Origin of the sequence: Paenibacillus sp. JNUCC32, assembly GCF_014863545.1 — a bacterium.
GTDB classification, from domain to species: domain Bacteria; phylum Bacillota; class Bacilli; order Paenibacillales; family Paenibacillaceae; genus Paenibacillus_AQ; species Paenibacillus_AQ lautus_A.
This window is the reverse complement of the sequence record NZ_CP062260.1, coordinates 3,803,397-3,910,000: the sequence shown is the minus strand read 5'-3', so window position 1 is coordinate 3,910,000 and position 106,604 is coordinate 3,803,397. Positions and strand designations below refer to the sequence as shown.

The window sequence follows — 106,604 nt, the reverse complement described above, 5'->3', positions numbered from 1 at the left end:
TGCGAGACCTACAAGTCGAGCAGGGACGAAAGTCGGGCTTAGTGATCCGGTGGTACCGCATGGAAGGGCCATCGCTCAACGGATAAAAGCTACCCTGGGGATAACAGGCTTATCTCCCCCAAGAGTCCACATCGACGGGGAGGTTTGGCACCTCGATGTCGGCTCATCGCATCCTGGGGCTGAAGTAGGTCCCAAGGGTTGGGCTGTTCGCCCATTAAAGCGGTACGCGAGCTGGGTTCAGAACGTCGTGAGACAGTTCGGTCCCTATCTGTCGTGGGCGTAGGAAATTTGAGAGGAGCTGTCCTTAGTACGAGAGGACCGGGATGGACGTACCGCTGGTGCACCAGTTGTTCCGCCAGGAGCATGGCTGGGTAGCTACGTACGGACGGGATAAGCGCTGAAAGCATCTAAGCGTGAAGCCCCCCTCAAGATGAGATTTCCCAATTCGTAAGACCCCTTGAAGACGACGAGGTAGATAGGTTGGAGGTGGAAGTGCAGCAATGCATGGAGCTGACCAATACTAATCGGTCGAGGGCTTATCCAAAATCACCCCAAAAAGTGAAGCGAAGCTTTGAAGCGGATGCCGAATACTTTTCGGGGACCCCGATACCACATCGGGTGAATGCTACGGATTCTAATGTGCTGCAAATATCGTTTCGTATCTAGTTTTCAGGTGATCAAAACTGAATTGTAAGTGTACAAGCTATGCTTGCAAGGAGGATGGTCACGGCATTTGGCGATGCCGTATCCTGAATATACGTTTGGTGGCGATGGCGGAAGGGTTCCACGCGTTCCCATACCGAACACGACCGTTAAGCCTTCCAGCGCCGATGGTACTTGGACCGAAGGGTCCCGGGAGAGTAGGACGTCGCCAAGCGGTACATATTCCCTGATAGCTCAGTTGGTAGAGCACTCGACTGTTAATCGAGTTGTCACAGGTTCGAGTCCTGTTCGGGGAGCCATACGGAGAGGTGTCCGAGTTGGCCGAAGGAGCACGATTGGAAATCGTGTAGGCGCCAAAAGCGTCTCGAGGGTTCGAATCCCTCTCTCTCCGCCAGCAAGGACTTTATATACGGCCCGTTGGTCAAGGGGTTAAGACACCTCCCTTTCACGGAGGTAACAGGGGTTCGAATCCCCTACGGGTCACCACTTTCTTTAATGCATCAGGGAATGAGAATCCTGTCGGTTCGTCGAAGGATAACTTCGTAAGCATAGACTTCGCAGTCTCGAACGAAGTGAGAGTATCCCCTACGGGTCACCACTTTCTTTAATGAATGTAACAATCCAGATGGAGGCTTAGCTCAGCTGGGAGAGCATCTGCCTTACAAGCAGAGGGTCGGGGGTTCGATCCCCTCAGCCTCCACCATAATTCATCCCCATAAAGTGAAGCTCACGCTTCGCAGGTAATTCCGATTACTTTTAGGGGACCCCATACAAGCAACCCTTTTAATGACGCGGGGTGGAGCAGTTCGGTAGCTCGTCGGGCTCATAACCCGAAGGTCGTAGGTTCAAATCCTGCCCCCGCAACCAATTTATATCGCAATGGCGATAATGCCTCTTGGAACTGTGGTGTAGAGGCCTAACATGCCTGCCTGTCACGCAGGAGATCGCGGGTTCGAATCCCGTCAGTTCCGCCATTCTTATTAGCTTCAGGGATGAGAATCCATATTGGGTTCGTCGGAGCTTAGCTTCGTTAGCATAGACTTCGCAGTCTCGAACGAAGAGAGAGTATCCCGTCAGTTCCGCCATTCTTTAACTCTTAGTAATAAGAGCCATTAGCTCAGTTGGTAGAGCACCTGACTTTTAATCAGGGTGTCGAAGGTTCGAGTCCTTCATGGCTCACCATCTTTACCAAGAGAGCTGGAATCGGAATACATATCATATTTGCGGACGTGGCTCAGCGGTAGAGCATCGCCTTGCCAAGGCGAGGGTCGCGGGTTCGATTCCCGTCGTCCGCTCCATTTTGCGCCCTTAGCTCAGCTGGATAGAGCGTTTGACTACGAATCAAAAGGTCGGGAGTTCGAATCTCTCAGGGCGTGCCATTTTTACAATCAGATGCTTAACTTATGAAATTTCTTTGTGCCGGTGTGGCGGAATTGGCAGACGCGCGCGACTCAAAATCGTGAGGGAAACCGTGGGGGTTCGAGTCCCTTCACCGGCATTAATTAACGGGATGTAGCTCAGCTTGGTAGAGCACCTGGTTTGGGACCAGGGGGTCGCATGTTCAAATCGTGTCATCCCGATTCAAACCGAAAGATCGCTTTCAGTATATCTGAAGGCGATCTTTCTTTGTTATGGATAGAAAATGATGCCAACGGCAAGAGCGGAACTGAATATTTTGACAGCATCCCGGTCACAATATGAAAAACATTGAATAGAAGGGGATAACCTTGAGTGTTTTTCATTTCTTCAAGAAACTGTTCAGAAAACGGTGGAGACGTTGGAGACGCGCGATCTGGTCTTGTTCGATCGTAGTGCTCGTAGGTGTCATGGTATGGTCCGGCCAGAATATAACCGATCAGATGAAGAGGCTGCTCACCGCTACTTTCGATGAAACGCCGCTGGCTGTGGAAACGATGCAATACCTGCAAATCGAGGATGATAAGCAGGAGGAACGCAGGCAGGATCAGAGGGAATTCATGCAGAAGCTGAATACCTCGAAGGGAAAGAAGCATGTTCATGTCCGCATCACGTATGTCTGCGGCATTGAAGAGCAGGATATGGGAAAGCTTACGGCGGACGGCATTTATGAACTGATGAATAAAAATCCTTTATGGCAGGGACGGTTGGATAATAAAGGAAATGTCTGGCTCGAACAAACCGTATCCGACCTCTCACCCGCCTGCAAGCGGCAAGCCTATATGAGCATCGATGCCAACGGGAACTTAACGTTGTTTGACGGCCCGCCGGAAGAAGAGAAGGTCATGCGCACCTTCTTCCAACTGGATGTCGGCTCGATGGAATCCTCTTTGCCTAAAGACGTGATTCAGCAGCTTGAAGAAGGTATTCGAATTCAAGATATGGAAGAGTACAACAGTGTACTGTCAACCTTTAGCGACTATGCACGGGATATGGCCGAAAATGTCATGAGTCCTAGCCCTTGAAACGTCTATGCTTGTCGCTTCATCACCAAAGCCGCAGCTGCCCGGAATTTTTCCGGGCGGTTTTTTGGTGTTTAGCCGTTCCATCGGCGGTGCCGTCAGGGAAGATATAGAACTCTGGCTTACGGGATCAAAGTTTTTCCTCAATTGAGGCCGAACTTTTGTTATAATGGGAGAACGATACATATGTTCGCTTCATCAGAGGAGAGATTGGTTTGCGCATTTTAGGAATCGACCCGGGGATTGCGATTGTGGGCTTCGGGTTTGTCGATAAGGTTGGAAGCAAAGTCACGCCGGTCCAGTATGGCTGCATCCAGACGGAAGCCCATACACCGGATGAAGAGAGGCTGCATCACGTGTATGAAGGCATGCTGCAGCTTATCGATAAATATGAGCCGGAGGCCGTTGCGTTCGAGAAATTGTTTTTTAACCGCAACGTCACCACCGCGATGTCCGTATCCCAGGCGAGAGGAGTTCTCATACTGGCGGCGGTCCAGCGCGGACTCCCGATTGCAGAATATACGCCTATGCAGGTTAAGCAGGCCATCGTCGGCTATGGCAAGGCCGAGAAGAAGCAGGTACAGGAAATGGTCAGGATGTTCCTGAAGCTTCAGAGCATCCCAAAGCCCGACGATGTGGCGGATGCTCTGGCCGTGGCAATCTGCCACGCCCATTCTTACACACTTAATTCCAAATTAAATGAGGTATTGCGAAAATGATCGATTTTTTACGGGGACAGGTTGTCCACTTAGAGAGTGAATATATTGTGCTGGATGTTCAAGGCGTAGGATACCGGGTGTTTTGTCCGAATCCGTATGCTTTTGCCAAAACGGAAGGAACCGTGACGGTCTTCACCCATCATCACGTTCGTGAGGATGCCATTCTGCTGTTTGGGTTTCCGACGCGGGAGGAGCAGAAGCTGTTCCGTAAGCTGATCGAGGTCTCGGGAATCGGCCCGCGCGTGGCGCTCGGCATACTCGGCGGAGGATCTCCGGATCATGTGGTTTCCGCGATCTATCAAGAGAATATATCCTTCTTGATCAAACTTCCGGGAATCGGCAAGAAAACAGCGCAGCGCATGATTTTGGATCTAAAGGATAAGCTTGAGGGCTTCGGGAATGCGAGCATGATGACCGGTCTTTTTGCCATCCAGGAGCCGGAATCGGATGATGGCGGCTCGGCATGGTCCGAGGCTCGCGAGGGCCTGAAGGCGCTTGGTTATACGGATAGCGAGCTGGATAAAGTCTGGCTGAAGATCAAGGATTCCGGCACAAGCGGCGAATCCGTCGATGTGCTCATGAAACGGGCACTGCAGCAGCTATTCGCTGGATAGATAGAGAATCGCTGCAAGAGAGGAGTTATATAGATGGATGATCGAATTATTTCCGCCAATCTGATGATGGACGAACAGGCTGTCGAACTTAGTCTGCGTCCGCGTTATTTGGCTGAATATATAGGACAGAATCAAGTAAAGGAAAATTTGAAGGTATATATCGAGGCTGCAAAAATGCGCAACGAGGCGCTTGACCACGTGCTGCTGTACGGTCCTCCGGGACTTGGCAAAACGACGCTGGCCAATATTATCGCCAATGAGCTTGGCGTTAATCTGCGGACGACGTCCGGCCCGGCCATCGAACGGCCTGGCGATCTGGCGGCACTTTTGACCAATCTGCAGGAAGGAGACGTCCTGTTTATTGACGAGATCCACCGGCTGCACCGGACGGTGGAGGAAGTGATGTATCCGGCCATGGAGGATTTTGCGCTGGATATTATGATCGGGAAAGGGCCAAGCGCACGCTCCGTTCGCCTGGATCTTCCGCCGTTCACCCTAATTGGCGCCACTACCCGGGCTGGCCTGCTCTCAGCGCCGCTGAGGGACCGTTTTGGTGTAGTAAGCCGTCTGGAATTCTATACGGTAGATGAGCTGAGCTACATTGTGTCCCGCAATGCTGATCTTTTGGGGATCGAGATATTGGGAGAGGCTGCAGAAGAGATTGCCCTAAGATCTCGGGGGACACCGCGCATTGCGAACCGCCTCTTGAAGCGGGTACGCGATTATGCGCAAGTTCGGGGCGACGGCATGATCACGCCAAGCATCGCGCAGGAAGCTCTGAAGATGCTCCAAATCGATCCGATGGGCCTGGATTTTATCGATCACAAAATGCTGAACGCCATGATCAAGAGCTTCCGCGGGGGACCTGTGGGACTGGATACCATTGCCGCAACCATCGGGGAAGAAAGCCAAACCATAGAGGATGTTTATGAACCGTATCTTCTACAGATCGGTTATTTGCAGCGTACGCCTCGGGGACGCGTCGTAACGCCTACAGCTTATCAGTATTTAGGCATTCCCTTTCCGGAGGATCGCCGCTAACTGAAGGAATCATGACATTTATGCATATACCATATCCAATTAGTTACAGGAGGAAAGACATACATGGATAGGAACTGGACGAAATCATTATTCGGTTGGACCACCAAAGGACTCTTGTCGCTGGCTGTTGCCGGAAGCTTATGGAGCGCGCCCGCCGTGCAAGCAGCCGCCCCTTCGTTAGATACGATTCGGGTTGCGATGTTCCTGGATCTGGGAAGCCAGTATAAATCGACAACCAATGCCGTGACGCTGAAATCCGCCGAGGCTCTAACCGCATCGCTGCTTGCCTCCGGTATTCATCAGACCCTGATGAGCATCCCTGCGAACCAGCAGGTCCGGATGAGCGTGGATACATACCGCGTTAAGGTGCTTGAGACAACGGATTGGAAAGCCGCTTCGGAAGCAGCGAAAAAGCTGCAGGCGACAAGTGACAAACCGATGCTGTTTGCGGATGGCAAGGTGTACAAGCTGTACGCCGGCATGTACGGTACAGAAAAAGCGGCCGCGGATGCGGCTGCTCGGACAGCGAAGACAGCGGCTGCATATCTGAATGGGCAAACGCCAGCCGTTAAAGGCGCGCTGCATCTGTCTGCCGGATCGTACGGATCGGAGACTGAGGCGGAGACCGTGCGCAAAGCGTATGCCGATGCCGGTCTGGATGCATTCAATGTCATGGTGCCGTCCGGGGAAACTTCGGCTTATGAGGTGTGGGTAGGCGAAGCGGCAAACACGGCCGATCTCGCTGCCGTCAAGAAAGAAGCTGCAAAGGTATCCGGCAGCCTGGTTGAACAGAACGCCAATACGCCGGGTCTTATCATAAGAAGTGACGTAAGCCTGAATCTGGCGGCTCCCCAAGAGGTGACACAATACATGCTGTCAGGTAATCAATCCGTTCTGCGGGTTGATGGGAAGTCAGGAGCGGGAACGAATGTGAAGGAGCGATCCGATCGCTCATATCGGGGCGCTTTGGAGATCGGGCAAAAGAACGGTCAATTATACCTCGTCAACGAATTGCCGTTCCAGCAGTACCTATATTCCGTCGTGGGGGCGGAGGTGCCTTCTTCTTGGGGAACCGAGGCTCTGAAGGCACAGGCCGTGGCAGCGCGCAGCTATGCACTCTTCCAAGGTAATAAATTCGAAGTAGCGCATGTCGTGGACACCACGCTGAGCCAGGCCTATTATGGGACGGCTTATGAGTATCCAAGCATTATTCAGGCAGTGGATGCAACCGATGGCGAAGTCGTCATGAAAGACGGCAAATTCGTGGAAACCGTGTTTTCTTCCAACAGCGGCGGGATGACGGCGGACTCCACCGAGGTCTGGGGCAATCGTAACGATCTGTTTGCCGCGGTGGAAAGCCCTGGCGACTCCTCATCCCAGGCCGCGCTTAAAGCTTGGTATCATGTGCTTCTTCCGAGTGGCGTTACGGGTTACGTGCGTGAGGACAATGTAAAGGAAACCGGCAATGCAACATCGGCAGGTCTTCCTTATATGACTGTTACCGCGAAGGATACCAACGTGCGCCCGCTGCCGCTGATCCAATCGAACGTTGAGCCCGTAAGCAAGATGAATCCGGGAGAAACGGCCGTCGTCCTGGACAAAGTCGCGGAATCCAACAGCTTCGAATGGGTTCGAGGCCCTTATACTTCGGATCAATTGCTGGCCACTTTAAAAGGAAAAACCGCCAATAGCCTGCCGGCCTCCATTACTACGCTGGATGTAACGGAGCGAGGCCCGTCCGGACGGGCCCTCACGGTGAAAGCCAACGGTCAAGTGCTGGACGTAAAATATCCGGATATGTTCCGCTCGGCTTTTAACGGTCTGCCAAGCACATTGTTTGATATTGAATCGACCGGAAGTTATACTGTATTGAGCGCGAATGGTGCGGTATCAACGGTTTCGAGCGGTCAAACGGTATCCGTCATTTCCGGAAGCGGAAACGGAAACGTCAAAGGCTCCGGCACCGTCGTGATGAATGGAACGGGGACAGCACGCGTAATCGAAAGCTCTCCGGGCTTTAAATTTACCGGTAAAGGCTTCGGCCACGGACTGGGCATGTCGCAATGGGGTGCCAAAGGAATGGCCGACGAAGGGTATGATTATAAGCAGATACTCCAACACTATTACCGCAACACGACTATAACGAAGGACTGACCGACATGAATGTGGATTTGTATGATTTTGAATTACCCGAACACTTAATTGCGCAGACGCCGCTGCTGGATCGAAGTTCTTCCAGGCTTCTCACGCTGAACAAAGAGAGCGGACAGATAAGCCACCAGACGTTTGCGGATATCATAGACAGCCTGAATCCGGGCGATACGCTCGTATTAAACGATACGAAGGTAATCCCGGCCCGATTGTTCGGCGAAAAGGAGGATACCGGAGCGAAAGCCGAGGTCCTTCTGCTGAAGAATATGGGAGAAGACCGTTGGGAAGCACTCGTAAAACCCGGCAAGAAGCTGAAAAAGGGAAACGTGATTTCCTTTGGCGAGGGGAAACTAAAGGCGGTCATCGAGGAGGAAGGAGAAATGGGTGCTCGCACCTTGTCCTTCTCGTATAAGGGGATTTTCCAAGAAATCCTGGATGAACTGGGCCAAATGCCGCTCCCGCCTTATATTAAGGAAAAGCTGGATGATCGCGATCGCTATCAGACCGTATACGCGAAGCATGAAGGATCCGCAGCCGCGCCGACGGCAGGCCTTCATTTCACGGAGGCTCTCCTGGAACAAATCCGGGCCAAGGGAGTGGACATCGCCTTCATCACTTTACATGTGGGACTGGGAACATTCCGCCCGATGTCCGTGGATCAGGTCGAGGACCATGTCATGCATGAAGAGTACTATTCCCTATCCCAGGAAACGGCAGACCTGCTGAATGAAACGAAACGGCGCGGCGGCCGGGTTATCGCCGTAGGAACGACCTCCTGCAGAACGCTGGAAACGGTAGGCTCACAGTTAAAGGGCGAGCCTCTGCGCGAGAGCAGCGGCTGGACAAGCATTTTTATTTATCCGGGATACTCTTTTACCGTGGTGGATGCGCTGATTACGAATTTTCATCTGCCGAAATCCACGCTGGTCATGCTGGTCAGCGCGCTGGCCGGACGCGAACACATCATGCATGCGTACAAGGAAGCCGTTGACAAAGAATACCGTTTCTTCAGCTTTGGCGACGCGATGTTTATCTATTAATTTCGGAGGTTGGTTATTACAATGGCAGCAGCTGTTACTTATGAACATATTAAAACGTGCAAACAATCGGGCGCCAGGCTCGGCAGAGTGCACACCCCCCACGGCGTAATCGATACGCCGACATTCATGCCTGTCGGAACGTTGGCAACCGTAAAAACGATGAGCCCGGAAGAGCTTAAAGCGATGGATGCCCACATTATTTTGAGCAACACCTATCACCTCTTCCTGCGACCGGGACATGATATTGTGAAGGAAGCAGGCGGGCTGCACAAATTCATGAACTGGGACCGGCCGATATTGACCGATAGCGGCGGTTTCCAGGTATTCAGCCTGGCGGAAATGAGAAAAATATCGGAAGAGGGCGTACATTTCCGTTCGCATTTGAACGGAGATAAACTGTTCATCTCTCCAGAGGTCGCAATGGAGATCCAAAACGCGCTGGGATCTGATATTATGATGGCCTTTGATGAATGCCCGCCTTTTCCTGCGGAGTATGAGTACGTCAAACAATCCACCGAGCGGACTTCCCGCTGGGCTGAACGCTGCCTGAAGAGTCATGCCAGACCGGAGGACCAAGCCCTGTTCGGCATCGTGCAGGGAGGCATGCATGAGGATCTTCGCCGTCAGAGCGCCCGTGATTTGACTTCCATGGATTTCCCGGGTTATGCTATTGGTGGACTTAGTGTGGGAGAATCGAAGCAGCTTATGTATGAAGTGCTGGATTACACGGTGCCCCTGCTGCCGAACAATAAGCCTCGCTATTTGATGGGAGTCGGATCACCGGATGCGTTGATTGAGGGCTCGATTCGTGGTGTGGATATGTTCGATTGCGTGCTTCCGACGCGGATCGCCCGCAACGGGACAACGATGACAAGTCAAGGCCGTCTTGTCGTTCGAAATGCTCAATATGCCAGGGATTACGGACCGCTGGATCCGGAATGCGACTGCTATACCTGCCGTAACTACTCGCGTGCTTATCTGCGCCATCTGATCAAGAGCGACGAAACGTTCGGACTGCGATTGACGACGTATCATAATCTGCATTTCCTGATCAATTTGATGCGGAGCGTGCGTCAGAGTATTATGGAAGACCGTCTGCTTGATTTCCGCGATGAGTTTTTTGATAAGTACGGCCTACACGATAATGAAAAAGGGTTCTAAAGCAAGATCATGGCCATCATGATAAGTTTGTGAAAGGGGGGAAAGAAATGTTTGGTTCATTTGAACTCGCAGCAGCGCAAGGTCAGGGCGGAGGCATTTTGGGGTTGATTTTGCCTTTCGTTCTGATGTTCGTCATCTTTTATTTTCTGCTTATCCGTCCACAGCAGAAGAAACAGAAAACAAGAAACGCAATGCTTAGCGCCTTGTCCAAAGGCGATAAAGTGGTAACGATCGGAGGCCTTCACGGGACGATCGTGGAGATTACCGACGACATCGTGGTTTTGAAAGTGAACGACGTAACGAAGTTGACGTTCGACCGCAACTCGGTAAGCCATAGCGTGAATACGGATGCATAATCTCGTTTCACCTACATATGGAAAGTCATCGCTATAAACAAAGGCCGACTCCTTTTAGGAATCGGCCTTTGTTTTTTTATCACTGGGCGTGAAGTGCACTAAAGTCGTTGCAAGGTTTTATTTTTTTAAGTTAACCCCGAACATTCCCCCGATGGCCCCGGCAGCAAAAACCGTGGCAATCAGCGTCAAATCTCCGAGTGACAAGGAACTATCCAAGGCTAGAAAGCCGATGACGAGCAGCGTAATCCCATATACCAGCCCGGTCAGGCAGCCATAATACCAGCCTTTGTTACCTGCGCGTTTGCCGCTCACACAGCCCCCAATAAAGGCCGCGACGGCATGTACCAGAAACGTGTAGAACGATAAATCATCCTCGGCCAGTCCGCTGCCCCACAGCAGCAGGGATAGCGCCAATGCGCCAAGAAACATCCAGAAATAAGAATACAAGAGTCCTGAAAGAATCGGATTGGTGATCCTGAAAGTGAATACTCGCCGGATCGGTTCCATGAATCATCCCCCTTAACAAATCTTGATAATTCCATTGTATGGCCAAGCCTGTACATATAGTACAAACTGAACATTTTGCATCGGGTTTTGCAGGATTACCATTAATTAATCAATTGTAATCGAATGGGAAGAGCTGCGGCAGGCCAGAATAGCTGTACATGAGAATGTTCGACAAGCTAGGGAGGGATTGTTTATGTCTCATATGACTATTCTGATTCTGCGGACCGTTCTGATGTATGTGGTTATCTTTGTTACCATGAGAATCATGGGCAAACGGGAAATCGGAAAGCTGTCTATCTTCGATTTGGTCATATCCGTCATGATCGCAGAGATCGCCGTTTTTGTCCTCGAAGATGTCCATAAACCGATTTGGGACGGACTAGCTCCTATCGCCGTGTTGGTTGCCATTCAGGTAGGACTTGCCTACATCGGCCTGAAAAATCGAAGCATACGGCTGTTTGCGGACGGAAAACCCAGCATACTGGTATCCCGAGGCAAGCTTCACCGCAAAGAGATGTCAAAGCTTCGCTACAATCTGGATGATCTGATGCAGCAATTAAGGGGAAAGGACATCGACAGTTTGGCAGACGTGGAATTTGCGATTCTCGAAACTTCCGGCCAGCTCACCGTTATTCCAAAAGATGCGGATAACGGTTCGAACCGCTCGAATAGTTCATCAAGTTCTTCCAACGCCTCAAGCTCCACTCATTCTTCAGGTGCTTTATCCAAGGCCAAATCCGAAACAGGAAACCCTACCGTTGTTGATATTCCATACGATAAAATTACGTACGAAGGACTGCCCATTCCGCTTATATTGGATGGAAAGGTGCAGGACGAAAACCTTGAACTGATTGAAAAAACAAGGTTCTGGCTGAAAAACGAGATTCAAAACCACGGAGCCAAGGATTTTAAGGATATCTTCCTATGCTCCATCGACCATAAAGGACGTATTTACATCGACCGCAAAGACAGGGACTAGCGGCGGCTAAACTTGTTGAACCAGGTACCGACGACAGGGACGCGTTCCAGATCCCGGGGCGTTACCAGCTTGGTCATGAAAATCATGATGAAATAGACCAGGATGCCAACCACGATCGAGGTCCAAAACTGCAGCCAGGGGGTCGTCGAGAACGGAAGATGTCTATACCCGTAAAGAACGCAGGCACCCATAATGATCATGACGGCAGCGATTTTGACATAGTCGAGCAGGCGGAAGCGAAAGCCGATCAGCCTGGAGAGACTAAAACCGTGAAGCAATGTAACCGCGATGCTGTTAACGATGATGGCAATGACGGCCCCTATGATGCCGAAGGCGGGGTTGGATGCCAAATATACGATAAGGCTCATCTTGATGATCGCACCGAATAAGGTATTCAACAATGCCCGTCCCGGGCGGTCCAATGCTTGCAAGGCAGCTTGAAGCGGGGACTGCACATACAGAAACAAGGCAAAGGGCGCCATGATTTTGAGCATATCGCTAATCTCGGCGTTGTCGTAGAGCAGCAGGCACAGCGGCTCAGCCAGGACAAACATAATGATGGCAAACGGAGCTCCCGAGACAAGAGCCAGCCGAAGGGATTGATTCATTCGCTTATGGATGGTAGGCCGGTCGTTGCGGGCCGCTGCCTCCGATAGGGAAGGCACCAGGGAGATGGCCAGTGAAACGGTCAACGCACCGGGCAATAGCAGGAGCGGGATGATCATGCCTTGCAGAGCGCCGTATTGGGCGGTGGCCACGGATGTCGCGATACCTGCCATGGCGAGGCTGCGATTGGTCAGTATCGTTTCCAGCAGGTAGGAGAAGGACCCTACCATCTTTCCGCCCGTTACAGGCAATGCAATGCCGAATAACCGCTTCAGGATGCCTTTATTCGAAGAAGAGTCTTCCGGCGCTTTTTTTTCAGATACGGCTTCTTGTGGCTTAGGTAAAAGTTTGTTCGTTCTTCGGCCCTCGCCGGAATATTGCAGCAGCAGCGCAATCATGCCAATCAGCTCGCCCACGGCTGTTCCAAGCATGGCCCCGGCTGCCCCGTAAGCGATGCCTTTGGGCATCAGGAGATGCGCAAACCACAACATGCAAATAATTCGGACTATCGTCTCGATAACGGAGGAACTTGCAGAGGGGATCATATTTTGTTTGCCCTGGAAATATCCCCGGTAGACCGACGAAACGGCAATGATGATCATCATGGGCGTCATGCTGATGAAGGTTTGATATACACGCTCGTCCGGCAAAAGCACGCCGGTTACCCAAGGAGCAAGCAGCAGGCTGAGTCCCGTGAAGAGAGCTCCTGCCGTAATCGTCAGCATCAGGCTGACATGCAGAATTTGCTTGGAAGCATCAGGCTTCCCGGCACCTTCCGCTTCGGCGACCATTTTGGCAATAGCTAGCGGAATACCGCCCGTGATGATGGTCACGAGCACGATAAAGAAGGGGTACCCCAATTGGTAAATTCCGACACCCTCAGGTCCGATGATCCGGGGAAGGGCGATCCGGGGGATAAAACCGAGTAGGCGGTTTAATATGCCGGCTGCAAGTAAAATCAGCGTTCCTTTAATAAACGATTGCTTGTTCACTGTCCATCCCACTCCCTGGTTAAGGCTGAATACGTTGACACGACATGGCTATTCTTATGGATATGCCCTACCTGTCCCATCTGATGACTTTACTTTTTTTTCTGGACATGGTAGGAATAGAAGGAAAGCCATATGTCATGTCGAATGTAACTTAGGGACAACAGGGAGTCAGTGAGGAGGCCATATGCATGGAACTCGAGCAAATGAGCGAGGAAGAATTGATGAGCACCATTGAGATGGTATGCTTGAGCAAGGTTGAGGAAATGCATTTGATTGGGTACGAGTATGTGACGAGCGACGATATTTGGAACTGTGTCAGCAGCAAGTACGAAAAGGAAGGCGTTCCGTCCCTCCACCAATTGGTCAACGACATTCTGTCCTTGAAAGCAACAGCCTTGATGAACTATATGACAATATCAGCATATAAGGGATCTTCTTTCGATTAATCGAAGAGGTCCCTTTTGCCTTGCGGATATAAGGGTTCATCCATAAGCCCGACAAATTTTGATAAATTGACTGGGTTTTATGACATCGCTATAATAGGAATATTGAGTAAAAAGGGGGAACAAGGGACGGCATGAAGAGAATTATCAGTTTCGTCGGAACCGTGCTCGTGATCACTATTTTAATGGCCGTTACAACTCCAGGCTTGCTGAAAGACGTCCGTCTAGGTTTGGATCTGAAGGGTGGATTCGAAATCCTTTATGAAGCAGAACCGTTGATGGAAGGGCAGCAGGTTACCAAAGAAGCGCTGCAGGAAACCGCAAAGAGCTTGCAAAAGCGTGCGGATGCGATGGGAACATCGGAGCCTGAGGTTACGCCGGAAGGGGCGAACCGGATTCGCTTGAAGGTGGCGGGCGTAACGGATGAGGCCGAAGTTCGAAAAACAATGAAAGAACCTGCGAACCTCACATTCCGAAGCAATGACGGCTGTAAAGAAGGCGAGGAGTTCTGTAAAATAGAGCTCCGCGGCGACGATTTCGTCGAGAACGGCGCATCGGTAGCCTATGACCAGCTTAATCAGCCTATGATAGATATTAAAGTGAAGGACAAAGGGAAGTTTGCTGAAATTACAGAACGTCTTCTCGGTCAAGAGCTGGCTATCTTCATGGACGACCAATTGCTGTCAGCTCCAACGGTACGAGCCGTATTAACGGACGGTACCGCGCAAATTACAGGGAACTACTCGCTTGATGAAGCGAAGCAGATCCGGGATACGATCAATCTCGGCGCCCTGCCGCTGAAGCTGGTCGAGAAATATTCGCAGAGCGTAGGGGCTACGCTTGGCATGCAATCTCTTACAAAAACTTTAGAAGCCGGTCTGATCGCTTCCGTCGCGATTTTGCTGTTCATGATTATCCGATATCGCGTACCGGGCTTGCTGGCAAGTTTCGCACTTATTTTGCACACATGGCTGCTGATCCTTATTTTCGTATGGGCTGACTTTACGTTGACGCTTCCAGGCATTGCGGCATTTATATTAGGTATTGGTATGGCGGTGGATGCCAACATTATCACCTATGAACGCATTCGGGAAGAGATCAAGACAGGCAAAAGCGTGCCATCTGCAGTGAAATCAGGCGGTAAATCCTCCCTGCGCGCCATTATGGACTCCAACTTGACGACGATTCTCGTTGCCGCTGTCATGTTCGGATTCGGTACCGGTGCGGTAAAAGGTTTTGCCCTTGTATTGATTTTGGAGATCATCGTTAGTATTGCCACGAACGTTTATTTCTCCCGTTTCCTGCTCAATCTGCTTGTGAATATCGGTTGGGCCCGCAAACCGAGCCATTATGGCGTAAAGGAGCGTGACATTCGTGAGCTTTAAGAACTTCGATTTCGTAGGCAAAAGCAGAATTTTCTACGTACTATCCATTGTAATTACGATTTTGGGCTTAGTTTTTCTCCTGACTCGCGGTCTTAACTACGGAGTTGATTTTCAATCCGGCTCGAACGTGGACATTTCACTCTCCAAACCGTTGACTACGGAGCAAATCAATACCGTATTAGAGGATGCCGGAATCGGGGAGGATGCGAGCGTTACTCCGGGTAATGACCGCGTCAACATCCGATTCAGCGAGGTGCTGACCGAGGATCAGGATCAGAAGCTTCGTTCCGGCATCGAGAAGCTGGACGAGAAGGCAACCTTCGAAATTAATACGGTTGATCCCGAGATGGCCAAAGAGCTGGGACGAAACGCAATTTATGCCGTATTGATTTCCTGTATCGGGATTATCATTTATGTCAGCATCCGCTTTGAATGGCGATTTGCGATTGCAGCGATCGTAGCGCTCCTGCATGATGCCTTCGTTGTCATCAGTATCTTCTCCATCCTTGGATTAGAGGTGGACTTGACATTCATCATCGCCGTCCTGACCATCATTGGTTATTCGATCAACGATACCATCGTTATCTTTGACCGGATACGGGAAAACCTGCGGTTTGCGAAGATTAAGAGGGTCTCGGATCTCAAGGATCTGGTTAACAAAAGTTTGTCGCAGACGATCGGGCGCTCGATCTATACGGCCTTGTCCGTATTCATCGCTGCATTCTTCATGCTCCTCTTGGGCGGCGAGTCGATCCAGATGTTCTCGCTGGCCATTTGTATCGGTTTGGCATTCGGCGCGTACTCTTCGATCTTTATCGCAAGTCCGTTGTGGCTCCTTCTTAAAGGCCGCAACGTGAGCAATAAGCCGAATTCGCCGAAGCCAAGCAAAGATAAAATCGAAATTTAATTAAACCGCTGAAGGGCGTTTGCAGTCCAGATATCAGAAGATCCTATACAAGTGAAAGCCGCGTCGCAGGCGACGCGGCTTTCTAAAGTTAGCAGCAGGCAGCATGACGAGTACAGGATCGACAGTGACATTGAGGGGGGCCTCAAGTGAGCAATGAACGCTTGAATCATACGGAGACTGTCCTATGGACAGGCATTGTAACGGATTTGGCATTAGCCTTGTGCAAAGGGATAGCCGGTTACTTATCCGGCAGCAAGGCTCTCATCGGAGATGCCCTGCATTCTGCGGCGAATGCCGTAACTTTATTGGTGGACCGGTTGCCAAGCCTTGGCATATTCGGTACGAAAAGTCCGATGCGGGACAAACGGAACGTTTCGAGTACGACGGAGCCCGTCATATCGATCTTATTTGCCGTGTTATTGATCATGGGCGGCATTCAAATTGCGGTATCCGCGATCCAGACCATGGCATCGGATAACCTCGAGCCGCCGGCCACATCGGCGCTCCTTGCAATTTTCATATCGATGGCGGTGAACGAAGCGGTATTCCAATATCAAAGCTGGCAGATGAAAAGACTGCATGATCCCCGGTACGAAATGCTGTCGGCTGATCATCGGTTTGCCTTATATTCATCGCTAACGGTATTGATCGGCGTGTCGCTATCCATGGCAGGCTCCTATTTTGAATGGTCGCCTCTATTCTACATGGATTCCATAGCGGCTCTTATCGTGGCTTGTCTCGTGGTCCGGAAAGGATATATACTCATCGTTCATTCCGTTTACGGCACGCTTGCGGAGGAGAAACGCCATGAACACGAAGCCGAGTTCATGGATACGATTCAGCGGGTTCACGGCGTGATCACGATCGAGGAGCTGAAGGTTCAAGAATACGGACAGATTCGCCACGTGAACATCGAAGTGAAAATCACCGTGAATCCGAGAACGTCCGTATTGGAAGCTCAGGAAATTGCCGAGCGAATCCGGAAGCTGTTGACCCATCGATTTATTCAGGTTACGGATGCCAAGGTTCACGTTGTGCCTTATGAACCCGGGTACCCGTATAAATCGAACTATGACTTGATGGACAACGATATGCCGACACTGCCGCAATAAGGGCGGAGCTTTTAAGACAGCAGGAAATAGGCAGGAAAAGGAAGGTGAATCCCTGTGCTGTATTCCAAATATGAATGGAGAATACGAGAGGCAGCGTCAACGATCACAGAACGGCTGGCCCATGATTTGTCGCTGCCACCCATCGTGGCTTCACTCATGGCTTCCCGGGGGATACAATCAGCCGAGGCTGGCCGGGAATTTTTATATGGAACGTTTGAGCTGACGCACGACCCTTATCTCATGCAGGGAATGCGGGAGGCCGTGCCGCGCATCCGCAAAGCGCTGGAGGATCGGGAGCATATTCTGATCTACGGCGATTATGACGCGGACGGGGTTTCCAGCACATCATTGATGATTCATCTGATGCGTTATTTGGGAGCATCTTATGATATTTATATCCCTCACCGATCCAATGAAGGTTATGGCTTACATAATCATGCGCTGGATTGGGCCCATCAGCAAGGGGTCAGTCTGGTGATTACCGTAGATACCGGGATTAGTGCGGTCGAGCAAATCGCGTATGCCAACAGCCTTGGCATCGACGTCATCGTCACCGACCATCATGAACCGCCTGAGGTGCTGCCTGAGGCATATGCATTGATCAATCCGAAGATCCCGACATGCCCGTATCCCTTCAAGGGGCTGGCCGGCGTAGGCGTGGCTTACAAATTGGCACAGGCTCTCGTGGGTGACCCGCCGGAGGAATGGCTCCAGATCGTTTCGATCGGAACGATCGCTGACTTGATGCCGCTCACGGGGGAGAATCGGGTGCTTGTGAAGCACGGTATCGAATCGATGCGAAAAACGCGGTATGAAGGCATCCGCAGCTTGCTTGAGGTATCGGGAATTCATGTAGAGCAGGTGACGGCCGTTAACGTGGCCTTCTCCATGGCACCACGGATTAACGCCAGCGGCCGCTTGGACCATGCAGGCCGTGCCGTTACGCTGCTTACAACGGAGCACAGGGAAGAGGCAGAGCGCCTTGCTTGGGAGCTGGACGGACTGAACAAGGATCGGCAGCAAGTGGTCGAAAACATCGTCCAGGAAGCGCTGGGGATGGTTCAAGACCGCTGGAGAGGGCAGGAGATCCCGCCTGTTATCGTACTGGCGGGCGAGGGCTGGAATGTCGGCGTGGTCGGCATCGTGGCTTCCAAAATCCTGGAGCGCTTTTACCGCCCCGTTGTAATTCTCGGGATTGATCCCGAAACGGGAAACTGTAAAGGCTCTGCCCGTTCGATTCCGGGATTCGATATCTATGCGGCTTTGCTTTCTTGCAAAGACGTCATGGACCACTTTGGCGGCCATCCTTCCGCAGCCGGCATGAGCCTCCATCGAGACCGCTTGGCGGCATTCGAACAGGGACTTCATCGATATGCGGAGGATGCGCTCGATGCAGAGCATCTGATTGCCGTTTGCGAAGCGGACCTGGAAGCCAGTTTGTCGGAGGTATCCGTACCCATTCTGGAACAGATGGAACAGTTAGGCCCGTTCGGCATGGCGAATGCCGTACCGAAGATCGTTTTTCGGGACGTTGTCATCAAGGACGTCCGCAAGATCGGCAAAGAAGGGAAACATCTGAAGCTTCGTTTGCAGCAAAAGCGGGAGGTTATCGATGCGATCTCATTCGGCTGGGGCCATCTTGCCGATATTCTGCCGGTGGGTTCGGTTGTGGATGTGCTTGGCGAGCTTTCCGTCAATGAATGGAACGGGAGCCGTAAAGTGCAGCTCATGATTCAGGATATCTGCGCCCCTTATCAGCAGGTGTTTGATTACCGCGGGATCAAAGAACCGATCCGGGAGATCCAGAGGTGGAGAGCTGAACTGGAGCCGCATCTGCGGTGCCCGGCTGTCCGTTCCGCGGTGGTGTACGCAAAAGATTCACATCCGGAAATAAAAAGTCAATTGTATGATATGTGCCTTTGGGTATATGATAGGAATGCTGGCATCGTGCCGGATAATGAAATCGCCGCGAGCGGCAGTCAAGAAGACATTTCCGTTTTGTTCGTACTGGATGTACCGGAGACGGCTGAGCAGCTCGCTGCATTCATGTCAGCCTTCCATTCCGTTCCCAATATATTTATGTTACATCCGACCCGGAACCTGCGCGAACGGCTGCAAATTCCGGACCGGGAACAGTTTAAGAAGCTGTACGTATCACTTGCTGGACTGACGTCCGCTCCCATGCCGGAAAAAGAGGTCGTAGCACGTCTACAGAAGCAGACTTCGTTGTCATCGCGCATGCTGGTCAAAGTACTGGATGTCTTTGAAGAATTGGCATTCATTCAGCGTGACCAGGGACAAATTACCTTTGTACCGAAGCCGGAGAAAAAACCGCTCGACGCATCCCGTCACTTCCGGGAATTAAGCGACTTGGCGGATATGGAGCAGCATCTGCTGCATGCCGGCACCGAACAGTTAACCCAGTGGATGACGTCCCGTACAAAAGGCGTATCTTAACCGCAACTATACAGGAGGAGATTATTTTGGATTTTAAAGATTATATTCGTGTCATTCCCGATTTTCCGCAAGCGGGGATCAGCTTCAAGGATATTACCACACTGCTGAAGAATGGTGAGGTATATCGCAAAGCCATCGAGGAACTGAAGGTCTTGGTTTCCGATCTCAAAATTGATGTGATAGCTGGTCCCGAAGCCCGTGGATTTGTCGTGGGTGCTCCGCTGGCTTACGCGCTTGGCGTGGGATTCGCGCCCATTCGCAAAAGCGGCAAGCTGCCTTACGAAACGATTGAAGTGGGATATGACCTCGAATACGGTAAAGATCGCTTGGCGATGCATACCGATGCAATCGAGAAAGGGCAAAATGTATTGATTGCGGATGATCTTCTTGCAACAGGCGGTACGATTGCGACTTCGGTTAACCTCATCCGTCAATTGGGCGGGAACGTTGTTGGCGCTGCTTTCATGATCGAGCTGACGGATTTGAACGGCCGTTCGAAGCTGGATGACATCGATGTATTTACGTTGATGCAGTACGAGTAAACGACACTATTCTTCCTGATTTTCCCGGGAAATAATAAAATGCCCTGAGCAATCAGCTCAGGGCATTTTTCTGTTTGCAATAAAGTTGTCGGTTCAATCCGGCGTTTTTTCCACGAGCGGCTCATCATTCTTTTCATTGGAGAGCCCGGTAATTTCGAAGAGTTTGAAGAGGACAGCCATTATGACACCTACGATGGTCGCCAATGCCATACCCTTCAGCTCGACCGTGTTAATCTTCAAGGTTACGCCGCTGATTCCTGTTACCAGTACGATTGTAGCCAAGATCATGTTGCTTGCTTTGGAGAAATCCACCTTCTGCTCCACGAAGATCCGTAGGCCGGAAGCTGCGATTACCCCGAACAGCAAGAGAGACACGCCGCCCATAACCGGTGTTGGAATGTTCGCTACCACGGCGGAAAATGTTCCTGAGAAGGAAAGAATAATGGCAATAATGGCGGCGCCTCCGATGACAAACACGGAGTACACCTTCGTCAAAGCCATGACCCCGATATTTTCACCGTACGTTGTATTCGGCGTGGAACCAACGAATCCGGACAAGATGGTGGAAATACCGTTGCCGAGCAGGGAGCGGTGAAGGCCAGGATCCTTGGAAAGGTCTTTGCCCACGATATTGCTGGTGACCAGCAGGTGGCCGATGTGCTCCACGATAACTACGAGCGAAACCAGAATGATGGTCCAGATCGCCCCGCTATCAAAAACCGGGGTTGTCAGCTCCGGAGCCGACAGGAACTTCGCGTTTGCGATTTTTTCCGTGTCCACGACCCCAAGCGCGAAGGAAAGCGCATATCCGACCACGATCCCGATCAGGATGTGAATGATTTTGGCGAAGCCGCGGAACAAGATGGAACCCAACACCGTAACTCCGAGGGTAACGAGCGAGATGGTAATGATTTTAGGATCGATGGATTGCCCTTCTTCCGGCAAAAAACCAGCCATGCCTGCTGCAACCGGAACAAGCTCAAGCCCGATCATCGCAATGATGGCACCCATAACCGCAGGCGGGAAGACGAAGTCGATCCATTTGGTTCCCGCATATTTGACAATGAACGCCACAATACAGAAGATAATACCCGTCACGATAAAGGCGCCCAAGGCTTTGCCGTAATTGGCTTCCGGATCGCCTGCCAGTACGATCAGCACCGGTGAGATAAAGGCGAAGCTGGAGCCGAGGTAGGCCGGAATCTTTCCTTTACATAAAAAAATGTAGAGCAGCGTGCCGATACCGTTCATCAGCAGGATCATGCCGGGATCCACGCCGAACATGTTCGGTACAAGCACCGTGCTTCCGAACATGGCGAACAAATGCTGCAGGCTCAGAAGGAACCCGGGACCAAACGGAAGCTTCTCATCTACTTGAATTTCACGTTGCAAACCATTTCACTCCTCTATAGGACTTTAAATATAGGACCGTTCGCGTACGATCTTTAATAGATTAAATACAATCGTTCGTTTTTTCAACAATAATTTTTACAGTTCGTCAAAATATTCAATTCATGTCATGTTTTGATGTCCCCGTGCAGGAAAAGGGCATACTATAAGTGACCGAGCGCTCCACATGTTGACGTATAACGCCGCAAGCGTCATAATGATAGGAAAACAATCACGAGGGAACCTGCACGTTTTGACAAGGGCGGGTTCCATTTTATATAGAAAGGGAAGAGAAGGACTCCAAAATGGGCATAGAGCGATTACTCGAAAAGGCCAGCGCCTATATAAAAGAACCCGATCTTCTCCGCATCCAGGAAGCTTATGAATTTGCGGAGCAAGCCCACCACGGACAAGTGCGGAAATCGGGAGAACCTTATATTCTTCATCCGCTTGCGGTTGCAGACATCGTGGTGAACATGCAGATGGACACATTGTCCATTATTGCTGCATTGCTTCACGATGTCGTTGAGGATACAACCGTATCGCTCGAGCAGATCCGCGAGCGTTTCGGGGATACCTGCGCAATGCTGGTGGATGGTTTAACGAAGTTGGAACGCATCCAATTCCGATCCAAAGAAGAGCAGCAAAACGAAAATTATCGCAAGATGTTTATCGCCATGGCACGGGATATCCGCGTAATCGTCATCAAGCTGGCGGACCGGCTTCATAATATGCGTACTCTTAAGTACCAATCCGAGGAGAGCCAGCGCCGCATTTCCTATGAAACCTTGGAAATCTTTTGTCCGATAGCCCATCGTCTCGGTATTTCCGCGATCAAGTGGGAGATGGAGGACATTGCGCTTCGTTACTTGAATCCGCAGCAGTATTACCGCATTGCGAATTTGATGCACAAGAAGCGTGCGGAGCGGGAGCAGTACATCGACAACGTCATCGTCTGCATCCGCGAGAAGCTTGACGAGATGGGCATTCAAGCCGATTTGTCGGGCAGACCCAAGCATATCTACAGCGTGTTCAAGAAAATGACGGTGAAGAACAAGCAGTTCAACGAAATTTACGATCTCCTTGCAATCCGCATTATTGTGGACAATATCAAGGATTGTTATGCCACGCTCGGCATCATCCACACCCTGTGGAAGCCGATGCCTGGCCGCTTCAAAGATTATATCGCCATGCCAAAAACGAATATGTACCAGTCCCTCCACACGACGGTGGTAGGGCCTAACGGGGAGCCGACGGAGGTTCAGATCCGCACCTGGGAGATGCATCGAACGGCGGAGTTCGGTATCGCGGCACACTGGGCGTATAAAGAAGGCTCAGCAGGCAACGGGGGCAGCTTCGACAACAAGATGACGTTTTTCCGCGAGATATTGGAGCTGCAGCATGAAACGAAGGATGCGTCGGAATTTGTAGAATCTTTGAAAATGGACTTTTTCTCGGATTTGGTATTTGTGTTTACGCCAAAAGGCGAGGTGATCGAGCTGCCTTCCGGCTCCGTTCCCCTCGATTTTGCCTACAGAATTCATACCGAAGTAGGAAACCGCACCATTGGTGCCAAGGTCAACGGAAGAATCGTTCCGCTGGATCATCAGCTCAAAACCGGCGATATCGTGGAAATTTTGACGTCGAAGCATTCCTACGGTCCAAGCCAGGACTGGCTGAAGATTGCCCAATCCTCGCATGCCCGAAGTAAAATCAAGCAGTGGTTCAAGAAAGAGAAGCGCGAAGAGAACGTCGAGAAGGGCCGCGAGATGCTGGAGCGCGAAATCAAGCGCCTCGGTCTTGACGTGTCCGAGTGGACGACGGACGATAAATTAATGGAAGCGGCCAAGAAATTCGCTTTTAATGATATCGAGGATATGCTATCGGCGGTCGGCTTCGGCGGTATCACTGCCGCGCAGATCTGTACGAAGGTGACCGAGAAGCTGCGCAAGGAGCAGGAGGAAGCCAACCAGCTTGAATTAACCTCCGAGATGAAGGAAATCAAGCCGGCCGAGAAGCGCAGCCGCCCGACCAACGGCGTCCGCGTCAAAGGGATTGATAACCTGCTCGTGCGTTTCGCAAGATGCTGCAATCCCGTACCCGGCGACGATATTGTAGGCTATGTAACCCGCGGCCGCGGCGTATCGGTCCATCGTTCGGATTGCGCGAATCTGCCGACAACGGATGAGGGCGAGGATGCGGCACGCGTGATTGAGGTGGAATGGGAAACTGCCGTCGAAGCGAATTACAGCGTCGATATTGAAGTGACGGGACACGATCGCAACGGATTGCTGAACGAAGTCCTTCAGGCCGTCTCCGAGAGCAAGACGAACATTTCCGCCGTCACGGGTCGATCCGACAAGAACAAAATGGCCATGATCCACATGACCATCCTGATTCGCAATACGGATCATCTCCAATCCGTAGTGGAACGAATCAAGCGGGTGAAGGATGTGTATACCGTTCATCGGATCATGCAGTGACGGCACGATGCGCTAAGGGAATGGTCCCGGGGTTCATGACGATCCCGGAGGATAATACGAATGCGGTCTGTTATCCTGAGGGAGACAGGCCGTTTTATTTTTTGAAGATGAAGGAGCTAAACCGATGAGAGTGGTCATTCAACGATGCAAGAATGCGCAAGTCACAGTGGATAATGAAATCGTCGGCAAGATTGAAGCGGGATTGATGGTGCTGGTCGGCGTGACGCATGAGGATGAAGAGAAGGATGCCAAATACCTTGCGGAAAAGGTAGCGGGGCTGCGGATTTTTGAGGATGAGGACGGAAAAATGAATTTCAGCGTCCAGGACGTGGGCGGAGCGATTCTGTCGGTGTCCCAATTTACCCTCTATGGAGACACCCGCAAAGGAAAGCGGCCGAACTTTATGGCTGCCGCAAAACCGGATGAAGCGAATGCATTGTACGAGTCGTTTAACCGCGAGCTTTCGGCGAAGGGATTGCAGGTGGAGACCGGGGTGTTCGGAGCGATGATGGACGTGTCGTTGACCAACTGGGGACCGGTGACGCTAATTATCGACAGCCGATCCTAACCTGCGTGGAAAGGATAGCAGCATGCATCATATCGGAGAGATGGGGCATCCTGAGTGAATAATCGAAGGTTGTTATTCGCAAATAAAGGAGCCGTACGAAATGCGTCAATCCCCCAAATTTTCGATATGGAGCAGTTTGCCTGCGACGGTCGGGACCGGAGGCGTCAGGGAAGCAGCCAGCACGGAACGGATGGTTTCGGCGCCGGAAGAATCTGCACAGCTCATCAGCATCAAGGGAAATATGCGGAAGCAGCTGCCCCGATCGTAGATTCAGCACAGCGTCGCGTGTCATAAATGCGGATTTTTATAAGCGGAGCCTGAGATGATCTCAGGCTCTTTTTGACGTTCGCCGATCATCGCCATACTCAAAGCTTCCTTCAGACAATGCCTGTTGCAGCCAAGCTCCGTTCATGGGCCTTTTTCGTGAATTCCGCTGTTATAAAAAAGAGATTCCAGGGTAATAACAAATCGAGGACATTTCAGGAAGGAGACATGCCAGATGAGTAAAGTAGCATTTCTACTAGCCGACCAATTCGAAGATTCCGAGATGAAAACTCCTTACGATGCCGTGAAGGAAGCGGGGCATCAGGCTGATATCATTGGATTGAAACAAGGACAAGAGGTAAAGGGCAAACAGGGCAAGGCTTCCTACACAACCGATAAAGCCATTGCGGACGTCAACATAAACGATTATGATGCGGTGGTTATTCCAGGCGGTTCTTCTCCGGAAAACTTGCGTCTGGATTCCCATATATTGCAGTTTGTTGCAGCGGCGGACAAGGCAGGCAAACCGATTGCCTCGATATGCCACGGGCCGCAAATTTTGGCAAGCGCCGACCTGCTGAAGGGACGCACGATCACTTCCTATCCTCCGCTTCAGGATGATATGGTAAACGCCGGCGCCAACTTTAAGGATGAGGAAGTCGTCGTGGATCGGAATTTCATTACGTCCCGGACTCCGAAAGACGAGCCGGCCTTCGTGCGCGAGCTGTTAAAAGCGCTGTAGGCGCTAAATTAGCTGTATGGTTGTCCATGTAATACCGATCTTTCAAACACGCGGGTTGAAAAAAAGGAGGAATGGACATGTCTAGACAAATTCAAGCTTATTTCAGGACGGAAGACGACGCTGAAGGCGCAAGGACGAGGCTGCTGACGTACAACACGGAACAGCTGGAAGTAGGACAGCTTCAGGATTCGGTCCGAAGCGGAGGGAATATCCTCGTGCCGCTGGTGCCATGGGGCAATGCCGGCACGGGTGGTGCTACGGCAGGGGCTACAACGATGGGGGCTCCCGGCGGCGTAGTCGGGGCTCCTGGGGTGATTGTGGGCGCAAGGGATACCAGCCGCGACATCGCCCAGGATCGGCCGGACAGGGATGATCTGCCCGGCGACGGATGGCGCGAAGCGGACGTGACCGACGGGGATTATGACGATCTCAGATATACCCTGTCCGTTAAGGTAAGGGACGAGGACTATGATCAGATCGTGCATGATTTGCGGGCGAATAACGCTTATGTGGAGCGATTTGATTAATGTCTGATTAGCAAATAGACGCGGCAGGCGATGAGTTACTAAGAGGGGGCTTATCCGCCCGAAACGCAAAAAAGGGCCGTTCCTTTGGTGGAGCGGTCCTTTTCAACTCTATGAGATAAAAGCGCTTTCTTGCTTGTAATATAACTGTAATGTTTGTTCAATCTTTCTTTAATATTCCCTGTTTATAATAACAGCATGACCCCCTTTTTTATATAATATATGTTTTGGACCTACAACAGTGGTTTGTAGGTCTTTTTCTTTTTTCGGGAAATTTCTGCAAAGTTTCTTGACTTTAGTGCGGCGGTTCATTAGAATCTAAAAATATAATGTTTTGGGTATACTATATTTATGAATAACGGATTTCATGACGGGAACAAGTACTCCATCCCCACAAGACCAGAGAAGAATCCCTTGGCTGTAAGGATTCGCTTGATGAGTGGACGAATGACCTCCCCGAGAACAGACGGCGAAGCAAGCACCGGTTAACCGGTGGGATAGACAGTAGCCGAACTGCGCGGCCGGGCGTTATACGGATGAAGCGGATGGTTGAACACATGTTAGGATGTGTCGCCGCCGGAATGTGGGTGGTACCACGGGTGATAAATTAAACATCTCTCGTCCCTGTTGTCTTAGGACAGCGGGACGGGAGATTTTTTGGTTTCACGGCTTGTTGAGAAATGACTCCCTAGGAGTTTTTCCATAGTTAAACAGATCTAGCAAGGGACATGTTCAAAATGTGAGTATGTCATAGGACGCGGAGGGATGAAGATGGCAAACGAGAAATTCGAGAAGCCGACAGGCACGCAGGACATCCTGCCAGGAGCCGTCGAGAAATGGCAGTTTATCGAGGAAAAGGCACGTGATCTATGCCGGAGGTACAACTACCGCGAAATTCGCACACCGATCTTCGAACAGACCGAATTGTTCGAACGCGGGGTCGGCGAAACGACGGATATCGTAGAGAAGGAAATGTACACGTTCAAGGACAAAGGGGATCGCAGCATGACTCTTCGTCCGGAAGGGACGGCAGGCGTCGTTCGGGCTTACGTGCAAAACAAGCTGTATGGAGAGCCCGATGTCACGAAGCTGTACTATATGGGGCCCATGTTCCGCTATGAGCGGCCGCAGGCGGGCCGATACCGCCAGTTCCACCAGTTCGGCGTTGAGGTGTTCGGCACCGCGGATCCGGCTATCGATGCCGAGGTCATTGCGCTGGGGTACAGCTTCTACAAGGAACTTGGACTGAACGGGGTAAAAGCAGAGATTAACTCCGTGGGAACGCCCGAGGTAAGGGCAGCTTACCGCAGTGCGCTGCTTGCTTTCCTGGAACCGATGAAAGACAGCCTTTGCTCGGACTGCCAGTCGCGCATGGAACGCAACCCGCTTCGCGTGCTGGATTGCAAGAAGGACCAAGGGAAGTTCGGTGATGCGCCTTCGATCCTGGACAGCCTGGACGAGGAGTGCAGCACGCATTTCGAGAAAGTCAAAGGGTACCTGGACGCCATGGGCATCGAGTATGAGATCAATCCAAGACTGGTTCGGGGATTGGACTATTACACGCATACCGCCTTCGAATTCAAGGCCCAGGGCATCGGCGCGATTGATACGGTAGGCGGGGGCGGACGCTTCAACGGTCTCGTCGGCCAGATCGGCGGACCGGATCAGCCGGGCATCGGGTTCGGCATCGGCCTTGAGCGTATCCAATTGATTCTGGAGCATCAAGGCGTCAATCTGTCGGCCTCGAAGCCTTTGGATGTCTATCTGGTGGCGCTGGGTGAAGCCGCCGAGCGGGAATTGGCGAAATTGATCTACGAACTCCGCAGCAATGGCGTGTCCGCGGAACGCGATTATCTCGGCCGGAAAATGAAAGCCCAGATGAAATCGGCCGATCGTCTGCAAGCCCGTTATACCGCCATTCTGGGCGACGACGAGCTGGTGCGGGGCGAAATCGCATTGAAGTCGATGGAGACCGGCGAGCAGCGAACCGTGAGGCTGGATAGCCTGGTACAGGAATTTGTTTAATCGCCGTAAAGCGGCTTAATTATACTAAAGGGGAATGATAACCGATGAAAAGGACGCATCATTGCGGTCACCTGACAACCGCAAACATTGGAGAAGCTGTAACACTGAACGGATGGGTACAAACCCGCCGCGACTTGGGCGGCGTGCTGTTCATCGATCTGCGCGATCGCAGCGGCATCATGCAAATCGTATTTAACCCGGATTTCTCCGGCGAGGCTTTGGCCGTTGCCGATAAAGTCCGCAGCGAATTCGTGGTGGCCGTATCCGGGAAAGTCGTAAAGCGCGATCCGGAAACGTTCAACCCGAACCTGCCGACAGGCGAAATCGAAGTACAAGTAACCAGCATCGAAGTGCTGAACGCAGCCAAAACGCCTCCGTTCTTTATCGAAGACGGCGTGGAAGTGGATGAGCAGCTCCGCCTGAAGTATCGTTATCTGGACCTTCGCCGTCCGGAGATGCAAAAAACGCTGATGCTGCGCTCCAAAGCATCGAAAGTATTCCGCGACTTCCTCGATGATGAGGGCTTCGTGGATGTGGAGACGCCAATTCTGACCAAGAGCTCGCCGGAAGGCGCGCGCGACTATCTCGTGCCGAGCCGCGTACACGCTGGCGAATTCTTTGCGCTTCCGCAATCCCCGCAAATCTACAAGCAGCTCCTTATGGTGAGCGGGCTTGAGCGTTACTACCAAATTGCGCGCTGCTTCCGTGACGAAGACTTGCGGGCCGACCGTCAGCCGGAGTTTACCCAGGTCGACATCGAGACATCCTTCATGGATCGGGAAGACCTGCTGAACATGATGGAGCAGCTGATGGTGAAGCTGTTCAAGGAAACCATCGGCGTTGAGCTGGCGACGCCGTTCCAGCGTATCAGTTATGCCGACGCCATGGGCAAATATGGCTCCGATAAGCCGGATCTCCGCTTCGGCATGGAACTGATCGAAATGAACGATATCGTTGCAAGCAGCGGCGTCAAAGTATTCTCTTCCGTCATTGAAAAAGGCGGCGAAGTGAAGTGTTTGAACGCTAAAGGCTGCGGCACCTGGACCCGTAAGGAAATTGACGATCTGGGACCGTATGCAGCCCGTTACGGAGCGAAAGGGCTTGCCTGGATTCAAGTGAAAGAGGGCGAATTCAAAGGGCCAATCGTGAAATTCTTCAGCGAGCAGGAGATTGAAGCGGTAAGAGAACGCACGGGAGCCGAAGACGGAGACCTGCTGCTGTTCTCTGCAGACAACAAAAAAGTGGTTGCCGACGTGCTTGGCGCGCTCCGTTTGAAAATCGGACGCCAGCTTGGCCTGATCAACGACAACGAATACAAGTTTGCTTGGGTGCTGGACTTCCCGCTGTTCAGCTATGACGAAGAGGCGAAGCGCTATGTGGCCGAGCATCATCCGTTCACCCGTCCAAAAGACGAGGATCTGGAATTGATGGATACGGATCCGCTTGCCGTACGCGCCGAGGCTTACGACATCGTTCTGAACGGATACGAAGTAGGCGGCGGTTCCATGCGGATTTACAAACGCGAGATCCAAGAGAAAATGTTTGCGGCTCTTGGCATGTCGCCGGAAGTGGCGCACGACAAATTCGGCTATCTTATGGACGCCTTTGAGTACGGCACGCCTCCGCACGGCGGAATCGCCTTCGGGTTGGACCGTTTGGTCATGCTGCTTGCCGGACGCACCAATCTGCGTGAAACGATTGCGTTCCCGAAAACGGCAAGCGCAACGGATCTGTTGATGGACGCTCCTTCCCAGGTGGACGGAGGACAGCTGGAGCAGCTGCATATCAAACTCGCCAAGAAGCCGGGCGACGAGAAAAAATAAGCCTGTTGTTCTTGATAAAGGAGGTTGCTTGAATTATGCTGCACCAATTTTCCCGAACGGAATTAGCCATCGGTCCCGAAGGCCTTGAAGTGATGAAGAACAGCACCGTGGCGGTGCTCGGTATCGGCGGCGTGGGTTCCATTGCGGTGGAGGCCCTCGCCCGAACCGGAGTCGGCCGCATCATTCTGATCGACAAAGACGTGGTGGACATCACGAACATCAATCGGCAGATCCACGCGTTAACGACGACGGTGGGTCAGAAGAAAGCCGATTTGATGGTCGATCGGGTCAAACTGATCAATCCGGAATGTGAAGCGATCGCCCTGAACATGTTCTACACCGAAGAAACGTATGAAGAGCTGTTTAAGTACGAGCTGGATTATGTGATCGATGCCTCGGATACGATTATTTATAAAGTGCATTTAATCAAGGAGTGCCTGCGTCGCGGCATTCCGATCATCTCCAGCATGGGCGCGGCCAACAAAATGGACCCGACGAAGTTCCAGGTGGCCGACATCTCCAAAACCTCCATGGACCCGATTGCCCGGATCGTGCGCACCAAGCTGCGCAAGGACGGCATTAAGAAAGGGGTCAAGGTCGTGTTCTCTCTGGAAGAGCCGATGAAACCCCGCCAGGACGTGACGGAGAAAATCGTGCCCGAGAATGCTCCGGAAATCCGGAAGGCGAAGCAGCCGCCGGCAAGCAATGCATTCGTGCCGCCTGTGGCGGGACTGATCATGGTCAGCGTGACGGTGAAAGAGCTGCTCGAAAAAGGCGGCGTCTCGTTGTAACGGGGTGTCCGGACACATTTAAACTCGGATCGAGAAAACGATAGACAAAAGGAAGGCAGAAAGGAAGAACAGCCTTTCGGCAAAATTGAGCGTGGTTAACCAAACGCAGTGTCCAGCAATGGACGCTGCGTTTTTTGCTGCCGTGGACAAGCGAATAGGACAGCAAACCCAAACAATACAATTCCTGTGACAGCGCTTTGCTAGTATATCCCGGCGAGTTGTGCTACAATGGAACTCCTTTTTGTGTCACGGCCCTAAAGCCAGACTTCGATACGAAAAAATATGTTCTTAGGAGGTAACTGAAAGTGTCAGAATCTTTTCAAAGTGCCTATCAAGAAGAAGAGTCAAGGCTAAACGAGGTTATCGTTGAAATTGACCGTCAGCTTGAACGGCTGCGCGGTATTCCGGTATACACGGGCCATGATTTTACGGAGCAGGTGCTCGAGGCAGGCCGGGAAGAGAAACGGCAGGCCCTCGCCAAAAGCTTGCCGGAGCCTTATTTCGGAAGGCTGGATTTTCAAGAGAACGGAACGGGGGCGAAGAAACCGCTCTACATCGGGAAGATAGGCTTCGACAAGGCGGACGCTGGTGATCACCCGATGGTGATTGATTGGCGGGCTCCGGTCGCGAGTCTATTCTACTCCTTTACGGGCGGTACCGATCCGGCTTCATTCGAAGCGCCCGAAGGAATCATCGAGGGGCTTGTGTATTTAAAACGAAACGTCGTGATCCGCAAGCAAATTTTGGAGCGGGTATCGGACACGTACAATCGGGAAAGCGGCGGACCTGCCGTATCCGATGAGTTTTTGGTCTACCGTCTCGGTGAGAACAAGGATAACCGGCTGCGGGATATCGTGTCCACGATCCAAGCGGAGCAGGATAAAATCATCCGGGCGGCCAAGAACACCGCCCTCATCATCCAAGGGGTGGCGGGAAGCGGAAAAACGACGGTGGCGCTGCATCGGCTGGCTTATTTGCTCTACCAGTACAAGGAGCAGGTAACGGCCGAGAAAATGATCATATTCGCGCCAAACCTCATGTTCCTGGATTACATATCCGATGTGCTGCCCGAGCTCGGAGTTGGCGATATTCAGCAGCGGACCTTTGGCGATTGGGCGGCGAAGCTGCTTGATATTCAGCTGTCCTCGGAGGATCATGCGCAGACGCTTCATCAGTGGTTCGAGACGGAACCGGGCCAAGGGACGCCGGATATCGACGATAATGTGAGCGGGCGCTATAAAGGCTCCTTAAGGCTGATGGATATCGTGCGGCGGTGCGTGGAGTACATCGAAGCAGAGGCCCTTCCGGACGGGGATTTCTCTCCATGGGATGGAGCCATCCTGAAGCAGGAGACGATTGCGGAATGGTTCTACCAGGAATATAAGCCCTATCCGCTGGCGAAACGAAAGGAACGGCTGCTCGCCAGATTGCATCGCTGGGTCGAGATGGAGCTGAAGAAATCGCCATCGGCGGCCGTGATGAAAGAACGGAAGAAAAAAGCGGCACAACGCGAAAAAGCTTATGCCAATCGCTGGCCGAAATTTGAGCCGATTTCCCTATATAAGCAATTGTTTGAAGCTGTCAAGGCGGCCGGCTCCTGGGTCGAAGAGCTCTCCGCTCTTATTCCGCCGGAGGTACTGGCCGCAACGCGCAAAGATCTGAAGAAGAATGTGGTCCGGGAAGAGGATTTGCCTGCCCTGCTGTATTTCCACTGCTTGCTGAACGATATTTCCTCAGAGCAGCGGTTTGACCACATCGTCATCGATGAAGCCCAGGATTTCTCTCCGTTTCAGGTGGCTGTGCTGGATCTGTTCGTAAGAGGACATTCCTTCACCATACTAGGCGATCTGTCGCAGGGCATTCATGCGTATCGCGGCGTGCATGCATGGGAAGAAATGAGCTCCCTGTTCAAGGAAGAGGAAACGGCTTATTTTGCGCTGACGCGCAGTTACCGTTCCACGATGGAGATCATTGAATTTGCCAATGGGATACTGGAGAAGGGGGTCGCAAGCGACCTGCTCGCCGTGCCCGTATTCCGTAGCGGCGATGCCGTCCGCCTCATTCCTTATGATGCCGCGAACGCCAGAAGGAAGGATTTGGAGCGGGCCATGGGGGCGCTCATTGCCAAGGAATACCGGACGGTAGCCATTCTCACCCGCACCTTGCGGGAAGCGAAAGAGCTGCATGAGGAGTTAAGCCCGTCCTGGCCGATGTTGAATCTGATCGATGGCAGCAAAGGAACGTATCAGGGCGGATATTCCGTGCTCCCCGTGTACTTGTCCAAAGGGCTTGAGTTCGATGCCGTTGTGGTGGCGGATGCGGATCGGGCGCATTACGCGGAGAAAGCTTGGGATGCCAAGCTAATGTATGTAGGCTGTACGCGTGCACTGCATGAGCTGTGGCTGCTGCACGGGGAGCCGCTGCCTTCGTATATCATGGCAGAGAATTCAGAGATCATGGCGAACGGTTGGCCGGCGGACTAATCGTGCGATTGCGCAGCGGCTGTCGGCTCCCGGAATGTCAATAGAGAGAGTCGGAAGTCCCGCAGGGATTCACATGGCAGCATGTGTTAGCCTCTGCGGGACTTTTTTTGTTGTGCAGGGGCTTGCTAGGGGGTTAACCAAGCATTTGGTAGGAGGAGCCCAGATTTTCGATAAACCGGATCAAAGTCCAGACAGCAAGGATGGAACAGGCAGCGGCCAGAAGGATGAAGAGGGTCATTTTTCGCATAGGCTTTCGTTTCAATTCCATAGTCTCCCTTCGTGGATAGTGGTTAAGCGACACGCTTCATAACAAGACCTCGTCGTCATCCTCACCCCGGATTCCCTGCCTGTACTCGTAAAGCATGATGGCTGAACGTATGAAGACGTACAAGCCGAGCAGGAACTGCAGGATAAGAACGGCATACAGCAGGTTCATCGCCAGTCTCTCATCGTCGAGGTAACCGGGGCCGAATGTTTCTTGTAAAAGATGATAGGTGCTGGCATGAAGGTAGAGCCCCAGTATACTGAACGTCATATGGATCACCGCGTTATACAATTTGCGTACGGATTTTTTGCGAGTCGTCATCACATTCTCCCCAGATCAGGCTTTTCAAACGCTTCCCTATTATATGAAACGCTTCCGGTTCGATAAAAGTTGGATATGATCAAAATAAAATGCAATATCCGAGCCATGGGACGAATGAAGCGTAGGACAGGAAGTTGCCGCAGCGCAGGCACGGCGAATTCGAATATGATATGATAGAGCGTGATGGATTGAATGGAAACGACTTATTTTTGCATCGATATCAGACAAGGAAGTGTAGCCATGGATTTATTCAGTATCGGGCGTGAAGGGGACCGGGACTCCCGGCTGCTGGCCGATCGGATGCGCCCTTCGTCGCTGGATGAATATATAGGACAAGAGCATATTATCGGACCGGGCAAACTGCTCCGGCGGGCCATAGAGGCAGACCAGGTCTCGTCGATTTTATTGTACGGCCCGCCGGGATGCGGCAAAACAACGCTTGCGCATATCATATCCCAGCAAACGAAGGGGCATTTCGTTCGGCTGAACGCGGTGGAAGCCACGGTCAAGGACGTTAGGGAAGTCATTGAACAAGCCCAGAGCAACCGCAGCCTGTACGGCACCAAAACGATCCTGTTTTTGGATGAGGTGCACCGCTTCAACAGCTCCAGACAGGATGCCCTGCTGCCTGCCGTGGAGAACGGCACCATCATATTTATCGGCGCGACGACCGAGAACCCCTTTCATTATGTCAACGGGGCTCTAATGAGCCGGTCCACTTTGTTTCAGCTTCAGCCGCTGACCAAGGACCATTCCATGATCGCGATGCGGCGCGCGCTGATCGATCAGGAAAAGGGTCTTGGGTTCATGGATCTCAAGGCCGATGAGGAAGCGCTGGAGCACATTGCAGCCATGGCGAACGGGGATATCCGGCGTGCACTCAATGCGCTGGAGCTGGCCGCGATGACGACGCCGCCGGACGCAAGCGGTACGGTCCATATCACGCTGGAGGTGGCGGAGGAATCGATTCGCCGGCCTACCGTGCGTGCGGACGAGTCCACGCAGTATGATGTGCTGTCCGCCTTTCACAAGAGCATTCGGGGCTCCAGCGATGCGGCGCTGTTCTGGTTTTTGTATGCAGTCGAAAAGCTCGGCATGGACCCGATGGTGTTCATCCGCCGCCTGATTGCTGCCAGCAGCGAGGATATCGGGCTGGCCAATCCCCAAGCCATGGTGCAGGCGGTAAGCGCATTGGATGCCTACCGGAACAACGGCTGGCCGGAAGCCAAGCTGAATATCGCCCAGGCGATCCTGTTCGCCGTGGAGAGCCCGAAATCCGATGGCGTTGTATCCGCCATATCCCGCGCGATGTCCGCCATGAATGAAGTGAAATCGGCGGAGGTTCCGCTGCATCTGCGCGATGCGCATTACTCGGGGGCGGTTAAGCTGGGACATGTGGGCTACAAGTACCCGCACGATTATCCGGGCCATTACGTGAAGCAGGAGTATTTGCCGAAGGAGCTCTCCCGCCGGGTGTTCTATCAGGCCACGGAGCAGGGGAACGAAGCCAAGATCGCCCACAACCAGCGATTACGACGCGAAGAATAGGGTCGTAAGGCGATAACGGGATTTACGGCCGCTAGCTTAATTAAATGGAGGAAATGAATGATGAAAACAGGGAAACAACGGTTTGTCATCCTGCTGCTGTCCGCCGGCCTTATGCTGAGCGGCTGTTCGGGAAAAAGCGCCCAGGAGCAGGTCGTTGGTGGACAGGCAGCCGAGGCGGCGCATGAGCACGGACATCAGACGCAGCTGTCCAACGGGGATATCCAGGAGGCGACGTCTTCGATCGATGAGCTGCCGACCTTTTTGAAGAGCCAGACCAGCGAGCTCCAAACGATTTATGCTTTGTCCGCGCAGGTGAGTGATGTCCTGAAATACATTCCTTGTTACTGCGGCTGCGGGGAAAGTGCCGGTCATGAGAGCAACCTGAACTGTTTTATCGATGAGATTCAGGAGGACGGCACGGTGGTGTGGGACGATCACGGCACCCGCTGCGGGGTGTGTTTGGACATTGCCGTGGAATCTGCCAAAATGAGCAGTGAGGGTATGAGCCTAACGGATATCCGGACCGCGATCGACGAGAAATACAGCACCGGCTATGCCAAGCCGACGCCAACCCCGATGCCTCCTGTGGAAAGTTAAATTGTTATTGGTCAAACAAGAAGGTACCCGATGTTGATCCCAGGATCGCCCGAGGTGCCTTTTTTTTGTAGGGCAGTATCCCCTTCAGGGTTACGCGTAAGTGCAGCCCTATTCGATTTTAAAGACCGACCATCGTGACCTATATCACAGCACTAAACTATATATGGATGTAATTTGATAAAATAAAACTATATATAGTGTGTTAACGATATGAAGAAGAGGAGTTGTTCCTATTCATGAAGGTCATGAAGAGAGACGGATGCCTGGTAAAATTTGAGACGATCCGAATCGTGGAGGCGGTGGATAAAGCTTTTATGGCGGTAGAGGGTGTTTCCCGCAAGGATGCTTCCTTGCGGATTGGAGATGAGGTTGCCCATGCCACTGCGGGGATGGACCAGGTTAGCGTGGAGGAGATTCAAGATTTCGTTGTGGAGCATTTGCAAAGCACGGGTTATCCCGAAGTAGCAGCTGCCTATCAACATTACAGGGAGGCCCGCGATCTGGAGCGGATGCGGCGGGGAGAGCTTTATAAGATCAGCAGGGATGTGATCGGGGTAACCGATTTGGACCTGCTGCGGGAGAACGCGAATCTGAACGGGGAATCCTTCAGCGGAAAAATGAGCCGGATCGGCTCCGAATACGCCAAATGGATGGCAAGCAAATTCATCCTGCCGACAGAGCTCACGAGAGCGGTGAGGGATGGGTATGTATACGTTCATGACCTGGACCAGTATGCGCTGGGAACGACGAACTGCATCTTCATCCCGTTCGGCCGGTTGCTGGCCAAGGGCTTCAATACCGGTAACGGATCGGTCAGGCCGCCGCAGAGCATCATGACCGCCATGGCGCTGGTAGCCATCATCTTTCAATCCCAGCAGAACAGCCAATTCGGCGGCGTGTCCGGCAGCAAAATCGATTGGGATCTCGCGCCGTATGTCGGCAAATCGTTTCGTCGGCATTTTCGCAAAGGGCTGGCCTACTTCGGAGAAGCGGGGCTGGGAGAGGATCGGCCGTATAAAATAGCTCTTGAGGATCACGAAATATACATAGACAATGAGCTGCTGAAGGACACATATCCGCGAATATACCATTATGCCTATCATGAAACGGTGAATGAAACCAAGCAGGCCGCGGAATCCTTGATCCATAATTTGAATACGATGAGCAGCCGGGCCGGCGGACAAATTCCTTTCACTTCGTTGAATTACGGCATGTGCACGTCAACCGAAGGAAGGCTGGTGTCCCACGCCCTGCTGGATGCCACGATGAAGGGGCTCGGCGGGGGAGAGACGCCGATATTTCCGCAGCATATTTTCCAGTGCAAGCAGGGGGTCAACCAGGCGGAAGGCGAGCCGAATTACGACCTGTTCCTGAAAGCCGTCGAGTGCTCCAGCCGCAGGCTCTATCCGAATTTCGTCAACGTGGACGCGTCGTTTAATCTCGTCTATTATAACCCGGGCGACCCGGACACGATTATTGCCACCATGGGCTGCAGGACCCGCACGATTTCGGATCGCTTTGGGCGAAACCGCCTAAGCGGCAAGGGCAACCTGTCCTTTAATACGATCAATTTGGTCCGGCTCGGGATTGAACATGGCATCGTTCAAGGAAAGCGGGAAGTGCCGGACCTGAACCGTTTCTATCAACAGCTGGATCATTATATGAGAATTGCGGTGGAGGGCTTGATTCACCGTTACGAGCTGCAGGCCGACCAACCGGCCAAAGCGTCCGATTTCATGATGCGGGAGGGCGTGTGGGAAGGCGGCGAGGCGCTGGCGCCGGAGGATAAGGTGCGCGAGCTGATCAAGCACGGCACCCTGGCGCTTGGATTTATCGGGCTGGCCGAATGCCTGAAGGCGTTGACCGGACGGCATCACGGCGAGGATGAGGACAGTCGAGGGCTGGGGATCGAGATCATCCGGCATATGCGCCGGTTTTGCGATGCAGCCGGTGAAAGGTATAACCTGAACATCACGCTGTTTGCCACGCCGGCAGAAGGGTTATCCGGGAAATTTACGAAGCTCGACCGGCAGACCTTCGGGGTGATCGAGGGTGTGACTGACCGCGAATATTACACGAATTCTTTTCATATACCCGTGTACTATCCGATGGCCGCCTACCGCAAAATCCGTTCCGAAGCTCCTTTCCATGAGCTGTGCAACGCCGGAGCGATTTCGTATGTGGAGCTGGACGGCAACGCAAGGCAGAATACGGCTGCTTTCCGGGACATCGTGCAGTTTGCCCTGCAGCAGAACATCGGATATTTCTCCGTTAACCATCCCGTCGACCGGTGCCCGGCATGCAACTACGAAGGCATTATCGGAAGTGCGTGCCCTGGATGCGGCGCTTTGGAGACGGATGGAAACTTCCAGCGGCTGCGGAGGGTAACGGGATATTTAACGGGCAATTATACGGAGCGCTTCAATTCGGCCAAGCAGGCCGAGGTTCGGGATCGGGTGAAGCATTTGTGAATGTGTGCGGATACATCCCCGAGAGCATCAATGAAGGCCCCGGACTTCGTGCGGTTCTATTCGTGAGCGGCTGCCGCCATGCCTGCGCCGGATGTTTTAATACGGATTCCTGGAACTTTGAAGCGGGGGAGCCCTTTACCGAAGAAATGTCAGCGGCGATACTGCAGGATATCCTGGACAATCCTTTGCTGGATGGCGTGACCTTATGCGGTGGAGACCCCTTCTTCTCCCCGGAAGAATGTGCGGCATTCGTACGCAGGCTCAGGTCCCTCTGTCCCGCAAAAAACGTATGGGCCTACACGGGGTTCACCTTCGAAGCGCTGCTGAGGCAGCCGAAGCTGCGCGAATTGGCCCTGCTGTGCGACGTCATCGTTGACGGCAAATTCGAGTTGGAGCGCAGGGATGTCTCGCTTCCTTTCAGGGGCAGCTCGAATCAGCGTTTCATCGATGTAGCCGCCAGCATGGAGCAGGGAATTGCCGTGGAGTATATTCTTCGCTAGCACGCAAAAAAAGAGCACACGCTTTACGGAATATTCCGTATCAAGCGTGTGCTCTTCGCGTATCATTCAGCGGATTAATAAGGAACTTTATCCGCCGTTTCGATCGTTCCCCCGCCAAGGCATTCGTCCCCTTGATAGAAGACGACGGCTTGTCCCGGCGTGATCGCTTTTTGCGGCTTCGCAAACGCGACATGAACGGTTCCGTCTTCGCGCGGGGTTATGGTTACTTCCTGGTCCGGCTGACGGTAGCGGAATTTGGCGGTGCAGGTGTAGGCGTCTTTGGGCATAGCGTCTTGTCCTGCAATCCAATTGATTCCGGAGGCAACGAGTCCGGTCGAATACAAGCTCGGATGATCGCCTTGAACTACGTACAAAATATTGTTGGTCAAATCTTTGTCGGCTACGAACCAAGGCTCCCCGGAGCCGGATCCGCCGATCCCGAGGCCTTGGCGTTGCCCCAGCGTGTAGTACATCAAGCCGTCATGGCGGCCCTTTACTTCACCGGTGACAATGTCCACCATATCGCCGGATTGGGCGGGAAGGTATTGTCCAAGGAACTCCTTGAAATTCCGCTCGCCGATGAAGCAAACGCCGGTGCTGTCTTTTTTCTTGGCAGTATACAGCCCGGCCTCCTCAGCAAGTCGGCGGACTTCCGGTTTCGGCAGATGCCCGATCGGGAACATCGCCTTGGCAAGCTGCTCTTGGCTCAGCGCATTGAGGAAGTAGGTTTGGTCTTTGTTGCTGTCCACACCCCGCAGCAGCCGGTACTGTCCGTCCTCCTCGATGACGCGGGCGTAATGGCCGGTAGCGACGTAGTCGGCTCCCAGGTCCATGGCCTTGTTCAGAAATTCGCCGAATTTGATCTCGCGGTTGCACATGACATCGGGGTTCGGCGTTCTCCCGGCTTTATATTCATCGAGGAAATAGGAAAATACTTTATCGAAGTATTCCTTCTCGAAATTGACGGTATAGTAGGGAATGTCGAGCTGCTCGCACACGCGGCGCACGTCTTCAGCGTCCGCTTCGGCTGTGCAGTAGCCAAGCTCATCGGTATCATCCCAGTTTTTCATAAAGATGCCGATCACTTCATAGCCCTGCTGTTTGAGCAGGAGCGCTGTTACGGAGGAGTCGACTCCTCCCGACATGCCGACAACGATACGAGTGTTATGTTTTTCTTTTGACATCGTTATCACCATTTTCATATTGAATTGTGCCCATGGAGGTATTTTAACATATTGGAACAAGGTTCACACGCTTCATTTTGTCCACTCAGGGTGAACATTTTTCGAGTTTCCAGCTGGAATATTACCCATTGGGGTCCAGGATATGTTACGATAAGCTGAGGGTAATGATCGGAATACGGAGAAAAATACAGGATAAGCTGCTTTACTCATGGATTACGACGTATTTATCGCTCGCCCGCCACCTACAACTCATGTACAGGATGGACATAATATACAAATTACCGAAAGAGGTGTCACCTTTGAAGATATCAACAAAAGGAAGATACGGATTAACGATTATGATGGAGCTGGCCGCCAAGTTCGGCGAAGGGCCGACTTCGCTGAAGAGCATAGCCGAGAAGAACCAGCTGTCGGAACATTATCTTGAGCAGCTGATCGCGCCGCTGCGGAATGCGGGCTTGGTTAAGAGCATCCGCGGTGCATACGGCGGATATATCCTTTCCCGGGACCCGGCATCCATCACGGCAGGGGACGTCATCCGCGTTCTGGAAGGGCCGATATCCCCCGTCGATTTTACGGAAGAGGACGATCCGGCGAAGCGTGACCTCTGGCTCCGGATCCGCGACAGCATCGCTGAAGTGCTGGATTCCACGACGCTGGACTATCTGATCAATTACCATGAACAGTCTGCTGCAGACAACTATATGTTTTACATTTAAGGGTGACGACGGAGATGAAATCAGTATACTTGGATCATGCCGCATCAACCCCGGTTCATCCGGAGGTTGCGGAGCGGATGATGAATGTCATGACGAGCCAATACGGCAATGCTTCGAGCGTCCATGCTTTTGGACGGGAAGCGAAGAAGATCGTGAACGGGGCGCGTGATCGAATAGCGTCTTTGTTGGGATGCCATTCGGACGAGCTGGTGTTTACCGCAGGCGGGACCGAGAGCGATAACCTGGCTGTTCTGGGACTGCTGGAGTCCTTGGGCGTGGAAGGCAGACATGTGATTACGTCAGCGGTGGAGCACCATGCGGTGCTCCACACTTGCCATGAGCTGGAACGGCGGGGCTGCCAGGTTACCTATGTCCCGGTGGACCCTACAGGGCGTGTTTCTGTAGAGGACATTGCGGGCGCGATTCAGGACAACACGGCGCTGGTGACCATCATGTACGGCAACAATGAAGTAGGCACCGTTCAGCCGATCGCCGAAATCGGCGAGTTATGCCGGAGCCGCGGAATCGTATTCCATACCGATGCCGTTCAGGCATTGGGCTCGGAGGCGATCAACTGCCGCGAGCTGCCGGTGGATATGTGGAGCTTCTCCGCCCACAAAATCAACGGGCCGCAGGGCGTAGGCGCTTTGGTCGTCCGCAGGGGACTCAGCGTATCTCCCCGTCTGTTCGGAGGGCTGCAGGAGAAGAAGCGCCGGGCCGGAACAGAGAATATGGCCGGAATCGCCGGTTTTGCGGCGGCAGTGGAATGGACCGTGCAGAATATGGAGACGCGAATCCAGCATTATCGCGAACTGAGATCGACCCTCCTTGACGGGCTTCGTCAGGAGATTGGCGAGAATTCTTTTGTGATCAATGGAAACCCGGAACATCACCTACCTCACATCCTGAATATCAGCTTTCCCGGTGCCAATACGGAGACGATGCTGATGAACCTCGATATGGAAGGAATTGCGGCGGCAAGCGGCTCGGCTTGTACGTCGGGATCCCTGGAAATATCCCATGTACTCCGAGCAATGAAACTTTCTGACCCTGTTTTGCGCTCCGCGATTCGTTTTAGTTTCGGTTTGGGTAATACTACTCAAGAAATGGAGTACACTGCCCAAAAAATTGGAACCATCCTTAATCGGTTACGTAAATAGATGTTAAGGGATTTCTCCTTCTACGGAATAGGGGGTATGCGTTCGTCCATTTCATCCTTGGAAATTGCCCGTCGGTCAGCGTTTTTTGGGAACCGCGGTTGATTTCAAACCATGAAGGATGAGGAGGTGTCCACGGTTATGAAACTTCAAGAAATGATCGGACTGGCTGTATTCGACGTGGAGAACGGTAAGGAAATCGGCAAAATCCACGATTTTATACTAGATGAGAACTGGTTGATTACCGGATTGGAGCTTGAAGGCAAGGCTTTGTTTTCCTCTCATGTGAAAAGCGTCTCATGGGAAGATATCGTAGCCTACGGGGAAGATGCCGTCATGATCCGGAGCCAAGAGGCTGTCCGCAAATTGGGCGCCAACGATATACCGCTTACGTACCTTTTGGGCAAGCGCAAATTGAAAGAGATGCAGGTCCTGACAGAGGATGGTGTCCTGCTCGGTCGTATATCGGATGTTTATTTTGAGCAGGAACAGGGCAATACAATACTAGGGTTGGAAATATCCGATGGATTTGTCTCGGATTTGATCGAAGGTCGCAAATGGCTGCCTTGCACAGCGGAAATGGCTATCGGCGAGAGTGCCGTCATGGTACCCCCGATGAGCGAACAGCGTCTGGAAAAAGCCATTAATTCTGTGAACGGATAGGGTGAGGTAGGATGAAATGTCCAAACTGTAGTTCCAAAGATATCGGAAAAATCGGCTCCCACCAGTTTTATTGCTGGGGTTGCTTTATCGAATTGACGGTTAACGGAGAGAAAATGTCCGTATACCAGGTAGAAGAGGACGGCACGCTCAGCTCGCTGGATGATTTGTTCTTCGGCGATGACATGCAGCCGGATTTTCCTCAGATGCACGCGTCTTCCTGAAGAACGCGTACATAGCGTAAGATCAACGACTCCTTGCTTAAGGCCCGTGCGGCTGAGTAGCAGGAGTCTTTTTCATTTTGGCCGGCGGAAATGTTAGTTTATTTCTGGAAGCTTGTACATATACTACAGGGTAGCTTTCGAAAAAAGGAGGGTGCCTGTGTGGAACAGCTGACCGAGAACAAATGGTTTCGGTTGTTGGTTTGGTTGATGCTTGGACTCATCTCCCTTTATTTTGTCTGGCTGCTGCGCCCGCTGTTTCTGGATGTCTATCGCTTTCTTAAGGCCGTCCTGGCGCCATTTTTGGTTGCCATGATCATATCGTATGTGTTGAATCCGATTGTATGCACGCTCTCTGACCGCAAAGTTCCGCGGAGCATTGCGGTGCTGCTCATTTATGCCGTCTTCCTGACTTCGCTGGCCGTCATTCTGATCAATATGATTCCGATGCTGATCCGGCAGCTGGAGGAGCTCAACGAGCACTTGCCTGAATTATCGATGAACGCCCAAAGCCTGATGACCAATCTGGACAGCAGGCTGCTGCCCCCGGGAGTAAGGACAGGCGTCAACAGCTGGTTCCTGCAGATGGAGTCGAGGCTGGCCGGTGGAATTTCGGATTTCATGGACAATATCGGCAACACCATCAACATCCTGTTTAATGTGTTAATTGTTCCGTTCCTGATCTTCTACATATTAAAAGATTTTGAGGTGTTCCAGCGAACCGCCGTATCCTATCTGCCGCGGAGCCGCCGGAAGTCGATCGTCACGCTGCTGAAAGAGATCGACACGGCCCTCGGGAATTATGTCCGCGGACAATTTCTGGTATGCTTGATCATCGGCGTTCTCGCTTACGTGGGGTACATGATCGTGGGCATGCCGTACGCGCTGCTGCTGGCCAGCATCGTGGCGGTGTTTAACATCATCCCGTATCTAGGCCCCTTTCTCGGGGCAGCTCCTGCGCTTGTGATGGCATCCACGATTTCCTGGAGGATGGTGCTGCTGGTGGCGGTGGTCAATATGGTCTGCCAGACGCTGGAGAGCAATGTCATCTCGCCGCAAGTGGTCGGCAAGAAGCTGCATATGCATCCGCTTCTGATCATATTTGCGCTCCTTGTCGGCGGACAGGTGGCAGGAACCGTGGGTCTGATTCTGGCCGTACCGGTCTTTGCCGTCATCAAAGTGCTGCTGCAGCATGTTTTCGCTTATTATGTCAGGAAGAAATCCGGTTGACCCCTTCGGCCGATAACCAGGCATGTTCATGCATTGACAGATGGATTCCCCCTATATATACTTGAAATGATAAACCTATAACCGTTAAAATCGATGACAAAATCGAGTAGGCTTTGTGCACCTTGCCCAGAGAACAGGTTCCTGCCCGGAGAATTTCCGGCTGGCTGCGAGAACCTGGAAGCGTCCCTAGCCGAATGCTAATTTTCGAGTGTGATTCAAAATTCACCGGGCGGCTCCCGTTATCAAGCTGTTACGAGGCGATCGTCGTATTCGTTATCCAAGGAAGACATGCTGGAGGATGAATGGACGATAACCAGGGTGGTACCGCGAGAACATTCGTCCCTGAATTATATTCAGGGGCGTTTTTTGTGTTCGGATACAAATGATTGTATCCCTATATTATGACTGAAGGAAGTGTAGAGATGAAAGCTAGTGAGATCCGTTCCAAATGGCTAGAGTTTTTTGCAGAGAAAGGCCACAATATTGAACCGAGTGCATCGCTTGTACCGCATAATGACCCGTCCCTGCTCTGGATTAATGCAGGCATGGCTCCGCTCAAGCCTTACTTCGACGGGCGCGTGAAGCCGGAAAATCCGAGAATTGCCAACTCGCAGAAATGCATTCGTACCAACGATATCGAGAATGTCGGCAAGACCCGCCGGCACCATACATTCTTCGAAATGCTGGGCAACTTCTCCATCGGCGACTATTTTAAAGAAGAAGTGATCACCTGGGCCTGGGAATTCCTGACGGACAAAAAGTGGATCGGCTTCGATCCGGAGAAGCTGTCCGTAACCGTGTATCCGGAGGACGAGGAGGCCTATAAACTGTGGAACGAGAAAATCGGTCTCCCGAAGGAGCGCATCATCAAGCTGCAGGATAACTTCTGGGATATCGGCGAAGGACCATGCGGACCTTGCACCGAGATTTTCTATGACCGCGGCGAAGGATACGACACGGAGGCACCCGAATCCGAAATGTTCCCCGGCGGCGAGAACGAACGCTGGCTTGAAGTATGGAACCTCGTGTTCTCCCAGTTCAACCACAACAAGGACGGCAGCTATACACCGCTTCCGAACAAGAACATCGATACGGGCGCAGGTCTGGAGCGCTTTGCTTCCATTCTGCAAAACGTGGCTTCCAATTTCGATACCGACCTGTTCCAGCCGATCATTCAGAAGACGGCAGAACTTGCCGGCGTAAAATACAACGAGAAGACGGAATACGATATCGCTTTGAAAGTCATTGCAGACCACATCCGTACGGTTGCATTCGCGGTAGGCGATGGCGTGCTGCCTTCCAACGAAGGCCGCGGCTATGTCATCCGTCGTTTGCTCCGCCGCGCGGTTCGTTACGGAAAGGTGCTCGGACTGGACAAACCGTTCATGTATACTTTGACCGGAACCGTAGGCGATATTATGGGAGTATACTACCCAGAGGTCGTTGAGAAGCGCGCCTTTATCGAGAAGGTCATTGCGACGGAAGAAGAACAGTTCCATAAAACGCTCTCGGACGGCTTGAACATCCTGGCTGACGTCAGCGCCGAAGCGAAGAAGCAGGGCAAATCCGTCATCAGCGGCAGCGACGCGTTCAAATTGTACGATACGTACGGCTTCCCGTTTGATTTAACGGAGGATTATGCGTCCGAACACGGATTGACCGTGGACCGCGAGGGCTTTGATGCCGCGATGAAGGAACAGCGTGACCGTGCGCGCGCAGCCCGTCATGAAACGGAAAGCATGAAGGTCCAAGGCGGCGTTCTTTCCGATTATACGGTTAAAAGTGAATTTGTTGGATATAATGACACCGTCAGCGAGGCGAAAGTGCTCGCCATTGTGTCCGGTGACAGCTTTGCGGACAGCGTCAGTGAAGGCGAGACCTGTCAGGTCATTCTGGACGTTACCCCGTTCTATGCGGAAAGCGGCGGCCAGGTCAGCGATCAGGGGATGTTGGAAGGCGGATCCGTGCGTGCCCGAGTGGAAGGCCTCTTCAAGGCTCCGCATGGACAGCATGTGCATTTCGTAACCGTCGAGCTCGGCGAGCTCAAAGTGGGCGATACGGTCAAGGCGCAGGTCGACTCGGCTATGCGCAATGACATCGTCAAGAACCATACAGCGACTCACCTTTTGCATAAAGCGTTGAAGGAAGTGCTTGGCGATCATGTCAATCAGGCAGGTTCCCTTGTCGAACCGCAGCGTCTGCGCTTCGACTTCTCCCACTTCGGCAGCATTACGCAGGAGGAACTGGCCGATATTGAGAGCCGCGTGAATGAACAGGTATGGAAGAGCGTTCCGGTCGTTATCGAGCGCAAGGCCATTGATGAAGCGAAGGCGATGGGCGCCATGGCCTTGTTCGGCGAGAAATACGGCGATATCGTCCGTGTCGTTCAGGTCGGGGATTACAGCATCGAGCTGTGCGGCGGATGCCATGTGGACAACACGTCCCAGATCGGAATCTTCAAGCTGCTTGGCGAGAGCGGCATCGGCTCCGGCGTTCGCCGCATTGAAGCCGTAACGGGACGTTACGCTTATGAGCACCTGGAGGGCCAAATGGACCTGCTCAAGCAGGCTGCCGGCTTGCTGAAGAGCAATCTTGCGGACGTGCCGAAGCGGATCGAAGGCCTGAACCAACAGGTGAAGGATCTTGCCCGGGAGAACGAGTCCCTGCAAGGGAAGCTGGGAGCCATTGAAGCCAGCCAGCTGACCGACAAAGTGAAGCAGGTCGGCAACACGTCGCTGCTGGCAGCCGAAGTACAGGCCGGCAGCATGGACGGACTCCGCGGCATCGCTGACGAATTGAAGGGCAAGCTGCCCGAGACCATTCTTGTGCTCGGCTCCAAAGCAGGCGACAAGGTGAATTTCGTCGTAGCGGTTCCGCAGGAGCTGGTGAAGCAGGGCTATCATGCCGGCAAGCTGGTTAAGGAAGTCGCATCGGTATGCGGCGGGGGCGGCGGAGGCCGTCCGGATATGGCCCAAGCCGGGGGCAAGGATGCTTCCAAGCTTGCCCAGGCGCTGCAGCATGCGGAGGACCTCGTAGCCCGGGGCGTGTAAACATGATTTGTCCAGATTGTGTACGGCAGGCGACCGTAAGCGGGAAGCGGCATTTGCTGTACACAATCCCGAATTTTTTGGAACACTCTCTAAATATTTCGCTTTGGATTTCCGTAGAGACTTAGGATTATGTTATGATATAACTAGATCAAGCTGGTAAATATTTATTCGACGAAGCATGGTAAACATGTTCTTTGAAGAAGCGAGGTGTGTCACACATGGACTCCATGGATAAGACAGTCAAGTTCAATGTAAAAGGTGATGAAAAGGAGGCTTCCGCCCAGGACATTCTACTTTCGGTATACGATTCGCTGGTAGAGAAGGAGTACAATCCGATTAACCAAATCGTAGGGTATCTTTTGTCCGGGGATCCCGCTTATATACCTCGGCACAATAATGCCAGAAGTTTGATCCGGAAAAAAGAGCGAGATGAATTGATTGAAGAACTGGTCCGGTTCTACTTAGCCAGTCACCGTTAGGAGCACACAGGGATGAAGAAGATCATGGGATTAGATTACGGGGACCGCAGAATCGGTGTTGCCATCAGCGACGCGTTCGGATGGACGGCCCAAGGGGTTGAAGTTATCGAACGCCGCCGCGACGAAGGCGAGCTGGACAGAATTGCCGCACTCGTCAAAGACAACGAGGTCGGCGAGATTGTGGTCGGCCTGCCTAAGAATATGAACGGCACGATTGGTCCGCGGGGCGAAATCTGCATGGAATTCGCAAACACGTTGCGAGAGTCCCTATCCTTACCCGTTCACCTTTGGGATGAACGGCTATCAACAGTATCCGCTGAAAGGACATTGCTTGAAGCCGATGTCAGCCGAAAGAAGCGAAAACAGGTTGTAGATAAAATGGCGGCAAGCTTGATTTTGCAAAACTACTTGGATTCTAAAAGGTAAAGGTGAGGGTGATTACAATGGCTAATGAGCATATTGGTATGGAAGAAGAACCGGAAATTATTTATATTCCCGACGATGAAGGCAACGAGGAAGAGTTCGAAGTCATCATGAAATTCGAAGTGGATGGCTCGGATGCCAAATATATGATGGTCGTACCAAGGGAGTCTGCAGAAGAAGAGACCGACGAGGTTTACGCCTTCCGTTATGAGGAAGACGGAGAAGACCTGAAATTGTTTATGATCGAAGACGATGAAGAATGGGCCATTGTTGAAGAAACCTTCAATACGCTCGTGGAAGAGCTGGACGGGAGAGACGAATGATGTCTGATTTTTCGGTTGAGAATATCGTATGGACCCAAGCCCTTAAGGAAGCATTCGGGGAGAGTGTTGAGCTTGAGGACGATAAAGGCCATCTCGAGGTTTATGATATTGCCGCCGAATTTGAAGTGGATGGTCAAGGATATGCCATTCTGGTTCAGCCGGACCGCACCGATGAGGAGTACGAGGTTCTCCGGATCGTGAAGAATGCGGATGGCGGATTGGAGCTGGCCACCATTGATGACGACGAGGAATGGGAGAATGTGTCCGAGCTCTACGATGAGCTGACGTTTCCCGAGGGAGACGAGGACTAAGTTCCCTCCTGCAGGGCACATGCTTAATTTTCAAATGAAAGTTCAGGAAGGGGCGGAGCTGTCCGCCCCTTTTGGTGTGAAGGGATGAGTAGATTGAAGAAACTGGCAATAGCAGCATTGGTTCTGATCCTCATTGCAGGCGGGGCCGTATTCTACGTATGGAATGGTTTGCAACCCGTTCAGAGCTCGGAAACTCCCGTCGAATTCACCGTGGAGTCCGGCATGAGCACATCCTCTATCGCCGATCTGCTTGAGGAAAAGGGACTGATCAAAAATGCTCTCATACTTAAAGGTTATCTGAAGCTTAGCGGCGAAGGCAGCCGTCTCATGGCGGGCACCTATGAAGCAACGCCGGGCACTCCCTTCCAGGAGCTGTTATCCAAGATGAACAACGGCGAAGTGAAGCCTGAGGAAATGGTCCGTTTCACGATCCCCGAAGGATATACGATCCTTCAGATGGCGGAAACCATCGCTCGCGAGAGCGGCATCGACGAGAAGGAGTTCCTGGAGGTTGTGGATCAGCCATCCGGCTGGAATGTGCCTATAGCGGAAGAGATTCCCGCAGAAGCAAATCTGAGGCATCATCTGGAGGGCTACTTATTCCCGGCGACCTATGAACTGCCGAAGAAGGATCTAACGGCAAAAGGGATCGCAGAGACCATGCTGAAGGAAACCGAGAAGCGTTTGGCTGAAATTCCGGATTGGGAGAGCCAACTGGAGGCGCGAGGCGTGACGTTCCATGAGCTCATGACCATCGCTTCGCTGGTGGAGCGGGAAGTGGTTGCGGACCAGGAGCGCGCCCTGGTAGCCGGCGTGATTTATAACCGGCTGGAAGAGGATATGAGGCTTGAAATCGATGCGACCGTTCAATATCTGTTAGATAAGCCGAAGGAGCGGCTGCTTTACGCCGACCTGGAGGTCGAGAGCCCGTACAACACTTATCGTCAAAAGGGACTTCCGCCGGGGCCTATCTCGAGCCCGAGCCTGGAATCCATTCAGGCAGCCCTGAACCCGGAGAAATCCGATTATTTGTTCTATGTGACGAAGAAGGACGGTACGCAAGAGCATCTCTTTGCCAAAACGTACAAAGAGCATTTAAAAAACATCGAGGCCAGCAAAAAGATGGCACAACAATAATATGACGTGTTCAGCAAGTCCGATTGCGGCAGGCAGGCGACGCCTCAACCCTACGGCATGAAAGAGGCTTGTTGAACAACCTCTAATAGGGAGGAAATCATCATGAGTATCAAACCTGAATTATTGGCGGCAGCCGGCTCCGTGGCCGATGCTGCTGCTTACTTGGAAGCCGGAGCCGATGCGCTGCTTGTCGGCGAAGACCGCTTCGGCATGAGATTGCCCGGCAGTTTGACCCTGGACGAAATTGCGCAAGTCGTGCAGCTTGCTCACGGGCATGGAAGCAAAGTGTACGTAAGCTTGAACAACTTAATGACCAATGATTTGCTGCCGGAGCTTCCCGCTTATGTTAAAGCGATCGGAGACATCGGAGTGGATGCGGTGGAATTCAACGATCCCTCGGTGCTAACCACCGTAAAAGACTTGGCTCCGCAGGTAAAGCTCCACTGGAATGCGGAAATGACCGCCACCAACTATTCAACGGCCAATTACTGGGGAAGCAAAGGCGCCTCCCGGGTTATTCTGGCGCGTGAATTGAATATGGACGAAGTCACGGACATGAAGCCGCAGCTTCAGCTGGAAGCGCAGGTCCAGGTCCACGGCATGACCAACATCTATCACTCCAAGCGGCGCCTGGTGAACAGTTACATGCAGCAGCAGGGCAGACCGGTCAATGACGGCAGCCTGGGCAAAGAGCGAGGCCTGTTTCTCATCGAGGCCGAACGCCAGGACGAGAAATATCCGATCTATGAGGATATCAATGGCACCCATATCATGAGTTCGGAGGATATCTGCATTCTGGAGGATCTGCATCTGCTGATGGCAGCAGGCGTGGACAGCTTTAAGGTGGAGACCCTGCTGAAGCCGCGCCATTACAATGAGGTTGTAATTCGAACGTATCGTAACGCGGTCGATCTCTATGCTGCAGACGCTTCAGCTTATGCATTTCAGGAAGAGTGGATGGACGGAATCCGCGCGATTCAGGATCCGGAACGCGAATTGTCGTTTGGATTTTTCTACAAGGAACAAGTTTATTAAGGAGTGGACAGCATGGAAGCAATGGCACAGCCAAAATACAAAGGCAAACGCTATCGCCTGGACAAGCCGGAATTGCTCGCCCCGGCCGGTAATTTGGAAAAACTGAAATTTGCGGTGCATTATGGCGCCGATGCGGTATATATCGGAGGACAGAAATACGGCCTTCGTTCGAATGCGGACAACTTCAGCTTCGAAGAAATGAAAGAAGGCGTGGAATTCGCGAAGAAATACGGCGCGAAGGTGTTTGTGGCCACCAACATTTATGCGCATAACGAGGACATCGAAGGCATCGAATCCTACCTGCGAAGCCTGGAAGAAGCAGGCATTGCAGCGATCATCGCTGCCGATCCGGCGATTATCGAGGTTGCCAAGCGCGCTGCGCCTAAACTTGAAGTGCATCTGAGCACGCAGCAGTCCACGCTCAATTGGCAGGCCGTGAAATTCTGGAAGGACGAAGGATTGCCGCGGGTCGTACTGGGACGGGAGGCAAGCCTGGAGGAAATCGCATCGATTAAAGAGCATGTTGACATTGAGATCGAAGCCTTTATCCATGGAGCAATGTGCTCCTCGTTCTCCGGTCGCTGCGTATTGTCCAACCATTTTACGGACCGTGATTCCAACCGGGGGGGATGCTGCCAATCCTGCCGTTGGAAATATGATTTGTTCGAGGATGGACGAGAAGAGCAGGGACATTGGGTGTCGGAAGAGCAGCAGCTGATGGAACAGCCTGCCCCTGCTCCATCCCCGTTCAAACCGGGCGTTACCCAGATCCCGCTGTTCCAGCCGGAAGATAATCAGTTTACGATGGGGTCGAAGGATCTCTGCATGTTGGAGCATATTCCGGATCTGATCGAGGTCGGAATCGACAGCTTCAAGATTGAGGGACGGATGAAATCGATCCATTACGTTGCGACCGTGGTCAATGTGTATAGACAGGCGATTGATTCTTACATGGCCGACCCTGACCATTATGTATTGAAGCCGGAATGGATCGAGGAGATTAATAAAGCGGCCAACCGACCGCTGAATACTGGATTTTTCTATGATACGCCGGACCATGAGGATCATATTTATGAACCGGAAGAGAAGGCGGTGCCTTATGATTTCGCCGGATTGGTGATGGAATATGACGAACACTCGGGAACGGCCGTCATCCAGCAGCGGAACCACTTTAAGCCGGGGGATCAAATCGAATTTTTCGGGCCGGAAGGGACCTTCTTTAAGCAGACGGTTGGGCCTATCCAGGATGAGGATGGAAGCGAACTGGATGCAGCTCGCCATCCCCTTCAGCTCATTCGCATGAAGGTGGATCAGCCGGTGCGTCATTTTGATATGATGCGAAAACGCAAAGGATAATAAAACATAGTTCTTAAGAACTACACAATTGAGAATCCGGGTCTGTGGATGGACCTTGGATTCTTTTTGTTTACAAAAAAATTAGGATTTAAGAATTATTTTTTTGCGAAAACCCAAAGGAAAACACCCCCAATTGTCGAAATAAAGAGTAACGAATACGTTTCAGGGGATTGGACCGACGTATTAATAATATGATTGTGGTAGGTGAACAGCTAATGTCAGAAGTTGAGCAGCATGATAAGAAACCGAAAAAGGACAAGAAGCCCGGGGGAAACAAAGAGAAAAAGAAAACGCCTTCGGCATCATCAGGGATACATACTGCCAAGTCGTTCGTTTCCAACATGGGAACGGCCATAAGCCGGATGCCGATGAACCCGGCAAAATCCGTCGGAATCCGGTTGTTCCTGATCTTTTTGTCAGCCATTGTATTTTTTGTGATCGTCCTGGGGTATCTGTCTTACAACAAGGCAAAGGACACGATTGAGAAGAATGCTGCAAACGGCAATCAGCAGACGATTATCCAAACCTCCGAGAAAATCGACATCATTCTGGATAAGTACGAGAATGCCGGCAGACAAATCTTCTATGACATTGAATTGCAGAAATTGTTGTCCGAGTACACGGATAAGAAGTTAAGCGAGTACGATGCGTTTACGGTAGAGCGGACCATCCGCGATAAACTATCCAATCAGATTACGTCGGACTCGGCCATCAGAGCCATTTATTTGATCCCTTCCAAGGGAGAGAAGATCATATCCGCAGGACAATCCTCGGAATCCTCCAAAACCGTCCTTGAGCAAAGCTGGTATGCCGAACTGAAGGAAGGCGACAAGAAGATTATGTGGCTGCCAACGATGCAGAACAGCGGTGCTCCGTATTTCACGATTGCCCGCTCCTTGGGTTCCATGAACGACCTGACGTCTACGTATGTCGTCATGTTTGAACTGAACGCCTCGGTGCTGGATGCCCAGCTGAAGGGAATTAACCTTGGCGAGAACGGTCAACTGCAATTGATCAGTCCGGAAGGCATCGTTGTTTCCTCCAGCGATTCCTCCATCGTGGGTTCGGAAACCGCTTGGACGTTTGCGAAAGAGTTTCCGGCCGACACCAAAACGGATGACGTAAGAACGAAGGATGAGGAAGGAAGAAATGTACTGGCGGTTTACAATACGCTGAGCACGAACGATTGGAAGCTCGTAGGCTCTGTCCAAACCAGCGAGCTCACGAAGGATGCCTCCAGCATACTGGTCATCACGCTGATCGTGGCTGCGATCGACGTTATTTTTGCCATTCTGATCGGTATTTGGATGGTAAGAATGATTGCCCGTCCGATAGGCAAGCTGAACCTGCTGATGAAGGAAGGCGCTAAAGGGAATTTGAATGTTCGTACAGACCATAAGAGCCAGGACGAAATCGGTCAGCTCTCGGCCAGCTTCAACGATATGATGGAGCAGATTACCGGACTCGTGCAGCAAACGAGCAATACCGCCCAGGAAGTGCTTCGAACGGCTGCAGAATTAAGCGATGCCTCGAAGAAGACTGCGATTTCGGCCAAAGAAATTGCCGTGGCTACCGAGGAAATTGCGAACGGAGCCAGCAGTCTGGCAGTTGAAGCAGAGCGTGGCAGCGATCTGACCAACAACATCTCGAAGCAGATGCAAATCGTTGTTACGGCTAACGAAGAGATGGGCAAATCGGCCCGTCACGTAGAAAGCTCCAGTGAGCTGGGAACGAAGCATTTGAGCGACTTGCTGGATAAGACCCATCAGACCGAGGATATGACCCGCTCGATGATGCATAAGGTTGATGGCTTGAAGGAAACGACATCTTCGGTTGCCAAAGTGCTTGATGTGCTTCAGAACATCACTAAGCAAACGAACATCCTCTCCTTGAATGCAACGATCGAAGCGGCCCGTGCCGGAGCAGCCGGTAAAGGCTTCATGGTCGTGGCCGATGAAATCCGCCAGTTGGCAGACCAATCCAGGCAATCCATCGATATGGTCAGCCAAATTACGGACCGCATCATGGCCGAGATGAACGAAACCGTGCAGGTACTGCTCGATGCGAACCCGCTCTTCAAAGGTCAGATGGATGCCGTTAAGGAAACGAACGATATCTTCGTATCCGTTCAACAGCAGATGGTAGAATTTATCGATCGCTTGGATTCCGTCACGCATTCGATTGATGAGTTGAATGAATCTCAAAATGTGCTTTCGGAAGCGATGAGCAATGTGAGCGCGGTAGCCGAAGAATCCTCCGCAACTTCGGAAGAGGTGGCTTCTCTCTCCACAGAGCAGCAAAGCGTCAGCAGTCAGCTGGTCAATCTGTCAACACAGCTTGAGAATGTATCGAATGAGCTGAAAGAGACCTTGTCTCGTTTTAGATTATAGAAAGTTGTTTCATAGGCTGTTCCATCCGTTAAGCGGTAGGAGCAGCCTTTTTTCTGTTACGGATAAAAATGGATTTCAGAGGGTATCATAACGGAGAATATGGTTGAAGGAGTCGAGGTCACATGAAGACGAAGCAGCCTGGCCAAACGCCTGAATTCCTGTCAACGCACCTAAAGGAAAACCTGGAAACATTAAGTCTGTTGCTCAATGACCCCAGCGACCTCACCACCAAAGTGCTTCAGGTTGGGGGTGTTTCATATACCTCGGCCATTGTCAGCTTGGAAGGATTATCCGATCAGTTGTTGATTAAGGAGCAGATTATCCAGCCGATTCAGCATAACCCGGAGCAATACGCGTCATCCATGAAGGATGTGCGGCATGTTCTCCATGAAATCGAGAATCGGATGATATCCCTGCAGATCACCAACCGAACGAGACGCTGGGATGAAGTCATTCCGGTCATTCTTTCGGGCGATACGATTCTTATGCTGGAGGGTACGGATGAGGTCCTGCTGATCAAAACCCGCAAATGGCCGGGACGGAGCATTGAGGAACCTCAAACCGAAGCGCTGGTGCGCGGCCCGAGAGTAGGATTTACGGAAAGCATCTACACTAACATCTCCCTGCTGCGAAGACATATTCGCGAGCCCAATCTGACGATCGACCCCCATATCATCGGCAGGCGATCGAACCAGTCGCTTGCGGTCGTCTATATTAAAGGATTGACGAATCCGGAGCTGATCGAAGAAGTCAACCGCCGGCTGAAGTCGCTGGATCTCGACTATGCCCCTGAATCCGGGACGGTGGAGCAATGGATCGAGGACAGCTTTTTATCGCCGTTTCCCCAGATCCTCAATACCGAGCGACCGGATAAAGTCACTTCCGCCCTGCTGCAGGGAAAAGTAGCGATTTTGCTGGACGGTACCCCTTTTGTGCTTCTGCTTCCGTTTACTTTCATTTCCCTGTTACATTCCCCGGAGGATTATTACGAACGATGGAGCATTGGTTCGCTGATACGTTTGCTGCGTCTTGTGGCCATCGGAATTACCTTGTTTCTTCCCGCGCTGTATATTGCCATCCTGTCTTTCCATCCCGGCATGATCCCGTTTAAGCTCGTATTCTCGATTGCTGCTTCACGGGAAGGGGTGCCCTTTCCTGCAGTGATCGAAGCCTTACTGATGGAAGTTACACTGGAATTGCTGCGCGAAGCGGGAATTCGCCTGCCGAAACCGATAGGTCAAACGATCGGTATTGTCGGAGGACTTGTGATCGGGGAGGCTGCGGTTCAGGCGGGGATCGTGAGCCCGATTATGGTCATCATCGTGGCACTGACAGCAATATCCTCCTTTGCCATTCCGTCTTACAGCGCAGGCATTTCTTTTCGAATGCTGCGCTTTGCGATCATGATTGCTGCAAGCTTTTTGGGACTGTATGGGATCGTGCTGACCTTTATCATGATCTGTATCCACTTGATGAGGCTGCATAGTTTCGGAATCCCGTATCTGAGTCCCATTGCCCCCTCTGTTCAGCACGATTGGAAGGATATGTTTATCCGCGTGCCGGTGACTTGGCTTACGCTCAGACCTTTATTTATGAAGCCCCAGGATATCCATCGGGCAAAAAAGCGGTGATTCGTATTGAACCTTAACCAACGAAGCAGTCAAACAATCGGCAGAAAAGAGATTGTCTACTCTGTCAGCAATATGATGATTGGACTCGGAATCCTCACGCTCCCTCATACGATTGCGAAGAAGACCCAGTTCTCGGATGGCTGGATGCCGATCATTCTGGGCGGCATGATCGCATTTGTATTTGCTTGGGCCATCGGCGTATTGGCTTCGAGGTTTCCCGGTAAAAACTATCATGCAATGGCCTCGATGATTTTGAGCCGAAAAGCAGCCCATGTGTTGACGCTGTTAATGAGTCTCTACTTTTTGTTATTTGTCAGTTATCAAGTGCGCGGCGTTTCTACGATAACGAGGCTGTATTTATTCGATAACACGCCGGAGGAAATCATCGGGCTGGTTTACTTGCTGGTATTAATCTATGCCGTTGCCGGTCCAAGCATCGCTTTGGTGCGCTTGAACCTGATTTTCTTTCCCATCGTTGTCACGATTTTGCTGCTGATCGTCCTCTTGAATCTTGGAAGCTTAAACATGCACTTTCTGCTGCCTGTGTTTAAAACCGATTGGAGAAGAATCGTTGCCTCTTCGAAGGATACGGTATTCTCCTACCTCGGACTGGAGATCATGCTGTTCTACAACATCTATGTCGCTAGGAAAAGCAAGCTTCCAGGCTCTCTCTTACGCGGGCTGCTGATACCGATCTGCATATACTTTGTTGTTTTTGTGTTTGTCATTGGCGTTTTTGGACCGATGGTGGTTTCCAATACGCTGTATCCGTTAGCCGAATTGGCCAAAGAGGTTGAAGTTCCGGGAGGAATATTCGAACGGTTTGAATTTTTCTTTTTTGTCATCTGGTTGATGACGTTGTTCAGCACGAATGCGATGGCGTTTGACGTGGCTTTATTGGCGCTGGAATCCGTATTCCCTAAACATCGAAGATTTATGATGATCCTTGTTCTTGGACCGGTACTGTTCATTCTCGGTTTATTGCCGAGCTCGCTCCGAGAACTCAACGTATTTGCCGAATGGATCAGTTATATGGGGGTCGGATTCGCATGGGTGCTTCCGGCACTGCTGCTCTTGATCGCTAAAGTTCGGGGGGTGAAGGGGGATGGCTAGAAAACTCCGGATGTTCCTGGCGCTTATGCTTTTATGGCCGACAGCCGGCTGCTGGGACCGCATCGAAATCGAGGAGCGCGGATTTGTAGTCGGCACGGCTCTTGACGCGGCAGAGGAAGGAGAAATTAAGCTTACGTTTCAAATTGTCGTGCCTACGCAGATGAAAGGCTCCAGCGGCCAAAAGAGTGAGGGGGGGAGCCCTTTTATCAATCTGTCCTCGACCGCGAGCAGTGTATTCAAAGCCGCACGGAAGATGTCGAATGAGATCAGCCGCTCTCCTTACCTGGCCCATAATCAAGTGATCATTATCTCCGAAGCGCTGGCCGGAACGGAGCACATAGGCGATGTACTGGATTTGTTTGTCCGGGATCCGGAGAACCGGCGAGCTTCCAATATTATGGTCGCTGAGGGAGAGGCAAGCAAGATCCTGGAGATCCATTCAAAGATCGAAACCTTGCCCGTGCAGTACATTCGTTCGACGCAAGAAAATAAGGACAAAAGCGAATCCATCACGCCTCCAACGAATATGGGGGAACTGCATCATTTCCTGTTGTCCAAGTCGAGTTATGCGCTGCCCCGGGTATCGATCACGCAAGACGACAGAGTATCCACCAGCGGCGCGGCTGTGTTTAACGGCGAGAACTACAGGTTCATGGGATTCCTGGACAACGATGAAACCACGGGCCGGAACATGATGCAGGGAACGGTAAAAACCGCATCCCTGGAACTGGTCGTTCACGGCAAACAGCTCGTTTATGAAGTCAGGGAATTCAACCGGATCATTCGAGTCCATCTGGACGATCGCGGACTTCCCGAGTTTGACGTTGAAATTTCGGTTAGAGGCAATATTGGGGAAGCTGAGCTGGAAGAGAGCGAAATCGTTCGCGAACTAAACGGGGAGATCAAACGCAAGGCGGAGGAACGGATCAAGGAAATCGCAATGGATGTCATTCAAAAGGCCCAGAACGATTATAAATCGGACTTTTTGGGCTTCTGGAAGAAATGCCAAGAGCAGGAGTACGAAACTTGGAACCGTTACAAGGACGACTGGGACCGAGGTCAAAACATTTTTTCGCAATGCAAGATCCATGTGCACGCAGACGCAAGAGTCCGAACCATTGGAACCATTACCGGGACGGAATAAGGAAGGAAGGCAGGTTGATGGAATTCATGGATCTTCGCTACGATATTTTGTTAAATCCGCTTGTCGTGATTGGTATACTGCTGCTCATCATCGTACCGTTGACCTTATTCCAAACGAACCGGTATCTGCACAAATACGGGGATCCGCCCTGGAAGCAGCGGGAGAAACCGGATGATGGTGCAGAGAGAAGCGAACATGATTGAGTCAGGTTCCATATGGAAATAATGAGGAAACAAAGACTCAATTGGAGGACGGAACCATGAGGCTAATCCGCAATAAACGAATTACATACGGATGGCTGATTTTGACGGTACTGATTGCTATTTTGACGATGCGCCTTGCCTGGGTGCAGCTCGTGATGAAGCATCAACGGGTCCCCGGAAGCCGGCATACAATGGTGGAGGCATCGCTTATCCAGCGGGAACGGGGCATTGTGCTGGATTCGGGCCGCGGACATTTTACGGATCGCAACGGAAAACCGCTCACAGGCAATTTGATCTGGACAGCCGTATTGTTTCCGGCCGGCGAGAAGGAACTGAGGAACGCCCATCATCAGGTTGCCAAGCTGGCCCGCATCCTGGGAACGGACACGAATCAGTTGCTGCAAATCTGGGGCAAGCTAAAGGAGCCGCAGCTGTGGCATGGAGCGGATTCCCGCATTCCGCGTTCCTTGTCCAAGGAGCAGATCGAGCAGATTCGCGAGCTTGAGCTCCCCAAACTCAAGGTTCTTCCTTATGAGCAGCGGTACGGTAATCGACAATCGGGCATGCAGTGGCTTGGTTTTGTATCCGGCCAGCGTAAGGAAAGCCTGTTCTTTCAGGATTATCCGGAGATTTCGGGAACCAGCGGCCTGGAGAAGACGATGGATTCGCTGATCCGGGGTGAAGGACCTACGGTCGTCTATTTTCCGGTAAACAGCACGAATGAAGTGATTCAGGATATGAAGCCGATGGTGAAGGCGCCGGACAATCGGTACTATCCGTTACGGGTATCCACAACGATCGATATCGACATTCAGCGGGGGATCGAGGCCATCACGGAAAAAGCGGGCATGAAAGAAGGGGCGGTTGTCGTGCTGGATGCACGCAATGCCGATATCGTGGCGATGGTATCCAGACCGTTTTACAATCCGGAGCAGATACATCCGAAAGACGGTCAGTGGGAGAATCGCGGATTGAAAGCGGCCACGCCAGGCTCCGTGTTCAAGCTTGTCACGGCAGCGGCCATTTTGGAGAATGGTCTCAGCTCGCCAAACGAACATTTTCATTGCGATGGGGAATACGGCAAGTTCGGATTGTCCTGCTGGAAAAAGGGCGGGCATGGAACGATTGATCTGCGCGAGGGCTTTGCGGAATCCTGCAACGTCGTATTTGCCACGCTTGCGGAAAGATTAACCCCACAGCAAATAATCTCAGCGGCATCCGCGCTGGGCTTTGGTCAAAGCGTAGGCTGGCAATCACAGCAGTTTTTAGGGCTTCGCTCATTTGCACCGTTGGATCATGAAGAGAAGGGGACGGTCTTTTCCGGCTCCGCGGATGCCTCCGATGCAGGCGTAAGAGTGCAGACAGGCATAGGCCAAAGAGACGCTGCCGTATCTCCGCTCCAAGCCGCTAATGCGATGGTGACGCTGCTTCATGGCGGGGTGAAGACCAAGCCGCGTATTGTGAAGCAGATTCGGTACGCGAACGGCCAGTTGCTTCAGGATACGAATCCGCTGTACGAACGCCCAGCAGGAAACGGTATTTCCCGGGAAACCTCTTCGATCCTGCTCGAATGGATGGAGGATGTCGTTCAAGAGGGAACAGGAAGCGCTTTGAATCATCGCAAATGGACCCTTGCAGGCAAATCGGGAACCGCTCAGGTCAAAGTAAAGGGCCGCGCCCGAAACAACCAGTGGTTTGTCGGGTACGGCCCGGTGGAGAAGCCACGTTATGCGGTGGCAGTATTGGTGGAGAATCGGAGCACGAACAGCAGCAATCAGGCAACCGAAATATTCGGTCAGGTCTCCGATTTCTTGGCCTCGGTCGAAGCGGGCTCCGGCTCCGCGTAAGAGCGGGACATATCCCAAGGGGACACATCGAATTCTTCGCTCGGCAGATGGATCCACTGCTTCAGATATCCCTGCGCAAGCAATTCCTTGATGAGAATCAGCAGGATGGGAGCCAGAATCAAACCGGCAACCCCAAATATCGACAGGGAGATCATCATAAAGGACAGCATCAGAAAGGCGGAGGATACGCCGATCGAGTTTCCCGTAATTTTAGGCTCAAGCAGCTGTCTGGAAATGACCACAACGGCAAGCAGAACGATCAAGCCGATTGCAAGCCCGGTGTTGCCTACAATGAACAAATAGGTGATCCACGGAATAAGAATAACGGGAACCCCAAGCAGCGGCAATACATCGAATACGGCGCAGATAAGCGCGACGGACAGGGAATTGCCCGTACCTAATATCAAGAGTCCTATGTATACAATGACAAAGGTGATGCTGACCAGCTTCATCTGGGCTTTAATATAAGAGCCGATTGCCTTGAATACATTGTCCTTCAGGAAAACGAAAGCCGTCTTAAGCGTCTTCGGCGTCTTGTCCTTGGCGATTCTCCGCCAGCTGCCAATTTCCGTGCTCAGGAAGAAAGCGAGGATAATCGCAACCCCGAAATTCGCGATGAACGAGGAGAACGACCCCATGAATCCAACGATGTAACGGAAGAACGACTCGGCAGCGCCCTGGGCAAAGGTGGTAATGTCTTGGAAGTAACCGTTCAGGCGGTCCGTCAGATCCGGCGGCAGCGCGTCGAGCTTCGTCTGCAGGAACATCAGGGTTTCCGAGAAATGCTTCTGGATCGTTTGGGTGTAAGATGGCAAATTGTCCTGCAGGTTCATGAATTGCGATACGATGAGCGCTCCGGCTCCAAACAGGATGCCAAGGATGACGAGCAGGAAGAGCAGAACGGATATCGCCGCGGCGAAGGGCTTCGGAAGCCCCCTGCGGTGCAGGAATTTGGAGAAAGGCTCAATAATCAGGAAAACGAGGAAAGATAAAAACACCGGAGCCGCAATCTGGTAAAGCTTGCTGAATATGAGCATGATCAAGTAAACCGTAAGCACGATTAAACCTATATCGAAGGCGGTTCTCCAATATTTTTTATACAAGGGAAGCATAGTGGGATATCGGCTCCTTTATACTTTATTGATAGATATCATTGTACACGATTTGCGAAAAAAAAGCCTATTTCTTTAAGTGCTATGATAAAATAATAATAGTGTCTTTCATTAGAAAAAGAAATAAAAAGCGGGGAGTTAGCATGCAAACGTTACTGCTATGGTTGTTTTACCTTTCATCTTTTTATGCATTCATTCCCGGCATCCTGACCCGGATATTCGGTTTTCGAGTATTTCGCAGGGGAACAGGCTTGGAAGACTTTGCCTTAACCTTTGATGATGGTCCTGATCCGTTCTATACGCCAAGACTGCTGGATCTATTGAAGCGGTATAATATGAAAGCGACTTTTTTTCTGGTCGGTTCCCATGCCGAGAAGCATCCGGAGGTCGTCAAACGCATTCATAGCGAGGGTCATCTGATCGGGATTCACAACTATGTTCACAAGAGCAATTGGTTAATGCGACCCGTGACCGTCCGCAAGCAAGTCAAGCGCACGGACGATATCATCTACGCCATAACCGGCGAGCGCTCGAGATATTACAGACCGCCTTGGGGAATCGTGAATCTATTCGATTTTGCCAAGAATACCGGCTGCCGCATCATCTTATGGTCCTCGATGTTTAATGATTGGCGAAGCAAGATCGGCGCTGACAAGCTGACTCAGCGTATGCTGGCCAAGCTGAACGGCGGCGAGGTTATGCTCCTCCATGACTGCGGTACGACGATGGGAGCGAACCCCGATGCGCCGGAGCAAATGCTGATTGCCTTGGAACGCGTACTGAAAGTCGCAGAGCAGAAAGGAATGAGAAGCATCCGAATCGACGACATGATGGCTAAGGAAAGCAAAGCGAAAGCCAAGAAGCTGTCTCCTCTCAAGCGGTTGATCGTCTCATTGTGGCTCTTGTGGGAAAAAGCATTTCATGCGGTGTTCGCGCTCGAAACGGTTAATCCGGAGGATCCGATGCTGCATTTCCGAAAGCGTGCCTTCACCGGCAAAACGGCCGTGATGGAAGACGGCAGCCGGCTTGAGAAGGGAGACCAGGTGCTCGAGCTCCACTTTGACAACAAAAAATTGTTCGAGATCGGCAGCCGCTCCCGCTCGGAAGTGCAGCTTGCCATCAAAATGATTCGTGCCGTGCAGAAGGATTTGCCTTCTCTGGCGAACATGGTGCTGGACCGGCCCGAGTTTAAGGATATCAAAGGTTTGTATGCCGTAACCATGATTTCGCGGGGCCCCGAGCAATTCGGATTCCATGTGATGGATTTGCCTCGGGGGCTGTTCGCAAGCTCGTCCAGACTGTATCTGAAACTGCTGCTCAGCGTCATTCACCCGAAAGGGCAGGCCCGCCTGAAGGAGGGCACCCAGATGATGGAGCCGAAAATGCTCATCATGCCGGTGGATGTTCTGATCGGACGTTATGCGGAGAAGAAAACGCAGGTTTTGCCTCCATCGGAGGAACAGCAGGAAGTTCAACAGGAGCATGCGGGTGATCTGGCGGTTGCCAGTGTCTCGCAAGGCATGTAGTTCATCGAATCGATTGTTTCCGCTATTATGCATGGATTATCTCTTAGATGGTTTTGGTTATAAACAAGGGGTTATCCCCGCAGGCTGCTGCAAATGCCTGCGCGGGATAACCCCTTTGCTTTATTAAGGATTAGATTTTCAATACGCCGCCAGAGCTGGCGTTGGTCACAAGCTTCGAGTAGCGGGCAAGGTAACCGGTTTTCACTTTCGGTTCGAACTCAACCCATTTGCTGCGGCGTACAGCCATTTCCTCTTCGGAAACGTCCAGCAATTGAATCGTCCGTTTATTCAGGTCCAGCTCGATGATATCCCCGTCTTCAACGAAAGCGATAGGTCCGCCTTCAGCCGCTTCCGGCGAGATGTGTCCGATGCTGATGCCGCGGGAAGCGCCGGAGAAGCGTCCGTCCGTGATCAGACCGACTTTGGCTCCAAGCCCCATGCCTGCAATCTGCGAGGTCGGCGCCAGCATTTCCGGCATGCCCGGTCCGCCCTTCGGCCCTTCATATCGAATGACAACCACATGGCCTTCCTTGACCTTGCCGTTGGCAATGCCGCTTAGCGCCTCGTCCTGGGAGTCAAAGCAGATGGCAGGTCCTTTATGGTATCCGCCAACCGACGGATCGACCGCACCGACTTTGATGATGGAGCCTTCAGGAGCCAGATTGCCGTACAGTACCGCGAGTCCGCCGCGCTCGGAATACGGGGAATCGATCGGATGGATGACGTTCTCATCCTGGATTTCGCAGCCCTCTACGTTCTCGGCCAGCGTTTTGCCGGTTACGGTAATGCAATCCCCGTGCAATGCGCCCGGCTTCTTCAGAAGCTCGTGCAGAACCGCGCTTACTCCGCCTGCCAAATGCACATCCTCGATGAAGTAATCCGAAGCCGGAGCCAGCTTGGAGATGTGAGGAACGCGGTCAGCGACTTCGTTGATCCGCTCCAGCGGGTATTCAAGGCCGGCTTCTTGGGCAAGCGCCAATGTATGAAGCACCGTGTTGGTGGAGCCGCCCATCGCCATATCGAGCGCAAACGCATTGTCGATAGCTTCCAGGGTTACGATGTCACGCGGCTTCAGGTCCATTTTGACAAGTTCCATCAATTGTTTGGCCGATTGTTTAACAAACTCTCTGCGCTCTTCGGCGATGGCAAGAATGGTGCCGTTGCCCGGCAGAGCCAGACCCAGCGCTTCGGCGAGGCAGTTCATGGAGTTGGCGGTGAACATGCCGGAGCAGGATCCGCAGGTTGGACATCCGTATTGTTCCAATTCCAGGAGCTCATCGTCATTGATTTTGCCGACCTGGTGAGCGCCGACGCCTTCGAATACGGAAGTCAGTGACAATTTGCGGCCTTTGCTGTCCACGCCGGCCTTCATCGGTCCGCCGCTGACAAACACCGTCGGGATGTTAACGCGCAGGGCGCCCATCAGCATGCCGGGCGTAATTTTGTCGCAGTTCGGGATACACACCATACCGTCGAACCAGTGGGCGGATACAACGGTTTCCAGGGAATCCGCAATGATCTCGCGGCTTGGCAGCGAGTAGCGCATGCCGATATGTCCCATGGCAATTCCGTCATCCACGCCGATGGTGTTGAACTCGAACGGAACGCCGCCGGCTTCACGGATCGCATCCTTCACGATCTTGCCGAATTCCTGAAGATGCACGTGACCCGGAACGATATCGATGTAAGAGTTGCACACGGCGATGAACGGTTTGCCGAAATCCTCTTCCTTAACGCCTGCTGCACGCAGCAAGCTGCGGTGCGGCGCGCGGTCAAAGCCTTTCTTGATCATGTCTGAACGCATTTTTTTGGTTGTCATGATGTCGATTTCCCCCCAGATCTATTTTAAAATTGTTACGCTTTAGCGCGGTCTTCCGGCAAAGCAGCCGGGTACCTGTAAACAGCGAATAGGTTTTAAATGAGTCTATCACAAAAAGGTAGGTTTTTCTACATGATATTAATAGGAAGCGATGGAAGGAAGCCTGTCGTGAAGGCCAAGAAAAAGCCTGTCCCCCTTGGTCGGGAACAGGCTTCCTACTGAAAAGATATGCTATTTCTTGCCGCCTTTGCGGCCAATTTCCTGATAGAATTCGCGATTATGATTCCGCGAGGTGGCTTCGCCGCCCTTTTGACCGATTTCCTGGTAAAACTCGCGGCTATGGTTTTTGGACGTCGCTTTGCCGCCTTTTTTGCCGATTTCCTGATAGAATTCGCGGCTGTGTTTTTTGGCGGTGGCTTCGCCGCCAAGACGTCCGGCTTCTTCGCGGGTCATCTTTCGATTGCTGCTGGTGGCCATGAACAAATCACTCCTTTACCGTCGTATTTGCTATGCGTATATGTTACTTACCACGGTCCATTTGTCATGAATCAAAACATTCGACTAAAGATTGGTAAATTTTCAAGTCGGAGCGATTTCTTGATCCCATGCGCCAATAACGCTTAAATCAGAGTTTATTTCATGGTTTAATAAGAGTATGATCAAGAATAGGATAGGGAGGTTTTGAACCATTGCCGTTTGTTCAACTGAAAGGACGAACCGTTCCCTGCCAAGGGATCTTGTTTGATAAAGACGGTACGCTGCTTCATTTCATGGCGCTGTGGGGAGGATGGGCCGATTATGTGCTCGAGTTCATGGAGGAACGGCTGGAGCTGATGGGATCCGGCTTTACGCTGCCGAAAGAGAAGGTGCTGGGGACCAAGCACGATGCCGGCGGACGCGTATCGGGGTATGATCTGCGGGGTCCGCTCGCCATGGGCACCGTGGAGGAGACGAACGGGCTTCTGGCCTGGCAATTGTACGCAGCCGGGATGCCATGGAACGAGGCGATTGTGCAGGTCCATCAGATTACGAAAAATGCCATGTACGAAGTCCGTCAGCGAAAGCCGGCATTCCCGATGCCCGGACTGGAACATTTTCTGGAAAAATGCAGCTTGGCCTCCGTGAAGATGGCAGTGGTGACTTCGGATCAAACCTCAGGCGCCGTGGAGCAGTTGGAATGGATGGGGCTTCGCTCGTACTTTACGGTCATTATGGGAAGAGATCAGGTTCGAAATGGCAAGCCGCACCCCGAAATGACCGAGGCGGCCTGCCGCCGGCTCGGGATCAAACCGGAGGAAGCGGTCGTCATCGGCGACAGCAACGCGGATATGCAGATGGCGAAGCAAGCAGGCGCTGCGCTGGCCGTAGGTTTAATGACGGATGAAGGGGAGCCGGCGCATCTGACAGATGCCGATGTTGTCATATCCGATTATAATGAATTAGACGTGCACAGGTAGACGTGTTATTTTAAGGGCTGTACGGAGGTGTATAAGAGTGGAGAACAGGGAAAAGATCGAGCAGTTGGCAACATGGATCGAAGCGAGCGACTACATTGTTTTTTTCGGGGGAGCGGGTACCTCCACCGAGAGCGGAATACCAGACTTCCGTTCGGCAGCCGGACTGTACCAGAGCGAGCACCAGTCTCCGTATCCGCCGGAGGTCATGCTCAGCCATACTTTTTTTATGCAGCATCCGGAAGTGTTTTACGACTTTTACCGGAGCAAGATGCTGCACCCGCTTGCGCAGCCGAACGGCTGTCACCGCCTATTGTCGAGACTCGAGCATGACGGGAAGCTAAAGGCGGTCATCACGCAGAATATCGATGGCCTGCATCAGTCGGCGGGATGTTCCGAGGTGCTGGAGCTTCACGGTTCCGTGCACCGCAATTATTGCATGGATTGCTCCCGATTCTACAGCCTTCAGGAGATTCTGGACATTAAGGAAATCGTCCCGCGCTGCAAGGATTGCGGGGGGCTGGTTCGGCCGGACGTCGTGCTGTATGAAGAGGAATTGGACCAGAACGTCATCATGCGCTCGATCCAGGAAATATCGACGGCCGACTTGTTGATTATTGGGGGGACTTCCCTGACGGTACACCCCGCCGCTAGTTTGATCTCCTATTTTCATGGAAGCAAGGTAGCTTTGCTGAATGCAGATCCAACCCCATACGATCATCGGGCAGGCCTCCTGATTGCGGATCGGATCGGTCAAGTCATGACGCAGGTGGATAAACTGATCAGCACGTGAGGGGACAAAAGGCGGCGTATTGCCGTACCTATCCCTGTAATCGTTTTCTTGTCAAAGGAAGACCAAACGCGATAAGATGGAATTTAGCAATGGACCTATTCACTTAGAGAGGCAGGGATTGCAAGTGACCTATGTGGCTAGCGAAGACCGCTATGAAGGAATGAAGTATAACCGCGTGGGGCGGTCCGGGCTTAAACTTCCCGCGATCTCCCTTGGATTATGGCATAATTTCGGTGGCGTCGACACGTACGAGAACGGGCGGAACATGATTACGCGCTCCTTCGATCTGGGCATCACCCACTTCGATCTGGCGAACAATTACGGACCTCCTGCAGGCTCTGCCGAGGAGACTTTCGGTAAAGTGCTTTCCAGAGACCTTAAGGCATATCGTGACGAAATCGTCGTTTCGTCCAAAGCCGGCTATTATATGTGGCCCGGTCCTTACGGCGATTTCGGATCGCGTAAATATCTGGTATCAAGCCTCGACCAGAGCTTGAAGCGAATGGGCCTGGACTATGTGGATATTTTCTATCATCATCGGATGGATCCGGAAACGCCGCTCGAGGAAACCATGGCAGCGCTGGATCATCTCGTTCGTTCCGGCAAGGCGCTGTATGTCGGAGTCTCCAACTATTCGCCGGAGAAGACCCGGGAAGCGATATCGATCCTGAAAAACCTGGGTACCCCGCTGCTCATCCATCAACCGAGTTACTCCATGCTGGACCGTTGGGTGGAGAACGGATTGCTTGACGTCCTGGAAGAGAACGGGGTCGGAAGCATCGCATTCACGCCGCTTGCTCAAGGGCTCTTGACGAACAAATATTTGAACGGCGTGCCAGTCGATTCCCGTGCCGCAAGCGCATCCGTGTTCCTGAACGAAAGCAATATCACGCCTGAGGTGCTGCGCAAGATCAGAGCCTTGAACCAAATCGCCCAAGCCCGGAACCAGAGTCTGGCTCAATTCGCGCTCGCCTGGGTTCTGCGCGGCGGCCGGGTGACGTCTGCCCTGATCGGAGCTAGCAAAGTAAGCCAGATTGAAGACAACGTGGCTGCCTTGAACAATCTGGAGTTCTCGAAGGAAGAGCTGGATCGCATAGAAGCGATTCTCAAAACGGAGAATGCATCTTCTTCGGAAGGATAGATGCTGGCGAAAACATGGCGGGATTGAAATAGATACATGACAAGGAGCGCCTTTAGGATGATAACCGCCTGAAGGACGCTCCTTTTTTTGCTAAGGGATGGCTTGGGCGCACTCTTTAAGTAAGCGCGGATGAAGAGATGATGTCCTTGCGGTACCGCGACGGGGATCGGCCGACGAGCCGCTTGAATTGGCGCGAGAAATAGAGCGGATCGGTCAGTCCGACCGATGCGGAAACCTGCTCGATGGACAAATCGGGACGTTCGCGCAGCAGCCGTTTGGATTGGTCGATTCTTAATTTAAGCAGATACGTGATCGGAGTCATGCCCGTTTCCTGCTTGAAGATCCGTGACAGGTATGCGCGGTTGTAGCCTAGGCTCGTACACATCTGTTCGATCGAGACGGGATGAGCGTATTGGGAAGCCATGTAACTGATCATCTGCTTCACCGTGCGCTGAACCTGGGGTTCTGACAGCGTCAATCGGGACGGCCGGTCGCTCTGATTCATGATCTCGGCCCAGATTAAATGCAGGTAACCGATGGCGGCCATGTGAGAGCTTTCTTCCCTTGATTGAAAATGGCCCTGGATGAGGGATACATAGCCGGGAATGGGGTTGTTCTCTACAAGGTGGAGGACAGGCTTTTCGGGCGTGAGCCCCAAACGGGATATCTCTTCATCGGCGTGTTCTCCGTCAAAGGCGACCCAGCGGTAACGCCACGGCTGGCTCGCATCGGATACATAGCTGACAATCTGGCCGGGATGAATCAGGAAGCAATCGCCGGGCCCGAGCTGGTATCTGTCGGTTTCGGTCCGAAATACGCCATGGCCCGATTCGATGATGTGCAAGAGGTAATGATCGAATATTTTGGGCCCCAACGCATGCTCCGGAAGGGTCTGGCTCTCGCCGGCGAATCGCACGTGGAGCCAGCCGCCGCCTTGCTGTGCTGGATTGGAAGCAACAGAATAGGTTGGTTTCATCATTCATTTTCCTTTACAATGAGTTTGGGAAAAAGAGGAACTATAGGGATTTCGTGATCATAAATTTATTGTACCTCCATAAGTCACATAAATCCATATGTATCACACAAGATTTCATTATCGGTAAACGAGATTTCCATTATACTGAAGACAGTAAAACTACCATATGTACAGGATGGAGTGATAGGCAGTGACGACGCAACAGCTTATGGAAAGATTTATGGACAAGCACGGTGAGAGCCAGCATAAGGTTCGCATATTTAATGCGCCAGGGCGCGTGAACCTGATCGGGGAGCATCTGGATTACAACGGGGGCTATGTGCTTCCGGCAGCCCTGGAGTTTGGCACAACCTTGATTATCCGACCGCGTGACGATAACAAGGTGAGCTTTTCATCCACCAATATCCCCTATGAATTAACGATCAGTCTGGACGAGGATTATGGCTACAAAATCGATCAATGGACGGATTACCCGGTCGGCGTCATTACCGAGCTGAATAAAATCGGCTGCGGGCTCAGCAGCGGCTATGACCTGCTGTACCACGGGGATATCCCGAACGGGGCAGGCCTCTCGTCCTCAGCGTCCATCGAAGTGGTCACGGCTTACGCCTTCTTGAAGATGGAGGGCAAGGAGACGGATACGGTGGAGATCGCAAAGCTTTCGCAGCGGGTGGAAAACCTGTTCGTCGGCGTCAACTCCGGCATCATGGATCAATTCGCCGTAGCCAACGGCAAGCAGGATCATGCCATTCTGTTAATGTGCGATACGCTGGAGTATGAGCTGGTGCCTTTCCGGACCGGAGCATACAAAATCGTGATTTCGAATACCAACAAACGGCGCGGACTCGTCGATTCCAAATATAATGAACGCCGCAGCGAATGCGACCGCGCTTTGGAAATTTTGCAAAAGGAGCTCCCGGCGTTATCGTATCTCGCCCAGCTGAATCCGGATCAATTCGCGACCTTGCGGGACAGCATCCAGGATGAGACCGTCAGAAGACGTGCCCAGCATGTCGTCGAGGAGAACCAGCGCGTGCTTGATTCCGTGAAGGCTCTGAAAGAGGGGAATCTGGAAGTTTTCGGACAGTACATGAATCAGTCCCATGACTCTTTGCGTTATCTGTACGAAGTCACGGGCGACGAGTTGGATGCTCTGGTGGAAGAAGCCCAGCGGATTCCGGGTACGCTCGGTTCCAGAATGACGGGAGCCGGCTTTGGCGGCTGCACGGTATCCCTCGTGCACGAGGACGCGGTGGAACGTTTCATCGCGGAAGTGGGACAGCAATATGAGGCCAGAACGGGACTGAAGGCGGACTTCTACGTATGCGGCGTAGGTCAAGGCGTGCATGAAGTAAAGGAGGGCGAATAATATGGCTATTTTAGTGACCGGCGGAGCAGGTTATATCGGTTCACATACCGTGGCGGAGCTGCTGGAGCAAGGGGAAGACGTTGTAGTCATCGACAGCCTGGAGACGGGTCATCGCGAAGCGCTGCTGGGCGGAAAGCTGTATGTCGGCGATCTGCGCGACAAGGCGCTGCTGAAGCAGCTGTTCTCGGACAACGATATTGATGCCGTTATCCATTTTGCCGCGAATTCTCTGGTCGGCGAGAGCATGAAGGATCCGGTGAAATATTACGATAACAACGTGTACGGCACGCTGTGCCTGCTGGAAGCCATGAATGAGGCGGGCGTTCGAAAGATCGTCTTCTCTTCAACGGCCGCGACCTACGGTGAGCCCGAGAAGGTGCCGATCGAGGAAACGGACCGGACCCAGCCGACGAACGTGTACGGGGAAACCAAGCTGATGATGGAACGGATGATGTCCTGGTTCGATACCGTGCTCGGGGTGAAGTATGTCTCCCTTCGTTACTTCAACGCGGCCGGCTCGCATGCCAGCGGCAAGATCGGCGAGGATCACCGGCCGGAGAGCCACTTGATTCCGCTCGTTCTGCAAACCGCTTTGAAGCAGCGCGCCAGCATCTCGGTGTTTGGCGACGATTACGCAACTCCCGATGGCACGTGCGTCCGCGATTACATTCACGTCAGCGATCTGGCGAATGCGCATCTGCGCGCGGTTGAATACCTTCGTCGCGGCGAGTCCAGCAATGTGTTCAATCTCGGCAACGGGCTCGGGTTCTCGGTCAAGGAAGTGATCGAGACATCGAAGCGGGTGACGGGTGCCGACATTCCGGTTGTCATGGAAGCCCGCCGTGCGGGTGACCCTGCGGTATTGGTGGCGTCTTCGGACAAAGCGCGCACGGTTCTCGGATGGACGCCGTCCAGAACGACGCTGGAGGAAATTATCGAGAGCGCATGGAAGTGGCACAGCAGTCGTCCGGACGGTTACGGCGACAATTAATCCAAGGGGGACGATGAACATGAATGCTGCAACATCAAGTACTCCCGAATCCAAGCAGGTTCTGCATGCCATTGAAATGCTGGTGCGATTCGCGCTTCATAAAGGCCTGATCCAGGCAGCGGATGCGGATTACAGCCGCAACCTGCTGCTGGAGGATTTCGGGTTCAGCGAGCCGTACGGCGACGAAGTGAACGACCCGATGCCGGATGGCCCCCAGGCTATGCTCGACATCCTGATCGATTACGGTGCGGCGCATGGCATGATCCCGGAAAATACCGATACGTACCGGGATTTGCTGGACGCCAAAATCATGGGCCGCCTCATGGCAAGACCTTCGGAAGTAACCGCTCGGTTCCGGGCGGTAGAGCAGGAGCAGGGGATCGTCGAGGCTACCCGGCAATTTTACAGCCTGTGCATCGACTCCAACTACATTCGGATGGATCGCGTAGCCAAAAACGAATACTGGCGGCATGCCAGCGCGTACGGCGATATTGAGATTACCATCAATTTATCCAAGCCGGAGAAGAGTCCGAAGGAAATCGCCATGGCCAAACTGCTGCCTCCGCCGGTCTATCCGAAATGCCAGCTCTGCCGGGAGAACGTGGGTTATGCAGGCAGGGTCAATCACCCGGCGCGGCAAAACCTGCGCATTATCCCGCTGGAGTTGAACGGTGAACCATGGTTCTTCCAATACTCGCCGTATGTTTACTATAACGAGCACTGCATCGTGTTCCACCACGATCACGTGCCGATGAAGCTGACCAAGGCGACGCTTGCCCGCCTCTTGAGTTTTGTTGATGCTTATCCGCATTATTTTCTCGGATCGAACGCGGATCTTCCGATTGTCGGGGGCTCCATTCTCACACATGATCATTTCCAGGGGGGGCGGCATACCTTCCCGATCCAGAAAGCGCCGAAGGTGGCCGGGTTTACGCACGGGGATTATCCGGGGGTATCCGTTGCCATCGTGAAATGGCCGATGTCGGTGATCCGCCTATCCTCAAGCGATCGGGATTCGCTGCTTGAATGCGCGAACGGCATTTACGAGGGCTGGAAAACCTACAGCGACCCTTCGGCAGACATTGAGGCCTTCAGCGAAGCGGACGGCGAACGGGTCCGCCATAATACGGTGACTCCGATTGCCCGCCGTAATGACGAGGGCATCTATGAGATGGATCTGGTTCTGCGGAACAATCGCACCAACGAGCAGCATCCGGAAGGGATCTTTCATCCTCATCGGGAGATGTTCCACATCAAGAAGGAAAACATCGGCTTGATCGAAGTGATGGGGCTGGCGATCCTGCCGGGCAGGCTCAAGGAAGAGCTGGATCAGATCGCCGAGATTCTGGCGGGGAACGAGGCACTGTATGCGGACAGCCAGGCCGCTGACCATCCGCTCGCCGTCCACGGCGACTGGATCGAGGAGCTGCGGGGCCGGGGCATAGCCGCATCCGATAAAGCCGGGGCCACCCAGCTGGTACGCCGGGAGGTCGGCAGCAAATTCACGACGATTTTGGAGCATGCCGGGGTATACAAACAGACGGCGGAAGGGCAGCAGGCATTTCAGCGATTCCTGAGCCATATGGGGTACGTCCCTGACAGCAGATAAATATTCTTGGATGGAAATATGATGTGTTGAAGCTAACGATAACTAGGATCATCATTCAAACAGCCGATCTTCCGAAAGAAGGACGGCTGTTTGTTTTGCTTAATGGGAATGGTATAGAATGAAAAAGCACGCATGAATGAATTAGATGCAAACCAGATGCGATGGAGGTAATGTGACATGAGACCTTTTGTCTTTCATAATCCGACTCAGTTGATTTTTGGCAAGGGCAAGCTGAGTGCTTTAAGCGGTGAAGTGGCCAAATACGGCCGGAACGTTTTGCTGGTGTACGGCGGCGGCAGCATCAAGCGCAGCGGCCTTTACGATCAGGTCATCGCCTTGCTGAAAGAAGCGAATGCGGTGGTGACGGAGCTTGCCGGGGTGGAACCGAACCCGCGCCTGTCAACGGTACATAAAGGAGTGGAGTTGTGCCGGGAACATCACATTGACCTCATTTTGGCCGTAGGCGGCGGAAGCGTCCTCGACTGCTCCAAAGCGATTGCCGTAGGAGCCAAGTATGACGGAGATATGTGGGATTTCGTAGAGCGCAAAGCCGTACCGCAAGCGGGTCTGCCGCTTGGAACGGTGCTTACGATGGCCGCAACGGGATCGGAGATGAACGGCGGCTCCGTCATCACCAATGAAGTGACCCAAGAGAAGATGGGCTGGGGCAGCCCGCATGCTTATCCCGCCTTTTCGATCCTGGACCCTGTGCATACCTTCTCCCTTCCCCGGGATCAAACGGTGTACGGCATCGTGGATATCATGTCCCACGTACTGGAGCACTACTTCCATCAGGATACCAATACGCCGGTGCAGGACGGTTTCTGCGAAACGATTCTTCGAACCGTTATCGATACGGCGCCGAAGCTGGTTGAGGACCTGGAGAACTATGAGCACCGCGAGACGATCATGTACTGCGGTACGATGGCGCTGAACGGCATGATCAACATGGGAATGGCCGGCGACTGGGGAACCCATAACATCGAGCACGCGGTGTCTGCCGTATACGACATTCCGCACGGCGGCGGCCTGGCAATCCTGTTCCCGAACTGGATGAAATATAATCTGAACGCGGATCCTCAGCGCTTCAAGTCGCTTGCCGTGAATGTATTCGGTGTTGATGCTGCCGGGAAAAGCGATGAAGCGGCCGGACTGGAAGGAATCGAGGCGCTCCGCCGCTTCTGGACTTCCATCGGTGCGCCGAGCACGCTGGGAGATTACGATATCGACGACCGCGAGATCGGGTCCATGGCCGATAAAGCGATGCGCTTCGGTCCTTTTGGCAACTTCCGCAAGCTGCAGCGCGAGGACGTCGTTGAAATCTATCGGATGTCGTTATAGGGGTTGTCCTGTCGTTAGCTGACAAGGAATAAAAATGGTTTTAAAGCCTGCCGGTTCAAGCCGTGCAGGCTTTTTTGCTGGGGCGTCGAATATAGATATGAAGAGATTTTCATACGTTTGAGGCAAATAATTGAAACTTTAGCAAACATTTTGCCGTATTACTTGTTATACACAGTAAGGAATTCCAGAGGGGGCAATCAACATGGAAGCGTTATATTGGGGCTGTCTGATCGGGGGCGTGATCTTCGCCATCGTAACCGTGGTGCTAGGCGACATACTTAGCTCGGCGCTTGACGGATTGTTGGACTTTTTGTCAGTGGATTTTTTCAATCCGGTTGTGATCGCCGGGGGAATCACCGTATTCGGCGGGACCGGAATCATGCTGACGAAATACACGGAATTGGCGGCAGGTGCCCATGTAACGCTATCTGTCTTGGCGGCCATCGTCATTTCGATTCTCGTCTACTTCGGGTACGTGAAACCGATGGAGAACAGCGAGAACTCGACGGGCTTTTCCATCAAGGAGCTTGCGGGCAGGATCGGCGTAGTCACGGTGCCGCTACCTGCTGAAGGATTCGGGGAAGTGATGGTCAAGGTCGGGGCAGGCAACACGATGCACATTGCCTCAAGCTTTGATCGTCAAACGCTTCCGGCAGGTGTCCGCGTGGTGGTTGTCGACATTGTTGATGGCGTCCTGAGGGTGTCCGAACTGGAAGAACGAAAAGGAGAGGATTGATTCAATGCCAGAGTACTTAGTAATTCCGTCGATTGTTGTAGGCGTCATTGTCGTGTTAGGACTTGCGTTCTGGGCCCGCTACAAAACGGTGAGCCCGGATGAAGCGATGATTGTCACCGGTTCTTTTTTGGGAAGCAAAAATTTGTCGGAGGACGAATCCGGCCGCAAAATCAAAATCGTTCGCGGCGGCGGCGCTTTTATACTCCCCGTGTTTCAGCGCTCCGAATTCGTATCGCTCTTATCTCATAAACTGGATGTCATGACGCCTGAAGTGTACACGGAGCAAGGCGTGCCGGTTATGGCGGACGGGGTGGCCATCATTAAAGTGGGAAGCTCGATCGAAGATGTGGCGACCGCAGCCGAGCAATTCATGGGCAAGCCCATTGAAGCGCTGAAGGGTGAAGCCCAGGAGGTGCTGGAAGGCCATCTTCGTGCCATTCTCGGTTCCATGACAGTAGAGGAAGTATATCGTAACCGCGACAAGTTCGCGCAGGAAGTTCAGGGGGTCGCAGCAAGAGACCTGAAGAAGATGGGTCTGCAGATCGTTTCCTTTACCATTAAGGACGTTCGCGATAAACACGGATATCTGGAAGCGCTTGGTAAACCGCGGATCGCTACGGTCAAGCGGGATGCGGAGATTGCCGAAGCCGAAGCGATGCGGGATGCGCGGATTCAGAAGGCGCGCGCCGAAGAAGAAGGACAGAAGGCCGAGGTCGTACGCGATACCAATATCGCGGAAGCCGAGAAGGAACGGGAGCTGAAGGTCGCGTCCTTTAAGAAGGAGCAGGATACGGCGAAGGCCGAAGCGGACCAAGCTTATCATATTCAGGAAGCCCGAGCCAGACAAACGGTGGTTGAGGAGCAGATGAAGGTTGAGCTCGTTCGCAAGGAACGCGAAATCGACCTGCAGGAGAAAGAAATCATGGTTCGCGAGAAGCAGTATGACGCGGACGTGAAGAAAAAAGCCGAAGCGGATCGCTATGCCGTTGAGCAGGCTGCCGAAGCGGATAAGGCCCGGAAGATGCGCGAAGCGGATGCTGTGCAATACTCCATCGAAACGCAGGCCAAAGCGTCTGCCGAGCAGAAGCGCCTAGACGGTATGGCGGTTGCGGATGCCGAGCGCGCAAAAGGTACGGCCGAAGCCGAAGTCATCCGCCTGCGCGGTATTGCCGAAGCCGATGCCAAAGAGAAGCTGGCGGAAGCGTTCCAGAAGTTCGGCGAGGCTGCTGTGCTCGATATCATCGTGAAAATGCTGCCTGAGCTTGCCGGCAAGATTGCTCAGCCGATCTCGTCCATCGACAAGCTGACCGTTGTCGATACGGGTAAAGGCGAAGGAGCGGCTCGCGTGAGCAATTATGTGACCGAGCTGATGTCCACGGCGCCTGAGATGCTGAAGAGTGTGTCCGGGATTGACGTGGAGGATCTCATTAAGGGATTAACAACGAAAAAATCCGCCACGGCTCAAAAGCCGGTGTCCATCGAGCAGGAACTTGTACCGGTCCCTGTAGAGACAAGTGCCGCTAAGGAAGAGTAGATCAAGCCGCAAGCAGGGGCCGGAATACATGGTGGCAGGCAGCGGTACGGCACCTTGAAGACTTTGGCAACCACAAATGATTTTGCCGCGCTCTTATATTTCTGATAAGATATCCGAGTATACGCGTATGAATCAAAAAGAGGTGCGAACGTGAGCAGCTTACAAGTGGCTAAAGTGTTGAACAATAATGTAATCATAGCGAAGCATCCTCAACATGGCGAGGTTGTTGTTATCGGCAAGGGCATCGGCTTTAACCGGAAGAATAAAGACCGTATCCCTGCCGCCGCTGCCGAGAAGATGTTCATTTTGACCAAACCGGAGGAGCAGGAGCAGTATAAGCAGCTGGTGCCTCATATCGACGAGAAGCTGATTGAGGCGATGAATGATATTATTCTGAATGCCGCCAAGTCCAGCGATGCTCCTCTGAATGAGCATATCCACATTGCCTTGACGGATCATATCGCATTTGCCATTAAACGCCATGCCCAAGGTCTTTATATCCACAATCCTTTTTTATACGAAACCAAAGAGATGTACCCTGAAGAGTACGAGATGGCCGAATATGCCGTCCGTACCATTCGGGAGAAGCTCGGGGTTGACTTGGGCCAAGAAGAAATCGGATTCATTGCCCTTCATTTTCACGGTGCCCTTACGAACCAGCATATCTCCGAGGTCCGCAAGCATTCGGAGCTGATCGCGGACTTGGTACATACCGTCGAGCAGCAGCTGGAGTACGCCATCCCGAAGGATACGCTGGATTATTCCCGATTGCTGACGCACCTCCGGTTTGCCTTGGAACGGGTTCGGCGGGGAGAAGCGGTGAACGAGACGAGTTCGCTTGACGGCCTTTTGAAGCGTGAATATCCCGAGACCTATTCCCTGGCATGGAAGCTGACCAAAATGATGGAGCAGCGGCTGAAGAAACCCGTCTATCCCGCTGAGGCCGGTTATTTGACCATACATCTGGAACGGTTGGTCCAGCGTAAAGAGCAGGGCGGGCAAATGTGAAGATTTTATTAAGTCCCTTACCATGTGGTTGCAACGATAAATGAACGGTGTTACAATACGAACAGTTATGAACCATAAAACTTCAAATCCAACGTGTAACTGATTCGATCAGGCATGAGTATTGCAGGAATTTGGTTGTTATTACCCATTTTTGGGTAATCTAATCCATGAGATTAGTCATCCATTTACCTGTGGTTGCTCATGCCTTTTTTGATTTGATGGCTTTATGATGATCTACCTACAGCTTGTGATAACAACTAGAGACAGAGGGTGAGAATTTTCATGTTTAAGCGGCTTTTTGGCGTACTGCAAAGGGTCGGTAAAGCTCTGATGCTGCCAGTGGCCATATTGCCGGCGGCCGGACTATTGCTCGGTCTTGGAAATATGCTGGTCAACCCCGATTTCCTGCAATACGCACCTTGGCTGGATGCGGCCTGGGTTCAAGCGGCTGCCACGGTCATGATGAATGCGGGACAAATCGTATTCACGAACCTATCCTTGCTGTTTGCAGTGGGGGTTGCGGTCGGTTTAGCCGGAGGTGAGGGCGTTGCGGGACTGGCCGCGATCATCGGTTACCTTGTCATGAACGTCACCATGGGCAGCGTGATCGGCGTGACGCCGGCCATGGTCGGCACGAATTACGAATATGCCAGCGTGCTTGGCATTCCGACGTTGGCTACCGGGGTATTCGGCGGAATCATCGTCGGTATATTGGCAGCCAGCATGTACCGACGGTTTTTCAAAATCGAGCTTCCGTCCTATCTGGGCTTTTTTGCAGGAAAACGTTTTGTTCCGATTATGACGGCCGCAACGTCCGTTTTGCTTGGTCTGTTGATGGTGTTTATATGGCCGCCTATCCAGTCGGCGCTTAACACGGCGTCGCATTTCATGCTGGAACAAAACCTGACGCTGTCCGCTTTTGTGTTCGGCGTCGTGGAACGCGGATTGATTCCGTTCGGACTGCACCACATTTTCTATTCCCCGTTCTGGTTTGAATTCGGGGAATACCTGAACCAGGCAGGACAATTGGTTCGAGGGGACCAGAACATATTCATGGCCCAGCTTCGGGACGGCGTCGAGTTTACGGCAGGCACATTCATGACGGGTAAGTATCCGTTCATGATGTTCGGTCTCCCTGCGGCAGCGCTTGCCATCTATCATGAGGCAAGACCGGAGAACAAAAAGTTCGTGGCCGGCATCATGGGGTCTGCGGCGCTGACTTCCTTCTTGACCGGGATCACGGAACCGCTTGAGTTCTCGTTCCTGTTCGTCGCACCGATCCTGTTCGCCGTGCATGCGCTGTTTGCCGGCCTGTCCTTCATGACCATGCATATTTTGGGCACCAAAATCGGCATGACCTTCTCCGGCGGCCTGATCGACTACATGATCTTCGGTGTCATTCCGAACCGGACGCCATGGTGGAATGTTCTCATCGTGGGTGCTATTATGGCTGTAATCTATTACTTCGGCTTCCGGTTTGTCATTCGGAAATTCAATCTGAGGACGCCGGGGCGCGAGGAAGCTTCGACGACAGAGCCGGAATCAGGCTCTGGAGCAGCGGTCGCTGGCAGTAAAAATGATCTGCCGTCTAATATCCTGACTGCACTGGGCGGCCAGCCTAACATCGCGCATCTGGATGCATGCATCACTCGTCTTCGCGTAGAGGTAAAAGACAAGGGACATGTCGATAAGGCAAGGCTGAAGCAGCTGGGTGCGTCAGGCGTGCTGGAGGTGGGGAATAATATCCAGGCGATATTCGGAACCCGTTCCGATACGATCAAATCGCAGATTCAAGACATCATGTCGGGAATCACGCCGACCACTGCGCCTCAAGCAGAGGCCTTGGAGACGATGCCGACGGCTCAAGAGGAACAGCAGGCCGGACGGGACGGGGAAACGCTCGTTAAGGAGGAAATCGTATCCCCGGCCGATGGAGAGCTTATGGATATTTCCCATGTGCCTGACCCCGTGTTTGCCGAACGGATGACAGGGGACGGATTTGCGATCGTGCCTCATAACGGAACGATTGTGTCTCCCGTTAACGGCACCGTGTTCAATGTGTTCCCCAGCAAGCATGCCGTCGGCATTATGTCGGATGGCGGCAAGGAAGTGCTTGTTCATATCGGCGTCAATACCGTTAAGCTGAAAGGGCAAGGATTTGAAGTCCTGGTGCAAGAGGGGGACCTGGTCTCCACCGGTCAACCGATCATGCAAGTGGATCTGGATTATGTGAAGGAGAATGCCAAATCGATCATTTCTCCTATTATCTTCTCGAATCTGCCGGAGGGAGCTTCCGTGAAGCTGAACAAGACCGGTGAAGTAAAAAGCGGCGAGGAAGGGATCATTACCCTATTGAAACCTTAACCTCGCGATGGTTTCCAGGATTCTAAAAATTAAAATATACGAAAGTAGGATGATGAACATGCAACAAACATTCAGAATTATTGACGAAGATGGAATTCACGCACGCCCGGCAACCGCATTGGTGAATACGGCTAACAAATTCCAGGATACCAACTCTTTTGCCGAAGCTAACGGCAAAAAAGTAACGCTGAAGTCGATTCTCGGCGTTCTGTCCCTCGGATTGGAGCAAGGCGACACATTGACACTGATCACGGAAGGCGGCAATGAAAGCGAGGCGCTGACAGCATTGCAAGAAGTGATGGTGAACGAAGGGCTAGGCGAGCTTCATGAATAATTTGAAAGGTATCGCGGCTTCCGCAGGTATTGCGATAGCACGTGCTTTTACGCTGGAGCATCCCGATTATTCCGTCACGGAGAAGCAAGTGACGGACACGGATGCGGAGCTCGCGAAGCTGGATGCGGCGCTGGCCCAGTCACAGGCTGAGCTGGAAGCGATCAAAGCCCGCACGCTTCAGGAACTCGGGGAGAAGAAGGCTGAGATTTTCGAATCTCACCTTCTCATCCTGAATGATCCCGAATTGATTGAACCGGTCAAGGCGAAAATCGCTTCCGAATCGGTTAACGCGGAATATGCGCTGAACGAAACGGCAACCCAGTTCATTCAAATGTTCGAGAACATGAAGAGCGCCTACTTGCAGGAGCGAGCAGCGGATATGCGCGACGTCACCAAACGCATCCTGAAGCATCTGCTCGGCTTGAATTATGTCAGCCCTTCGGAGATCAGCGAAGAAGTGATCGTGGTTGCAGAGGATTTGACTCCGTCGGATACGGCGCAGTTGAACCGGAACTACGTTAAGGGCTTCACGACGAATATCGGCGGACGTACCTCGCACTCCGCCATCATGGCCCGTTCCCTTGAAATTCCGGCTGTCGTCGGGACGAAGAACGTGCTCTCTGCGGTCAAAAACGGGGATATGATCATCGTTGACGGATTGGAAGGGGATGTCATCGTTAATCCTACGGAAGCCATCGTAGAACAATACCGTGCGAAGCAAGACGCCTATGCCAAGCAGGTGGAGGAGTGGAAGAAGCTGCGCTCCGAACCGACGGTTTCCAAGGACGGAATCCATGTGGAGCTGGCTGCCAACATCGGGACGCCGAATGATGTGGCCGGCGTGCTGGAGAACGGCGGAGAAGCCGTAGGATTGTACCGTACGGAATTCCTGTACATGGGCAGAGACAAACTTCCTTCCGAAGAGATCCAGTATGTCGCTTACAAATCGGTTCTGGAGAAAATGGAAGGCAAGCCGGTTGTTGTTCGCACGCTTGATATCGGCGGGGATAAGGAGCTGCCGTATCTGGATCTTCCCAAGGAAATGAATCCGTTCCTCGGATTCCGTGCCGTCAGATTGTGCCTGGACCGCCAGGATATTTTCAGAACACAGCTTCGGGCGCTGCTGCGTGCAAGCGTCCACGGCAACCTGCGTATCATGTTTCCCATGATAGCGACACTGGGCGAGTTCCGCGAAGCCAAAGCGCTTCTGGAGGAAGAGAAGGCTAAGCTTATAAGCGAAGGCATTTCGGTTTCCGAAGAAATCCAGCTGGGCATCATGGTGGAGATTCCATCTACCGCCGTGCTTGCCGATCAATTTGCCAAAGAGGTGGATTTCTTCAGCATCGGAACCAATGACCTGATTCAATACACGATGGCCGCCGACCGCATGAATGAACGGGTGGCGTATCTGTACCAGCCATACAATCCGGCGATTCTGCGACTGGTTAAAATGGTCATCGATGCCGCCCATCGCGAAGGCCGCTGGGTAGGCATGTGCGGCGAAATGGCCGGCGACGCGACTGCTATTCCGATTCTGCTCGGTCTGGGGCTGGATGAGTTCAGCATGAGCGCGACCTCCATTCTGCCGGCTCGCAGCCAGATCGGGAAGCTGTCCCGCAGCGATATGCAGGCACTTGCAGCCAAAGCGCTTGAAATGGGTACCGCAGAGGAAGTAGTGGCTCTGGTGGAATCCATTGAGGCTGCAGCCGAGTAAGAAGGAAGACAACGTACAACTTGATCGATCCCTGCAGTCGTATTACGTTTGTTTCTGGGGACTCTACCAATCTTTTTCCACGATAGCATCACATTGACAACATCTGTCCATAGCGGACAGATGTTTTTTTTGTCAAAAGAAAGACACCGGGCATATTTGCTAGTATAATAGCCTAAATATATAGTGAATTGGCTTGGAACCCAAACCAATTCAGGGCTTTTGGCATACCATGATATATGAAAGCGTTCTAAATTCATGTGCTAGAGGTCTGTCTTATGATTCAGGCGCCCATACTAGGAAGTAAATCTACTATAAGTGACGGTGACGATGAGTATGGACATGATCAAGAGCTGCACAAGCGTTAAGCTGGGAGCGACCTACCGAAGAGAGGGAACGGCCTTTCAGGTATGGGCTCCGGATGCGGTTAATGTAAAGCTGGCTTTATATGAGGGTCCGGGAGAGTATAACGAGCAGGGTCTTGTGACGGATCACGAGGGCGGTACGCTGTATGCGATGGTCCGGAATGAGGAAGGCGTATGGTCGGCTCAGGTAAACCGTGATCTCCATGGAACTTATTATATGTACCGAATCGAGTCTGCGGAGGGAGGCGTCTGTTATGCCGTTGACCCTTATGCAACCGCTGTGTCCGCGAATGGCTGCCGCGGCGCGGTGGTCGACCTGGCGAAGAGCAATCCGCCGGGGTGGGAGCAGGATGTTAGACCGAACCTGCTAAAGCCTACGGATTCGGTGCTCTATGAGCTGCATGTACGCGATTTCTCGATCCACACGGATTCGGGAATGAAATATAGAGGAAAATACAAGGCATTTACGGAGGGCGGTCTGCGAGACTCCGAAGGAAACGCCCTTGGTCTGGATCATCTTGAGGAATTGGGCGTGACCCATGTGCATCTGCTGCCGGTATTTGATTTCCGGACGGTCAATGAGCTGGACGGATATGCAAGCGGGCGTTTAAGCCGCGAGTATAATTGGGGCTACGATCCGCAGAATTACAATGTGCCTGAAGGTTCGTATGCAACAGATCCCATGGATCCGATTGTGCGCATCCGGGAGCTGAAGGAGATGGTTATGGCCCTTCATGCAAGGGGAATACGCGTCGTCATGGATGTGGTTTATAACCATACGTATACGGTGGACGACGGCCCGTTCGAACGATTGGCGCCGGGGTACTTCTATCGCAAGGACGGATACGGGAATCTATCGAACGGTTCGGGCGTAGGGAACGAGCTGGCCACGGAGAAGCCGATGGTGCGCAAATACATCAAGGATTCGTTAAAATACTGGGCCCAGGAATATCATATCGACGGATTTCGGTTCGATCTGATGGCTCTGATCGATACAACGACGATGAAAGAGATCGTAAGCGAGCTGCGCCGAGAGGTCGACCGTTCTCTCTTGTTCTATGGTGAGCCATGGACGGGAGGAATGAGCCCGTTAACGGAGCAAACCGTCAAGGGAAGCCAGAAGGGCCAAGGCTTCGCCGTATTTAATGATCATTTCCGGCATGCCATCAAGGGGGACAATGACGGGCGCGGCCGAGGGTTTGCTACGGGCGAGCCATGGTACGAAGGGGCCGTCGTTGAAGGAATGATGGGCTCGATCCATGATTTTGCGCTCCACCCGGAGGAAACGGTGAATTATGTCACCGTGCACGACAATTTGAATCTGTGGGACAAAATTTTAGTGGCGCAAGGCATGGAAGAGCGGGCAGGGCTTCTCCGTTTGACGGATGGGAAGCTGGTTAACGAAGGAGATGTATGGCAGGCAACCGCTGCGTCCACACCCTATTCCGGCATACCCGATGAAGATGTGATGTCGGCTGCGGCCGTGCGCCGGAGCTTGCTGGCTAACGGCATCGTGCTGCTCTCCCAGGGGATTCCGCTGCTGCATGCGGGCGATGAGCTGCTACGCACGAAATACGGCGATCATAACAGCTACCGCAGCGGGGACGCCATCAATGCCATTCGCTGGTCCAATAAGCGACGCTTCAAACCGGTGTTCGATTATTACAGAGGTCTTATCGCCCTGCGAAAAGCCCATCCGGCGTTCCGGATGGCATCAAGAGAAGAGATCGAAGGCCATATGGAAGTGCTGCGAAGCAGCGATCGGATCATTGCTTACCGCCTTACGAAGCCAGCCGAACAAGGCAGCTGGGGCCAAATCGTCGTCATCGTTAACGGCAATGAACATGAAATGCCGGTGGATCTGCCGCCTACCCCTTACCGCTGGAACATCGTGGTGAATGATCGTCAGGCGGGGATAGATACGATCCAGACGCTGGATCAAGGGAAGGCAGTCATTCCAGGTCTGTCGCTGATGGTGTTATATGAGGATCTGGCCCATATGAAACAGGGGCTGACGGCCGTTGAGATCGAATATGAAAGACGCGACCAAGCATACGAGGGATGGAACGTATGGGTATGGGGAACGGGCGTGCAGGATGGCAGCATTCCATTCTCCCGCACGGACAGCGGCAGGGCACGGGCGGTCTTCTACGCGGCTTCCGGAACCGATCGGATCGGCTGTATCGTCAGGCTGAATGAATGGGAGGACCGGGAAGGCGAGAACGATTGGTTTATCGATATTCCGCCGGATGAAGCAGAGGTTCGGATAACGCTGCGAAGCGGTCAAAGCGAAGACAGCGACACTAAAAAGCAGCGGGATATCGCCAGTTAGAATAGGATGAAATAACAAGGAGCCCTTTCCATGGTGAAAAGGGCTCCTATTTACATATTTTCAAAAGGGGTACTCTTTATTACCCGCTGCATTGTCATTTAAAACATCGAAATTCCATGATTAGTTAGCAGGTAAATAGGGTAATAATGAGATAGACTTTGTTTTCGATAAAGGAGGATGTCACTCATGTCAAAAGGAAACACAGTTCAACTGAAAGCCAATGTGCGTGATGAATTTACCCGGGCTTCTCGCCGAGAGCTTCGCGAAAGCGGCGGACTTCCCGGTGTTGTATACGGTGCGGGCGAGGAAAGCATCCCCGTAGCTGTTGATTTCAAGGATACGGCGAAGCTGTTCCACACCGGGCGTTCCGAGGTGTTTCAGCTAGATATTCCGGGCTCTGGCAAAGTGCCGGTGTTGATTAAGGATATTCAGAAGAGACGCGGCAACGTATCCCATGTGGACTTCCTGCGCATCTCCATGAACAAGCCGGTGCGTGTCAGCATCCCGGTGGATTATCAGGGCACTGCTGCCGGAACGAAGTCCGGGGGCATCCTGCAAACCCAGGTCACGGAAATCGAAGTGGAGGGTTTGCCGGGCGATCTGCCTACTACCCTGGAAGCGGACGTATCCGCCCTGGAGATTGGGGACAAGCTCACGGTAGCTGATCTTAAGGTGCCGGAGGGTATCACATTACACGCTTCGGAAGAGGAAATTCTCGCCACGGTCATCGTGCCTCGCGCGGTGGAGGCGGCAGAGACCGAGAGTGAAGCGGACGCTGAGGAAGCGAATGCGGAAGAGGCCACAACCGAAGAATCATAATAAGCATGATAAAAAGGCGCTTGCTTTGCTGGTATCCAGCAGGGCAAGCGCCTTTTTTGGCGCAAGGGAATGGCTTTATTTAACCTTGCGGTCATGAATGCCTTTGTAACTTATCGGAGCGTCCCCGAAGTATTTGTTCCATATGGTCAAATACGTTCCGTCCTGCTGCATGGTAGCCAGGGCATTATCCACGGCCGCCACGAGATCCGGATTCCCTTTGACGAAGGCTGCGGAAATCTCGGATACTTGATCGGCGGATTCGGCGGCAGCGACCGGTATATCCGGGAACTGCTGCTTTAGGTTGGTGACGGATAGCTGGTCCGAAATGACGGCATCCAGGTCTCCATTTGCGAGCTTGTTTGCGGCGTCGGATATATATTTAATCGGGACCGCTTCCGCTCCGTACCGCTTGGCCATATCCTTATAGATTCCGGTTGGGTTCAGGCCGACGCGCTTGCCCTTGATATCCGAAAAGGTACGGATCTGAGCTTCGCCCGAGGAATGAACCAGGAGGACGGGGGTAGAGGATAAATAAGCGACGGAAAAATCATAGAGCGCCCGCCGGTCCGGCCGGTCTTCGATCTGGTTGAAGACGGCGTCGTATTTGCCTTCCGTCAGCCCAGGCAGCAGATTCTCCCACCCGGTCTCAACGAATTCGGCCTTTAGCTCCATATGACGGGCAACCTCTTCAGCGATTTCCACATCGAATCCCGTAAGTATTCCGCCTGTACCATGGTAACTGAAAGGGGGATAATCCCGTTCCGTGGCGATTCGCAGGGTTCCACGTTCCACGGCATTCCGAAGCAGGAAGCCGGTGTTCACCCGGTATGGATTAACGCCCATGTTCGGGGACGGGACCCGGTCGTTGCTGTTCACCGTACAGCCGCTAAGCACAATGGAACCGAAAAGAGAAAGCAAGCAGGCAAGACTGACATAACGTATCGATTTTGTTCCGCGCATGACTCCAAAAACCATCCTTTCTTTATTCACGGTCCTTCGAGGCCCATTTCGTAAAGTTAGCATGTCCCAAAGGATGGTTCGTATATTCGCGAAATGTCAGTGCCCGGCCATAATAAAGTGTACTAATTCAACGTAAGAGTAAACGAACAAAAAGAGGCCTTGCCTCCTCCGGCTGCGGCAGCAGCAGAAAGCGCAAGGCCTCTTATCGCTAGAATCGGTTGGAGCTCACTACGGCAAGGCTTAAAGATAACGCCGTTTCTTGGTTAACGGGCCATCCATCCGCCGTCCACGCATAACACATGCCCGTTCATGTAATCCGAAGCGGCGGAAGCGAGGAACACGGCAGGGCCTCCGATATCCTCGGGCTTGCCCCAGCGTCCGGCCGGAATGCGGTCCGTAATGGACGTGCGGCGATCCTCGTCCTGACGGATGGCCGCCGTGTTATCGGTTTCGATGTAACCGGGAGCAATGCCGTTCACCTGGATGCCGCTGGCTGCCCATTCGTTGGCCAAAGCCTTGGTTAAGCCGGCAACGCCATGCTTGCTCGCCGTGTAACCGGGCACATTGATTCCGCCTTGGTAGGACAGCATGGAGCAAATGTTAATGATCTTGCCGCTGCCGCGTTCGATCATATGTCTCCCGGCCAGTTGGGACAGCAAAAAGACGGTGTTCAAATTCAAGTCGATCACGTCAAGCCAATCCTGCACGCCGTGATCCTTGGCCGGGGTCCGGCGGATAATGCCGGCATTGTTTACCAGAATGTCCACATGCCCGGTCAGCTCCAGCGCTTGATCAAAGGTCTGCTGAAGTTTGCTTTGGTCGCTTAAATCGACCCGAATCTCGGAGGCTTTTCTGCCGAATCCCTTGATGGCTTCAATCGTTTCGGCGCTTGTATTCATGGACACGGCAACGATATCCGCGCCGGCCTCGGCCAGCGCTATGGCGATGCCTTGCCCCAGTCCGCGGGCCGAGCCGGTGACGATCGCCGTTTTGCCTGATAAATCAAACCTGTTCATGCTCCGTTAATCCCCTCTCATATGTTCGCTAAATGGATGCAGTACGAAACTAGGCCGTTCGTTATAGAGGTAAGAGTCTCAAGCGGGCGGTTACAGCAGGGTAACGCCGGCTCCCTCGTATTGCTTTACCGTCTCGGGAGACAGTCCCGCATCGGTCATGATGCCGCTGATCTCCTGCAAGGATGAAAAAGTCCGCAAGGCCGTCTGACCGAATTTATGATGATCGACGACGGCATAAACTTCCGCCGAGGTTTCGATTAAGGCCCGTTTGAACGGAATCAAATCCCCGGTATAGATGGACAACCCATGGTCAAGATGGACGCCCGTGGCAGATACGAAGGCTTTTTGAATGTTCAGCTGCGTTACGTACGCTACGCCTTCCGGGCCTGCGAGCATGTTCCGCACCCGGTAGCCCCCCGGAACGACCAGCCGGATATGATTCTTGGTCGCCAGCTCGCTGATGATATAGACATCGTTCGTAATGATTGTTAACGGCATATCCTCCAGCCTGCGGGCGATCTCCAGCGTGGTGCTGCCGCCGTCAAGGGCAATGATGTCGTCCGTGTTGATATGCTTCAGTGCCTTCTGCGCGATTTCGGTCTTCTCATCCGGGTGCTTGGCCAGCGGTTCTTTTGAGGGCAGGATGCCGAATTGGTCGCTGTGCGCCAGCACGGCTCCGCCGTGCACGCGGACGATCAGACCCTGCTCCTCGAGCTTGGTCAAATCCTCGCGTATGGTTTTTCCGGTTACCTGAAGCTGCTGGCTCAAATCGGCGACGGTCACTTCTTTATGGGTTAGAAGGTACTCCATTATTTTTTCATAACGTCGTAACGGGTTCATATGGTTCTCAACTCTTCCGTGGGTTAATGGATATTCCCCTCTATTTTAAATCCTTCATGGACACGGGGTCCATATCATCATAACGTTTGTTGTCCCCGGCCATGCCCCAGATAAAGGTATAGTTGCTTGTGCCTACTCCGCTGTGGATCGACCAGCTCGGCGAAATCACGGCCTGTTCGTTGCGCATGACGATGTGGCGCGTTTCGCTCGGTTCACCCATCAGATGGATGGCGACCGCATCCTCCGGCAAGTCAAAATACAGATACGCCTCCATGCGTCTTGGATGCGTATGGGCAGGCATCGTGTTCCACATGTTCCCTTCCTTCAGCAGGGTCATGCCCATGACAAGCTGGGCACTCTGAATGCCTTTTTGATGAATGAAGCGATAGATCACGCGATCATTGGAATTTTTGATGTCGCCCAAAGCGCTGGAATCGGCTTCTTCAAGGGTGGCTTTGGCCGTCGGAAACGATTGGTGGGCCGGGGCCGAATTCAAATAGAATTTGGCAGGATTGGCCGGATCGGTGCTTTGGAAAATGACCTCTTCGGTCCCCATGCCAACGTACAGGCATTCTTTGTTGTTCAGCTCATGCTCCGTCCCGTCAACCAGGACGGTACCGTGTCCGCCGATATTGATGATGCCAAGCTCACGGCGCTCAAGGAAAGAGGAAACGCCCAGCTCTTTAAGGTCGGTATCCAGCTTGACCTGCTCCCGTACGGGTGCGGCACCCCCGATAATCAAACGGTCTTCATGCGTCAGGACCAGCTCCAGCTTGTCGGGCGTAAACAGGACGGGAATATGGAATTCCTTGCGAAGCCGTTCCGTGTCAAATTGTTTCACTTCATTCGGATGTGAGGCATAACGTCTTTCCATTGCATGTCATCTCCTTAAGAGTCATTTTATAATCCATTCATAATGTTCATATAAGTACAAATTACTCCATTTACGTTCATATTACAATAGCCAAAATTCAAAATGAACGAATTGTTGAGTCTTGAAAAGCCGTTTTCCTCCATTTTTACCGACTGAAAAGGGGGAGGAAAGGGAAGAATTAGCTTGAGAAGATATGACAAAGGATGAGCGGACTTAGGAAGTCATAAAGCGAACAAAGCAGGACTAGGAGATGGGAAGCCCTATGAAAAGAATGATGGTTATCTTTGCTGCTCTGCTGGCAGTAACCGGTTCCCAAACGGCAGCCGACGTGCCTCATTATCCATTTCATCATGCCAGGGAACGAGAGGCCTGGATCAGGTCCGGGGATGAACGCGACGAGTCCTGGGTCAATATCGCCCATCGGGGGGCGTCGGGTTATGCGCCTGAGAATACGATGGCTGCGTTTGTCAAAGCGTTTGACATGGGAGCGGATATGCTGGAGCTGGATGTTCAGCTGAGCAAGGATGGAGAGGTCGTGGTGATCCATGATTCCACGGTTGAGCGAACCACCGACGGGCAAGGCGAAGTGGGCGGCCTAACCTTGGAGGAGCTGCGGCGGCTGGATGCGGGTTCGTGGTACGATTCGTCGTTCAAAGGAGAAATCATTCCGACATTGGCGGAGGTGCTTGAGCACTTCGGTGGCCGGATCGGATTGCTGATCGAATTGAAATCGCCCTCCCGGTACCCGGGCATCGAGCAAAAGGTTGCTGGCGATTTGAGAAGATATGCCGCCCAGACTGATGGATTAAGGTACAAGGACCTGATTATCGTTCAGTCTGCCGATACGGACTCGCTGGTTCGGTTCCGCCAGCTGATGCCCGATATCCCGCTAGGCGTAGTTATCACCAATGCGGGCGACTTATCCAAGCAGCGGCTGGATAATATGAAGGCGTACGCGGACTACGTGAGTATATCGATGAGGCTCGTCTCCAAGGGTCTGGTCCAAAAGATCCATAAATCGGGGATGAAAACGATGGTGTGGACCATTCGGGATATGCTGCAAATACCTTACGTGCTTCAAATTAACGTTGACGGTATCATTACGGATTATCCGGACCGGGTGCCGATTACGATTTCGAACAGGAACATGACCAGATAAATAATGAACGACGGCAGTCTCTTGAGAAATCAAGGGCTGTTTTTTATTTTACGTCAATAAAAATAACACATCATAAAGAAAATTCATTCTATCATTATATAATCACAAACTGAATGTTATTTTATATAACACAAAATAGGGGATTAACACGACAATTTTACTAAAAATGAAAAAATGAAATAAAATTATGTAAGAATTATTGACACAGGAAATATAAGGCAACTATAATGTGGAATAACGAACAGAGTAGAGAGGTTATAGACGGAATGTTCGGAAACGGAAAAAGGGAGTGGGGAGCCAATGAAAAAACAAAGCGTAATCGTTAAAGGATGGGCCTCGTTTGTATTATGCGCCATTTTAATGTCAGGCTGCGTGACGGAAAAGGAAACCGCTCCAACCGCCGGAGCGGGTAACGGGAGCCCGCCGGTAGAAGCCGCAGGCGACTCGATCAAGGTCGGCATTCTTCACTCGCTCAGCGGAACGATGGCGATCAGCGAGGTATCCGTTAAGGATGCCGAGATGCTTGCGATCGAAGAGATCAATGCGGCGGGCGGCGTGCTCGGCAAGCAAATCGAACCCGTGATCGAAGACGGTGCCTCGGATTGGCCGACCTTCGCGGAGAAGGCGGGCAAATTGCTGCAGCAGGATAAGGTTGCCGCCGTGTTCGGAGGCTGGACCTCCGCCAGCCGGAAAGCCATGCTCCCTGTTTTCGAACAAAACCACGGTCTTTTGTTTTATCCGGTTCAATATGAAGGGCTGGAATCCTCCCCTAACATTTTCTATACGGGCGCAACAACCAATCAGCAAATCGTGCCTTCGGTGTCCTGGCTTCTCGAGAACCGCGGCAAAAAAATGTTCCTGCTCGGCTCCGATTATGTGTTCCCAAGAACGGCCAACAAGATCATTAAGGCCCAGCTGACGGCCGAGGGCGGCGAGCTGGCCGGAGAGGAATACACGCCGCTGGGCCACACCGATTTCAGCACGATTATAGCCAAGATCAAAGAGGCGAAACCCGATATCGTCTATAACACGCTGAACGGCGATAGTAATGTAGCCTTCTTCAAGCAGCTGAAGGATGCGGGCATTACCTCCAAGGATATGACCACGCTGTCCGTAAGCGTAGCGGAGGAGGAAATCCGCGGCATCGGCGCCGATATCCTAGAGGGCCATCTGGCAGCCTGGAACTACTATCAGTCCACGGATACTCCGGAAAACAAAGCTTTTGTTGATAAATACAAAGCGAAATACGGCGCTGACCGGGTCACGGCCGACCCGATCGAGGCTGGTTATACCGCGGTGTACTTGTGGAAGGCGGCGGTAGAGAAGGCGGGAACCACGGACGTGAATAAGGTGAAGGAAGCGGCCAAAGGCATTGAGTTCGCCGCCCCCGAAGGCAAAGTGACCATCGATGGCGACAATCAGCATATTCATAAAACGGTGCGCATCGGCGAGGTGCAGGCTGACGGACAGTTCAAGGAGCTCTGGAACTCGGGCGAACCCGTCAAACCGGACCCCTATCTGAAAACATACGATTGGGCAAAAGGTTTGAGCGGCGAATAAAACTTCATCTCATGCACGAAAGGCCTGCGGGCCTTTCGTGAAAGGAGGTTCACCCCGGATGGATATGACGATCCTGCAGGTGTTTAACGGACTGAGCGTCAGCTCGATATTATTATTGATCGCGCTCGGCTTGGCGGTAACGTTCGGCTTAATGAATGTCATTAATATGGCTCATGGCGAGCTGATTATGATCGGCGCGTATTCCACGTATGTTACTCAAGGCTTGTTCTCCGCCTATATGCCGAAATCCTGGTTCGATACCTATTTCATCGCCGCATTGCTGGTATCTTTCGTGGTTGCCGCCGCGGTCGGCTGGCTGCTTGAAATGGTGCTTATCCGCCATCTGTACGGCAGACCGCTGGATAGTCTGCTCGCCACATGGGGCGTCGGGATGATGCTGCAGCAGATCGCAAGGTTCATCTTCGGTGCACCGAACGTGGCCGTAACCAGCCCTTCCTGGCTGAACGGCGGGCTTGCGATCACCTCAAGCATCATCCTTCCTTACAAGCGGCTGTTCATTGTATTGCTCGTGGCCGTCGTCCTGACGGCGATGTATCTCTATATTTACAGAACGGTTCAAGGCCGTAGAATGCGGGCGGTGATGCAGAACCGAAGCATGGCCGGTTGTCTCGGCATTTCGACCCGGCGCGTGGACGGACTGACGTTTGCGATCGGCTCGGGCATCGCCGGTATTGCCGGCTGCGCCTTGACGCTGCTCGGCCCGATCGGACCATCGATCGGGACCTACTATATCGTCGATGCTTTCATGGTGGTGGTGCTGGGCGGGGTCGGAAAGCTGGTCGGCACGGTTGTCGGAGCGCTGGGCATCGGCGTGTTCAACACGCTGTTTGAGACCTATACTTCGGCTTCCATCGGCAAAGTGCTGGTATTCGCCTGCATCGTGGCTTTCCTGCAGTGGAAGCCCCGCGGGCTCGTCGCGCTGCGAACGCGCAGTTTGGATTAGAGAGGAGGGGAATGCATGGTGCTGAAATGGTTGACAGGAAACCCCGGCGGCCGATCGAAACGGATTCTATGGAGCGCGGTGCTGCTCCTGATGTGTTTGGCCCCCTTGTTCACGACGCCTTTTCGCCTCGGATTGCTAACGAAATTTTTGGCTTTGGCGATCCTGGCGGTCGGGCTTGACCTGATCTGGGGATACGGCGGCATTCTGAGCCTTGGACATGGCGTGTTCTTCGGGCTGGGCGCTTATGCCATGGCCATGTACCTGAAGCTGGATGCCAGCGGCTCGGCCCTGCCTGATTTTATGGGATGGAGCGGGGTGGCGTCCCTGCCCTGGTTCTGGGAGCCTTTCCGATCGTTCCCGGCGGCCTTGATACTCGGGATGCTGCTGCCGGCCCTGCTGGCGTTGATACTCGGATTCTTTACGTTCCGCAACCGGATCGTCGGCGTGTATTTTACGATCCTGACGCAGGCCCTGGTCATGATCGTGGTTACGCTGTTTGTCGGCAAGCAGGAGTGGACGGGGGGCACGAACGGGCTTACGGGCTACAGCTCCATTTTGGGATTTAACCTGAATGCGCCCTCCACGAAAATAGGATTGTATTTTATTACGCTGGCCGCTTTGGCAGGAGCCTATATTCTATGCAGAAGAATTGTGAACAGCCGCGTGGGCCAGGTGCTGGAAGCGTCGAGGGATGGGGAGAACCGGGTACGGTTTCTGGGATTTGATCCTTCCCGCTACAAAACCTTTGCGTTTGCCGTATCGGGGGGGCTGGCCGGGCTAGCAGGCATGCTGTTTGTCCTTCAGGTCGGCATTATTTCGCCGTCCATGATGGGCATCGTCCCGTCTATTGAAATGGTGCTCTGGGTCGCGCTTGGCGGCAGGGGAACGCTGATCGGCGCCATAATCGGCGCCGTGCTGCTGAACGCGGCCAAGACCGGGATCAGCGAAGCTTATCCCGAAGGGTGGCTGCTGGTATTGGGCGCTTTGTTTGTCATTGTTGTGGTCTTGATGCCGAAAGGATTGACCGGGTTGTGGAGCAAGGCGGCTTCGTCATTATCCAAAAGAGGAGGGACTGTCCATGCAGCCGTACGCAAAGAGAGCTGATGTTTCGGTAGCCGCACATGGGGAGGTCAGGGGCATCGGCATGTCGCCCACCGTGCTGTCCGCGGAAAATATAACGGTGGCCTTTGGCGGGTTTGTAGCGGTGAACGGCATGAATCTGGCGCTTCGCCAGCATGAGCTGCATTTTCTGATCGGCCCGAACGGGGCAGGGAAGACCACGATGCTGGATGTGATCTGCGGAAAGACTAAGCCTGGGGCGGGGCGGGTGCTGCTCGGAGACGGACTTGAGATTACGAGGAAGCGGGACTATGAAATCGCGGGTCTCGGCGTGGGCCGGAAATTCCAGGCACCGTCGATATTCCCCAACCTGAGCGTCAAGGAAAACCTGGAGCTGACCGTCGATTCGGACCGAAGCGTGCTCCGGGCGCTGAAGGTCAGGAGAAATCGATGCACTACGTTCGAGATGAAGAAGGTTCTGGAATTGATCGGACTTCCCGATCGGCTTCATGTTCGGGCAGGTTCCCTGTCGCATGGAGAGAAGCAGTGGCTGGAGATCGGCATGCTGCTGCTTCAGAAGCCGCGGCTTCTGCTGCTGGATGAACCGGTAGCGGGAATGACGGACGAGGAAACGATGAAGACCGGCGAGCTCCTTCAAGGCATTGCTAAGGAATGCTCTGTCGTTGTGGTCGAGCACGATATGGAGTTTGTACGTTCTTTTGCCGCCAAGGTTACCGTCATGCATGAAGGGAAACTGCTGAAGGAAGGGTCCATGCAGGAGATTCAGCGCGATCCGCTGGTGGCCGAGGTTTACCTTGGAAAAAGGAGGGAGGCGAATGCTCAAGCTGCAGGGCATTGAATCGGGTTATGGGGAGAGTGCTGTCCTGCGCGGCGTGTCCATGGTCGTGGACCCCGCAAGGATCGTATGCCTGGTTGGGCGTAACGGAGTCGGGAAAACCACGCTGATGCGAACGATAACCGGGCAATTGAAAATCCGACAGGGGCGGATGAGCCTTGGCGAGCAAGAGGTTACCGGCTGGGATTCCGTAAAGAGAGCAAGAGGCGGGATCGGGTATGTCCCGCAAGGGCGCGAGATTTTCCCTCAACTCACTGTAAAAGAGAATCTCCTGCTCGGCCTTGAGCCATGCGTGCCTCGTACGAAGGCATTCCCGGAGGATGTGTTAGCCTTGTTTCCGGTACTGCCGCAAATGTATCACCGCCAAGGCGGTGATCTAAGCGGAGGACAGCAGCAGCAGCTTGCTTTCGCAAGGGCGCTTGCCTCCCGGCCCAAGGTGCTGCTGCTCGACGAGCCGACCGAAGGAATCCAGCCTTCCATCGTGGAGGAAATTCAAGACGTCATCCGCGGGATCAAAGCCAAAGGAGAAACGTCGGTCATTCTGGTGGAGCAGAGCATCGAATTCGTCCGAAGCGTGGCCGATTATATCTATGTCATGGATAAAGGGACGATCGTAGCCGAAGGGGTGCAGGATGCCATCGATATAGAGCAGTTCGAGCATTATTTGACGGTCTAAAGAGTTTTCATGAAAGCTGGCTCGCATTTGGAGGTAGACCGTCAATGAGATTTGAATGATAGAGGTTGTCTCTATGGGTTCGTTGTTACCTATAGGGGCAGCTCTTTTTTTTATTTTGATCTTGCTATTTTGGAGATGCGGGGGTAGAATGTGAGTGATTCAACTTGTACGTACATGTTTTTAATGATCATTTATTTATATATAAAGGTATGTACAAGTTAGTGAGCAATCATTCGTACAGGAGGCGTTATAATCATGAATTTGAAACCGCATTCTTTTTGGTTTGTCACCGGAAGCCAGCACTTGTATGGTCCCGAAACGCTGGAGCAGGTCGCCGAGCACTCCCGCATCGTGGCAACGGAGTTTGACAAAGATCCTGTATTTACGTACCCCATTGTATTCAAGCCGATCGTAACGACACCCGATGAAATATACAACCTGATTCTTGAGGCTAACAACGATGAGTCCTGCGCAGGCATCATGACGTGGATGCACACGTTCTCCCCGGCCAAAATGTGGATCGCGGGCCTATCCCAGTTGCAGAAGCCGCTCCTTCATTTCCATACCCAATTCAACCGGGACATTCCTTGGGAAACGATTGATATGGACTTTATGAACCTGAACCAGTCCGCTCACGGCGACCGCGAGTATGGCCATATCGGTGCTCGTCTGGGCATCGCACGCAAGGTCGTCGTGGGCCACTGGGAAGACGGGGAGGTTCGCGGCAGCATTGCCGGCTGGATGCGGACTGCCGCGGCCTATGCCGAAAGCCGCAGGCTGAAGGTAGCCCGCTTCGGCGACAATATGCGTCAGGTAGCGGTAACCGAAGGGGACAAAGTGGAGGCGCAAATCAAGCTTGGCTGGTCCGTGAACGGTTACGGCATCGGCGACCTTGTGCAGTCCATGAACGAAGTCGGCGATGAAGAGGTCAAGGCGCTCCTGAACGAATACGCGGAGTCGTATTCGATTACCAAGGAAGGGCTTAGCGTCGGTCCCGTGCGCGATTCGATCGCGTACCAAGCCCGGATCGAGATTGCGCTTCGCCGTTTCCTCGAGGAAGGCGGCTTCGGCGCATTCACGACGACCTTCGAGGATCTGCACGGAATGAAACAGCTCCCGGGACTCGCCGTTCAGCGCTTGATGGAGTCCGGTTACGGTTTCGGCGGGGAAGGCGATTGGAAAACAGCGGCCCTGACACGCGTGTTGAAGGTGCTTGCAGACAATAAAAGCACTTCCTTCATGGAGGACTACACCTATCATTTCGAGCCGGGAAATCATATGATTCTCGGATCGCACATGCTGGAGGTATGCCCGACCATCGCGCTGGATAAACCCACGCTTGAGGTTCATCCGCTCGGGATTGGAGGCAAGGGGGATCCGGCACGACTCGTGTTTAACGGCCAAGACGGCCCTGCCGTCAATGCTTCCCTGATTGATCTCGGGCACCGCTTCAGACTGCTGGTGAATGTGGTGGACGGCGTCAAGGTGGAGCAGCCGATGCCGAAGCTGCCGGTAGCCCGCGTGCTGTGGAAGCCGCAGCCATCCCTTCGCGAATCTGCGGAAGCGTGGATTTTGGCCGGCGGCGCGCATCATACCGTTCTCTCTTATGCCATGACGGCCGAACACTTAAGCGATTGGGCGGAGATGGCCGGCATTGAAGCGGTCATTATCGACAAGGATACAACGATACCGCGCTTCAAGAACGAGCTCCGCTGGAGCGAAGCCGCATACCGTCTGCGGTAACTGGTTCTGTCGGCATTCGCCTAGCCTGTGTTACAATAGCGAGATAGCTTAGGATTGCAGGGGATCCTAATATAATGAGTGCGTGAGGCTAGAGGTGAATGATGAATAATAGACGGATACCCAAATATATTGTATTAAAAAACGAACTGCTCTCGTGGTTTGAATCCGGCCGGCTTCAAGCAGGCAAACAGGTTCCTTCGGAGCATGAAATCGCGGACCAGTTCGGCGTAAGCCGCCAGACGGTCCGCCAAACCTTCGGCGAGCTGGAGCAGGAAGGCTGGCTCGAACGGATTCAAGGCAAAGGAACCTTTGCCCGCAATCCGGAGCGGCGGGAAAGCGAGCAGGTCAAGACGATCGGCATCATGACGACGTACATCTCGGATTATATTTTCCCGCATATCGTCAGGGGAGCGGAGGCGGAGCTGCGCAGCAAGGGATACCGCCTGCTGCTCTCCAGCACCGACAACAACAAGGAGAAGGAGATGGAGAGCCTTCAGCTCATGACCAGCCAGCCGCTGAGCGGGCTGATTATCGAGCCGACCAAGAGCGCGGAGGGCAATCCGAATCTGACATATTTCCTGTCCCTGCAGGAGAAGGGGATTCCGTTTCTGATGATCAACGAGAAGTATCGGGAACTGGAATGCCCTTGCCTTAAGCTGGACGATGAGCTTGGCGGTTACAAGGCTACGCGGCATTTGATCGAGAACGGCCATTCGGCGATTGCCGGATTCTTCAAGCGGGACGACCTTCAGGGCGTAAACCGGCTGAAGGGCTTCTTGCGGGCGCATCGGGAGGCGGGCATTCCCGTTTTGCCGGAGCGGGTGGTTACGTATACAACGGAACAGAAGGGCCGTTTCCCTTATGAACAGGCCGTCCAATTGCTGAAGCAGCCGATCGGGCAGCGGCCGACGGGATTCGTATGTTATAACGACGAGCTGGCCGTGTCTTTGGCGGAGGCGGCCGGGGAATGCGGGCTGCACATTCCGCAGGACGTGTCCATGGTCGGTTTCGATGATTCCACCCTAGCCGTTGCTTCCGGCGTGAAGCTGACGACGATGACCCACCCGAAGACGGAGATGGGGATCATGGCGGCCAGGCAGTTGATCAGCATGATCGAGCATCATACCGTATTTGAGGATACGGTTTATCAACCGGAGCTTGTGGAGAGAGAATCGGTGGACAAACGATAGAGAATAGGGAGTTTAAGGTCCGATATTTCGGACCCTTGCTTGCCGACTTGTACGTACAACTATATTTTCAAGGCTGGAGAGGAGCGGTTGTTCATGTTGGAGGATTTGAAGCAGCAGGTGCTTGAGGCGAATCTGGAGCTTCCGAAGTACGGGCTCGTTACCTTTACATGGGGAAACGTCAGCGGCATCGACCGTGAACGCGGACTGTTTGTCATTAAGCCGAGCGGCGTGCCGTACGAGGATTTAAAAGCGGACGACATGGTCGTGCTGGATTTGAAGGGGAATGTCGTTGAAGGGGATTTGCGCCCTTCCTCCGACACCCCGACTCATCTGGTGCTGTATCAGAACTTTAAGGAGATCGGCGGGATTGTGCACACCCACTCGCCATGGGGAACGAGCTGGGCTCAGGCGGGTCGCGCGCTGCCTGCTTACGGAACGACGCATGCCGACTATTTTTACGGGGAGATTCCGGTTACGCGGCCCATGACCCGGGAAGAAATCGAAGGGGCCTACGAGCTGGAGACGGGCAATGTCATCGTTGAACGATTCGCGGATCTGGATCCGAACATGGTGCCCGGGGTGCTTGTGCATTCCCATGCGCCGTTCGTGTGGGGCATGGATGCCCATAACGCCGTGCATAATGCGGTGGTGCTGGAGGAGTGCGCCAAGATTGCTGCCCGGATGCAGCAGATCAATCCCGAAACCGAACCGATGGATCAGACGCTGCTGGATCGCCATTTTTTGCGGAAGCATGGAGTTAATGCTTATTACGGTCAAAAGTAACGCATATATTCATCATTCATGATTTCATCGGTAGGAGGAAATGAGATGGGGAATAAATACACCATTGGTGTCGATTACGGAACGCAGTCCGGACGTGCGGTATTGGTTAATCTGGCGAACGGGCAGGAAGTGGCGGATCATGTAACGCCTTATCGGCACCATGTTATTGATGAGTTTCTGCCGGGTTCCGGAAAGCGGCTGGAGCATGACTGGGCGCTTCAGCATCCGGGGGATTATCTGGAGGTTCTGCAGGTATCGGTGCCTGCCGTCATCCAACAATCCGGCATTGATCCGGCGGATGTGATCGGCATCGGCATCGATTTTACGGCTTGCACCATGCTGCCGGTTGACGAGCTTGGCGAGCCGCTCTGCTTCCACCCGGAGCTGGCCGATCAGCCGCACAGCTGGGTTAAGCTGTGGAAGCATCACGCGGCCCAGCCGGAAGCAGACAAGATCAACGCGATCGCCGCTGAGCGCGGAGAAGCTTTTTTGCCCCGTTATGGCGGGAAGATCTCATCCGAATGGATGATAGCCAAAGTCTGGCAGATTCTTGACGAGGCGCCGGCCATCTATGAACGCGCGGATCGGTTCCTGGAGGCCACGGATTGGGTCATCTCCCAAATGACCGGCCATATTGTCCGCAACAGCTGTACGGCTGGTTACAAGGCGATATGGCATAAGCAAGACGGATATCCAAGCAAGGATTACTTTAAAGCGCTGGATCCCAGATTGGAGGATCTGGCCGATACGAAGCTGCGCGGAGAGGTCCGTCCCCTTGGGAGCAGCGCCGGCGGCTTGACCGAGAAGATGGCGGAAATGATGGGCTTAACGCCTGGCATTGCCGTGGCCGTCGGCAACGTTGACGCGCATGCCGCGGTACCGGCGGTCGGCGTCGTAACACCGGGCAAGCTGGTCATGGCCATGGGAACCTCGATCTGCCATATGCTGCTCGGCACGGAAGAGAAGCAGGTCGAAGGGATGTGCGGCGTCGTCGAAGACGGCATCATTCCGGGATTATACGGTTATGAAGCCGGGCAATCGGCGGTGGGCGATATTTTTGAATGGTACGTTGAGGAAGCGCTTCCCGCGTACGTTAAGGAGGCTGCGACCGAGGAAGGAATCGGCGTGCATCAATGGCTGGAACGGGAAGCGGCTGCATACAAGCCGGGCCAGAGTGGTCTGCTAGCGCTGGATTGGTGGAACGGCAACCGCTCGGTGCTGGTGGATACGGATCTGACCGGGTTGATGTTAGGGATGACGCTGTTGACGAAGCCGCAGGAAATCTATCGCGCCCTGCTGGAGGCGACGGCTTTCGGCACGCGCAAAATCGTGGACGCCTTTCATGAGAACGGCGTGGCTGTGGATGCTCTCTATGCATGCGGCGGACTGCCGCAAAAGAATCGTCTCCTGATGCAGATTTATGCGGACGTTACCAATCGCGAAATCTATGTGGCTGATTCCAAACAGACGCCGGCGCTTGGTGCCGCGATGTTCGCCGCAGTGGCGGCGGGTCAGGCGAAAGGCGGATATGATTCCATTATCGATGCGGCCGAGAAAATGGCACGGGTGAAGGAAGAGACCTTCAAGCCGATACCGGAGCATGTGGAAGTGTATGAGCAGCTGTATCAGGAATACAGCAAGCTGCATGATTATTTCGGCCGCGGGGAAAACGACGTCATGAAAAGGCTGAAGCGGATTAAGCAGACGGCAGAATAGGCTGGCGGAGCAGCGCAAGACCAGAAGAGGATCGTCCCGCCCTGCATATAGAGGGCGGGACGTCCTTCGAGACAAATATAGACCAGATGCTTGGATCGTCAACATGGGATGGGATGAAAGGGGAGGAGCTGCATGACGGATTATTTGAACGAAGCAAAGGGTTTAATGAGCCGAATGAGGGAAGTCCGGCCGGCGTTCCGCGGACTTGAAACGATGGAGCTGGAGCCCGGCGCTATTTCAGCTGTGCCGGCGTACCTTAAACGGCAGGGCCTCAATTCACCGATCGTGGTGGCCGATGCGAATACGTATGAAGCTGCGGGTCAAACGCTGATGGAGCGGCTGGAAGCGGAAGGTCTGGAACCCCGGCTGTGCTTGATCGAGCCTGATGAGTTAGGCGATGTGGTGGCGGATGAACGCTCGCTGATGCAGCTTTTTATCGAGGTGGAGCCAGAGCGGACAGGATGCCTCATCGCTGCCGGATCCGGTACCCTTCATGACATTACCCGCTTTGTCGCTCATCGGTGCGGGAAGCCGTTCGTCTCTGTACCTACGGCACCTTCGGTAGACGGCTTTACTTCGGCCGGCGCGCCGATCGTGGTTCGGGGGATCAAGCAGACCTATGCTGCAACGGCTCCCATCGCCATATTCGCCGACCCGGATATCCTTGCGAAAGCCCCGCAGCCGCTTATAGCGGCGGGGTTTGGCGATATGCTCGGCAAATATACGTCGCTGCTGGATTGGAGATTCTCCTCGACCACGGCCGGCGAGCCCTATGATGGCCAAGTGGCAGAAATCACGGAGCGGGCACTGGAATCTTGCATCCAGCACGTGGAGGCCATCGGCCAGCGCACGGAGGAAGGCATCCGCATTCTGATGACGGCTTTGATTGAATCCGGGATCGCGATGCTGCTGTTCGGGCAGTCCCATCCTGCCTCAGGGGCAGAGCATCATTTGTCGCATTACTGGGAGATGGAGTACTTGCGCCGCGGCAACCGGGCGCTGCTTCATGGCGCCAAGGTAGGGGTAGCCTGCAGCGAGATATCGAGCCTTTACCATGCTGCGGCTGATCAACGAGTGTATCCTTATGCCGAGCCCAAGCTTTGGGAGACGTATGGGGAGCAGGTTCGGGAGTGGCTTCGGAAGGTTCCTTCGAAGGAGGAGATCGCCGGGCTGCTGCGGCAAGCGGGAGGTCCTTCCAGCCTGGAGGAGCTTGGCATTGATGAGGAGCTGTTTGGGGAGAGCCTGCGGGAGGCGCATAAGCTGCGCGACCGTCATACCATCCTGAGGGCACTGAACGAGGCTGACGGGGCAGGACAACCTGTGACTTCATACAGATAGCACAGCAGAGAGCGGGCCATGTCCGTCCGCCGACCTAAAGAATGGGCTTGCTGATAAGGTTATAGAAGGTATTCCGTTTAGCTAAAAAAGGCCTCTACATGATCGAATGATCATAGAGAGGCCTTTTTTGCGTCGTTCTCTTATCCTTCCTTCACATCATACAGAACGCGGGCCAAGAGATCTTGACTGTAGTTTCCGAAATGCTTGCCGTAAATGGTTAAGCCGCGTTTATTCACCGACTGCTCGTTAACGGCAATCCTGAAGGTAAGCTCGCTCTTGTAATCGAGCTGTATTTGGTCCAAACCGACATCCGAAATGCGGCACCCGTCGATAAAGCTGCCTTCTTTATTAATTCGGATGAGCTTCAGCATGCCGTATTGGTTTAAGTGGGGTGGCCACCATTCAGGGTTGAAGGTACCGCGTTTGTCCCCGAAATCCCCCGGACTTGTCCAGCTGCCGATTTCGATCCCATTGACGTAAAAGAAAATATCCGACGGGTAATTATCGCAATGTCCCGGTGCTTCAGACCCCAGCTCCAAGGAGAATTGGATCTCGCGGAACGATTGGTTGGATTTCAAATAATTCGGGATCCGATATTCCAGGAAACCTTCGGTCAGCCAAATAATCTCCGAATTGATGCGCTCCGGATCGGCGAAATAGCGCGGATCGTCGAAATCCCCGATGATACTGTCCTTGGTCGCAAGTCCGCAGGTCGGGATGGCTTGGTAGTCGCTGTAATGGCCGACCCGAATTTCCACCTCGTACAGATTATTAATATCCTTGCTTCGCAAATCGACCATCAAGGTGTCTTTATTCAGATAGCAGATCTTCTGGATGCCATGCTTCCCGCCCGTGGTATGGATTTCGATCAAGCCGCTTTCCTCCAGCTTCTTGATATGCATGGTAATGGCGCCATTGCTGAGGTTCAGCCTGTTTGCGAGATCATTCAGGTTCAGGCTTTGATTCTTGGCCAGCAGCTCCAAAATTTGAATGCGGATCTCGGAGCTGAGCGCTTTGAAGATATCAAGTCCGCTCATTAAATCTTTAATGTAGATCATCTTATTTCAAACCTTCTTCCGATTAAGGGATTTATAAGGATGGGATGTTTGCAAACGTTTATTTCAAATAATTATAAATCAATATGAGTGTGAAATAAAGATGCGTTCAAAATCTTCAGAAAACTTGTGCGTGAAACAATAAAATCGATGCTGAAAACGCTTTTATTTGAGGATTATATTAAATTAGGATTGCGAAAAACAAGTGATTTCGGCTATTTTCGACAGAAAATGCACTGTTTTTTTTGATCATAAAAATTTATTTTTTATTTATATAAATCATTTTACATTTGTATATTTACAGAGACTCCCTCATATGATATTTTAAATTTGAAAACGAATTCATTTAATTATATTTGAATTGTTTTACAATTATATCAAACGGAAGGTGAAGAACTTGGCAGCTGAGAACATGAAAGCACGAATGATCGTGGATAAGTCGTTTCGGATCGCGCAAGTTGATAACCGCATTTATGGTTCATTCATTGAACACCTAGGCCGCGCAGTATATGGCGGGATTTACGAGCCCGGCCATGAAACCGCGGATGCGGACGGTTTTCGGAATGACGTAAAGGAATTGATCAAGGAGCTGGACGTCCCGATTATCAGGTATCCTGGCGGGAATTTCGTTTCGGGGTATAACTGGGAAGATGGCGTGGGGCCTGTTGCCGAACGGCCAAAACGGCTGGAGCTGGCTTGGAGAACGCTGGAGCCGAACGATGTCGGCACGAATGAGTTTATATCCTGGGCCAAGGAAGTAGGCTCGGATGTCATGATGGCCGTGAATCTGGGGACGCGGGGGATCGATGCCGCCAGAAACTTGCTGGAATACACCAACCATCCGGGAGGCACGTATTGGAGCGACCTGCGCCGCCGCCATGGTTTTGAACAGCCGCACAAGATCAAGACCTGGTGCCTCGGCAACGAGATGGACGGACCTTGGCAGATCGGACACAAGACGTCCGAAGAGTACGGCCGGCTTGCGCTCGAGACGGCAAAAGCCATGCGGCTCGTCGACCCGACCATCGAGCTGGTTTCCTGCGGAAGCTCGAGCACGGGCATGCCGACATTCCCTGAATGGGAAGCCGTAACGCTGGATCATACGTATGAGGCGGTCGATTACATATCCCTGCATCAATATTACGGCAACCGTAATAACGATACCGCCAATTACCTGGCACTTACGCTCGATATGGACCACTTTATTCATACGGTGAAATCCACCTGCGATTACATCAAGGCCAAGAAACGCAGCAAAAAGACGATGTATCTGAGTTTCGATGAGTGGAATGTCTGGTATCATTCCAATGACGCCGACAGGCAGATTGATCCATGGAGCATCGCTCCCCCTCAGCTGGAGGATGTGTACAACTTCGAGGATGCGATTCTTGTGGGCAGCATGCTGATCACGTTCCTGCGCCATGCGGACCGGGTCAAGATGGCTTGCCTGGCACAGCTCGTGAACGTGATCGCTCCGATCATGACCGAGAACGGCGGACGATCTTGGAAGCAGACGATCTTTTATCCGTATCTTCATGCATCCAAATTTGGCCGGGGCGTATCCCTGCTGCCGATCGTCGACTCGCCGAAATACGATTCCAAGGACTTTACCGACGTTCCTTATCTGGACAGCGCGGTCGTTCATAACGAAGAGGATGAAGAAATTACGATTTTTGCCGTGAACCGCCATCTGGAGGAAGCCTTGCAGCTCGAATGCGATGTTCGCAGTTTTGAAGGTTACCGGCTGCTGGAGCATATCGTGCTGGAGCATGAGGATCTGAAAGCGGTGAACACCGCATCCGAGGAAAAAGTAAAGCCTCATCATCAGGGGGGCGCGAAACTCGATAACGGTATGGTTAACGCAAGGCTTGCCAAGGCATCATGGAACGTCATCCGCTTGAAAAAAGCCTAATAACAGCAAGGGGGCGGTCCTCGATGTGGGCTGCCCCGTCTCCCAAACACTCATATCAAATTACACACAATATGAAAGCGCTTTATTTCTGGGGAATAGCAGAAGTACCGATGTTCGAAGTGTAGGTTTGTATGAACGAAAATTAAGGGAGGTCCAGTAAGATGATGAAAAGATGGATGATTGTATTCATGGTGTTATGTATGACGCTCTTCCTGTGGGGATGCGGCAAATCGAACAATGCCGGCGGCGAAACCTCGGTCCTGGACGGGGGGGCGGGAGAAAGCGCTACGGAGCTGTCGTATTGGACGTTTGTTGAGCTGCACGGCCAGCACTTCGAGAAAATGCTGGGCAAATGGAACACGGAGAATCCCGATCGCCAGATCAAGCTGAACGTAACGGTCATGCCTTATGACGACATGCATAACAAATTATCCATCGCGGTTCAATCGGGGACGGGTGCCCCCGACATTGCGGATATCGAGCTTGGGAAATTTCCGGATTTCCTTGCCGGCACGCCGCAGCTTGAACCGCTCAACGACGTCATTGATCCATACCGGGATACCATCGTGAAATCCCGTATCGACCTTTACAGCAAGGAGGATGTGAATTACGGCATCCCGACCCATGTCGGAGCTTCCGTCGCCTTCTATAATACCGAGATTTTGGAGGAGGCCGGGGTCAATTATCAGGATATCGTGACTTGGGAGGATTTCAAGCAGGCCGGTATCCAGGTGTATGAAAAAACCGGCAAGTATATGGGGACGGCCGATACAAGCGCAGCTTGGCAAGCTTCCATGCTGCTCGCGCAGCAAGGCGCGGATCTGACGGACGATTCCGGCAATCCGATCGTGAATTCGGAGCCGATGGTGAAGGCCATGACGCTGCTCAAGGATCTGCAGGACAACAATGTCATCGCGACCATCGCCGGCGGTCAGCCTGACACCGAAGAGGCCTACGGCGAGTTTAATGCAGGAAATTATGCCACGGCTTTCATGCCGTTATGGCAAATGTCCAGATATACCAATTACATGTCCGATTTGTCGGGAAAA

At 52.8% G+C, this 106,604-nt stretch carries 89 protein-coding genes, 11 tRNA genes, 2 rRNA genes and 1 pseudogene (2 of these 103 cut by a window edge); 89 read left to right on the top strand and 14 right to left on the bottom strand.

Features of this window, described 5'->3' with window-relative positions; genetic code table 11:
- The 21 genes from JNUCC32_RS17640 to yajC all read left to right on the top strand — a co-directional run.
- Positions 1-544, top strand: a 23S ribosomal RNA gene (locus JNUCC32_RS17640) (it extends 2,385 nt beyond the left edge of the window).
- A gap of 216 nt (positions 545-760) precedes the next feature.
- Positions 761-877: ribosomal RNA gene (rrf, locus tag JNUCC32_RS17635) — 5S ribosomal RNA — on the top strand.
- A gap of 9 nt (positions 878-886) precedes the next feature.
- Positions 887-962, top strand: a tRNA-Asn gene (locus tag JNUCC32_RS17630).
- A gap of 3 nt (positions 963-965) precedes the next feature.
- Positions 966-1,057 (top strand) — tRNA-Ser (locus JNUCC32_RS17625).
- Positions 1,058-1,074: 17 nt separating this feature from the next.
- A tRNA-Glu gene (locus JNUCC32_RS17620) sits at positions 1,075-1,149 on the top strand.
- 141 nt (positions 1,150-1,290) lie between these two features.
- Positions 1,291-1,366, top strand: a tRNA-Val gene (locus tag JNUCC32_RS17615).
- Positions 1,367-1,453: 87 nt separating this feature from the next.
- Positions 1,454-1,530, top strand: a tRNA-Met gene (locus tag JNUCC32_RS17610).
- Positions 1,531-1,560: 30 nt separating this feature from the next.
- Positions 1,561-1,637, top strand: a tRNA-Asp gene (locus JNUCC32_RS17605).
- A gap of 132 nt (positions 1,638-1,769) precedes the next feature.
- Positions 1,770-1,845: transfer RNA gene (locus JNUCC32_RS17600), tRNA-Lys, on the top strand.
- Positions 1,846-1,886: 41 nt separating this feature from the next.
- Positions 1,887-1,961 (top strand) — tRNA-Gly (locus JNUCC32_RS17595).
- Between the two features lie 4 nt (positions 1,962-1,965).
- Positions 1,966-2,042 (top strand) — tRNA-Arg (locus JNUCC32_RS17590).
- Positions 2,043-2,081: 39 nt separating this feature from the next.
- Positions 2,082-2,161: transfer RNA gene (locus JNUCC32_RS17585), tRNA-Leu, on the top strand.
- An 8-nt stretch (positions 2,162-2,169) separates the two neighbouring features.
- A tRNA-Pro gene (locus JNUCC32_RS17580) sits at positions 2,170-2,243 on the top strand.
- 147 nt (positions 2,244-2,390) lie between these two features.
- Positions 2,391-3,104, top strand: a complete 714-nt coding sequence (locus tag JNUCC32_RS17575) for a BofC C-terminal domain-containing protein (RefSeq protein WP_015734032.1) — start codon at positions 2,391-2,393, stop codon at positions 3,102-3,104.
- Positions 3,105-3,316: 212 nt separating this feature from the next.
- A complete protein-coding gene (gene ruvC / locus JNUCC32_RS17570; protein ID WP_009592782.1) occupies positions 3,317-3,820 on the top strand; it encodes a crossover junction endodeoxyribonuclease RuvC in 504 nt (167 codons plus the stop codon).
- Positions 3,817-4,434, top strand: a complete 618-nt coding sequence (gene ruvA / locus JNUCC32_RS17565; RefSeq protein ID WP_192569316.1) for a Holliday junction branch migration protein RuvA — start codon at positions 3,817-3,819, stop codon at positions 4,432-4,434. The genes ruvC and ruvA overlap by 4 nt, the downstream gene beginning before the upstream one ends.
- Before the next feature lie 33 nt (positions 4,435-4,467).
- On the top strand, positions 4,468-5,475 hold the full coding sequence (ruvB, locus tag JNUCC32_RS17560) for a Holliday junction branch migration DNA helicase RuvB (protein ID WP_192569315.1): 1,008 nt from the start codon (positions 4,468-4,470) through the stop codon (positions 5,473-5,475).
- Between the two features lie 63 nt (positions 5,476-5,538).
- Positions 5,539-7,629 (top strand): SpoIID/LytB domain-containing protein, encoded by a 2,091-nt coding sequence (locus tag JNUCC32_RS17555; protein ID WP_192569314.1) that lies wholly within the window; start codon positions 5,539-5,541, stop codon positions 7,627-7,629.
- 5 nt (positions 7,630-7,634) lie between these two features.
- Positions 7,635-8,666: a tRNA preQ1(34) S-adenosylmethionine ribosyltransferase-isomerase QueA gene (gene queA, locus JNUCC32_RS17550; protein ID WP_096772924.1), complete on the top strand. Its 1,032-nt coding sequence runs from the start codon at positions 7,635-7,637 to the stop codon at positions 8,664-8,666.
- Positions 8,667-8,687: 21 nt separating this feature from the next.
- Positions 8,688-9,827 carry a tRNA guanosine(34) transglycosylase Tgt gene (gene tgt, locus JNUCC32_RS17545; RefSeq protein WP_096772925.1) on the top strand — a complete coding sequence of 380 codons (1,140 nt, stop codon included), beginning with the start codon at positions 8,688-8,690 and terminating at the stop codon, positions 9,825-9,827.
- Between the two features lie 47 nt (positions 9,828-9,874).
- Positions 9,875-10,183, top strand: coding sequence for a preprotein translocase subunit YajC (gene yajC, locus JNUCC32_RS17540; protein ID WP_015734037.1), 309 nt, complete (start codon positions 9,875-9,877; stop codon positions 10,181-10,183).
- Between the two features lie 117 nt (positions 10,184-10,300).
- Here yajC and JNUCC32_RS17535 read toward each other — a convergent pair whose 3' ends face one another.
- The gene (locus JNUCC32_RS17535) at positions 10,301-10,690 is read right to left on the bottom strand and encodes a TIGR04086 family membrane protein (protein WP_015734038.1); all 390 of its coding nucleotides are present in this window, start codon (positions 10,688-10,690) and stop codon (positions 10,301-10,303) included.
- A gap of 193 nt (positions 10,691-10,883) precedes the next feature.
- On the opposite strand from JNUCC32_RS17535, the gene JNUCC32_RS17530 reads away from it, so the two are divergent.
- Positions 10,884-11,669: a YetF domain-containing protein gene (locus JNUCC32_RS17530; protein WP_015734039.1), complete on the top strand. Its 786-nt coding sequence runs from the start codon at positions 10,884-10,886 to the stop codon at positions 11,667-11,669.
- Here the strand turns inward: JNUCC32_RS17530 and spoVB are convergent.
- Positions 11,666-13,267 carry a stage V sporulation protein B gene (gene spoVB, locus JNUCC32_RS17525; protein ID WP_096772929.1) on the bottom strand — a complete coding sequence of 534 codons (1,602 nt, stop codon included), beginning with the start codon at positions 13,265-13,267 and terminating at the stop codon, positions 11,666-11,668. The two genes, JNUCC32_RS17530 and spoVB, sit on opposite strands and share 4 nt — an antisense overlap.
- A 188-nt stretch (positions 13,268-13,455) precedes the next feature.
- On the opposite strand from spoVB, the gene JNUCC32_RS17520 reads away from it, so the two are divergent.
- The 6 genes from JNUCC32_RS17520 to JNUCC32_RS17495 all read left to right on the top strand — a co-directional run bounded on the left by JNUCC32_RS17520 (position 13,456) and on the right by JNUCC32_RS17495 (position 20,113).
- A complete protein-coding gene (locus tag JNUCC32_RS17520; RefSeq protein WP_096772930.1) occupies positions 13,456-13,713 on the top strand; it encodes a post-transcriptional regulator in 258 nt (85 codons plus the stop codon).
- Positions 13,714-13,844: 131 nt separating this feature from the next.
- Entirely contained in the window at positions 13,845-15,095 is a 1,251-nt protein-coding gene (secD, locus tag JNUCC32_RS17515) for a protein translocase subunit SecD (RefSeq protein WP_009592810.1), read from the top strand.
- A complete protein-coding gene (gene secF / locus JNUCC32_RS17510) occupies positions 15,085-16,002 on the top strand; it encodes a protein translocase subunit SecF (RefSeq protein WP_049788676.1) in 918 nt (305 codons plus the stop codon). Before secD ends, secF begins: the two co-directional genes overlap by 11 nt.
- A gap of 146 nt (positions 16,003-16,148) precedes the next feature.
- Positions 16,149-17,114: a cation diffusion facilitator family transporter gene (locus tag JNUCC32_RS17505; protein WP_015734042.1), complete on the top strand. Its 966-nt coding sequence runs from the start codon at positions 16,149-16,151 to the stop codon at positions 17,112-17,114.
- A gap of 54 nt (positions 17,115-17,168) precedes the next feature.
- Entirely contained in the window at positions 17,169-19,571 is a 2,403-nt protein-coding gene (recJ, locus tag JNUCC32_RS17500; RefSeq protein WP_192569313.1) for a single-stranded-DNA-specific exonuclease RecJ, read from the top strand.
- A 26-nt stretch (positions 19,572-19,597) separates the two neighbouring features.
- Positions 19,598-20,113 carry an adenine phosphoribosyltransferase gene (locus JNUCC32_RS17495; RefSeq protein WP_009592753.1) on the top strand — a complete coding sequence of 172 codons (516 nt, stop codon included), beginning with the start codon at positions 19,598-19,600 and terminating at the stop codon, positions 20,111-20,113.
- Between the two features lie 93 nt (positions 20,114-20,206).
- Here JNUCC32_RS17495 and uraA read toward each other — a convergent pair whose 3' ends face one another.
- On the bottom strand, positions 20,207-21,505 hold the full coding sequence (uraA, locus tag JNUCC32_RS17490) for a uracil permease (RefSeq protein ID WP_192569312.1): 1,299 nt from the start codon (positions 21,503-21,505) through the stop codon (positions 20,207-20,209).
- A 302-nt stretch (positions 21,506-21,807) separates the two neighbouring features.
- On the opposite strand from uraA, the gene JNUCC32_RS17485 reads away from it, so the two are divergent.
- From JNUCC32_RS17485 to JNUCC32_RS17445, 9 genes are all read left to right on the top strand, one after another.
- Complete coding sequence (locus JNUCC32_RS17485; RefSeq protein WP_009592739.1) at positions 21,808-23,985, top strand: RelA/SpoT family protein; 2,178 nt, start codon at positions 21,808-21,810, stop codon at positions 23,983-23,985.
- 124 nt (positions 23,986-24,109) lie between these two features.
- The gene (gene dtd, locus JNUCC32_RS17480) at positions 24,110-24,553 is read left to right on the top strand and encodes a D-aminoacyl-tRNA deacylase (RefSeq protein ID WP_192569311.1); all 444 of its coding nucleotides are present in this window, start codon (positions 24,110-24,112) and stop codon (positions 24,551-24,553) included.
- A 100-nt stretch (positions 24,554-24,653) separates the two neighbouring features.
- Positions 24,654-24,821 (top strand): hypothetical protein, encoded by a 168-nt coding sequence (locus JNUCC32_RS17475; RefSeq protein WP_009592793.1) that lies wholly within the window; start codon positions 24,654-24,656, stop codon positions 24,819-24,821.
- A gap of 231 nt (positions 24,822-25,052) precedes the next feature.
- Positions 25,053-25,559, top strand: coding sequence for a type 1 glutamine amidotransferase domain-containing protein (locus JNUCC32_RS17470; protein ID WP_009592768.1), 507 nt, complete (start codon positions 25,053-25,055; stop codon positions 25,557-25,559).
- 77 nt (positions 25,560-25,636) lie between these two features.
- The gene (locus tag JNUCC32_RS17465) at positions 25,637-26,086 is read left to right on the top strand and encodes a hypothetical protein (protein ID WP_192569310.1); all 450 of its coding nucleotides are present in this window, start codon (positions 25,637-25,639) and stop codon (positions 26,084-26,086) included.
- Positions 26,087-26,854: 768 nt separating this feature from the next.
- Positions 26,855-28,108 (top strand): histidine--tRNA ligase, encoded by a 1,254-nt coding sequence (hisS, locus tag JNUCC32_RS17460; RefSeq protein WP_192569309.1) that lies wholly within the window; start codon positions 26,855-26,857, stop codon positions 28,106-28,108.
- A 44-nt stretch (positions 28,109-28,152) separates the two neighbouring features.
- Positions 28,153-29,931, top strand: a complete 1,779-nt coding sequence (gene aspS, locus JNUCC32_RS17455) for an aspartate--tRNA ligase (protein WP_192569308.1) — start codon at positions 28,153-28,155, stop codon at positions 29,929-29,931.
- A gap of 35 nt (positions 29,932-29,966) precedes the next feature.
- Complete coding sequence (locus JNUCC32_RS17450) at positions 29,967-30,722, top strand: tRNA threonylcarbamoyladenosine dehydratase (protein ID WP_009592791.1); 756 nt, start codon at positions 29,967-29,969, stop codon at positions 30,720-30,722.
- Between the two features lie 305 nt (positions 30,723-31,027).
- Positions 31,028-33,205 (top strand): HelD family protein, encoded by a 2,178-nt coding sequence (locus tag JNUCC32_RS17445; protein ID WP_192569307.1) that lies wholly within the window; start codon positions 31,028-31,030, stop codon positions 33,203-33,205.
- A 304-nt stretch (positions 33,206-33,509) separates the two neighbouring features.
- Here the strand turns inward: JNUCC32_RS17445 and JNUCC32_RS17440 are convergent, their stop codons facing one another.
- Positions 33,510-33,791, bottom strand: coding sequence for a hypothetical protein (locus tag JNUCC32_RS17440; RefSeq protein WP_192569306.1), 282 nt, complete (start codon positions 33,789-33,791; stop codon positions 33,510-33,512).
- A gap of 240 nt (positions 33,792-34,031) precedes the next feature.
- Between JNUCC32_RS17440 and JNUCC32_RS17435 the strand changes: the two genes are divergently transcribed.
- The 4 genes from JNUCC32_RS17435 (at position 34,032) to nrdG (ending at position 38,907) form a co-directional block, all read left to right on the top strand.
- Positions 34,032-35,339: a replication-associated recombination protein A gene (locus tag JNUCC32_RS17435; protein WP_192569305.1), complete on the top strand. Its 1,308-nt coding sequence runs from the start codon at positions 34,032-34,034 to the stop codon at positions 35,337-35,339.
- 57 nt (positions 35,340-35,396) lie between these two features.
- Positions 35,397-35,936: a PCYCGC domain-containing protein gene (locus JNUCC32_RS17430; RefSeq protein WP_192569304.1), complete on the top strand. Its 540-nt coding sequence runs from the start codon at positions 35,397-35,399 to the stop codon at positions 35,934-35,936.
- A 236-nt stretch (positions 35,937-36,172) separates the two neighbouring features.
- Positions 36,173-38,407 carry an anaerobic ribonucleoside triphosphate reductase gene (locus JNUCC32_RS17425; protein WP_192569303.1) on the top strand — a complete coding sequence of 745 codons (2,235 nt, stop codon included), beginning with the start codon at positions 36,173-36,175 and terminating at the stop codon, positions 38,405-38,407.
- On the top strand, positions 38,404-38,907 hold the full coding sequence (nrdG, locus tag JNUCC32_RS17420) for an anaerobic ribonucleoside-triphosphate reductase activating protein (RefSeq protein ID WP_192569302.1): 504 nt from the start codon (positions 38,404-38,406) through the stop codon (positions 38,905-38,907). The genes JNUCC32_RS17425 and nrdG overlap by 4 nt, the downstream gene beginning before the upstream one ends.
- Positions 38,908-38,981: 74 nt before the next feature.
- On the opposite strand, the gene mnmA is transcribed toward nrdG, so the two are convergent.
- Positions 38,982-40,091 (bottom strand): tRNA 2-thiouridine(34) synthase MnmA, encoded by a 1,110-nt coding sequence (mnmA, locus tag JNUCC32_RS17415; RefSeq protein WP_186326400.1) that lies wholly within the window; start codon positions 40,089-40,091, stop codon positions 38,982-38,984.
- Positions 40,092-40,390: 299 nt separating this feature from the next.
- Here mnmA and cymR point away from each other — a divergent pair, with 299 nt between their 5' ends.
- The 19 genes from cymR to JNUCC32_RS17320 all read left to right on the top strand — a co-directional run bounded on the left by cymR (position 40,391) and on the right by JNUCC32_RS17320 (position 60,520).
- A complete protein-coding gene (gene cymR, locus JNUCC32_RS17410) occupies positions 40,391-40,810 on the top strand; it encodes a cysteine metabolism transcriptional regulator CymR (RefSeq protein ID WP_015734056.1) in 420 nt (139 codons plus the stop codon).
- A 14-nt stretch (positions 40,811-40,824) separates the two neighbouring features.
- Positions 40,825-41,970 (top strand): cysteine desulfurase family protein, encoded by a 1,146-nt coding sequence (locus tag JNUCC32_RS17405; protein WP_096772945.1) that lies wholly within the window; start codon positions 40,825-40,827, stop codon positions 41,968-41,970.
- 138 nt (positions 41,971-42,108) lie between these two features.
- A complete protein-coding gene (locus JNUCC32_RS17400) occupies positions 42,109-42,630 on the top strand; it encodes a PRC-barrel domain-containing protein (protein ID WP_009592754.1) in 522 nt (173 codons plus the stop codon).
- Positions 42,631-42,641: 11 nt separating this feature from the next.
- Entirely contained in the window at positions 42,642-42,851 is a 210-nt protein-coding gene (locus JNUCC32_RS17395) for a hypothetical protein (RefSeq protein ID WP_015734058.1), read from the top strand.
- A gap of 159 nt (positions 42,852-43,010) precedes the next feature.
- Positions 43,011-44,078: an AI-2E family transporter gene (locus tag JNUCC32_RS17390; RefSeq protein WP_009592785.1), complete on the top strand. Its 1,068-nt coding sequence runs from the start codon at positions 43,011-43,013 to the stop codon at positions 44,076-44,078.
- 422 nt (positions 44,079-44,500) lie between these two features.
- The gene (gene alaS / locus JNUCC32_RS17385) at positions 44,501-47,128 is read left to right on the top strand and encodes an alanine--tRNA ligase (RefSeq protein WP_192569301.1); all 2,628 of its coding nucleotides are present in this window, start codon (positions 44,501-44,503) and stop codon (positions 47,126-47,128) included.
- Positions 47,129-47,346: 218 nt separating this feature from the next.
- Entirely contained in the window at positions 47,347-47,607 is a 261-nt protein-coding gene (locus tag JNUCC32_RS17380) for an IreB family regulatory phosphoprotein (protein ID WP_006208869.1), read from the top strand.
- A 12-nt stretch (positions 47,608-47,619) separates the two neighbouring features.
- Positions 47,620-48,033: a Holliday junction resolvase RuvX gene (gene ruvX / locus JNUCC32_RS17375; protein WP_015734060.1), complete on the top strand. Its 414-nt coding sequence runs from the start codon at positions 47,620-47,622 to the stop codon at positions 48,031-48,033.
- A gap of 17 nt (positions 48,034-48,050) precedes the next feature.
- Positions 48,051-48,353, top strand: a complete 303-nt coding sequence (locus JNUCC32_RS17370) for a DUF1292 domain-containing protein (protein ID WP_015734061.1) — start codon at positions 48,051-48,053, stop codon at positions 48,351-48,353.
- On the top strand, positions 48,353-48,664 hold the full coding sequence (locus JNUCC32_RS17365; RefSeq protein ID WP_175320776.1) for a DUF1292 domain-containing protein: 312 nt from the start codon (positions 48,353-48,355) through the stop codon (positions 48,662-48,664). Before JNUCC32_RS17370 ends, JNUCC32_RS17365 begins: the two co-directional genes overlap by 1 nt.
- Before the next feature lie 93 nt (positions 48,665-48,757).
- Positions 48,758-49,801: an endolytic transglycosylase MltG gene (gene mltG / locus JNUCC32_RS17360; RefSeq protein ID WP_192572690.1), complete on the top strand. Its 1,044-nt coding sequence runs from the start codon at positions 48,758-48,760 to the stop codon at positions 49,799-49,801.
- Between the two features lie 102 nt (positions 49,802-49,903).
- Positions 49,904-50,836 (top strand): peptidase U32 family protein, encoded by a 933-nt coding sequence (locus JNUCC32_RS17355; RefSeq protein WP_192569300.1) that lies wholly within the window; start codon positions 49,904-49,906, stop codon positions 50,834-50,836.
- Between the two features lie 12 nt (positions 50,837-50,848).
- Complete coding sequence (locus JNUCC32_RS17350; protein ID WP_192569299.1) at positions 50,849-52,192, top strand: peptidase U32 family protein; 1,344 nt, start codon at positions 50,849-50,851, stop codon at positions 52,190-52,192.
- Between the two features lie 215 nt (positions 52,193-52,407).
- Positions 52,408-54,582, top strand: a complete 2,175-nt coding sequence (locus JNUCC32_RS17345; protein WP_009592774.1) for a methyl-accepting chemotaxis protein — start codon at positions 52,408-52,410, stop codon at positions 54,580-54,582.
- 122 nt (positions 54,583-54,704) lie between these two features.
- Positions 54,705-56,213, top strand: coding sequence for a spore germination protein (locus JNUCC32_RS17340; RefSeq protein ID WP_192569298.1), 1,509 nt, complete (start codon positions 54,705-54,707; stop codon positions 56,211-56,213).
- Between the two features lie 6 nt (positions 56,214-56,219).
- Positions 56,220-57,326, top strand: coding sequence for a GerAB/ArcD/ProY family transporter (locus JNUCC32_RS17335; RefSeq protein WP_192569297.1), 1,107 nt, complete (start codon positions 56,220-56,222; stop codon positions 57,324-57,326).
- The gene (locus tag JNUCC32_RS17330) at positions 57,319-58,470 is read left to right on the top strand and encodes a Ger(x)C family spore germination protein (RefSeq protein ID WP_192569296.1); all 1,152 of its coding nucleotides are present in this window, start codon (positions 57,319-57,321) and stop codon (positions 58,468-58,470) included. The genes JNUCC32_RS17335 and JNUCC32_RS17330 overlap by 8 nt, the downstream gene beginning before the upstream one ends.
- Before the next feature lie 17 nt (positions 58,471-58,487).
- The gene (locus JNUCC32_RS17325) at positions 58,488-58,673 is read left to right on the top strand and encodes a hypothetical protein (RefSeq protein WP_192569295.1); all 186 of its coding nucleotides are present in this window, start codon (positions 58,488-58,490) and stop codon (positions 58,671-58,673) included.
- A gap of 56 nt (positions 58,674-58,729) precedes the next feature.
- On the top strand, positions 58,730-60,520 hold the full coding sequence (locus tag JNUCC32_RS17320) for a peptidoglycan D,D-transpeptidase FtsI family protein (protein WP_192569294.1): 1,791 nt from the start codon (positions 58,730-58,732) through the stop codon (positions 60,518-60,520).
- On the opposite strand, the gene ytvI is transcribed toward JNUCC32_RS17320, so the two are convergent.
- Entirely contained in the window at positions 60,469-61,632 is a 1,164-nt protein-coding gene (gene ytvI / locus JNUCC32_RS17315) for a sporulation integral membrane protein YtvI (RefSeq protein ID WP_192569293.1), read from the bottom strand. The two genes, JNUCC32_RS17320 and ytvI, sit on opposite strands and share 52 nt — an antisense overlap.
- A gap of 143 nt (positions 61,633-61,775) precedes the next feature.
- On the opposite strand from ytvI, the gene JNUCC32_RS17310 reads away from it, so the two are divergent.
- Positions 61,776-63,158 (top strand): polysaccharide deacetylase family protein, encoded by a 1,383-nt coding sequence (locus JNUCC32_RS17310; RefSeq protein ID WP_192569292.1) that lies wholly within the window; start codon positions 61,776-61,778, stop codon positions 63,156-63,158.
- A gap of 130 nt (positions 63,159-63,288) precedes the next feature.
- On the opposite strand, the gene ilvD is transcribed toward JNUCC32_RS17310, so the two are convergent.
- Positions 63,289-64,977 carry a dihydroxy-acid dehydratase gene (ilvD, locus tag JNUCC32_RS17305; protein ID WP_192569291.1) on the bottom strand — a complete coding sequence of 563 codons (1,689 nt, stop codon included), beginning with the start codon at positions 64,975-64,977 and terminating at the stop codon, positions 63,289-63,291.
- 237 nt (positions 64,978-65,214) lie between these two features.
- Positions 65,215-65,454: pseudogene (locus JNUCC32_RS17300) on the bottom strand (KGG domain-containing protein); the annotation flags it as partial.
- 212 nt (positions 65,455-65,666) lie between these two features.
- Between JNUCC32_RS17300 and JNUCC32_RS17295 the strand changes: the two are divergent.
- From JNUCC32_RS17295 to mgrA, 3 genes are all read left to right on the top strand, one after another.
- Positions 65,667-66,434: an HAD family hydrolase gene (locus JNUCC32_RS17295; RefSeq protein WP_015734073.1), complete on the top strand. Its 768-nt coding sequence runs from the start codon at positions 65,667-65,669 to the stop codon at positions 66,432-66,434.
- A gap of 37 nt (positions 66,435-66,471) precedes the next feature.
- Positions 66,472-67,224: an NAD-dependent protein deacylase gene (locus JNUCC32_RS17290; protein WP_096772956.1), complete on the top strand. Its 753-nt coding sequence runs from the start codon at positions 66,472-66,474 to the stop codon at positions 67,222-67,224.
- A gap of 124 nt (positions 67,225-67,348) precedes the next feature.
- Entirely contained in the window at positions 67,349-68,365 is a 1,017-nt protein-coding gene (gene mgrA / locus JNUCC32_RS17285; RefSeq protein WP_192572689.1) for an L-glyceraldehyde 3-phosphate reductase, read from the top strand.
- A gap of 115 nt (positions 68,366-68,480) precedes the next feature.
- On the opposite strand, the gene JNUCC32_RS17280 is transcribed toward mgrA, so the two are convergent.
- The gene (locus tag JNUCC32_RS17280; RefSeq protein ID WP_015734076.1) at positions 68,481-69,344 is read right to left on the bottom strand and encodes an AraC family transcriptional regulator; all 864 of its coding nucleotides are present in this window, start codon (positions 69,342-69,344) and stop codon (positions 68,481-68,483) included.
- Between the two features lie 187 nt (positions 69,345-69,531).
- Here JNUCC32_RS17280 and JNUCC32_RS17275 point away from each other — a divergent pair, with 187 nt between their 5' ends.
- From JNUCC32_RS17275 to JNUCC32_RS17220, 12 genes are all read left to right on the top strand, one after another.
- Positions 69,532-70,710: a galactokinase gene (locus JNUCC32_RS17275; protein WP_015734077.1), complete on the top strand. Its 1,179-nt coding sequence runs from the start codon at positions 69,532-69,534 to the stop codon at positions 70,708-70,710.
- Between the two features lies 1 nt (position 70,711).
- Positions 70,712-71,701: a UDP-glucose 4-epimerase GalE gene (gene galE, locus JNUCC32_RS17270; protein WP_015734078.1), complete on the top strand. Its 990-nt coding sequence runs from the start codon at positions 70,712-70,714 to the stop codon at positions 71,699-71,701.
- 19 nt (positions 71,702-71,720) lie between these two features.
- Positions 71,721-73,310 (top strand): UDP-glucose--hexose-1-phosphate uridylyltransferase, encoded by a 1,590-nt coding sequence (locus JNUCC32_RS17265; RefSeq protein ID WP_192569290.1) that lies wholly within the window; start codon positions 71,721-71,723, stop codon positions 73,308-73,310.
- Positions 73,311-73,487: 177 nt separating this feature from the next.
- Entirely contained in the window at positions 73,488-74,651 is a 1,164-nt protein-coding gene (locus JNUCC32_RS17260; protein ID WP_096772960.1) for an iron-containing alcohol dehydrogenase, read from the top strand.
- Positions 74,652-74,853: 202 nt separating this feature from the next.
- Positions 74,854-75,387, top strand: a complete 534-nt coding sequence (locus tag JNUCC32_RS17255) for an NfeD family membrane protein (protein WP_015734081.1) — start codon at positions 74,854-74,856, stop codon at positions 75,385-75,387.
- Positions 75,388-75,391: 4 nt separating this feature from the next.
- Positions 75,392-76,921, top strand: a complete 1,530-nt coding sequence (locus JNUCC32_RS17250) for a flotillin lipid rafts scaffold protein FloT (protein ID WP_009591831.1) — start codon at positions 75,392-75,394, stop codon at positions 76,919-76,921.
- A gap of 150 nt (positions 76,922-77,071) precedes the next feature.
- Entirely contained in the window at positions 77,072-77,929 is an 858-nt protein-coding gene (gene glcT, locus JNUCC32_RS17245) for a glucose PTS transporter transcription antiterminator GlcT (protein WP_096772961.1), read from the top strand.
- A 282-nt stretch (positions 77,930-78,211) separates the two neighbouring features.
- Complete coding sequence (gene ptsG / locus JNUCC32_RS17240) at positions 78,212-80,293, top strand: glucose-specific PTS transporter subunit IIBC (RefSeq protein WP_096772962.1); 2,082 nt, start codon at positions 78,212-78,214, stop codon at positions 80,291-80,293.
- 58 nt (positions 80,294-80,351) lie between these two features.
- On the top strand, positions 80,352-80,627 hold the full coding sequence (locus JNUCC32_RS17235) for an HPr family phosphocarrier protein (protein ID WP_009591829.1): 276 nt from the start codon (positions 80,352-80,354) through the stop codon (positions 80,625-80,627).
- Positions 80,620-82,341: a phosphoenolpyruvate--protein phosphotransferase gene (gene ptsP, locus JNUCC32_RS17230; RefSeq protein WP_096772963.1), complete on the top strand. Its 1,722-nt coding sequence runs from the start codon at positions 80,620-80,622 to the stop codon at positions 82,339-82,341. Before JNUCC32_RS17235 ends, ptsP begins: the two co-directional genes overlap by 8 nt.
- A 333-nt stretch (positions 82,342-82,674) precedes the next feature.
- Entirely contained in the window at positions 82,675-85,035 is a 2,361-nt protein-coding gene (gene pulA, locus JNUCC32_RS17225) for a type I pullulanase (RefSeq protein WP_430623469.1), read from the top strand.
- Positions 85,036-85,221: 186 nt separating this feature from the next.
- Complete coding sequence (locus tag JNUCC32_RS17220; protein WP_015734086.1) at positions 85,222-85,854, top strand: 50S ribosomal protein L25; 633 nt, start codon at positions 85,222-85,224, stop codon at positions 85,852-85,854.
- A gap of 75 nt (positions 85,855-85,929) precedes the next feature.
- Here JNUCC32_RS17220 and JNUCC32_RS17215 read toward each other — a convergent pair whose 3' ends face one another.
- The 4 genes from JNUCC32_RS17215 to kduI form a co-directional block, all read right to left on the bottom strand.
- Positions 85,930-86,814 carry a transporter substrate-binding domain-containing protein gene (locus tag JNUCC32_RS17215; RefSeq protein ID WP_192569289.1) on the bottom strand — a complete coding sequence of 295 codons (885 nt, stop codon included), beginning with the start codon at positions 86,812-86,814 and terminating at the stop codon, positions 85,930-85,932.
- 263 nt (positions 86,815-87,077) lie between these two features.
- Positions 87,078-87,830, bottom strand: a complete 753-nt coding sequence (gene kduD / locus JNUCC32_RS17210; RefSeq protein WP_009591832.1) for a 2-dehydro-3-deoxy-D-gluconate 5-dehydrogenase KduD — start codon at positions 87,828-87,830, stop codon at positions 87,078-87,080.
- A gap of 90 nt (positions 87,831-87,920) precedes the next feature.
- Positions 87,921-88,670: a DeoR/GlpR family DNA-binding transcription regulator gene (locus JNUCC32_RS17205; RefSeq protein WP_192569288.1), complete on the bottom strand. Its 750-nt coding sequence runs from the start codon at positions 88,668-88,670 to the stop codon at positions 87,921-87,923.
- A 40-nt stretch (positions 88,671-88,710) separates the two neighbouring features.
- On the bottom strand, positions 88,711-89,544 hold the full coding sequence (kduI, locus tag JNUCC32_RS17200) for a 5-dehydro-4-deoxy-D-glucuronate isomerase (protein WP_009591835.1): 834 nt from the start codon (positions 89,542-89,544) through the stop codon (positions 88,711-88,713).
- Positions 89,545-89,806: 262 nt separating this feature from the next.
- Here kduI and JNUCC32_RS17195 point away from each other — a divergent pair, with 262 nt between their 5' ends.
- The 11 genes from JNUCC32_RS17195 (at position 89,807) to JNUCC32_RS17145 (ending at position 102,588) form a co-directional block, all read left to right on the top strand.
- Complete coding sequence (locus JNUCC32_RS17195; protein ID WP_228468772.1) at positions 89,807-90,703, top strand: glycerophosphodiester phosphodiesterase; 897 nt, start codon at positions 89,807-89,809, stop codon at positions 90,701-90,703.
- A 300-nt stretch (positions 90,704-91,003) separates the two neighbouring features.
- Complete coding sequence (gene urtA / locus JNUCC32_RS17190) at positions 91,004-92,263, top strand: urea ABC transporter substrate-binding protein (RefSeq protein ID WP_192569286.1); 1,260 nt, start codon at positions 91,004-91,006, stop codon at positions 92,261-92,263.
- Positions 92,264-92,321: 58 nt separating this feature from the next.
- Positions 92,322-93,227 carry an urea ABC transporter permease subunit UrtB gene (gene urtB, locus JNUCC32_RS17185; protein WP_192569285.1) on the top strand — a complete coding sequence of 302 codons (906 nt, stop codon included), beginning with the start codon at positions 92,322-92,324 and terminating at the stop codon, positions 93,225-93,227.
- Positions 93,228-93,242: 15 nt separating this feature from the next.
- A complete protein-coding gene (gene urtC, locus JNUCC32_RS17180; RefSeq protein WP_015734092.1) occupies positions 93,243-94,331 on the top strand; it encodes an urea ABC transporter permease subunit UrtC in 1,089 nt (362 codons plus the stop codon).
- Positions 94,306-95,145 carry an urea ABC transporter ATP-binding protein UrtD gene (gene urtD, locus JNUCC32_RS17175; protein WP_096772969.1) on the top strand — a complete coding sequence of 280 codons (840 nt, stop codon included), beginning with the start codon at positions 94,306-94,308 and terminating at the stop codon, positions 95,143-95,145. Before urtC ends, urtD begins: the two co-directional genes overlap by 26 nt.
- A complete protein-coding gene (gene urtE / locus JNUCC32_RS17170; RefSeq protein ID WP_096772970.1) occupies positions 95,123-95,818 on the top strand; it encodes an urea ABC transporter ATP-binding subunit UrtE in 696 nt (231 codons plus the stop codon). Before urtD ends, urtE begins: the two co-directional genes overlap by 23 nt.
- Positions 95,819-96,073: 255 nt before the next feature.
- Positions 96,074-97,561, top strand: a complete 1,488-nt coding sequence (gene araA / locus JNUCC32_RS17165; protein ID WP_192569284.1) for an L-arabinose isomerase — start codon at positions 96,074-96,076, stop codon at positions 97,559-97,561.
- 101 nt (positions 97,562-97,662) lie between these two features.
- A complete protein-coding gene (locus JNUCC32_RS17160; protein ID WP_192572687.1) occupies positions 97,663-98,751 on the top strand; it encodes a GntR family transcriptional regulator in 1,089 nt (362 codons plus the stop codon).
- A gap of 93 nt (positions 98,752-98,844) precedes the next feature.
- Positions 98,845-99,534: an L-ribulose-5-phosphate 4-epimerase gene (araD, locus tag JNUCC32_RS17155; RefSeq protein WP_192569283.1), complete on the top strand. Its 690-nt coding sequence runs from the start codon at positions 98,845-98,847 to the stop codon at positions 99,532-99,534.
- A 45-nt stretch (positions 99,535-99,579) separates the two neighbouring features.
- Positions 99,580-101,250, top strand: coding sequence for a ribulokinase (locus tag JNUCC32_RS17150; protein ID WP_096772974.1), 1,671 nt, complete (start codon positions 99,580-99,582; stop codon positions 101,248-101,250).
- A gap of 132 nt (positions 101,251-101,382) precedes the next feature.
- The gene (locus JNUCC32_RS17145; RefSeq protein WP_096772975.1) at positions 101,383-102,588 is read left to right on the top strand and encodes a sn-glycerol-1-phosphate dehydrogenase; all 1,206 of its coding nucleotides are present in this window, start codon (positions 101,383-101,385) and stop codon (positions 102,586-102,588) included.
- Positions 102,589-102,728: 140 nt separating this feature from the next.
- Here the strand turns inward: JNUCC32_RS17145 and JNUCC32_RS17140 are convergent, their stop codons facing one another.
- Positions 102,729-103,646 (bottom strand): ArsR/SmtB family transcription factor, encoded by a 918-nt coding sequence (locus JNUCC32_RS17140; protein WP_009590874.1) that lies wholly within the window; start codon positions 103,644-103,646, stop codon positions 102,729-102,731.
- A gap of 409 nt (positions 103,647-104,055) precedes the next feature.
- Here JNUCC32_RS17140 and JNUCC32_RS17135 point away from each other — a divergent pair, with 409 nt between their 5' ends.
- The gene (locus JNUCC32_RS17135; RefSeq protein ID WP_192572686.1) at positions 104,056-105,555 is read left to right on the top strand and encodes an arabinosylfuranosidase ArfA; all 1,500 of its coding nucleotides are present in this window, start codon (positions 104,056-104,058) and stop codon (positions 105,553-105,555) included.
- 161 nt (positions 105,556-105,716) lie between these two features.
- Positions 105,717-106,604 carry the 5' portion of an ABC transporter substrate-binding protein gene (locus JNUCC32_RS17130; protein ID WP_192569282.1) on the top strand. The gene runs 441 nt beyond the window's last position, so only the first 888 of its 1,329 coding nucleotides appear in the window; it begins with the start codon at positions 105,717-105,719; its stop codon lies beyond the right edge, outside the window.

Excerpts from the sequence above, each read along its gene's own strand:
- JNUCC32_RS17465 (WP_192569310.1), top strand. The coding sequence starts at position 25,637 with ATGTCTAGACAAATTCAAGCTTATTTCAGGACGGAAGACGACGCTGAA.
- ytvI (WP_192569293.1), bottom strand. The coding sequence starts at position 61,632 with ATGCTTCCCTTGTATAAAAAATATTGGAGAACCGCCTTCGATATAGGT.
- JNUCC32_RS17340 (WP_192569298.1), top strand. The coding sequence starts at position 54,705 with ATGAAGACGAAGCAGCCTGGCCAAACGCCTGAATTCCTGTCAACGCAC.
- JNUCC32_RS17400 (WP_009592754.1), top strand. The coding sequence starts at position 42,109 with ATGAAACTTCAAGAAATGATCGGACTGGCTGTATTCGACGTGGAGAAC.
- urtC (WP_015734092.1), top strand. The coding sequence starts at position 93,243 with ATGGTGCTGAAATGGTTGACAGGAAACCCCGGCGGCCGATCGAAACGG.
- JNUCC32_RS17365 (WP_175320776.1), top strand. The coding sequence starts at position 48,353 with ATGTCTGATTTTTCGGTTGAGAATATCGTATGGACCCAAGCCCTTAAG.
- ruvX (WP_015734060.1), top strand. The coding sequence starts at position 47,620 with ATGAAGAAGATCATGGGATTAGATTACGGGGACCGCAGAATCGGTGTT.
- JNUCC32_RS17145 (WP_096772975.1), top strand. The coding sequence starts at position 101,383 with ATGACGGATTATTTGAACGAAGCAAAGGGTTTAATGAGCCGAATGAGG.
- JNUCC32_RS17355 (WP_192569300.1), top strand. The coding sequence starts at position 49,904 with ATGAGTATCAAACCTGAATTATTGGCGGCAGCCGGCTCCGTGGCCGAT.
- JNUCC32_RS17235 (WP_009591829.1), top strand. The coding sequence starts at position 80,352 with ATGCAACAAACATTCAGAATTATTGACGAAGATGGAATTCACGCACGC.
- JNUCC32_RS17530 (WP_015734039.1), top strand. The coding sequence starts at position 10,884 with ATGTCTCATATGACTATTCTGATTCTGCGGACCGTTCTGATGTATGTG.
- JNUCC32_RS17205 (WP_192569288.1), bottom strand. The coding sequence starts at position 88,670 with ATGAACCCGTTACGACGTTATGAAAAAATAATGGAGTACCTTCTAACC.
- ptsP (WP_096772963.1), top strand. The coding sequence starts at position 80,620 with ATGAATAATTTGAAAGGTATCGCGGCTTCCGCAGGTATTGCGATAGCA.
- JNUCC32_RS17255 (WP_015734081.1), top strand. The coding sequence starts at position 74,854 with ATGGAAGCGTTATATTGGGGCTGTCTGATCGGGGGCGTGATCTTCGCC.
- urtD (WP_096772969.1), top strand. The coding sequence starts at position 94,306 with ATGCAGCCGTACGCAAAGAGAGCTGATGTTTCGGTAGCCGCACATGGG.
- ilvD (WP_192569291.1), bottom strand. The coding sequence starts at position 64,977 with ATGACAACCAAAAAAATGCGTTCAGACATGATCAAGAAAGGCTTTGAC.
- JNUCC32_RS17325 (WP_192569295.1), top strand. The coding sequence starts at position 58,488 with ATGGAATTCATGGATCTTCGCTACGATATTTTGTTAAATCCGCTTGTC.
- JNUCC32_RS17330 (WP_192569296.1), top strand. The coding sequence starts at position 57,319 with ATGGCTAGAAAACTCCGGATGTTCCTGGCGCTTATGCTTTTATGGCCG.
- ruvB (WP_192569315.1), top strand. The coding sequence starts at position 4,468 with ATGGATGATCGAATTATTTCCGCCAATCTGATGATGGACGAACAGGCT.
- JNUCC32_RS17470 (WP_009592768.1), top strand. The coding sequence starts at position 25,053 with ATGAGTAAAGTAGCATTTCTACTAGCCGACCAATTCGAAGATTCCGAG.
- JNUCC32_RS17370 (WP_015734061.1), top strand. The coding sequence starts at position 48,051 with ATGGCTAATGAGCATATTGGTATGGAAGAAGAACCGGAAATTATTTAT.
- mnmA (WP_186326400.1), bottom strand. The coding sequence starts at position 40,091 with ATGTCAAAAGAAAAACATAACACTCGTATCGTTGTCGGCATGTCGGGA.
- kduI (WP_009591835.1), bottom strand. The coding sequence starts at position 89,544 with ATGGAAAGACGTTATGCCTCACATCCGAATGAAGTGAAACAATTTGAC.
- ruvA (WP_192569316.1), top strand. The coding sequence starts at position 3,817 with ATGATCGATTTTTTACGGGGACAGGTTGTCCACTTAGAGAGTGAATAT.
- JNUCC32_RS17405 (WP_096772945.1), top strand. The coding sequence starts at position 40,825 with ATGAAATCAGTATACTTGGATCATGCCGCATCAACCCCGGTTCATCCG.
- JNUCC32_RS17160 (WP_192572687.1), top strand. The coding sequence starts at position 97,663 with ATGAATAATAGACGGATACCCAAATATATTGTATTAAAAAACGAACTG.
- JNUCC32_RS17450 (WP_009592791.1), top strand. The coding sequence starts at position 29,967 with ATGCTGCACCAATTTTCCCGAACGGAATTAGCCATCGGTCCCGAAGGC.
- JNUCC32_RS17135 (WP_192572686.1), top strand. The coding sequence starts at position 104,056 with ATGAAAGCACGAATGATCGTGGATAAGTCGTTTCGGATCGCGCAAGTT.
- urtB (WP_192569285.1), top strand. The coding sequence starts at position 92,322 with ATGGATATGACGATCCTGCAGGTGTTTAACGGACTGAGCGTCAGCTCG.
- JNUCC32_RS17430 (WP_192569304.1), top strand. The coding sequence starts at position 35,397 with ATGATGAAAACAGGGAAACAACGGTTTGTCATCCTGCTGCTGTCCGCC.
- JNUCC32_RS17310 (WP_192569292.1), top strand. The coding sequence starts at position 61,776 with ATGCAAACGTTACTGCTATGGTTGTTTTACCTTTCATCTTTTTATGCA.
- JNUCC32_RS17345 (WP_009592774.1), top strand. The coding sequence starts at position 52,408 with ATGTCAGAAGTTGAGCAGCATGATAAGAAACCGAAAAAGGACAAGAAG.
- JNUCC32_RS17195 (WP_228468772.1), top strand. The coding sequence starts at position 89,807 with ATGAAAAGAATGATGGTTATCTTTGCTGCTCTGCTGGCAGTAACCGGT.
- JNUCC32_RS17520 (WP_096772930.1), top strand. The coding sequence starts at position 13,456 with ATGGAACTCGAGCAAATGAGCGAGGAAGAATTGATGAGCACCATTGAG.
- dtd (WP_192569311.1), top strand. The coding sequence starts at position 24,110 with ATGAGAGTGGTCATTCAACGATGCAAGAATGCGCAAGTCACAGTGGAT.
- JNUCC32_RS17380 (WP_006208869.1), top strand. The coding sequence starts at position 47,347 with ATGGACTCCATGGATAAGACAGTCAAGTTCAATGTAAAAGGTGATGAA.
- queA (WP_096772924.1), top strand. The coding sequence starts at position 7,635 with ATGAATGTGGATTTGTATGATTTTGAATTACCCGAACACTTAATTGCG.
- yajC (WP_015734037.1), top strand. The coding sequence starts at position 9,875 with ATGTTTGGTTCATTTGAACTCGCAGCAGCGCAAGGTCAGGGCGGAGGC.
- JNUCC32_RS17215 (WP_192569289.1), bottom strand. The coding sequence starts at position 86,814 with ATGCGCGGAACAAAATCGATACGTTATGTCAGTCTTGCCTGCTTGCTT.
- JNUCC32_RS17140 (WP_009590874.1), bottom strand. The coding sequence starts at position 103,646 with ATGATCTACATTAAAGATTTAATGAGCGGACTTGATATCTTCAAAGCG.
- kduD (WP_009591832.1), bottom strand. The coding sequence starts at position 87,830 with ATGAACAGGTTTGATTTATCAGGCAAAACGGCGATCGTCACCGGCTCG.
- galE (WP_015734078.1), top strand. The coding sequence starts at position 70,712 with ATGGCTATTTTAGTGACCGGCGGAGCAGGTTATATCGGTTCACATACC.
- araD (WP_192569283.1), top strand. The coding sequence starts at position 98,845 with ATGTTGGAGGATTTGAAGCAGCAGGTGCTTGAGGCGAATCTGGAGCTT.
- JNUCC32_RS17280 (WP_015734076.1), bottom strand. The coding sequence starts at position 69,344 with ATGATGAAACCAACCTATTCTGTTGCTTCCAATCCAGCACAGCAAGGC.
- JNUCC32_RS17150 (WP_096772974.1), top strand. The coding sequence starts at position 99,580 with ATGGGGAATAAATACACCATTGGTGTCGATTACGGAACGCAGTCCGGA.
- JNUCC32_RS17260 (WP_096772960.1), top strand. The coding sequence starts at position 73,488 with ATGAGACCTTTTGTCTTTCATAATCCGACTCAGTTGATTTTTGGCAAG.
- pulA (WP_430623469.1), top strand. The coding sequence starts at position 82,675 with ATGGACATGATCAAGAGCTGCACAAGCGTTAAGCTGGGAGCGACCTAC.
- JNUCC32_RS17475 (WP_009592793.1), top strand. The coding sequence starts at position 24,654 with ATGCGTCAATCCCCCAAATTTTCGATATGGAGCAGTTTGCCTGCGACG.
- JNUCC32_RS17425 (WP_192569303.1), top strand. The coding sequence starts at position 36,173 with ATGAAGGTCATGAAGAGAGACGGATGCCTGGTAAAATTTGAGACGATC.
- urtA (WP_192569286.1), top strand. The coding sequence starts at position 91,004 with ATGAAAAAACAAAGCGTAATCGTTAAAGGATGGGCCTCGTTTGTATTA.
- secD (WP_009592810.1), top strand. The coding sequence starts at position 13,845 with ATGAAGAGAATTATCAGTTTCGTCGGAACCGTGCTCGTGATCACTATT.
- JNUCC32_RS17250 (WP_009591831.1), top strand. The coding sequence starts at position 75,392 with ATGCCAGAGTACTTAGTAATTCCGTCGATTGTTGTAGGCGTCATTGTC.
- JNUCC32_RS17350 (WP_192569299.1), top strand. The coding sequence starts at position 50,849 with ATGGAAGCAATGGCACAGCCAAAATACAAAGGCAAACGCTATCGCCTG.
- urtE (WP_096772970.1), top strand. The coding sequence starts at position 95,123 with ATGCTCAAGCTGCAGGGCATTGAATCGGGTTATGGGGAGAGTGCTGTC.
- tgt (WP_096772925.1), top strand. The coding sequence starts at position 8,688 with ATGGCAGCAGCTGTTACTTATGAACATATTAAAACGTGCAAACAATCG.
- JNUCC32_RS17220 (WP_015734086.1), top strand. The coding sequence starts at position 85,222 with ATGTCAAAAGGAAACACAGTTCAACTGAAAGCCAATGTGCGTGATGAA.
- JNUCC32_RS17440 (WP_192569306.1), bottom strand. The coding sequence starts at position 33,791 with ATGACGACTCGCAAAAAATCCGTACGCAAATTGTATAACGCGGTGATC.
- JNUCC32_RS17320 (WP_192569294.1), top strand. The coding sequence starts at position 58,730 with ATGAGGCTAATCCGCAATAAACGAATTACATACGGATGGCTGATTTTG.
- hisS (WP_192569309.1), top strand. The coding sequence starts at position 26,855 with ATGGCAAACGAGAAATTCGAGAAGCCGACAGGCACGCAGGACATCCTG.
- ptsG (WP_096772962.1), top strand. The coding sequence starts at position 78,212 with ATGTTTAAGCGGCTTTTTGGCGTACTGCAAAGGGTCGGTAAAGCTCTG.
- JNUCC32_RS17535 (WP_015734038.1), bottom strand. The coding sequence starts at position 10,690 with ATGGAACCGATCCGGCGAGTATTCACTTTCAGGATCACCAATCCGATT.
- aspS (WP_192569308.1), top strand. The coding sequence starts at position 28,153 with ATGAAAAGGACGCATCATTGCGGTCACCTGACAACCGCAAACATTGGA.
- JNUCC32_RS17485 (WP_009592739.1), top strand. The coding sequence starts at position 21,808 with ATGGGCATAGAGCGATTACTCGAAAAGGCCAGCGCCTATATAAAAGAA.
- JNUCC32_RS17435 (WP_192569305.1), top strand. The coding sequence starts at position 34,032 with ATGGATTTATTCAGTATCGGGCGTGAAGGGGACCGGGACTCCCGGCTG.
- alaS (WP_192569301.1), top strand. The coding sequence starts at position 44,501 with ATGAAAGCTAGTGAGATCCGTTCCAAATGGCTAGAGTTTTTTGCAGAG.
- JNUCC32_RS17265 (WP_192569290.1), top strand. The coding sequence starts at position 71,721 with ATGAATGCTGCAACATCAAGTACTCCCGAATCCAAGCAGGTTCTGCAT.
- JNUCC32_RS17395 (WP_015734058.1), top strand. The coding sequence starts at position 42,642 with ATGAAATGTCCAAACTGTAGTTCCAAAGATATCGGAAAAATCGGCTCC.
- JNUCC32_RS17555 (WP_192569314.1), top strand. The coding sequence starts at position 5,539 with ATGGATAGGAACTGGACGAAATCATTATTCGGTTGGACCACCAAAGGA.
- araA (WP_192569284.1), top strand. The coding sequence starts at position 96,074 with ATGAATTTGAAACCGCATTCTTTTTGGTTTGTCACCGGAAGCCAGCAC.